Below are 85003 nucleotides of genomic sequence, written 5' to 3'. Positions count from 1 at the left end.
CTCGGGTTGCCGGGAATGGGGCATCATCTAAAGCTGCGGCTAATTCTACAGTCCAAATCATAGTACATTAATTATTTTAAAAGTGAATGAGTGTAATAAACACAAGTGTCATTAAAACACAAGTGAATAAATAAAATTTTTGTTCCAAATTCGTGCCGAAAATATTGTTATCTTCGCACAAATACATCAACTAAATCCTAAGAGTATTATTTTATGTTTAGTGGACTAGGTGCCCCGGAAGTTTTATTAATTGGACTTGCAATTTTATTGCTGTTTGGAGCTAAAAGAATTCCAGAATTAGCCCGTGGTTTAGGCCAGGGAATGAAGGAATTTCGCCAGGCTTCCAAAGATATTAAAAAGGAAATTGAGGACAGCTCCAGAGATATCAAGGATGCTGCAAATCACGAAGAAACCTCCTCTAAAAGCAATTAAAAGCAGAAATTAAATTTTATGACTATTTCAGAGACTCGAGATAAAGTCTTATCAGGAGAGTTAAGTCTTCGTGAAATTGTAGAACATTATATCACCCAAATCGAATCAAAAAATGTGGACATCAATGCGTATGTAAATACGGATTTTGATGCTGCTTTGAGTCGCGCCGAAGAGGTGCAAAAAAAGATCGATAATGGCACGGCCGGGAAATTAGCCGGTGTGGCTATGGGTATAAAAGATGTAATTTCTGAGCGAGGAAAGAAACTTACCTGTGCGTCAAAAATACTTGAAAACTTTGAAAGTGTATATGATGCTACTGTAATTGAACGTCTCCGAGCCGAAGATGCTATTCTGATTGGGCGTTTAAATATGGATGAATTTGCAATGGGTTCAGCCAATGAGTTCAGTAATTTTGGCCCGGTTAAAAATCCCCATGACCATGACAAAGTACCCGGAGGATCATCGGGGGGAAGTGCTGCTGCTGTAGCAGCAGATATGGCCATGACTACATTGGGATCTGATACCGGAGGCTCTATTCGTCAGCCGGCTTCCTATTGTGGAGTGGTGGGGTTGAAACCAACTTACGGTCGTGTATCTCGATACGGGCTGGTCGCGTTTGCTTCTTCTTTTGATTGTATAGGACCTCTGGCGCATTCTGTGGAAGATGCCGCACGCGTACTGGATGTAATAGCCGGTTTTGATGAGCGAGATAATACCTCATCCCAAAAAGAAAAAGATGATTATATAGAGGCAGCCCAATCCCCAAATAAAAAAATTAAAATTGGAGTTCCGGAAGCCTTTTTTGGGGAGGGACTCGATGAAGAGATTAAAAAGGGTATCGAATCTATATTGAATGAGCTTGAGGCGGATGGTGCGGAATTAGTACCGGTGGAATTGCCTCATGTGAAGTATGGAATAGCTACTTATTATATTCTTGCTACGGCAGAGGCATCCAGTAATCTCGCCCGGTATGATGGTATTCGATATGGCCATCGGGCTGATAAAGATGAAATGCTTGATGAGCTCAAGAAAGAAGAAATAGCACTTAAAGAGCAGTTTGAGCTTGCTGAGGGTGAAGATAAAATTGCCGTACAGGAAGAATTAACAAAATTAGATTCAGCCTTGGTTCGCTTGTATAAAAAATCGCGTACTGAGGGTTTTGGTCCGGAAGTAAAGCGCCGAATTATGCTGGGTACCTATGTACTGAGTGCCGGTTATTATGACGCATACTATGGAAAAGCTCAAAAAGTACGCCGACTGATCCAAAACGATTATAAAGAAGCGTTTAAGAAGGTAGATGTTATCGTAAGTCCTACTGCACCGACAACTGCTTTTGACATCGGTTCTAAACTCGATGACCCGGTTCAGATGTATTTAAATGATGTATATACCATCAGCGCAAACTTAGCCGGAATTTGTGGGATTAGTGTCCCAGCCGGAACGCACAGCAATGGATTGCCTTACGGTATCCAATTTGTAGCAGATAGCTTTGAAGAAACAAAAGTACTGAATGCCGGTCGACTTGTGGAAATGAAAGTTTCATAAACACCTTTTTGTTATGAATAGAATTGAAGGTAAAACGGCAATTATTACCGGCGCTACAGCAGGTATTGGATATAAGACAGCCGAACTTATGGCTGTTGAAGGGGTAAAACTTATACTGACAGGCCGAAGGGAAAAACGGCTCCAAGAAATAAAAAATCAGTTAACTGAACAGTATAATACCACTGTAGATGTAGCTTCTTTTGATGTACAGGATGCTGAAGCTTGCCGCTCTTTTGTGGAATCTCTTTCAACCCCAGTTGATATCTTAATCAACAATGCCGGGCTTGCCAAAGGAACTGACCCTGTGTACGGTGCTTCTTTTGATGACTGGAATACGATGATTGATACAAACATGAAGGGTCTTTTATATCTCTCAAGATTAATTTCACCACAAATGAGGGAGCGCAATACCGGGCATATTATTAATATTGGCTCCACAGCCGGACATGAATCTTATGCCGGTGGTGTGGTTTATAGTGCTACCAAACATGCCGTTAAAGCAATTACAGAAGCTACTAAGAAAGATCTTCACGGAACCGATGTGCGAGTGAGCATGATTTCTCCCGGATTGGTAGAAACAGAATTCAGTGAAGTTCGATTTCGTGGAGATAAAGAAAAAGCAGCCAAAGTGTACGAAGGAATGAAGCCACTCACCCCCGAAGATATTGCTGAAATCATTGTTTTTGTAGCCAACCGGCCAGCTCATGTTAACATAATGGATACTATTATTTACCCGGTATCCCAATCTTCAGCTACTATGGTACACCGAGATGAATAAACTTTTAGTTCTGTTATCAATATTCCTGCTCATCAATTGTTCCGGGGATGAACCCGGTCTGAAATTCACTGAAAAGGGTAGAGAAGTTCCATCCTTTAATGCTGACTCAGCCTATCAATTTGTGCAAGAACAAGTTGATTTTGGTCCGCGTGTTCCCAAAACAGAAGCGCACCGTGAAGCTCTTCAATATTTTGAGAATAAATTCAAAGAATATGCAGGACAAAATTCGGTATTCATCCAGCGATTTGAAGCAGAGGGTTATGAGGAAACTTTGGAACTTGCCAATGTGATAGCAGCCTTTAACACTTCAGCTACAGATCGAATCATGCTGTCAGCACATTGGGATAGCCGCCCCCGTGCAGATATGGATTCAACACGAAAAGAAGAAGGAATAGTCGGTGCTGATGACGGTGGAAGTGGAGTAGCTGTATTGTTGGAACTGGCTCGGATATTTAGTGAAAATCCGCCACCAATTGGAGTAGATATTGTACTTTTTGATGGGGAAGATTATGGCAAATCAGGTAGTTTGGAGAAATACTTTTTGGGATCACGGTATTGGTCAAACAATCCTCCCGTTCCGGGTTACAGTCCCCGATTTGGTATTTTGTTGGATATGGTTGGGGCAGAAAATGCTCAATTTCCCAAGGAAAGATATTCGTTGAGTTATGCGCCTAATTTGGTAGAAGAAGTCTGGAATATTGCCGGTGAGAAAGGATACGATAATTATTTTCTGAATGAAGAAGGTGCAGCCGTTGCAGATGATCACATGATCGTAAATGAACAAGCCGGTATCCCTATTATCAATGTTATAAATCACTCAAGAACTGAGCAGGGTAATGCACAATTTGGTGCATACTGGCATACCCATTCCGACAACATGGACATCATAAGCAGGGCAACGCTTCAAGCCGTGGGAGATGTCATGGCAGAACTCATCTATAACCGTTTGTGATGGAATACATAGAGCTGAGGATATCAATCAAAGATGAGCTGCAAGAGTTATTGATTGCCGAAATGTTTGATCTGGATTTTGAAGGGTTTGAACAGCTTGATGATATCCTTTTAGCAAGTATTCCCTCCAATCGTTTTGATGATTCTAAGAGAGAAGAAATTGAACAAAAGCTTATGGGCTTTGGCTGGGAAGCGTCTATTCTGAAAGAACAAGTGATTTCAGAGAAAAACTGGAATGAGGAATGGGAGCGTACCATACAGCCCCAGACCATAGGACGGTTTTACGTTCATCCGACTTGGTCAACTTTTGAGGGAGATTTGGGAGATAAAATTGAGCTTATGATAGATCCCAAGATGGCCTTTGGAACCGGGTATCATGCAACCACCCGGATTATGCTTGAATGGCTACCTGAGGTTGTGGAAGAAGGAGATACCGTTTTAGATGCCGGAACTGGAACAGGTATCTTAGCCATTGCAGCACTTAAATTGGGAGCTAAATCCGCTTTTGGCTTTGATGTAGATGAGTGGAGCAAAACCAATGCAGAAGAAAATATTTTGCTAAATGCGGTGGAGGGTTTTGAGGTTAAATTAGGTTCTGTAGAGGTTATTCCTCCAAATAAAACCTACGATGTGATTGTAGCCAACATCAACCGAAATGCGCTTATTGATTTGGTGCCGGATTTAATTTCACATTTGAAGAAAAACGGAAAATTGGTTTTATCCGGTTTATTAGAGGAAGATGAATCAACCATTTTGAAGCAATCCGCTTTACAGGATCTAACCCATAAAGAAACCCGTCAGCTCAAAGAGTGGATTGGGATGTTATTTGAAGCATGAAAGCAGCGATAGACATTGGTACCAACACTGTTCTTCTGTTAATTGCTGAAATAGAGGCAGGACAAATAAGAGTTATTCGGGAAGAACATCGCTCACCTCGGCTTGGTCAAGGGGTAGATGGTGATAGAAATATCAATAAGGAAGCAACAGAAAGAGTTGTTCAGGCTTTAAAAGATTACAGGCAGATTTTAGACGACGAATATCCTGGGGTTAAAGATGCCATTGTGACCGCCACCAGTGCCGTTCGGGATGCCAATAATTGTGAAGATTTTATACAGGTGGTAAAAGTTGAGACCTGTTTCGACATCAGGTTATTGTCGGGCAGGGAAGAAGCGGAATGGACTGCCGCCGGCGCATTGTCAGTACTTCCCATTTCTGATGAAAAAAGAGTAATGATTCTGGATATTGGGGGAGGCAGCACGGAAGTGGCTCATCTACAGGATGGGAGAATTACAGATGGATATTCTTTTGATATGGGATCTGTCCGATTTACGGAAAGGTTTTTAAGCTCGAATCCTCCAACTGTTCCGGAAATTGAGGTTTGCAGGGAAGCAGTCAGTAATCTTTATGACTCTCATACTTTTGAATATTCTGAGAGTGTGAAAGCAGTGGGTGTGGCAGGAACCCTAACCACACTCGCAGGTATGGCTCTTAATCTAAGCTCCTACGAGCCTGAAAAAATTAATGGCTTCAGTATAACGGATGAAATTATTGAGCATGCTATCAAACAGTTTAAGGCTCACACCTATGAAGTAATGCTAGAGAAGCATCCGTTATATCTAAAGGGTAGGGCAGATATTTTTATGGCCGGTTTGCTGATTTTGGAAGGGTTTATGAAAAAATTTGAGGTATCGGAAATTGAGGTATCAACAGGTGGTATTCGTCACGGTGCCATATTGAAGGCATAAAAAAAGCGTCATCCGAAATTCGAATGACGCTTAAAATTTTGAATAAGGTTTAGCTTAGAAGTTAAATCGAAGCCCTGCTCCAATGTTTAATTGGTCAAAATCTCCAATAACGTATTTGGCTTCTCCAAAGAGGTCACCAAAATCTAAGGCATATTCGATGCCTGCACCAACGTTAAGTCCAACTTCAGAATCAGAGAAACTTGTGGATCCGGTAAAACCACCGCCAGACGCTTCACTATCAACATTAAAATTAAGATAGTTAAGACCAGCCAATGCATAAGCAGTCATGCCACTTTCTGTATCAGAACTAAAGATATAATTCCCATTAAGGTTGAGTTCCCAGTAAGTTGAGGTAGTAGTAGAAGTAACTCCGCCACCACTGCTTTCTGTTTCATCCGGTAGATAGAATCCAAAATCAGCAACTGCTCGGATTTCTTCATTTATTTGGTAAACACCATCTACCCGAATACCGGGTTGTTCTATTTCTGTACCGTACATTAAACCGACTCCGGCTTTCACAAATTGAGCTTGTGAATTTTGGAAAGCTAAAACCGAAAACATTAAAACAAGTGCTGTAGTAAGTAATTATGGTAGTTGTTTTTCTTCTTGTTATTATTTGTGTTAAGTGTACACCTTTAATCACTCCATATAATAAACAAAAAAAAATTCCTTCAAAAAAGGCATTTTCATTTGTCGCAGGCTTTGTATTTTAAGGGCTGAATAATTCACGATATGTCAGAAGAAAGTTCAGAAATTAAAAATAACTCACCGAGGCCCAATGCTTCAGCCAGCAGTCTGGAAGACGACAAGTTTGTAGCTGAAGCTTTGGCAGGTAAAGAAGAATCGTACAAGAAATTAGTAGATAAGTACCAAAAGCCACTCTATTTCCATATTCGAAAAATGATAAAGGAAGTGGAGCTGGTTGAAGATCTGGTACAAGAAGTTTTTATGAAAGCTTTTCATAACCTTTCTACCTACAGTAATGAGTACGCCTTCTCCACATGGTTGTATAGGATTGCCACCAATCACACCATTGACTATTTAAGAAAGAAAAAGCTGAAAACGCTCTCCATTAATGAGCCATACAAAACCAAAGATGGCGAAATGGAAATTCAGCTTCCTGATGAAAGCTTTTCAACCGATAAGCCGGTTATCAAAAAAGAACGAAAGCAGATTGTTCAACATGCAATTCAAAATCTTCCCGAAAAATATAAAGCCGTCATAGAAATGCGGCACATGGAAGAAAAATCGTATCAGGAAATTGCTGATGTTCTTGACCTGCCACTGGGTACTGTAAAAGCCCATATTTTCAGAGCAAGGGAATTGCTTTATAAGGCACTAAAGGATAAGAAAGATAAATTTTAAGTTTTTTAAATACGGTAGTTCTTTTATTTTTAAAGAACCGTAAACAAATTAAATCAAAAATGTGGGTTACATGAAAACGGCTAAACTACTATCATTATTAATTGTACTGTCACTTCTATTAAATGCTTGTGGGGGAGATGATCCTGCATCCACAGATGATGGAGATCCACCTCAATTTCCGGAATTCGAAAATATTGAAGCTGATCTGTCCTATTTTGAGAATAATAGTCAGTCTCTTAATCAAGAGAATACGGCTAATTTTTCTGAAGCCTATTTCTATGCAACCGGACTTTCTGCTGTAACCGCATCAGGATTGTTCTATACCTCCTTCTTTAGTTCTGCCAATCAAAGTGAAGCGGAGTTCAACGACGGAGAATGGAGATGGGAATATTCATATAGCTATGAAGGGGAATCCGTTTCTATTGTTCTTACTTCACGAGAGGTTGGTGACAATATACTTTGGGAAATGACTTGGTCTTTTGATGATGGACAAGGTAACTCTTTTGAAGATTATACTATGATTGAAGGCTCAACAGCCAAGGATGGCTCTTCTGGTTCATGGACTTTCAATAGTCTTAATCCTGATAGTAATCAAGAAGAACCATTTATGGAAACTAACTGGACGTGATCAGGAGACGATAATTATGAATCCACAACAGAGTTTTTTGGGGAAGGTACTGGAGTTGAAACCTACACCTATACTCAAGATGGAGATGTCTTTGATGTTACATACAGTAGCAGCAACAGTGACAATAATATCTACGTCCACTGGAATACTTCTTCAGGAACCGGATATTATCAGCAAGGAACCGACTCCGCTAACATGTATTGCTGGAATGATGACTTTATTGACGTTGATTGCTCAACGGTAGGCTACTAAGTTTTACTTTGCAATTGAGTTTACTTCAATAATAATGAAAGCCGGCTGAGAAGTCGGTTTTTTTATGGTTCAGTAATATTGGAAGAAACTACTGCAACATTTGATTTGAACTTATCATATTTGGCACGCCGAATGGCACTTCCCCGAAAAGTTTTATCGTACTGCTCTTTGGTTAGGTTCTCCCAGAAGTCAAGATCACGATCAGCCACATAATCCCTGGGATGGAGATCCTCAAATTGTGCCAAGACCGATTTGCTGTTCCACGGGCACACATCCTGACAGATATCACAACCGTAAATCCAGTTCTCAATATCGGTTTGATATTGCTTATCAATTTCTTCTTTGAGTTCGATGGTCAGATACGATATACATTTGGTGGCATCAACCCGATAAGGCTCGTAGATAGCATCAGTGGGACAAGCCTCAATACATCGGGTGCAGGAGCCGCAGTGGTCGGTTACGGGAGTGTCATAGCTTAATTCGGCATCAATAATCATTTCCCCAATAAAGAAAAATGAGCCAATGTCTTTATTGAGAAGATTAGAGTTTTTGCCGATCCAACCAAGTCCTGCACGTTGTGCCCATACTTTATCCAAAACCGGCGCTGAATCGGTGAATATGCGTCCTTCGAGACTTCCTACAAGTTCTTCCGTAAACTGGAAAAGGTGTTTAAGTTTCTTCTTAAGGACTTTATGATAATCACGCCCTTGGGCATATTTTGAGATTAAAGGCTGGTCTTTGACTCCGATTTGCTCCTTATGTTGAGGGTGATAATAACTCGCCAGTACAGAAACAACCGTTTTAGAGCCGGGAACAAGAAGGGTAGGGTCTACTCTTTTATCAAAGTGATTTTCCATCCAGCCCATAGTCCCTTGCCGGTTTTGATTTAGCCATTCTTCAAGTCTTCGGGCTTCATCAGGAAGGTATTGTGCTTTAGCAAAGCCACAAGCATCAAACCCTAATTTCAGGGCATGAGTGCGAATTTGTTCGGTTACTTTTTGTTGTTGAAGCATGTTAGCTTAGAATTTAAAATTCAAAATGAAAAATTTAAAATTGACCCAAAACAATTTTAAATTTTAAATCTTTCATTTTTAATTTCTGAAAAGCAGTTATTTACTCGGAACCAGCTTTTCACCCTTCCAAACTAAATCCTGCGTTTGGCCTTTCACCAAGCGGATGGTTCTGGCTTTATACTTTTTCACAACGGCATAATCATGAGTAACCATCAGCACAGCCATACCCCGGTTATTGATAGTTCTCAGAAGCTCCATAATTTCCTTTGTGGCTTTTGGGTCAAGGTTACCCGTGGGTTCATCAGCCAGGAGAATACGAGGCTCATTAGCAAGGGCACGGGCTATTACTACCCGCTGTTGTTCACCCCCGGATAAATCTTTAGGCATATGTTTTCGGCGGTGACTTAGTCCAACCATCGTCAATACTTCAAGAACCCGTTGTTTTATGAACTTGGGTTTCTCTCCGGTTACCTGTAGCGAAAATGCGACATTGTCGTGCACATTTCGATCCTGGAGCAATTGAAAATCCTGAAATACAATGCCAAGTCGTCTTCGGAGCATCGGTACTTCACGTTCACTGATTCGATTTACAGGGTATTCAGTAACTCGTACCGTACCATGATCAGGAAGCACATCCCGATAAAGTAATTTCAAAAAAGAGCTTTTGCCCACACCGGTAGGACCTATAAGGTAGGCAAACTCCCCATTATGCAACTTGAAGTTTACATCATCAAGCACGCGGGAGTTATCGAAAGAAAGGGTGACATTTTTAAGTTCAATTACTGTTGTATCTGACATCGAAGTACCATGGTTACACGTGAACTGTTTTCGTCTGCATCAACCAATTCAAAATCTTTGTATTTGGCCACCTGATAATAGGATGTTTGTTCCAAAATTGACAGCATTTCCTTTAAGGAATAAATTCGCTGTTTATGAATCTCACTAAAGCGGTTAATTACCGTTTTTCCATCTTCTGCCAACTCCTCTAGCTCAAATTCATTGTAGTGATGCTTTTCATTGGGCTCATAACGACTCTGTCTAAAGTATCTGAAATTACCATAATTACCCTCTTCATTATTAAGATAATCAACGGCTTCAAGGGAATTTTGAGGAGTGGAAAAATCAAAAATTAATAATCCGCCCGGCTTTAAAATACGTTTACATCCATCCAACATGGCCAAAATGTCTGCCTCACTATGTAAATAATTAACGCTGTCGAACACCGAAAATATGATATCATAAGAGGTAGAACTTTTGATATCGCTGAAGTCAATAGTATCGAATTGCACATTGGCTTCTTGCTCAGCTGCCTTTTGGCGTGCCTTCTCGATCATAGCGGCTGATTTGTCGGTGGCTGTGATGGTATATTCATCAAATTGGGATAATACCAGTGAAACAGCCCCGGTTCCACAAGCCAGTTCTAAAATATCTTCCGGGTTAGGGTGATGGGTTTGAATAATTTCATCAATGAAGTCAGCCCACATTACATAATCCACATCCTCCATGAGGGTGTCATAGATGTTAGCAAGGGCAGTATAAATCTCAGTCTCTTTAGTTTTCAAGGGTTCTTTTGTTTGCCAGTTCTACGGCTAATTCATAGGCCTCTTTAAATGAAGATGGATTTGCGATTCCTTTTCCTGCAATATCAAATGCTGTTCCATGATCGGGCGAAGTCCGGATGATGGGAAGTCCGGCCGTAAAATTCACCCCTTTACCAAATGAAAGCAATTTAAAAGGCGCTAATCCCTGATCGTGATACATAGCGAGGATAGCGTCATGTTTTTGGTGCATTTTTTGACCAAAAAAACCATCGGCCGGGAAGGGGCCATTCAGGGTTATATCTTTATGAGATTCTTGCATTGATTTTATAACCGGATCAATGGTATCAATTTCCTCCTTTCCAATAACACCGCCATCACCGGCATGGGGATTTAACCCAAAAACGGCAATCTTCGGGTGCTCAATTCCAAAATCATGTTTAAGGGTGTTTATCAAAATTTCGAGTTTAGTTTGCATTGCCTCTGAAGTAATTGCTTTCGAAACGTCACTAACCGGAATATGAGTAGTAACCAAAGCGACTCTCAAGTTGCCACTCACCAGCATCATCAAAACCTCATCGGTTTGGGTTTGGGAGGCAAGAAATTCAGTGTGTCCCGGAATTTTGTACCCGGCAAGATTCACAGATTCTTTGGAAATAGGAGCCGTGACCATGGCTTGGGTCTCACCACTTACACAAAGGTCGATACACTTCTCAATAGATTGCATGGCCACTTTACCACTCTCAATAGATTGAACTCCGGGCGATAATTCCACCTCATTATTTTCCACCGGAAGTACATTAATGATCTCATCACTTACATCAGAAATATCTTTAGCAAAATGAACGGGAATATCACCTAAAGAAGCTAAAGCATGATCAATCACTTTTTTGGGTGACATAATAACAGGTGTAGATTTCCCAAGATCTGCAGCAGAAAGTGTCTTTAAAATAATTTCCGGACCAATCCCATTGAAATCACCAATTGAGATAGCTATACGGGGTTTGCTCATGTTTTGCATTACGCGGGTAAATTACTGCTTATTGCATGTAATACATAAAACTATCGGGTTCCCACTAACACATAATCACCAAAACCGGTAGTAGCTTCAAAGACAAAAGTTCGGTTGGGATACGTCCAAATCTCCCGGGTATTTCCTTCAGGAGGAAAAACTCGTTCCTTATTATTTGGAGGACCAAACTTGATATAAATTTCCCCCTGATCACTTTCGTGTCCCATGGGGTTTTCCTGGGAACCAAACTCTTTAAAAGCATAGTCAATTCTTCGGTAATACTCTGCCATCAACTCATTATAAACAGTGTTAGGGGTAGGATCTTTTGATTCCCAGAATTCCCTGAACTTTCGCTCTCTTTCAGCCTTATTGCCCTTTTTTATACGTTCGATTTCACTTTCCGGTACTATATAACTGAGATGATCTATAGCAATTTGGAGATTATACAAGCTTGCGGGCATATCCGGCCAATAGGACCTGAAAAAGCGACTGGCTACAGTTTCTTCATTTTTTTGTATAGAAAGAGAGTAGAGGGCATTATCAAATTCAGCCGAAGGAATAGAGAGTACGGAGTAGGTATATGGGCCTTCAGTAATTTGAAGTGTCGGCTCTTCGTTTTTTAGAAGTTGTACGGAAGCATTCGTAAAAATCTGTCCGCTTGAAAGTTCAGCTCTGAAAATATCGTTCGTTGTGGAAGTATCTTCGGAAGCTACTTTAGTATTGGTAACATGGACGGAGTAATCGGACTCTTCAGTGTAATTAGGAAGTCGTACCATGGCTTTAAAGTTTTTACCAAAGGGTACATTGCTTTCCAGGCTCATAAGCGTAAAAACATTATCGGAACCTTCAATTTGGCGATCCTTCAATAAATAGATTTCACCGGTTTCTTTGGTTGAGAGGTCAGGAACTTTGATGTTTCTCTTCTGGGTGTTTCTCTCACTTATTTCCTGCATCATAGAAAGCTGTAAAATGTAATGGTATGAACCGGGCGCAAGCGGGGTAACAAGAGCACCCGAAGCAAATTTCTCAGCAGATTTGGTGTCTTCAAAAGTGGGGGTGAACAACGTATCGGTCCATATATCACGAGAAGCAGAGTTACCAGCTAAAGCATCACCCCGATTTAACTTACCTTCAAAAATTTCACTGCTCAAACGCATGGTGGTATAAAAGTTCTCACTGTCTGGAGCGCTAAAATTATTATTAACCGGTAATTTTTTGAACGGCATGAAATCATTATTAAATCGAAAAATAAAAGCCAGGGTTGTTTTTCCATTTTCACCCGGTAAAATGAGATCATCAATAAAAATAGAAGGCCTCTCAGATTGCATCACCAACTGCGGATAGGAAACACGCTGGGCAAATAAGGAAGTGGAAAAGAGTAGTAAAAGTAGAAGAACTGAAAAATACTTGCTCATGAAGAACGGATTTTTGTAAGAATTAATTGAATATCGGGGTTTACACATTAAATATAATCCCTATTTTCAACGCATCATTTCGTTAAACAGTATTAAGATAAACAAAAAAGATCTATGAGTACTACATCCGAAAGCGCTACCAAGAATTGGTTACACGATCTAATTGAAGAATTTGGTGAAATAGAAAGTGAAATTAAGCTGGGTGGTGGACAAAAACGTATTGATAAACATCACGGTAAAGGCAAATTAACAGCAAGGGAGCGGGTTGAGAAACTCATTGATGAGGACTCCAGCTTTCATGAACTGGGACTTTGGGCCGGATACGAAATGTACGAAGAGCACGGGGGATGTCCCTCGGGCGGAGTGGTAACCGGAATTGGTGAGATCAGCGGAAGAGAATGTATGATTGTAGCTAACGATGCTACCGTAAAAGCCGGCGCTTGGTTTCCCATCACTGCAAAAAAGAATTTAAGAGCACAGGAAATTGCGATCGAAAATCACATCCCACTGATTTACTTGGTAGATTCAGCCGGTGTTTATCTTCCCATGCAGGATGAAATTTTCCCTGATAAAGAACATTTTGGACGAATTTTCAGGAATAATGCAGTGATTTCAGCAAAAGGTATTCCACAGATTGCGGCTATTATGGGAAGTTGTGTTGCCGGTGGTGCTTATCTGCCTATTATGAGCGATGAGGCATTGATAGTGGACGGAACCGGAAGTGTATTTTTAGCCGGAAGTTACTTGGTGAAAGCGGCGATAGGAGAGGATGTAGATAATGAGACCTTAGGTGGTGCCACCACCCATACCGAGATTTCCGGGGTTACTGATTACAAGATGGAAGATGACGACGAATGCCTTGAAACCATCAGAGACCTTGTTGATAAATTAGGACCTTACGATACGGCCGGGTTTAACCGAAAGGATGCCAAAGAACCCAAGCGTCCGGCAAGCGATATCTTCGATATTTTGCCTGAGGCGCGAACCAGTCCGTATGATATGCACGATATTTTAGAATGCATAATCGATGAGGACAGCTTCACTGAATTCAAAAAAGGATATGGACAAACACTGATTACCGGCTTTGCCCGAATTGACGGCTGGAGCGTTGGAATTGTGGCTAATCAGCGTACGGTAAGCCGCACCAAGAAGGGGGAAATGCAGATTGGCGGAGTTATCTATTCCGACAGTGCCGATAAAGCAGCCCGATTTATCATGAACTGCAACCAAAAGAAGATCCCAATTATCTTCTTCCAGGATGTAAGCGGATTTATGATCGGCAAGCGCAGCGAACATGGAGGCATCATCAAAGACGGAGCCAAGATGGTAAATGCCATGAGCAACAGTACCGTGCCCAAGATCACGATTGTAGTTGGTAACAGCTACGGAGCCGGAAACTATGCCATGTGTGGGCGAGCCTATGATCCACGATTTATGTACGCCTGGCCAACCGCCAAGATTGCTGTTATGAGTGGAGCTTCGGCCTCTAAAACACTCATGCAAATACAAGTAGCGGCCTTGAAGAAAAAAGGAGAGGAAGTCAGTGAAGAAGAGCAAGAGAAGATCATGAAGAAAATCAGTGATCGCTACGATACCCAAACCGATGTTCGGTATGCGGCTTCCCGTTTGTGGGTAGATGGAATTATAAATCCATTAGAAACACGTGATCGAATTTCCAAAGCCATCACCTGCGCCAACCTAAACCCCGAGATCCCCGAATTTAAAACCGGTGTAATGCAAACGTAAAGCGGTTCGCCTGAACCGCTTGTTCGTAGGTTAGTAAATTATATTAAAAGCTCGGCAAGAGTTCATAATTCTTGCCGGGCTTTTTTTGTACGTCCCTCCGGGACTTGGTGTTGGTGAACTATTTTACCACGGATCAAAATCCGTGGCTACCTTCGGTCATCCCTACGGGACTTTATCCGCGTTATAAAGCTCTCCCAGAAACACCAGCTTTTCATAGTGGGAGGCAGTATTCTGCGTAGCACAGGAAGCTGGAGCTTCACGGACTGCATTGCTAAGCCGGAGCTTAGCAACGAGGATAATGGATATCCTCGGTTACAGTCCTGTAAGGACGACCGAACGTAGCCCCTGACTTCAGTCAGGGGTAGAGAGACCAAGAAGGGATAAAATACTGCAGGGATGACCCAATTCCAGCTATTATATTTCCCATTATAAAAATTTTCCTCAGCGACCATTCGCCCAATCCGCCTCATCTGCGTTCAATTCCATTGTTACTATTGGGGAAAAATCCACCAATAAGTAAAAAATGGATAAGAGACTTTGAAATCTCATCAATAAGAAATATGCTTACAGAAGTTCGTAACTATTACAAGAATACCTAATTCGAAAATCATGGCTGACTCTCCCAAAAGAAACGATCCCTGCCACTGCGGAAGCGGAAGGAAATACAAAAATTGCTGCATAGAAAAAGACGAATCCAAGCTATCATCAAACCTGGGAGTAGCCGGACTTATCGTCGTGGTGTTATTGGGAATATGGTTCCTGGCATCCAATTTCTCTGCAGGTGATGGAAACCCCGATTGTCCTACAGGAACAACGTGGTCGCAGTCGCATCAGCATTGTCATTGATGTATGCATTCCACTTCAAAAGCTTTTTTAAAAAAGGCGTTTGAGTTGCCAAGTTCATACATAACTTGAGTGCGGACCTTCATCCCTGAAAAACAACATTGCAATGCAATACTGCTGTTTGTACTATCTCATCAGATTAGTACAGATCCTATTCAAACCAAGACTTTGCACTACGAAATAAACAAAAACTACAACGTCATTTTTTTAGGAGTAGAAGCCAGTTTTACGCTGATTGACTTTCTGCTCTTTTTTGCGAGTTTTTTATTAGGGTTCGTATTTGCACTATTCTTCCTGATTTTTGCCATCGCCGTAATTCAGAAGATTTTTTCCCGGTATGAATTTGAATTTGATACCGATGAATACACTCTAACCAGGTACTACCGGTTTTTTAAGTACTTTCGGTTTCGAACGCAAACTATTGGTTTTGGCGAGGTGGATGAATTCTTGTTATCTAACTTTGAAAGCGGACAAGCACTTTTCAGTAAAGGGATGAAGCCCAAAGAATGGTTTACACTGGATATCATGACAGACAATGGCTACCTGAGACTTGTCAAATCTGATGAAGAAGAGCTGGATGAGTTGTACGAGTTGTATAATGAGCTTAAAGAAGAATTGGATCTATATTTTAAATTCAGGATTGAATTTTTAGATATTGAAGAATGATTAGATACGGTTTCATTTTAATAATTTGTGAGCTACGTTATCAGATATGATCGTTCACACCAAAGCCATAATACTTAGGGTCGTTGATTACCAGGAATCAAGCAAGATTTTGACGGCCTTTACAGCCGAACATGGTAAAATCGCCCTCATTGCCAAAGGGGCTAAAAAGCCAAAAAGTAAGCTCTCGGGTATACTCGAAATTGGCGTTATTCTGGACGTGGTTTATTATTACAAAGCATCCAGAGGAGTGCAGACTCTTACGGAAGCTTCGATTGATTATTCCACCCCAAAATTCAGAGAAGATTTCGAACGCGCCTCTGTCTTATATGCTTCCCTGGAACTCATTGGTCAGCTGGTGCATGAGCATGAAGTGAATACGCCGGTTTTTGATTTTGCTATCAAATTTATACAATGGTTGGGAGAAGCAGAGGAAACTTATCCGCAGGTATTTGCGTACGTTCAGGTGCGTTTAGCTGAAATTACCGGTATTGGGCTGGTAAGTGCATTACAAAAAATGCCGGCTTATGCTTTTTTGAATATCAGCAGCGGTAATATTTCTGAAAACTCAGAGGATGATTTGTCGTATAAATTGACGAAAAATCAAACCGAATTTTTAGTTTTTGCTATGTCCGGAAGAAGTAAAAATATATTTCAGGTTCCATTTGAGAATGCTGAGCTAAAACAACTTGTTCATCACTTGGATGTGTATTTTACATATCACATAGATGGTTACAAAGAACGCAGGTCCGATTCCATTTTTGAACAGATGCTAAGGTGAAACAATGAAAAGAAAAGATTTATTATTAACAGGTGCGTTACTGCTTACGATCGGCATCACGGTTGGTACGTTGATTGCCTTGTATTCCATAAACGAAGAGTTAGCTCCGCTCTCAGAAGTTCGTACGACCGAAATCTCCCGAAGCAGTGAACCTTTTATAACGGATGAAGCTCTTGAAGGTTCCGATGCTCGTTTTCTGTTCAAGAAAATTGCCGAAGAAGTTACCCCAACCGTTGTGTATATCGAAGCCATAGTTCCACTTGAAGGAAGGATACCGGACGATGAAAATCACGAATTGGATGAAGAAGACAGTGAAAGTTTTTGGGATCGTTTTTCCCCACGACAGGCTCGCACGGTTGGCTCCGGGGTACTTATTGCATCAGATGGCTACATACTAACCAATAAACATGTAATTGATGGTGCTGTTGATAATGGATTGACGGTTGTTTTAAGCGATAAAAGAGAATACCGGGCAGAAGTAATCGGAGTTGATTCAAGTACTGATCTCGCTGTCATAAAAATTAATAGCAATGACTTACCAAAAATAACTGTCGGTGATTCGCAGACGGTTGAAGTTGGAGAGTGGGTTTTAGCTATTGGCAATCCATTTCGTCTCCGTTCTACGGTAACGGCTGGAATTGTAAGTGCGCTAAGCCGGGACGTTCAGATTATTGACGACCAAATGCGGATTGAAAGCTTCATTCAAACCGATGCAGCTATTAATAGAGGCAACAGTGGAGGAGCCCTTGTAAATACCAGTGGACAATTGGTAGGTATCAATACTGCTATTGCATCACAAACAGGGACTTATCAAGGGTATGGATTTGCAGTTCCAAGTAACCTCGCCATTAAAGTAGCTAAGGATTTAATTGAATATGGGGATGTCCGGCGCCCATTATTGGGAGTTACCATAGCAGGTGTTGATTATAACAGGGCTGTTGAAAAAGGTATGGAGACGGTTCGTGGCGTTGAAATTATGTCAGTGACACGAGAGGGAGCTGCATCAGAGGCAGGAATCAGGTCCGGTGATGTGGTACTGAAAGTGAATGGTGTGGAGGTAAATGAAGCAAATCAATTACAGCAGCAGGTAGCAATTTTAAGTCCCGGAGAGGAGGTTGAGTTGCAAATACTTCGTGAAGGAGAGATCATGGAAAAAAATGTATCTCTGCATATGTATGAGCCGGAGCCACTGCCTGAAGTCAGTTCAAATGAGTCGCCCATATCTCCTAATGAAATTCCTGAAGGAGAGACTGAAGGTGTGATGTATAAGGAATTTGACCTTGGGTTTAGGGTTATGGCTTTAGCTCAGCCTGAAGATTCTGAGAATTATAAATTTTATATAGATCAGGTTTATAAATATTCCGAGGCATGGAACCGTGGTTTGAGATCAACCCATCAAATTTTAAAAATAGGAGAAGAAAAAGTTGAAGATCTCGAAGGATTAGAAGAACTTATTGGTCGAAATTTAGAACAAAATGGGTCGGTAATCTTAGAGGTTGTAAATGAAGATAATGCCCGAGGATTCATCGAACTGAAAAAGAATTAAATGCCTTACTTTACAAAAGCTATTTCTCTAATCGCAATTTCAACATTAATTACTATTTCTGCCTGCGCACCCACTGAAACTGTAACGTTAGATGAGTCTGTTGCCGAAGCCCCGACTTCTCAAAAATATCCGGGCTGGTACAATAGCAGCGGGTTTTTATCTGACTCTCTTTCCTACCACGCATTTGGAACCGCGATTTCATCTGATTCCGTGATAGCCATTGCTAATGCCAAATTACAGGCTAACGCAGTGCTCGAAGATCATATTGCCGAGCTCCTGGAAGATGCTCGTGAAGATATGGAAGAAGTTGAGTCGGAAGCTTCTGAAACTGCATTTATTATTCAACTAAGAATTGCGCACGGCAAGGTTGAAGAAAATACAACGACTTCAGAGACCTTCGCAAAATTTGAGAATGGAGAATATTACAGAGGATATAGTCAGGTTACTCTGTCAAAAGAACAGCTGTTCAATTTGTTAGAGTCTGGGTTCGAAGGGGAGAGCCGTTATTGGGAATTGATAGCGAATTCAGAATTATTTATTAAAGCTCTCAAATAGTCGCAAAAATTCAGTAGAACATCATTTTTAAATTAAAACAAAAGCCGAAAAGAATTCTTTAGGCTTTTTAGTTTTTTGCTATCCTCAGTTACTTACTTATTTGATCAGTAATGCTTTTTTGGATTGAGAAAAGTTATCTGCCTCAATCGTGTAAAAGTAGATACCGGAGCTGATGTTTCTGGCATCCCAACGTACTGTATGTGTACCCTGATTTCTATATCCATCAATTAAAGTCTGCACTAATTTGCCTGTAGAATTATATATTTTCATAGTCACTTCTGATGCGTGGGGAAGATAGTATTCAATATTTGTGGATGGATTAAAGGGGTTAGGATAATTTTGTTTTAAGGTAAAAGTATTTGGAAACTCCGTTTCCTGAATATCCGTTTTTACGTCAGGTTGAATACGTAGATTTTTGAGTGCCCATCCCCAGCCAGTCGCCCCTGCATCAGAGTATAACCGGAACCGAACACGAATGATCTCCCCTTCTTCAAATGTGTCTAACAAATTAATGGAATGGGAAACAAACATATCTTCTGAAGGAACTCCGCCATTCCTGTACATTTGGTTCCAACTTGAATTATACGATGCATCATACCCGTCAGCGAGAGGAACCCAATTGCTTCCATCTTTTGTGGCTTCCACAATTACATAATCCCAAAACTGAGTATCACCAAATTCTGTCCCCGGATTCCCGGTTTCAATAATTGCTATATCCTCATAGGATAAAATCGCATTATCTGAAGCTACACGAATTGGGTTTTTAAGTATCGTGATGTAATCATTTGAGGTTTTGTAAGGATGCGGTGAGTGAACCATTTCACCGGATAGCCCACCGGTAGTGGTAATTTGAAGTCCTTTTCCGTCAAAATCTTCGCCATTAATGGTCCCATTCTCATTACTCACATAGCGATCTAATGCCTCAGCTACATAAACTTCTACTGATCTCTTGGGTGAGCTAAAACTTTGTCCATCTTTGTAAGATGTGATAGAGTAACTGACAGTTGCACTTTCGGTAACCACTAAAGACTCACTGATTGAAGTAGCAGATTCGTTGCCATCAATACTTTTGATACGCATGTCATCTCTAAAAATTACGGTAGAGTCGTATGGGGAACGTAAATCTGCCTCTATTCTAACAAATCCACTTGGAGTTAAAATAGGCTCCTGAATTCTGGGGCTTAGTGTGGCAAGTGGAGGATTATATCCTTCAAGTTCAGGAATATTTGCCGTCCAAATTCCGCGGCCATGGGTAGCAAGTATAGCTTGTCCATCAATTAAGTTGATCTCAAATATGCTGACATTTGGAAGTTCATCTGAGCTTAAGGCCCAGGAATTTCCTCCATCTTCAGAAATAAAAAGACCCACTTCGGTACCTGCCCAAATGATATCTTCATTGTGTGGCATCACTAATAAGCTAAAAACAGCCACATTAGGAAATCCATTGGAGCTAACTGATCCTTCGTTTTCGAATCCTGAAATATCAGTCCAACTTTGGCCGAGGTCTTCAGTTTTTAGAATCTTAGGTTGATTAGGGGTTGCAAATAATAGATATGCAGTGTTAGGATCCGTTGGATGAGAGCCAATACCTGAGGCCTCTACCAAATCAGCTGGTATATTTTCTGAAATGTTTGTAAAGCTGAGGCCCCCGTCTTTAGAAACATGAATGCCCCCTTCGATCTTATTTAAAGGTTCTTCCTGTAAACGAGAACTTATCCAAACTACTTGGGGACTGGCTTTCGAGATCTCAACATTATCAAAAGCTCTATACCCATGCCAATTTGAAGTAATAGGGGTTAAGGTCCATGATTCACCAAAGTCATCAGTACGTTTTACTCCTGCATCACCTACTGTAAAAACCAAGTCAGGATCCTGAACGGAAGTTGCCAGTTTGCTTATAAAAGGACCATAGGTGCCGGCTTTGGCTTGTGAGGCTATATTTGTCCAGTTATATCCACCATTCGTAGATCGATAAATATTACCATACTGAGTACCGGCCAGCATTAAATTAGCATCTATTTTATTCCATGCAACTTCTACTCCGTCGCCTCCTAAGATTGGGGTCCAATCTGACCCCTCTGTGGGATTCGCAGGGGAGACAGCAGTCCCGTTATCCTGCATACCGCCTATATATATATCAGCATCAGGTGCTTTATCAACACCATAAAATTGAGTGGTAATGGTTCCCTCTACATGGGTCCAAGTATCCCCTTTGTCATCAGAAATAGCGATTCCACCGTCATTAGCATTTAAAACTCTATAGGTTTGTTCCGATTCATTCAGGTTTGTAATTGCAAAGAAATGATGATCCGGATGAACACGTGAAAGACCTAAATAAGGTTCATATTGGGAAGCAATGATATCAGTGTACATTGTTCGGGTCTGAGGATTAATTTCAGTTTTGTAAAGCTCAACACCTCCCAGATAAACTTTATTTTCGTCGAATGGATCGACAATAATCGTATTATCAAACCAACCGGCTGTATAGCCTTGATCTCCTGATCTTCCATAGGCCCCAAACCAGTTCCTGTTGTCAGGATGTGTTTCCACAAGTTGAATCCAGCTGCTGCCTCCATTTGTTGACATGAAAAGCTGTCCTTTACCAAATGGGCGTTCTGCCGCCGCGTATAACCGGTTCGGATCAGATGGAGCGATGGCCATTTCAATACGGGTACTTATGCCGGCGTAGGTATTATCATTTTTGCCAATACTGTTGGGATCAGCCATTGAAGTGGAGGATGTACTCCATGTTTTACCTCCGTCATTAGATTCAATGACCCCAACTTCATTTACTGTAGCAAACAAATTATCCCAGTTTTCAGGATTTGCAACAATCTGTTGAACTCTATTGTCGGTTTCAGTGCCGAAATATTCATCAGGAAAGAAAGTTTGAGTCCAGCTTTCACCTCCGTCTTCTGATAAAAAAATACCCGATTTCCTTTCTCCCCCTTTCGGACTATTCCAGCTGTAGGAATCATTACTGCAAAGAACTACTCTGTCAGGATTATTGGGGTCAACAACGATCCTGTTAATAGCCTGTAAAAGTTCCCCATTTGCGGTTGATAATAACTGACTCCAAGTTTCACCTCTATCCGTCGATTTCCAGACACCGGCTCCGGTAAGATCAAGTATACGACCATACCCCATTCCTGTACCGGCATATATTACATCTTTTGACATTGCAAGTGTTGTAACTGACAGGCTTTCGAGTTCGTCTCCTTTTGGCTCCCAGTTCGAGCCGGCGTCTGTTGTTTTCCAGATGCCCCCGCCTACAGCCCCGATTAACCATGTATCTCCACTTTCATCATTATTATCAACCAAAATAGCACGGGTTCTTCCACTTATGTTATAAGGTCCTCTTGATTTCCAATTGAGTGGGGACTGAGATGTTTTGAATCTTGTTTTTTCAGCAAGTTCAACTGCATTAATTTTATAATTTAAAGGGTAGGTACGTCCATCTTTGGAAGTTTTCAAAGCGGCCAACGCTTCCCAAAAAGCACCTGGATTTTCAGCTAACAGTGGGTCTTTTTCATCTTCCGAACTTTCCTCAATAAAATGTAAAAAAGCTTCATATTCTTCTGAACCGGGAACAAATTGTGCAAGTTCTTGCTTTTGTTGGCGAGTGTTTAACTCTTCCTCAGAAACATGGTATGCATCGTTGGATAAATGATAGGGTAAGAATAATATTAAGAAGAGGGCAGTAAGTACCGGAAATATAATAGCTGATTTTTTCATGCTGACATATAGTTGAAATTATTAAGGCTCGTCAAAGAACTGAAATTAAACTTTGAAATACAATTAATCCCTTTTTTTATAGAAAATGATTTTGGGTTTCGACTAAAGTAATTCTGGTATTTTAAATTGCCTTGTAGTATCCCCCAATGCATATATGTATTCTATAAATTTATTGAGGTAATTTCAGTTACAACATTTACATAATTTAGATTAGCCCAACTTTATAAATAGAAAATTAATGCGGTTATTACGATGATTATAAACTATAACCAGATCATCTGATATGAGAAAACAATTACTATTGACAGCGTTGTTGTTTTTGGGATTAGGGTTGCAAGGTATCTTTGCTCAAACCACTCCCGCTAACGCGCTCAAGAATGTGACTATACACCATGCTGATGGCTCAACTGCCGAATCTGCTACTATTTTATGGAGAGACGGTGTTATCGAAGCCATTGGAACTAACATTAATATTCCATTCGATGCTTTTGAAATAGATGGGGGCGACAGCCTGCATGTATATCCAGGGTTTATCGATGGATTTTCAACCTGGGGCAGCCCGGACTTACCTCGTCCACAGGACTTACCAAGTTTGGATAATCCCGGAGATCCTCCTTACCACCGTGCAGGAGTACAGCCGGAACGTAAACCATCTGAACTCTTAACGGAAGACGATAATTTTGAAACCGCAATAAAAGCAGGTTTTACTGCTGCTGCTTTATATCCAAATGGCAATATGTTACCGGGGCAAGTGGAAACTTTCTATTTATCTGATAACCACGAAGATGTTGGGTTGATAAGAGAATCAATGGGTTTAGCCGGTTCTTTTGAAACAGCACCCGGAGGATGGAGCAGCGGAGCTTATCCTTCAACCATGATGGGAGTGATGGCAAAATTCCGCCAGGTGATGTTTGATGCCACTGCACTTCAGCAACACATCAAATACTATAATCAAAATCCGGAGATGCCTGCACCAAACCGAAGCATTGTACTTGAAGCCATGTTTCCACTGGTGAACCAGGAAACCCCGTTCTTTTTTGAAGTTGATTCCAAAGAACACATGGAACGACTCTTTAAACTTCAGGATGAATTTGGTTTTGATGCGGTTATTGTATCAGGACGGGAAGCTTACGGTCAGGCTGAAGAACTTAAAAGAAGAAACATTCCGGTTTTGGCCAGTATTGATTTTACAGAAGCCCCGGAATGGTATACCGAAATGAAGAAAGAGGATGAAGATTCTGAAGACTCAGAGGAGGAAATTTCAGAAGAAGAACAGGCTTATCGTGATAAACAAATTGAGGCCTGGAAAGCTGAAGTCAGCAACATCAAAACCCTGATGGATGCCGGTGTTCAAGTTGGATATTCCTCAGCAGGATTAGATCTTGGTGACCTGTCCGACAAACTGGAAATCCTATTGGATGAAGGCGGACTTTCTGAAAGTGATGTTGTGGCTTTAATGACTACCAATACCGCCAATATTCTTGGATTATCACAAACGCATGGAAGTTTAGAGACCGGAAAAAATGCCAGCTTCTCTGTGTTCGATAAAGCAATGTCTGAAGATAAAGCCAAGGTGCTTCACAGCATTTCGAATGGTACAATTCACGAATTTAATGGAAACTGATATTATGAAGAAACTTATCACACTATGTATGATTGTAGCCTTCGCAGTTACTGTACAAGCACAGGAAAAGGGCTCAGTCTTAATTCAAAACGCAACGGTAATCACCGTAACAAATGGTGATTTGGAAGACACGGATGTACTTATTCAAAATGGGGTCATCCGCGAAATAGGACAAGACTTAAATGCTCCACGAGGAGTTGAAGTCGTAGATGCCACTGGAAAATACGTTATGCCTGGAATCATTGATGCTCACTCACACCTTAATGGTGTTGACATCAACGAGGGGAGAAATCCCGTAACAGCTGAGGTTACCATGGAAGAATCGGTTGACCCGAATGAAGTGGGAATCTACCACGCACTTGCAGGTGGGGCTACCAGTATTCACCTGATGCACGGTTCTGCCAACGTTATTGGTGGGCAAGGTGAAACTTTGAAACTACGCTATGGTGTATCTCAGGAAGAGATGAAGTTTGAAGGAGCCAAGCGAACCATCAAGTTTGCTTTGGGTGAAAACCCGACTCGTGTCCACGGACAAGGGAATGGCATTCAACCCAGAACCCGAATGGGTGTTGAGCAAGTAATCAGAAATCACTTTAACGAAGCCTTAGACTATAAGCGCAAACGCGAAGCTTATTTAGAGGCTAAAGCTGAGTATGATCGCAGAGGCCGCGGAACTCCCCCGGTTCCTGTTGCTGAAAATCTTCGGTATGAAGTGCTGAACGATATCATTGAAGGTGAAATCTATGTTCACTGTCACTCTTACCGTGCTGATGAGATTTTGATGCTGATGAGAGTTTTCAATGATTACGGAGTTGAGAACTACACCTTTCAGCATGCCAATGAGGCCTTCAAAGTAGCCAACGAATTGAGAGAAAATGGAGCCATGACCTCTGTATTCTCTGACTGGTGGGCGTATAAATTTGAAGTGTACTATTCAACCGCCTACAATGCATCTATATTGAATGCCAATGGTGTTGTAAATAGTATCAACAGTGATAATGATCAGTTGCTAAGAACGCTGAATCACGAGGCAGCCAAAGTAGTGCGATATGGGAATACGTCTGTGAACGACGCCATCAAAATGATCACCTTATATCCGGCTATTCAGTTGGGTATTGATGATCGCGTTGGCAGCATTGAAGAAGGTAAAGACGGTGATGTGGTAGTATGGAGCGGACACCCGCTTAGTATCTACAGCAAAGCTGAAATGACTTTTGTAGATGGAACCAAATACTTTGACCTCGAAAACGATCCGGACGATATGCGGATTCAAATTAATCCCGGAACCGATTATGAAGACGGAGCCAATTTCCGTGAAATCGTTACTCGCAGAGATGAAAATGCTTGCCTTCAGGATGCTTTCATACTACTGGAAGAACAATCACACGCACACAACTAAACAGGAGACTGAATAATGAAAAAACTAAAAAATTATATAGTAGTTTTTGCTCTGCTGTTTGGAATGTTTGCCACAGCGGAAGCACAGATAACAGAGAAACCCGGCTTCGGTAAGTTTGCAATTACCAATGCAACCATACACACCGTAACTAACGGCACCATCGAAGGCGGCGTAATTTTGATCAATGGAAACGATATTGAATTTGTTGGTCAAAATGCCAGAATAACCAGCGATTACACCACCATTGATGCAACAGGAAAACATGTTTATCCTGGTTTCATTGACGGATGGACAGGATTAGGATTAACGGAAATATCAGCAGTACCCGTAACGGTTGATAATGCTGAAATTGGTCAGTTCAACCCACACATGTACGCTTTTACCGCGTTCAATCCACACAGTGCAGCAGTACCTGTGACTCGGGTAAGTGGAGTTACAACGGTATTATCAAGACCAAGCTCCGGTAACATTTCCGGTAAAGCAGCAGTTATGGATTTATGGGGATATTCACCCGATTCCATGGCGGTTCGAAAAAGCGGTGCCCTAATCATGAACCTTCCTTCAAAAGGAGGCGGATGGTGGGATAACCGAAGCGATGCCCAAATAGAACGAGCCTACAAAGAAGACATCAAAGAGATTAATGATTTTCTCGATAAAGCTCGCTTTTATGATGAAATGATGAATGCTTATGAAGCCAACCCTTCCGGCAAAACCAAGCCGGATCATGACCCAAGAATGGCTGCTATGCGTGAAGTATTATCAGGTGAAGTACCGGTGGTTATCTCCGTAAATGATGAAGATGCCATTTTGGATGCCATTGAATGGACTAAAGAACACGAAGATATGCGTTTTATATTTTCAGGTGTTCGTGAAGGATGGCGTGTTGCAGAAGAAATAGCTGAAGCCGGAATACCGGTGTTAACGACTACACTGTACACTCCTTCCAGAGACTATGACAATTATCAGCGTCCGTATCAAAATCCTGGAATAATGATGGAAGCCGGTGTTAAGGTAGCTATTGTTTCAAATGACACAGAAAATTCCCGAAACACTCCATTTGAAGCCGGCTATGCCGCTGCTTATGGAATGGGAACTGATGAGGCTATTAAAGCAATCACCATTAACCCGGCTGAAATGTTTGGAGTGGATGATAAACTTGGCTCATTGGAAGAAGGGAAACAGGCGAACCTGTTTTTTTCTGATGGTGACCCACTGGAACCAATGACAAAGATTGAACAAGTATTCATCAAAGGGTATAAGATCCCGATGGTGAGCAGACATGTTCAGTTATTTGATGAGTTTTTAGACAGAGATGCGGTAGAGTAACCCACTCTTGTAACTAATCTTTAGACAAACCCTGCTTTTCACCAAAAGCAGGGTTTTTTTATTTCAAAGCAGTGAAAATATCACGATATTCAGCCCGAATTTCATTTGTGTTAAATAACCAGTTTTTATGAAAGATTTTATTCGTATTGCTTCCGGTCAGGGCTTTTGGGGAGATCTGCCAAATGCTCCGGTTAATCAGGCTAAAAAAGGTCAGATTGATTACCTCGTCATGGATTATTTAGCTGAGGTAACTATGTCGATTATGCAAAAGCAACGAATGCGAAACCCGGACTGGGGCTATGCCCGCGATTTTGTGAATGTAGTAGAGCAAGTACTTCCTGAAATTAAAAATGATGGTATCAAAGTAATCAGTAATGCCGGTGGGGTAAATCCGATGGCATGTAAAGATGAAATTTTGAAAGTAGCCAAAGAAAATGGATACACCGGATTAAAAGTTGCGGTCGTTGATGGTGATGATATACTCGATCAAATTGATGAGTTAATAGCTGATGGCCATGAATTGAAAAACATGGATGACGGCCAGCCCATATCAACTGTTAAAGACAAACTGCTTAGCGCAAATGTATATTTCGGATGTCGGCCAATTGTAGAAGCTCTCGAAAAAGAAGCTGATGTTATCATTACCGGAAGGGTTACCGATACAGGTTTAACATTAGCCCCAATGATCTACGAATTTGGCTGGGATTACGATGATTATGATAAAATGGCCGTTGGAACAATTGCAGGTCATATTCTTGAATGTGGAGCTCAGTCATCTGGCGGTAATTTTACTGACTGGGAAAAAGTAGAGGATTTTGTGGACATCGGTTTCCCCATTGTTCAGGCCTATCCAAACGGAGACTTTTTTGTAACTAAACACGAGGGAACCGGGGGATTGGTAAGTGAAATGACGGTTAAAGAACAACTTCTTTATGAAATTGGTGATCCTTCAGAGTATATCACTCCGGATGTTATCGCAGATTTTACGTCTATTAAGGTTGAAGAGACTTCAAAGAACAAAGTGAAAGTCACCGGCATTAAAGGTCATCCCGAGACACCCACTTACAAAGTATCAGCCAGTTATAACGATGGGTATAAATTATTTGCTACATTGGTCTATTGCTGGCCTGATGCACTCAAGAAGGCTGTAAGAGGAGCCGATATCTTAGAAAAACGAGCTGAAGCATTAGGATTGGAGTTTGATGAATTTCATAAAGAGTATATTGGTTTTAATGGAAACACGGAGCAACCGATTACCGAAGAGGCTCTCCAAAGAGAATATGATGAGATTCAGATGAGGGTTGCCGTATCCGGCAGTAATAAAAAACATCTAAATCGCTTTGGGATGGAAATTGCACCTCTTATTTTGACGGGCCCGAGCGGGGTTACCGGTTTTGCCGGCGGGCGGCCAAAAGCCAGTGATGTAGTCGCTTATTGGCCTGCATTATTGGATAAGAAAGCCGTTGAGACGAGAGTCACCTTATTTGAAATTGAATAATATTAACCGCCGGATATAAAATATTCCGGCAAAATGTATACAGAAAGATGAAAATTGCGGTTATTGGAGCAGGAATTTCAGGATTGGCAGCAGCAAGGGAATTAGTTCATGCCGGTCATGAAGTATTGGTTTTTGAAAAAAGTGGTGGTTACGGCGGAAGATTAGCTACCCGGTATGCAGGCGATGATAAAAATCAAAAAATAGATCATGGCGTACCTTTCTTTACGGCTCAAACAAAAGAATTTAAATCCTTACTTGAAGATCTATATTCAAAAGATACTCTCACTACATGGGAGGGCAACTTTGCACATCGGGATGCTGAGGGTGAGATTACTTTTAAGGAGAATGAAACCCCGTACTATATAGCCAAAGATGGAATGAACTCTGTTGGCAAATACCTTGGAAGAAATTTAGATATTCGATTCAATTACAAAGTAGGTGGGCTCACACATATCGGCGAAAATCGGCGTAAAAAAAGAAGCTGGATGCTTAATTTCCCGACAGCACTCACCGAAAGTGCAGATGCTGTTGTTATTGCAGCGCCGGCGCGGCAAGCATATGCAATATTAAATACCACCATCGACGAAATTGAAACGCTAAAAATGGTCAGGGAAATTGATGAGGTTAACTATGAATCCCAGTTTTCCTATTTAGCCGGATATAGCGATGTAGAGATGCCGGAATGGAGTGCATTGGAATGTGAAGATGACATCATTGCCTGGATTTCAAATGAATCAACAAAAAGAGAAGGTCTGGCTAAAATTTTTGTGGTACATACCACCAATGAGTTTGCTAAAAAGTACATGCATGCAGACCGGGATGAAGTTCATAGCTTAATTTCAGATCGATTGACGGAATTATTAGGTGGATGGGCTGCAATGCCGGAATGGGATCAACTTCATTTTTGGAAATACAGCCGGGCCATCAATCCGCTGCCTCACGACTACATGGAAATCCGAGGAAACGACACTCCATTAGCATTGGTTGGTTCATATATGAAAGGCAACAGGGTAGAAGATGCCTACCTTTCAGGATTGAAACTTGGTCAACATTGGGCTGAACAATTTTCTGGCAAATAATTAATACTCGAAGCCAATTAACCGGATAAGGTTTGGGCGCAATAAAAGAACTCAATAAATATTTAAAGAAATACAAGTGCACCATGATATTAGGTGCCTTGTTTTTGACGGCTTCTAATTTTTTCTTGATCTGGATTCCTGTTTTCATCCGACGAACAATGGATAAGGTTGAGTCACTTGGAGAGCAAGGGTTTGAAGTTCCTTCCAGCATTATAGATACCCTCTTTACTACTGAAGCTTCAAAAATACTGGCTACCAACTCTTTAATGTTGATTGGTACTGTGGCTTTATATGGGGTGTTATTATTTGCTACCCGACAGACATTAATCGTGACCTCACGTAAAGTTGAATTTGATATCAGAAATGATATCGTAAATAAACTAATGAGGCTACCCCAGCGCTATTTTGCTGAGAATTCCTCCGGAGAAACGTATGTGAGAGCCACAGAAGATGTGGGTAAAGTGCGAGACTACTACGGCCCGGTTATTATGTACAGCATTAATACAGTCACAAGAGCCGGTTTTGTGCTAACTATGATGTTTTTGGTAAACCCTGAATTAACCCTTTGGGCGCTTATCCCTCTTCCATTTATATCAGTATTTGCATATTGGATTACCGGTTTTATCCATGAACATTCCACTATCATCCAGGAACAATATTCCACGATGGCAGGAAGAGCAAAAGAAACCTTCTCGGCTATCAGGTTAATTAAAGCCTATAATAGAATCGATCACGAGCAAGAACTTTTTGAAAATGAAAGTGAAGACTACCGAAAAAAGAAACTTAGACTGGATATGATCGAATCCTTGTTTCACCCCGCTCTAAATTTTTTGATTGGTTTATCGCTGTTGATTGTGATTTGGAAAGGTGGGGAGATGGTAATTGAAGGGACTATAACGGTAGGTAATATTGCAGAGTTTTTGATTTATGTAGCCTACCTGACATGGCCCGTAGCTGCTTTGGGATATACCACGAATAGGTTTCAACGCTCTCTGGCCTCATGGAACAGAATTGAAGAACTCATGAATGAACCTATAGAAATTGAAGATACCGAAGATAAAATTGAAAGCGAGGTTAAGGGACATTTAGAATTTAAAAACGTTGGCTTTAAATATCCCGGTTCTGATGAATGGGTGCTCAAGGATGTTTCATTTGAGATAAAGCCCGGAGAAAATATCGCTATTGTTGGTCGAACTGGAGCCGGCAAAACCAGTTTGGTACAATTGATACCCCGGTTGTTCGACCCGGTTGAAGGAAAAATTTTGTTGGATGGTAATAACCTTAAAAATTGGTCGTTAGCAATAGTAAGAGAAGCTATAGGTTTCGTTCCTCAAGAAACCTTCTTATTTTCAGAGACGATAGGGAACAACATCGCTTTTGGAATAGATGACCCTTCTGATGAGCTTATCGAAGAAGCAGCAGAGAAAGCTCAGGTAAAAGACAATATTTTGGATTTTGAAAATAAATTTCAGACCATGCTTGGAGAGCGGGGTATTACGTTATCCGGTGGTCAAAAACAAAGGACGGCTATTGCAAGAGCGTTAATAAAAGACCCGAAGATTTTAATATTCGATGATTCACTTAGTGCAGTTGACACGAAAACGGAAGAGGCTATTTTAAAACATTTAAGGCAAGAGCTAAGCGGTAGAACTACCATCATGATTAGTCATCGAATTTCGACTATTAAGGACGCAGACAAAATTTACTATTTAGAAGAAGGACAAATTAAAGAAACAGGCACCCACGAAGACCTGTTGTCAAAAGATGGCAGATATAAAGCCATGTATAACAAACAAATGCTAGAACAAGAATTAGCAGAACTTTAAAATAAACAACCTGAGGCCAATTGTATGAAAGCAACGCCTCTACCAAACATACATAACGGGAGATAGAACAATGATCGTAGTACCATTAGGAGTAGCATCGGCAACACCAACAGCAGTACGTCACTTACCATCAGTAGCTTTATGGAGAGAAGGAAGTGTTTTCCTTTTTGACTGTGGTGAAAATGCACAAATGCGTATGCTGCAAGCCGGCATCAAGAGATCAAAAATAGAGGCTATATTTATATCTCATTTTGATGTAGACCATTTTTCAGGTTTACTTGGGCTTGTAGCTACTCTGCAACTTCAAAGACGAGAAAAACCATTAGCCATTATTGGTCCGGAAGGACTAAAAGAATTTGTAGAATACAATCTTAAATTTGCTGATATCCAGCCAACATACGAGATCAATTTTCATGAAATTGCTGATGATATTGAATCAGAGGTAGTTCATGATGCTGATGAATATTATGTAGAGGCAAGACCTCTGAAACACAATAAGTTTTGTGTAGGTTTTCGGTTTCAGGAAAAGGATAAGCCCGGCAAAGTTGATGCCGACAAAGCTCAAAAGATGGGAATATCCGAAGATGCTCAATACAAAGAATTGAAAGCCGGAAATGATGTTACTCTGGAAGACGGAACAGTTGTAAGGTCTACTGATATTGTAGGACACCCACGACCCGGAGATAGTTTTGCTTACGTAACTGATACCGAATACACCCCTAATGCCGTTAAGTTGGCAATGAACACCAATATCCTGTATCACGAGGCAACCTTCGGTAAAGATTTGGAAGACAAAGCCAGAGAAACCGGTCACTCATCTACAGCGGATGCCGCCCGTGTAGCTACAGAAGCACAAACCAAATTGTTGGTGATTGGACACTTCTCAGCGCGCTACACCAATGAGCATGACTTGTTGAAAGAAGCACGCGAAGGATTTTATCCCGCTTGGATAGCTAACGAATTGCGTCCTATTTTTACGGACCCAATGCACGAACGTGGAATTATTACTCCAAAAGTTGAAATTAAGGAGCTGAATAAAAAGTCCGGAAACAAAAACTATAAAGGACGAAAAAACCACAAAAGCGGAGGAAGTAAAAAGAAATTCCGAAGCCGAAAAGGCAGTTCGAACAGAGGAAAGAGTAATTCCTCGGGTGGGTCAAGCAAACGTAGCAGTAAAGACAAGTACAAACGTAAAACCTACGGAAGCAGTACCTATAGCGCTAATATTAAAGATTCAAAAGAAGATTCTGACTCAAGTTCACCTCGTAAGATTACTCCACGATCATCTTACGATGACTTTGACAGATTCTAAGCTTAGAACGTGAGTAAAAAAACAAAATCAGAAGCCGTCGATACTACTTTAATTCGAAGGCTTTATTTTTTCCTTAAGCCATATCGCTGGTTTGTACTATTAGCCATTGGTTTAACCTTGGCTGCCTCTTACTTGGGAACCATTCGTCCCAAGCTTACCCAAATTGCAGTTGATGAATATATAGCGGTTCAAGATTTTGAAGGCCTTTGGTGGATAGTGACACTACTTGCAGGTGCTTTGTTGGGTGAATTTATTTTGTTGGTTTTCAATACCTATATCACCCGATGGTTTGGGCAAAATGCTCTCTATTCTCTTCGAAACACAGTATTCAAAAAGATTCAAACGCTGAATGTTCAGTTTTTTGACAAAAATCCCATTGGCAGATTAATAACCAGAACCACCAGTGATATTGAGGCACTGAGTGAACTTCTTTCAGACGGTGTTGTAGCCATTGTTGGGGATATGTTTCGCATTATCTTCATACTATACTTCATGTTTAGCATGAATTGGGAGTTGAGTATTGTCACGCTAATGGTTCTGCCCATACTCTTTTATGCTACTTTCTGGTTCAAGGCAAAAGTGAGGGTAACGTTTTTGGAAGTCAGGGATAAAATTGCCCAGCTAAATTCATTTGTGCAGGAACACATCAACGGTATGGATGTGGTACAACTTTTTAACAGGGAAGAAAAGCAGCAAGAGAAATTTGAAGAAATAAATGCAGGTCACCGGGATGCATACATTAAAACCATCTTCTATTTTGCCATTTTTTGGCCAACGGTAGAAATGACGGCAAGTTTGGCAATGGCTCTCATTGTGTGGTATGGTGGCGCCAGGGCATTAATGGACGGGGTTACATTCGGTGTACTATTGGCCTTTATTCAGTATGCCCGGCAGTTCTTTAGGCCTATTCAGGGACTATCGGAAAAGTTTAATACCTTGCAGTCTGCGCTGGCTTCCTCAGAAAGAATATTCGGTGTATTAGATACAGATACACAAGTGGAGGACACCGACGATCCACAAACTATTTCCAATCCACAAGGAAAAATTGAGTTCGAAAATGTATGGTTTAAATACAACGAAGAAGAGGATTATGTTTTAAAGGATGTCAGTTTTACTGCAGAACCCGGTGAAGATATAGCCATAGTTGGAGCTACCGGGGCAGGTAAAACGACCATCATTAATATTTTGATGCGCTTCTATGATATAGAAAAAGGCACAATTAAAATTGATGGTGTTGACATACGAGACCTCAGTCTTCATGGTCTTCGGTCTCACTTTGGGTTGGTATTGCAAGATAATGCCCTTTTTTCAGGATCAATACTCGATAACATTACATTAGGAAATCCCGATATTAGCAGACAAGAAGTGATTGATGCCGCTCATAAAGTAGAAGCCCACCGATTTATTGAAAAACTACCGGAGACCTATGATTATGTATTACAAGAGAGAGGGGCCTCACTCTCCATGGGGCAAAGGCAGCTTATTTGTTTTGTGAGGGCTTTGGTTTATAATCCCGAGATTTTAATCCTTGATGAAGCAACTTCCAGTGTAGATTCGGAAACGGAAGCTTTGGTAACAGAATCGAGTAAATTAATGATGGAAGGACGGACTTCAATAGTTATTGCACATCGGCTTTCAACCATACAGCATGCAAACAAAATACTGGTGATGCATAAAGGGGTAATCAGGGAATCCGGGACGCATCAAGAGCTCATCTTACAAGAGAATGGAATTTATAAAAAGCTGTATGAGTTACAGTACAAAGACCAGTTAATAGCATAGGAACCGGGATTTAGAGTAAGTAATCTGAATAGGTTCATTTAATATATCTCTCTTTTTAAGTATAGATAACAGTAAATTTTTAGCACACGAATTTGTATTTTTAACTAAACCAAATAACGAGGTATAGTTATGGCATCTTCCAAGAAAAATTCGAAAGCAAAACAAGATATAGAAGAAACAATCTATGATACCACAGAGGCTCTTCAAGAAAAGGCAGAAGCAACCTATGATGCCTTATTAGATCGCCTGAAATATGAGCGTGACGGTCTTGAACGTGAATTAAAGCATGAGTACAGAAATGCTCGTCGCTATGTACGTGCCCACCCTGAGCAAGGATTGGGTATAGCATTTGTGGCAGGATTGGTTGTAGGTGCAATTCTTACCAGGAAATAATTATTACAAAAATATCAGATGGCAGTAAACACAGATCACTTAAATGAACTTTTTGAGCGTGTTGATGCGCTCAGGAGGTTCCTTTGACTACGAAAAACGAAAAGTCCGAATAATAGAACTTACCGAACAAACCCAGGACCCAAATTTTTGGAATGATCCTTCCAAGGCTCAATCAATTATGAAGGAATTGGATCATGAGAAAAGCCTGGTAGAAGGATGGGATCATCTCAATGAACTCAGAGACAGTATTAATGTATACCTTGAGTTCCAGGAAATGGGCGAGAATGTAGATGCTGAACTCGAAGCAGAAGTTAAAAAACTGGAGAAATCGCTCGAGACAATGGAGCTCAAAAATATGTTATCCGGTGAAGATGATCACCGCGATGCGATTGTCAATTTCAACCCGGGAGCCGGTGGCACAGAAAGTCAGGATTGGGCGGAAATGCTGTATCGAATGTACACAAGATGGGCAGAGAAGTCCGGTTTTAAAGTTTCGGTAGTGGATTATCAAGATGGTGATGTAGCTGGCCTGAAAAGTGCAACTATTGAAGTGAAAGGAGATAATGCATACGGCTTTCTTAAAGCTGAAAGTGGGGTACATCGTTTGGTACGTGTTTCTCCATTCGATAGTAATGCCCGCAGACATACTTCCTTTTGTTCAGTCTTTGTATCTCCGTTAATTGATGACACAATCGAGGTTGATATCAATGAGAGTGAAGTTGAATTACAGCGATTCCATTCTAGTGGTGCCGGTGGCCAAAATGTGAATAAGGTTGAAACCGGTGTTCGTTTGATATGGGAAGGAGAGCTCTCTGATGGAAGCACAGAACGAGTAGTTGCTGAATGTCAGCAGGAGCGTTCACAGCTTCAGAATCGTGAAAAGGCTATGGTGCTTTTAAAATCCCGGATTTATGAATTAGAGAAAGAAATCCGTGAGGCTGAAAAAGCCAAACTTGAGGGTTCAAAAAGTAAAAACGAGTGGGGATCACAAATTCGCAGTTATGTTTTTGATGATCAGCGTGTGAAAGATCACCGTACAAATTATGAAACAAGTGATGTAAGCGGTGTAATGGATGGCGATCTCGATGAGTTTATCAAATCCTATTTGCTGCAAGATGTCGAAGCTTAACTACGATTTTTTAGTCATTGGAAGTGGAATAGCAGGGCTGACCTTTGCGCTCAAAGCCGCGGAGCATGGAACGGTTGCTATAGTGACTAAAAAAGAAATGATGGAATCCAATACCTCATACGCTCAAGGCGGAATTGCAGGGGTAACGGCAAAACATGATTCTTTCGAGAAACACATTGAGGACACCCTCGAGGCCGGAGCCGGGCTATGCAATCGGGATGCCGTAGAATTGGTAGTAACAAAAGGCCCCGAAATGATTCGGGAATTAGTCGATCTTGGAGTTCAATTCACTAAAAAGAATGGGGAACTTGATTTAGGCCGGGAAGGAGGGCATTCCGAAAACAGAATCTTGCACGCTGCAGATGCTACTGGGTTTGAGATTGGGTCTGTTCTTGTAAGTAATGCTAAGAATCATCCGAATATTGATATTTTTGAGCACCATTTTGCGATGGAACTCCTCACTGAACACCACCTTGGTGGAAATGTAGATGAGACGAGTCAAATACATTGTTTTGGAGCTTATGTACTTGATGAAAACGAGGATGAAGTGCTTCGGATGTTAGCGAAGGTAACTTTATTGGCTTCAGGTGGAGCCGGAGAGGTGTATCAGCATACAACGAATCCCTCGGTCGCAACAGGAGATGGTATTGCAATGGCCTATCGAGCTAAAGCAAGGATTGAGAACATGGAGTTTGTCCAATTTCACCCCACGAGTTTGGCCGTCCCGGATGCAGAGTCTTTTTTAATTTCAGAAGCCGTCCGTGGTTTTGGGGGAATACTCCGAAATCACACCGGAGAAGCGTTTATGATTCATTATGATGAGCGTAAAAAATTAGCTCCGAGAGATATTGTAGCCAGGGCTATTGACGATCAGTTGAAGAAAAGTGGAGAAGATCATGTTTATTTGGATATAACACATCTCGACTCAAAAGAAATTAAAGCGGAGTTCCCAACCATATATGAGACCTGTCTCAATTATGGAATTGATATCACAAAAGACTTAATACCCGTAGTTCCGGCCACCCATTATACATGTGGTGGTGTTGCAACTGACTTGAATGGGCAAACCAGCATAGAAAGGTTGTTTGCTTGTGGGGAAGTTGCATGTACCGGCCTTCATGGTGCCAATCGATTGGCTTCTAATAGTTTACTTGAATCTATTGTATTTTCTGATCAGGCTTTTAATAAGGCTAAAGATGATTTTACTGAATATGAGTTTAGAGATGATATTCCGGAATGGAATGAATCGGGTACCGTAAATACCGAGGAATGGATTTTGGTTTCACATAACCGACAGGAATTAAAGAAAGTGATGTGGAATTATGTCGGTATTGTCAGAAGTGATTTTAGGCTTGAAAGAGCATTACGAAGAATAGAATTACTCTACAGAGAAACAGAAGAATTCTATCAACGCACTAAAGTGAATGTTTCTCTGTGTGAACTTCGTAATTTGGTTTGTTTAGGATATTTGATTGTTCGTTCTGCGATGCAAAAAAGGAGAGCAGGGGATTGCATTACAATACAAATTACCCGGAAAGAAACACTGAAAAACTAAAAACGGTGATTAAATCATGATTAAGGTTGGCATAACAGGAGGAATCGGTTCCGGAAAAACCACCTTTTGCAAAGAATGGGAAAAACTGGGAGCCACCGTACTCTATGCCGATGATTTTGCAAAACAACTGATGCTTGAAAATCAGAAGCTAAAGAATCAAATTAAACAGACTTTTGGGGAACAAGCTTATAACGAACAAGGGGAGTTAAACCGAGCATTTTTAGCCAAGGAAGCTTTCGAAAAGGGACGGGTGGAAGAGCTTAATGATCTTGTTCATCCGGTGTTGTGGGAAGAGGTTGAAGGTATAGCTGAGCAAGAGGAACAAAAAGGAACGAAGGTATTTGCAAAAGAGGCTGCTATTCTGCTGAACAATGGTCGCCCGGAAGGATTAGACTATGTAATAATAATACTTGCCGACAAGCAAAAAAGAATAGAAAGAACGTTGGAAAGAGACGAAGCAACCAAAAACTCTGTGGAAGAACGAATGGCAAAACAGCCTGATTTTGAGAATTTAACGCACCTTGCAGATTATGTTGTTGTTAATGACGGGAGCATTAGTGAATTGAAGGAAAAAGCCAGACGGATTCTCGAAGAGATTGAAACACAAGTTTGAATTTTGCGCAAGCAATGAGAATTTGTCGCCAAAAGATTTTTATATTGCAGAAAAGCGCTTCCATAAATAGTAAAAGCAAAAATGGTAGATAAAGATAATTCAAGATTAGAAACCTTAGAAGAATACATCATTCAATCTCAAAATAAGTTTCCGGGGGCCACAGGGGAGCTCTCACAGCTGTTGAGGGACATCGGGCTGGCAGCAAAGATTATTTCGCGTGAAGTAAATAAAGCCGGGATTACCAATATTTTGGGATTTGACGGATCCAAAAACATACATGGAGAAGCAGTAAAAAAATTGGATCTTTTTGCAGATCAACAGCTTATTTCTGCACTGAACCGCTCCATGATAACATGTATGGTTATTTCTGAAGAAAATGACGGCATTGTTAAGTTGAGCAGCAAAGGGGGGAAATACATTGTGTTCCTGGATCCACTTGACGGATCTTCTAACATTGATGTAAATGTATCTATTGGGAGTATTTTTTCGGTTTATATGAGAGAGCCCCGTTTTGATTCTACCCTGCGCGAATCTGACGCACTGCAGCCGGGAGTAAGACAAGTGGCCGCGGGATATGTTCTCTATGGGTCAAGTACCATTTTGGCCTATACCACTGGATTAGGTGTTTCCGTATTTACCTTAGATCCAAGTATTGGTGAATTCATATTAAGCGAAAAGAAAATTAAGATGCCTGAACACGGGGGGATTTACAGCATCAATGAAGGAAGTTATAACTCCTGGGATCCGGGGTTAAAAAAATATATTAAATATTGTCAAGATGAGGATGCTGAAACAGGCCGACCATATTCAGCGAGGTATATCGGTTCAATGGTAGCAGATATACATCGTACGTTAATTAAAGGGGGAATTTTTATTTATCCTCATAGTAAAAAATATCCAAGTGGTAAACTACGCCTCATGTACGAGTGCAATCCTTTGAGTTTTATTATTGAACAAGCCGGTGGAATGGCAACAGATGGTAAAAAGCGCATTATGGAATTAGAGCCAAACGCCATTCATCAGCAAACGCCCATCTATATTGGCTCCAAAAAGAATGTGCAAAAAGTGATGGAGTTTTTAGAGAAACATGAAGCCGTAGAGCAAGAATAGAGTAAATAGTTCTAAAACCTGATCTTCATTCCTTCTTGAATATCATTAGATACAGCATACCCGGCGTTCGTTTCTACCACAAATTTTGCAGGACCGTCAGAAGGTAATTGTTCACTGTTAAATGGGGTGGTATTATGGTGAATTCGAATAATGACACTGTCTTGGTTCACAAACATAATGTCAAGAGGAAGGGGGGTATTTGCCATGTAAAAACTGCGTTCGGCTTCATCAGGAAAGATAAAAATCATGCCTGCATCATTTGGCAAGTCATTGACATCCATTAACCCTTGATTTCTCTCCGGGCCCTCGTCTGCAACGGCCGCTCTTATTGTCGAAATTTCATCACCTTCCGTATTTAAAAAAGTAACTTCATTGGTAAAGTCTAATTGTCTCCCGGTTGGAGTAGTATTTTCTGTTTTCTGCTCTTTACTTCCACAGGAAATAATAAAATTGAACAAAATGATGTAAGTGAACAGGGGCTTTAAATGTGATTTCATTAGAAAATATTAGATTGTGAATATTGCCGGACATTAAATTATAGAATCATTTACAAATTAACTCAAAACATTGTTATCAAAAAATGAATCTATACTCAATCCGTTTGATTCATTGAAATTTAGCCGAAATAGAGCTACCTTAGGAAGGCAGTGAGCGCCGAAAGGCACTCGCTTTTTTTTGTTTCAAAATTTGGTGTAAATGCAATTAGGTATCATAAAAAATATTAAAGACTTAGCAACTCCTCTTGCAGAAGAGCACAACCTCTTTGTTGTAGATGTTGAGATCAAAACCGGAAGCGGAATTGCCGAAGTCTGGATATTGCTTGACAGTGAAGCCGGTGGTGTGAACATTGATCATTGTGCTGAAATTAGCAGAGAACTCGGTTTTTTAGTTGAAGCGCACGAGTTATTTGACAGTAAGTACAGGTTGAATGTTTCGTCGCCGGGATTGAGCAGACCACTAAGTGATAAACGTCAATACAAGAAAAATGAAGGACGTGTAGCAGCGGTCAAATTCAAAAATAGTTCTGGAGAATACCAGAAAATTGATGGTGTAATTACCGGTGTTCACGAAAACATTATTGCTATAACCGATGAAGACGAAGTAGAAATTGAGATACCATTTGATTCCATTGTTGAAACCAAAATTATCCCCGTAATTTAATTAAGCTAAACTGATGCAGAACGAATTATCAAAACAAATTATCTCCTCATTTGCTGAAATTGCTCATGAGAAAGGCATTGATCGCGATATGCTTCTTTCCATTTTGGAAGATGTATTTCGAACCATGATTCGTAAAAAATATGAGTCCGATGAGTCTTTTGAGGTTATTTTAAACGCTGACCGGGGAGAAATTCAGATTTTACATGTTCAGGAAGTTGTTCCTGAAGACGAACTTACAGATGAAGTAGCAGAAATATCGTTGGAAGATGCTCAGAAAATAGACCCTGACATCGAGTTATATGATGAATTAGCCCAGGAAATCCAAATCACAGACTTTGGCCGTCGGGCAGTTACCATGGCTCGCCAGCAGTTGGCACAGCGTATCCGAGAAATTGAAAAAGACAATATTTACGAAGATTATTCGGATCGGGTAGGAGAAATTATTCTTGGCGATGTGTATCAGGTGCGCCAGAATAAAGATATTCTTGTCAACCACAATGGTGTTGAGCTCCTTTTGCCCAAAAGTGAGCAGATTTACAAAGATCGGTATCGTAAAGGTGATACCATTCGTGCTGTAGTAACTGAGGTGCGCATGCGGAATGGTAATCCGACGGTAATCATTTCAAGAACATCAGAGTTATTTTTAGAACGACTTTTTGAAAATGAGATTCCTGAAGTTTTTGATGGCATCATCGAATTGGTACGTATAGCCCGGTCTCCGGGAGATCGTTCCAAAGTAGCCGTTTTATCGCACGATGAACGGGTAGATCCTGTTGGTGCCTGTGTGGGCATGAAAGGAATCAGGATTCATGCTATTGTACGAGAACTTCAAAATGAAAATATCGACGTAATTAACTTCACTCCTGATAAACACGAATTTATAAAGCGTGCCTTGCAGCCTGCTGAAGTGTTAAAAGTGGAATTGAACGAAGAAAATAAACAGGCCAATGTATTGGTACCGGCTGATGAAGTTTCTAAAGCAATTGGTAAGGGTGGAGTTAATATTCGCCTTGCTTCAAAGCTTGCCGGTGTTGAAATTGACGTATATCGCGAAGTTGAAGAAGAAGATGATATTGATATTGATGAATTTGCCGTAGATTTCGGTGAAGATGTAATTCAAATGCTTCACGATATAGGTTGTGACACCGCCCGTGCAGTACTTGAATTAAATGCTGAAGAATTAGTTAGCAGAACGAACGAAGAAATAGATCCCGAGCTCGCTGAGAAGATTATGGATGTAATTGCCTACGAATTTGAGGACGAGTCATAAGTCGGCAATTCCACTCAAAAATTCTTAGTTTAATAAGCTCACATTTAAAACTCATTTATGACGTCTAAAAGACCCAAACCATTATTCAAAGTTGCATCCGAATTTAATGTAACTACACAGACTATTGTAGATACATTAAATGATAAAGGTTTTGATGCATCCAACCGTCCAAACTACAAAGTTACACCAGAGATGTATACCATCCTGGATCAAGAGTACGGTGAGGACAAAGCTAAGAGCGCAGATCACGAAAAAGCTCGTGAGGAGTACGAAAGCCGTCGAAACCAAATGATGAACCAGCGAAATGAGAGTGTGACTATCGATAATGTGCTGGAGCCCATTGAAGATAGTATCGGTTTGGAGCCTGAAGAGGATACGCCTGATTTAGAACCAGAAGAAGAGACACTGGATTTAGAGCCCGAACCGGAGGATGAAGAAGAAGAGGATGATCTTGAAGCAGAACCACAGGAAGAGGTAGAAAAAGAAAAAGATCAGCCGGAAGATGAACCTGAGAAAAAGGAAGAAAAAGCTGAAGACGAAGTTAAAGAAGAAGGTGTAGCAGAAGAGAAACCTGAGGAAGAAGAGCAGACTAAAGCAAAAGACGAGGAAAAAAAGGAAGAAGCTGCAGAAGAGAGAAAACCTGAAAAGACTGAAAAAACTGACGACGAAGAAAAAGAAGAACAGAAAGTAGAGGCTAAGAAAGAGTCTTCAGATCAGAAAGAAGAAGAGAAGAAAGAAGCCAAATCTGATAAAGAAACAGAAGACAAAGCAGAGAAGGAAGAGGATAAGAGTGACGCCGAAGAAGAAGAGGATGAAGATGTAATCCGTGGGGCGGCAGGTAAGCTTAAGGGAACTAAGGTATTAGGTAAAGCATCTTTCACCAGCGATGTTGCCGACAAGAAACGGCGCAAGAAGAGAAAACGTCGTAAAGATCGAAAAGACGATGATGATTCAGGCACTAAGAAGAAAAAATCTACCAGTAAGAAAAAGAAGAAGAGAAAGCGTAAGAGTGAAATTGATGAAACGGATGTAGATAAAATGATGCGCGAAACCATGCAGAAGATGAAAGCATCTAAAACTGTAGGGAGTAAGCGACAAAAACGCCGGCGAGAAAGAAAAGAGGAGCGCGAGGAGGAACTGCAAAAGCAAGCAGAACGTGAAGAACAGGAGTCTGATGTTATAGAAACAACAGAATTCATCACTGCAAACGAACTTGCTGACCTCCTGGATGTAGGGGTTAATGATATTATTTCCATCTGTATGTCAATTGGTTTGATGATCACCATCAACCAAAGGCTTGATGCAGGAACCATAGAATTGGTTGCCGAGGAATACGGTAAAGAAGTTAAGTTTATTGAAGCCGAGGAAATGGATGAGGAACTTACCATTCCCGAGGATGATGAAGAAGACCTTAATCCCCGTGCACCTATCATTACTGTCATGGGGCACGTTGATCACGGTAAAACTTCGTTGCTTGACTATATCAGGGAAGAGAAAGTTGCAGCAGGCGAGGCCGGTGGTATTACGCAGCACGTTGGTGCTTACCAAGTCGTACATAATGAGAATGAAATTACTTTCTTAGATACACCGGGTCACGAGGCCTTTACCGCAATGCGTTCTCGTGGTGCGCAAGCTACCGATATTGTTATTCTGGTAGTTGCAGCTGATGACTCTGTGATGCCCCAAACTATTGAGGCTATCAATCACGCCAAAGCAGCGGGAGTACCTATAGTTGTAGCAATCAATAAGATGGATCTGGAGGGTGTAAATCCGGATAGAATTAAATCCGAATTGGCCGAGCATGATGTTATTGTTGAGGAATACGGAGGTCAGGTTCAGTATGCAGAGGTTTCAGCCCACACAGGACAGGGAATTGAAGACCTGCTTGAAAAACTATTGATTGAATCCGAATTACTTGAACTTAAAGCCAATGCAGACCGAAGAGCAGATGGTGTTGTTCTTGAAGCACGACTTGATAAAGGAAAGGGTATTGTAGCAAATATCCTGGTGCAGGGTGGTACGCTTAAAGTTGGCGATCCGTTTGTGGCAGGACCTTGTTTTGGTCGCGTACGTGCTATGGAAAACGAGCATGGACAAAGAGTAGAAAAAGCAGGACCGTCAACACCGGTTCAGTTAATGGGTTTTGATGATATGCCCCAGGCCGGTGACAAACTGGTTGTAGCGGAAGATGAGAAAACTGCTAAAGAAGTAGCCAACGAGCGTATGCAAATTCGTCGGGAACAGTCGATACGCAAAACCAAGCATATGACCCTCGACGATATTTCAAGACGACTTGCTCTGGGTGAAGTATCTGAACTGAATGTAATTGTAAAAGCCGACGTGGATGGTTCTATTGAGGCGCTTTCCGGTTCACTTCAGAAATTAAGTACTGATGAAGTTGCTGTAAATATAATACACACCGGGGCAGGAGCAATTTCTGAATCCGATGTATTGCTCGCATCTGCTTCTGATGCCATTATTATTGGTTTCCAGGTTAGACCAACTTCACAAGCCCGTAAGCTTGCCGAAGAAGAAGAGATTGATGTCCGTCTATTCAGTGTTATTTATGATGCTGTTGATGAAGTACGTGATGCTCTTGAAGGTCTTCTGTCACCTGAAATCAAAGAACAGATGATGGGTGTCGTAGAAGTCCGTGAGACTTTCAAAGTATCCAAGGTTGGAACCATTGCCGGTTGTTATGTAACAGAAGGTAAAGTTGAACGAAATAACCCGATCAGACTTGTTCGTGATGGAGTTGTAATCTATGACGGTGAAATCGATGCCCTAAAACGTTTCAAAGATGACGTCAAAGAAGTATCCTCCGGATATGAGTGCGGTATCAGTATACAGGGTTATAATGATATCAAAGTCGGTGACCAAATAGAGAGTTATAAAGTAGTAGAAGAGAAACGTACGCTCGAAGACTCAGCCGGTTAAGGTTTATTGAAAGCCCCGGTTTCCTGAAAGCATTTATCTGCATTTGAAAACCGGGTTTAGAATTTTGAACATCTCAAATTATTGAATCATGGGTTTCAGACCAGAGCGATTAGCAGCAGTTATAAAAAAGGATATCGGTCACATTATTCAACAATCTTACCAGCCCGACGGTACTTTCGTGACGGTTACCAATGTGAGAATGACAGATGACTTGTCTATTGCAAGAATATATCTAAGTGTTTTTGCACCCGGTCGGGATGAATTGCCGGTCTATCAATTCATTAACGAACATATTGACGAAATCAGATACGAGCTGGCTTCAAAAATAAAAAATCAGGTTCGTAAAATTCCTGAGCTTCACTTTTACCAGGATGACACCGCCGAATACGTCAACAAGATCGAACAGCTTTTCAAGAAAGTGAATATTCCGGAAAAGGATTCCGATACGCAAGACAACAACTGATGGCGCAAGCAATACCATTAGATCAGCTCCCTGTATTTGGTAAAAACCAGCTTCCCACCAAAGAAACAGATTTTAAAGCAGGGGCCATATTTCTGATTGATAAACCGTTGGAATGGTCCAGTTTTGATGTGGTAAAGTTTTTGAGAAAACGCATACGGGTGAAGAAAACGGGTCATGCAGGAACCCTTGATCCTCTGGCAACCGGTCTTTTGATCTTATGTTGTGGCAAGGCCACTAAATCTATCTCCATGATTCAGGAACTTCCTAAAACCTATTTGGCAGAAATTACTTTCGGCAAGGCCACCTCAACCTACGATGCTGAAGGAGAGGTGGTTGAAGAAAGGGAATGGGCACATATCACCGGAAAAAATATTGTTGAAGTTTTAAAACAAGAATTTACCGGCACTATCAATCAGGTACCACCCATGTATTCTGCTTTAAAGTACGGTGGAAAGAAATTGTATGAATTAGCCCGGGAAGGAAAAGAAGTTGACCGTCCGCCGAGACAAATCACGTTACATCGCCATGAAATTTTAAATTTTGATACTCCTAAATTGAAACTGAAAACAGATTGCAGTAAAGGAACATATATTCGTTCTTTGGCAAGAGATCTTGGGGAAGCGCTTGAATCAAAAGCCTTTCTAAGTGGATTAGAACGAACTGCAATCGGACATTATTCAGTGGATGAGGCATTACACCCTCACGACCTGGCAGACCAATTAAAAGAGTTATGGGAAAGTTAATTGAGTTAAAAAATATTGAGCGAAATCCTAATACGGTGGTCACCGTTGGAACATTCGACGGGGTTCACATCGGGCATCGTAAACTCATGGAAACGGTAGTGGAAAAAGCTAATGAACGTAACGCCAGAAGTTTAGTCGTTACATTCGATCCGCACCCACGTGAAATTATCAATCCCGGGGAAGACGGCATAAAAATGCTGACTACCTTAAAAGAACGCTGTGAAATTTTAGAGGATTTGGGGATTGATGTGCTATTGGTGATTCCCTTTGATCGTGACTTTTCCCTGCTTAGCTCGGAAGAATTTGTCCGAGATATTATTCATAAAAAAATAGGAGTAAGTGAATTTGTAATTGGCTATGACCATCATTTTGGCAAAGATCGCGAAGGCACTATAGATACCATCAAAAAACTGGGACAAAAGTTAGGTTTTGATTCCTATGTGGTTTCCAAGCAGGAAATGGGAGATGTAACCATAAGTAGTACCGTGACCCGAAAAACGCTGGCTGTGGAGGGTAACGTGAAGAAAGCCGCAGAATACCTTGGCCGTGAATACCTGCTGAATGGGATAGTGATGCATGGAGATGAGCGAGGGCGTAAGATTGGCTATCCAACTGCAAACCTTAAACCTGAGCATAAAAATAAAGTCATTCCAAAAAACGGGGTATATGCGGTGAAAGTGCGCGTAGCAGGTGAATGGTCTGGGGGAATGATGAATATCGGTCTTCGCCCGACATTTGGGGAAGATGAACGAACAATAGAAGTCAATATCTTCGATTTTGATGAAGAGATTTATGGGGATACCATTCAAGTTCGTTTTATAGATCGTATTCGGGATGAACAAAAATTTGAGGGTATTGAAGCGCTGAAGCAACAACTAAAAAAAGATAAGCAAAGCAGTAGAAAGATTTTAGGCTAAGGTGGAAATCATTGATCAAGTTATTGTCCATTACACTAAAAACCCCTATCTTTGAAAACTATAAATCGATTTATATAAGTTATAACTAAACATTGCAATGACCATAACCGCAGAAGAAAAAAAAGAAATCTTTAAGAAGTTTGGAAAAAGTGAAACCGATACGGGTTCCACTGAAGGACAAATTGCCCTTCTCACCAAAAGAATTAATGACCTAACCGAACACCTGAAAGACAATAAATTAGATCACGCATCTCGACGTGGATTATTGAAAATGGTTGGAAAAAGAAGAAGGTTGTTAAACTACCTTATGAAGAACGATATCGAGAAGTACAGAGAACTCATCAAAGAGCTCGGTATCCGTAAGTAATTATATATCGTATAAAGGCTCCATTGTGGAGCCTTTTTTAATTTATCCTGCCGCTATTATTTCTTATCTGTTGTTGGCAGGGTTCGCAAATCAATAAAGACAAAAAAGACAATGAAAGAAGAAATAAGAAGTGTAGAATTTGCACCGGGAAAGGTGCTTTCAGTAGAAACAGGCAGGATTGCTAAGCAAGCCGATGGCGCTGTAGTGGTTCGAATGGGAGATACCCAGGTATTATGTACCGCCGTAAGTGCTAAAGAACCAAAACCGGGACAGAACTTTTTCCCATTAGTAGTTGATCACAGAGAAAGTTTTTCAGCCGGCGGACGTTTCCCCGGTGGATTTATGAAGCGTGAAGGACGTCCTTCCGAAAAAGAAATTTTAGCGAGTCGTTTAATTGACCGCAGTTTACGTCCTTTATTTCCCAAAGGATATTTATGTGAAACCCAAATCATCTCAAGCGTTCTTTCTTCAGATGGAGAAAATGATGGGGATGTATTAGGTGGATTTGGAGCCTCAGCTGCTTTGCATATCTCAGACGTACCATTTGAAGGCCCTATGGCCGAAGTTCGTGTAGGTCGTGTTGACGGCGAATTTGTTATCAACCCAACACTTTCAGAATTGGAAAAAAGCGATATCGACATGATTGTGGGTGGTACTGCTGATTCTGTTTTGATGATGGAAGGAGAGATGGATGAAATTTCAGAAGATGAAATGCTGGGTGCGATTAAAGCAGCTCACGCCTCAATTATTACTTTATGTGAATTCCAGGAAGAACTTCGAGAAGAGTACGGTAACGATAAAAGAGAATTTGTTCCAGAATCTAATCCCGAAGAAATTGAAAATAAAGTTCGCGAATTAGCTACCGACAAAATCAAAGATGTAGTTAACATCGGACTTGGAAAAGAAGAATATTCCGAAAAGCTTCAGGAAGCCAAAGACAGCGTTATTGCTGAGCTTGAAGAAGAGTTTGAAGAAGAAATGGATATTGTCAAGGATATCCTGAGTTCTGTAGAGAAGGAAGAACTCCGAAACATGATTCTGGAGAAAAAACGCAGAATTGACGGCCGTGCTCCTGAAGATGTTCGTGATATCTGGACACAAGTCGGATACCTCGCTCGAACACACGGATCAGCAGTATTTACCCGTGGTGAAACACAGGCACTGGTTTCCGTTACATTAGGTACGAAAAAAGATGCCCAGGCTGTTGACACCTTGTTTGATGAGGAAGAGAAGAAATTCTATCTGCATTATAACTTTCCTCCATATTCAGTTGGAGAAGCCGGATTTTTAAGAGGTCCCGGCCGACGAGAAATTGGCCACGGACACCTTGCCGAACGAGCGCTTAGAATGATGATGCCATCTTTTGATGATTTCGGTTATGTAATCCGTGTAATTTCTGACATTACTGAATCCAACGGTTCATCTTCCATGGCTTCCGTTTGTGGTGGCTCTATGGCATTGATGGATGCCGGTGTTCCCCTCAAAAAACCGGTTGCAGGTATTGCAATGGGTATGATTGTGGGTGAAAATAACTCGGTTGTTCTTTCAGATATTCGTGGTGAAGAAGATTTCATGGGCGACATGGACTTCAAAACAGCCGGTACTGCGGATGGTATTACTGCCTGCCAGATGGATATGAAAGTACAAGGTATTTCATTTGATGTTATGGAAGAAGCCCTCAAACAAGCACATACTGGAAGAATGCACATTCTAGGCAAAATGGCAGAGACCCTTTCAACCCCGAGAGAGCAACTATCTGAATACGCACCACAGTTTATCAATATGGAAATTGATGGCGATATGATTGGTGCTGTTATTGGGCCAGGTGGAAAAGTAATTCAAACTCTTCAGAAAGAAACCGATACCGAAATCTGGATCGAAGAAGATGACGATACCGGAAAAGGTAAGATCACTATTTCTGCAGACAGCCTCGATAAAGCGAAAGATGCGCAAGAACGCATTAAAGCAATTACCGGGCAGTTAGAAGAAGGAGCTGTTTATAAAGGTGAAGTGAAGTCTATTAAAGATTTCGGTGCCTTTGTAGAGATTGCTCCCGGTAGAGACGGATTACTTCATATTTCGGAAGTAGCACACGAACATGTTAAGAACGTAAATGATTACATGAGTGTTGGTGACGAAATTGAAGTTAAATTGCTCAAAATTGAACCGGGCAATAAACTTCGTCTGTCCAGAAAAGTTCTGTTAGATAAAGACGAGGAAGAGTAAGTCTTTACTCGAAAAGCTTAGTATATTTGGCGCTCTTTCTTTTAGGAAGAGCGCCATTTTTTTGAATGGTAAACCGATCTATTTTCTAATATGGATGGATCGAATATCAAATAAGATTTAAAGGAATATGTCAGAAGCACAAGAAATCGATTTTATTAATAAGAGTACTTTGGACAACGGACTCCGCATTGTAACAGAGCATATTGACAGCGTTAAAAGCGTATCCGTTGGAATTTGGGTTAAAACAGGTGGGCGTAACGAAACCGAAGAACAGGCAGGAATAACGCATTTCCTGGAACATATGCTTTTCAAAGGCACCGATTCCAGATCTTCTTACGACATTGCGCTGAGTATGGAATCAGTCGGTGGTTATTTGAATGCATTTACCTCATCTGAATATACCTGCTATTATGCTCGATGCGTGAACACCCAGCTTGATCGAGCCTTGGATGTTCTTTCTGATATGGTGTTACATCCATCCTTCCCGGAAGAGGAAGTTGAAAAGGAAAAAAAGGTGGTGATCGAGGAGATGAAGATGTATCGTGATTCTCCGGATGATTATCTTTTTGAGGAATTTAATGCCAAGATTTTTGAAGGACATGAACTTGGTCGCCCTGTGCTTGGGTTTGAGAAAACGGTTTCCGATTTTTCACGACAGGATTTGTATGACTACATGAGCGACCGATATTACCCCGGCAACTTATTAATTTCGGTAGCCGGGAATGTTGATCATGATCGTGTTGTGGAGGCCGTTAAGGAGTATTTTGAGCAATTGGAGGCTAAAAATGTTGAAGAAAAAGAACAGCCTCTTCCTGAATTTAAAAATGAGGACATAACCCTCACAAAACCGATTGAGCAAACGCATTACATCTACGGTCGAAGAGCGCTGAATTTTGATCACGATGATAAGTATTTATTACTCATGGCTAATATCGTACTCGGTGGCGGAATGAGTTCACGGCTACATCAGAACGTTCGTGAGAAGTATGGATACTGCTACTCTATTCAGACGTTCAACCAATCTTATACTGATACCGGTTTATGGGGAATTTATGTGGGAACCGATAAAGATTATGTTGACCACGTTCGTGAACTCATCAAAAAAGAACTAAAGAAAATGCAGGATGACCCGGTTCCTGAAAAAGAACTCGAAGAAGCCAAAGCCCAATTAAAAGGAAAACTTCTGCTCTCACAGGAAAGTACCAGTAATCGCATGACCCGACTCGCCAAAAGTGAATTATATTTCGGACGTTTCGTAACTTTAGATGAGCTGGTTGATAATATTGATGCGGTTACGGCCGAACAAATTCAATCTTTTGTACAGGAATTCTTCAACGAAGAAAACTTCATGGAAGCCATACTGTTACCGGAAAATTAGGCACAAGTTTGTAGGCGCAAGGCTCAAGGTACAAGGAATAAGAAAACAACTTGCACCTTGAACCTAAAACCTTGAACCTATTCAAATCATCAATCCAAAATCATCAATCCAAAAATCCAAATGACCTACATCAAAAATCTTTCTGATCACGTCGATAAAGAAGTAACCCTTAAAGGCTGGGTATATAATTACCGTAGTAGCGGTAGCCTTGTCTTTATTGAGATGAGAGACGGAACGGGACTTACCCAGTGTGTAGTTGCTAAAGATGATGTCTCAGAAGATGCATGGGAAGGGGCAAATTCTCTAAAGCAGGAGAGTTCGCTTGAAATAACCGGTACCGTTAAAGCAGATGAGCGTAGTATTGGTGGACATGAGGTTCATGTTTCAGATGTTAAAGTAATTCAAGTGGCCGAGAACTATCCGATTACTCCAAAAGAGCACGGTGTTGAGTTTTTGATGAATAACCGACACTTATGGCTTCGAAGTCAGCGACAGTGGGCAGCCATGCGGGTACGGAATGAGATTATTTTTGCCATTCACACCTTTTTCCAGGGACGCGGATTCGTGCAAATGGATTCCCCAATCTTCACCGGAAATGCAGCCGAGGGAAGTACGACCTTATTTGAAACTGACTATTTCGAGGATAAAGCGTATCTGGCACAAACCGGTCAGTTATACGGTGAGGCTATGGCTATGGCACACGGACAGATTTATACTTTTGGTCCAACTTTTCGTGCTGAAAAATCCAAAACACGTCGTCACCTAACAGAATTCTGGATGATCGAGCCGGAAATGGCTTACTATGATCTGGACATGAATATGGACTTGGCTGAGGATATGATAAAAGCCATAGTCTCCCAGGTATTAGAAAAGTGCCAGAATGAATTAGAGATTCTGGAACGTGATATTTCAGCCTTAGAAAAAATAGCAGAAAAGCCATTCGAACGAATGACTTATACCGAAGCCGTCGATATCCTGACCAGCGATGATACCGCGAATATGTTGGACGAAATGGCTGAATCTCGCCGACAGGAAAAGCTTGATTTGGAGAAAGAGGAAGAAGAGATCAAAAAAGAAAAAGGGCAGGCCAAGAAATGGCGAAAAGCCCAAATTGATCAACGTATCAAAGAGATTTCTGCACGGGTAGACCAAATTGAAGAAGACCTGCGAAACATACCAAGCTGGAAAGAATCGGCTCGAAACTTTGAGTGGGGCAATGATTTTGGCGGAAGTGATGAAACTGTATTAATGATGCAGTTCGACGTACCGTTGATTGTAACCCACTGGCCGGCTGAAATCAAAGCCTTCTATATGAAGCGTGATGAAACAGATAAACTCGCTTTAGGGATGGATATTTTAGCTCCTGAGGGCTATGGCGAAATTGTTGGGGGCTCACAGCGCGAAGACAGTCTGGAAGTGCTTGAAGAAAGAATTGCCGAAGAAGGTCTCGATAAAGAGGTATTTGAATGGTACTTAGATCTGCGTCGCTTTGGAACGGTACCACACTCCGGTTACGGACTTGGTCTGGAACGCACCGTTTCTTGGATCTGTGGCCTTTCGCACGTCCGCGAAACCATTCCATTCCCAAGAATGATGGGACGCCTTACACCGTAATTTTGGAATTATCAAATTTCAATTATCAAGTCCATCATTTCGCTTACTATGTACAAGGTGATATTGCTTAATTCAATGATGTATACGCTTCATTCAAAGCCATAATCGACTTACCTAAATCCTCTCCTTCAGCAAGGAGAGGACTTCACTAGTTAGTTTGAAACTGAAAAATTTACTCAAGGGTACGGAATCTAAAAAGAGTCCTCCTCCTTGTTGAAGGAGGAGACAGAGGAGGTCGGAGTTAGTGGAATTGGTTTCTTTGTAGAGACGCTGCAAATCCTTCCAGGATTCAAGCAATGTAGGTTGAACCAAACTAAACACTCCAAACTCTGGAAGGGTTGGGTTTCAAGCAATTCAAATTCCTTATTTCATTCAACCTGACTTTCCTTATCTTTGCCAGCCATGGCACGAAAGCAAAACAGCAATCAGATTTATCAGCAGGTAGTTGGGGAATTAAACTCCGGCAACCTAAAGCCTATTTACTATCTGTTTGGGGAAGAAGAATTCTACCTCGACCGATTGCTTGATTTGTTTTCGAAAGTCATTCCCCCCGATCAGAAAGACTTCAATTTTGATTTGCTGTATGGTCAGGACGTTACTCCGGCTCAAGCCCTATCTATTGCGCGGAGTTTCCCCATGATGGCCGAAATGCGGGTTCTTATTATCCGAAATTTTCTTCAGCTTAAAAAAGGGGGAGGAGATGATGGTACGCCCGGAGGACATATAAATGATTTTATCCAATATATTGAAAGTCCCAATCCCACTACACTTCTGGTTTGTATTGATGAAAAAAAGCCACCCGGCAACACGAATGTTGGGAAAGCCTTCAAAAAAAATAAGAATGTAGGCTTTCATCAATTTGAACGCATGCCCGATTACCTGATCCCGGATTGGGTGATTGATTGGGTAAGAAGCCATCACTCCAAAAATATAGAGCCGGCAGCAGCTCAGTTGCTGGCACAATTTGTGGGTAATAATCTGCAGTTACTGTCCACAGAAATAGATAAAGTGTGCACTTTTGTGGACACTTCAGATACTGTCTCAGAAGCTGACGTAAAAAAAATAATCGGTTCATATCGCGAATATGGGGCTATAGAGCTCAAAGACGCCATCATAGCGCGAAATTTAGAACAAGCTCTTTACATCTCGGAACAGATGTTGCAACACACTAAATCAGACACGGGAGAATTGATTCGAACCGTGGGGTTCTTTAACAGTGTGTTTGTAAATGTCTGGCAGATTTTGAGGCTCTCCGAAAAGGGAGTAAGTAAAAGTCAGGTCCAGAGCGAGTTGGGTATCAAGAATAATTGGTACTTCAATAAACTTTGGGATGATGCCTCAAATTTCCGCTATGCGGAAATGCCTCGGATTTTTGAAGCCCTTTTGGACGCCGATCGCGCCATCAAAGGCTTTAGCACATTAGACTCCACTTCGATTTTATTCTTCCTGGTCAAGCGAATCATCGGGTAAGACGATTCGCGCCCAATAGAATCGAAATCAAACAATTGGAGTTTAGTTATGAATGCTTTTCAAGCTGCATCTGTCAAGAACTATAGCGATGAAGACCTAATGGAATATTTCCAAAATGGAAAAGAGATGGCCTTTAATGAGTTGGTTTATCGCTATCAGAATCGCCTGCACAACTTTCTGTATCGCTACACCCACAACCATCAGGATTGCGAAGATCTGGTGCAAGAAACCTTTCTCAGAGTTCATAAAAGCAAGCACACTTACGAGCGTATCGCCAAATTTTCTACCTGGATGTACACCATTGCTTTGAATCTTGCCAAGAGTTTATACAAAAAGAAGCAACGGATGTATAAAGTGCCGATTCATAAAGATGAATCTGACCCCGATGATCGAGAGCTTCTCCTGGAGGATTCAACTATCCTTCAGGATGATGCTCTTCATGAGAAACTAAGTATGGAGAAACTCGAACAGGCCCTGATGGAATTGCCGGAAGATTTTCGGGAAGTGGTCATTCTCAGAGACCTTCAACAACTGACCTACGAAGAAATTTCTGAGATCACCGATACCCCAATGGGTACTGTAAAATCCAGAATTAATCGCGGGAGAGCTCAAATTCAAGCCCTTATAAAAGATTACGTTCAGTTGGGAACAAATGCCTGAAGAATGAACTAAAAGGAGAGTGAAGGATTAATTTAACAAACTCCCCAAATGCCCAATTATTTAGATAAAGAATACCACCCGGTAATTGAAGATTTCATCTTTGATTACGTAGAAGGAAATATGGACTTGGTTGATAGAGCCACTTTCGAGGAAGTGCTGGTTCACGATGATGATCTCCGTGAGTTGGCATTTTCTGCGAAAGCTGGAAAAAAGCTGCTCGAACAGTATCAGGAAATAAAAGCTAAAGAAGGATTTTTAAATCAGTTGCTGACATCAATTTCATCTGATAAGTGATTAGATGTATCTGAGCCTAATTTTCTCTTAAACACCATTAAAATTGGAATTAACAGAGAAACGAAGTTTCAATAAAATTGAAACAAATGGCTTTGTATCAAAATTAGTGAAACTCAATAGTCTAATAATTTTTGTAACTGTTTCTGAAGTTTAGCATCAGCCATAAATCCATTCTCGAGGTTTTTATCATGCGGAATGGGGGTATCCATAGAAGCACAACGCATAACCGGGGCATCTAACCACTCAAAGCATTCTTCGGATATAATGGCTGAAATTTCGCTAAGAGGACCTAATGTAAGTGAAGGTTCCTGTAGCAGCAACACTTTCCCTGTTTTTTGCACCGTTTTTCGGATGGCATCTTTATCTAAGGGGAGTAGGGTTCGGAGATCCAAAATTTCCAGTGAAATGTCTTTTTTCTCATATTCTGAAGCTATTTCAAGTGCCCACTGCACACCCATTCCATAGGTAATAATAGTTGCATCAGTTCCATCTTTCCTGACTTTAGCTTTACCTAAAGGTTCGTAGTTTGATTTATCAGGAATAGTAGCTTTCAGGCTCCGGTAGAGCTTTTTGTGCTCAAAGAAAAGAACCGGATTAGGATCATGTAAGGAGCTGTACAGCAGATTCATAGCATCTTCCACGGTACCAGGAATAACCACTTTTAACCCGGGAATTTGCATAAACCAGCCTTCCACAGATTGGGAATGAAACGGTCCGGCTCCCACACCGCCTCCATGGGGTGCGCGAATGGTAACATTCAGCGGAGGTGCCCAGCGGTAGTGAGATTTAGCCAGATTATTCACAATCTGGTTAAATCCGCAGGAAATGAAATCAGCAAACTGCATTTCGACCACCGGCTTAAATCCTTCCAAAGCCAAACCCATAGCAGCTCCCAAAGCCCCGGATTCAATAATTGGTGTATTGCGAACACGCTCCTTACCAAATTGATCAAGAAACCCTTCCGTGATCTTGAACACTCCTCCGTATTCAGCCACATCCTGTCCCATAATCAGAAATTGATCATCCTCTTCGAATGCTTGTTTTAAGGAGGCTTGAATAGCATCTACAAACCTCATTTCAGTTTCATTTCCTTCTTTTTGTGGAGGGAATTCACTGGGCTCGGGAGCATACACTTTTGATAATTCCCGTTCTTCATGAAAAGTTGGGTCGGAAGCATTCAATGCCTTATCCAACTTTTTTTTGAAGGATTCATCAATTTCTTTAGTAAATTTTTTGAAATCATCTTTGGTATAGAAGCCCTCAGATTCCATGAAATTTTCAACTCTTAAAATCGGATCTTTTTCAGCCCAATTTTCAAACAGTACGTCAGGTACATAATGGGTACCTGAAGCTTCCTCATGTCCGCGCATGCGAAAAGTTTTGGCTTCTATCAGAACCGGTTCACCTTTTAGAGCAAGTTTACGGGCTTTCTCCACGGTTTCCATTACTTCAAAGATATTGTTCCCGTCAATGTTAAAACCGTGCATTCCATATCCCTTAGCACGATCGGCGAGATGCTCACAAGCGAACTGTTCGGAAGTAGGGGTTGAGAGTCCGTACCCGTTATTCTCGATGATAAAGACCACCGGTAATTCCCAAACAGCTGCCAGATTCAGAGCTTCATGAAAATCACCTTCACTGGTAGCGCCATCTCCGCAAAAAGAAAAAGCGACGGCGTCTTCTCCTTTTAATTTCTTTGCAAGAGCAAGTCCGTCGGCAACCGGCATCATGGCCGCAAGGTGAGAGATCATCCCAATGATTTTGTATTCTGGAATTCCAAAGTGAAAAGAGCGATCCCGACCTTCAGTGAAGCCATGTGCCTTCCCAAAAAGCTGACAAAAGAGGGGATAGAGTGGGACCTCCCGGGAGGTAAATACCCCGAGGTTGCGATGCATGGGTAAAATGTAATCTTCGGGTTCAGCCGAGAGCGTAACCCCAACCCCAACCGCTTCCTGACCAATTCCTGAAAACCATTTACTGATTTTATTTTGTCTCAAGAGCTTGAGCATTCGTTCTTCAATTCGCCGAGGCAGTAACAGGCTTTTATAAATGTGAAGTGCTCGCTCTTTTGAAATGTTTTTATCGGTAATAGCCACGCTGCTTTCGTTTGGTTAAATGTTACCAGTCCAACAGATAAGCAAAAATTAGCGGAGCTACAATAGTAGCATCAGATTCTATAATGAATTTTGGAGTTTCTATCCCCAATTTACCCCAGGTAATTTTTTCATTTGGGACGGCTCCTGAGTACGAGCCATAACTGGTGGTTGAATCGCTAATTTGGCAAAAGTAAGACCACAAAGGAGTGTCTTTCAGACCAAGGTCTTGCTCCATCATGGGTACTACGCATATTGGGAAGTCGCCGGCAATTCCACCGCCAATTTGGAAAAAACCGACTCCGTTTTCTGCATTATTTTTATACCAATCCGTAAGAAACATCATGTATTCAATGCCGGATTTTACGGCTGAAGGTTTTGTACGTCCTTCAATGCAGTGAGAGGCAAAGAAATTACCGCAGGTGGAATCTTCCCACCCGGGCACAATAATCGGAAGGTTTTTCTCTGCTGCTGCCAATAACCATGAATCTTTTGGGTCTATTTGATAGTCATCTTCCATGTCACCACTTAAGAGCATATCATAAAAATACTCATGCGGGAGATGTCGTTCATTATCCTTGCTTGCTTTCACCCATCGTTTCACCAAATGGCCTTCAATACGACGCATAGCTTCTTCTTCAGGAATACAGGTGTCCGTTACGCGATTGAAATGTTGATCAAGTAATTCCTGCTCATCCTGCGGACTCAGATCCCGGTAATTGGGAATGCGTTTGTAGTGATTATGAGCTACCAGGTTGAAAATATCCTCTTCCAAATTGGCTCCGGTACAGGTGATAATATGTACCTTATCCTGACGAATCATTTCAGCCAGCGACAGCCCCAGTTCCCCGGAACTCATGGCCCCGGCCAGGGTGATCATCATATTTGCCCCGGAATTCAGCTGATCTTCGTAAGCCTTTGCAGCATCAACCAATGAAGCAGCATTGAAATGTCGAAAATGGTGGGTTAAGAAATCTGAAACAGGTCCTTTGTTACTCATGAGTTAGCAAATTTATAGCTTAGCATTTTATAGTAGAGTTTGGCGGCCAAAAATTGAGGTGCTGTCAATCCATCGATGGGGGCGAGTTCAACGATATCAAATCCCAATACATTTTTTTGTTGAAATACATTTTTGAGGTATTGGATGGTGGAATTCCAAAGTAGGCCACCGGGTTCAGTTGTTCCGGTAGCGGGCATTATTGAGGGATCAAAAGCATCCAGATCAAAGGTGATGTAAACATTATCCGTCATTTTACTGATAGATTCTTTCATCCAGTTTGTGTGACCATACATGTCTTCAGCAAAAAAACACTTATCACGATCTAAATAATCAAGTTCACCGGAATCCATACTTCGGATACCTACCTGAATGAGATTTGCATTTTGGGATGCATCATATACGGCACAAGCATGGTTATAGGGAGAACCGTGGTACTCGGGACGAAGATCGGTATGGGCATCAATTTGTAGGATAGTGATATCGGGATGAGCCTCATAAAACGCTTTAATGATACCTATGCTTATGGAGTGTTCACCACCAAAAAAGGTGAGAAATTTATTGGTTTTAAGTAGTTCCTTAGTGTTTTTATAAACTGCCTCAAACATCGCTTCCGGGGATTCATCTTCCAAAATGGGTTCAATGATATGAACACCTTTTTTATAGACTTCGCTGTCCGTTTCAATGTCATAAATCTCCATATTCTGTGTAGCATCCAGAAAAGCGCCAAAACCTTCGTCGGCACCTTTGCCCCAGGTACTGGTACCGTCATATGGGATTGATTGCAACAGAATGGCTGCATTATCATATAGATTATGCTCACCTTCAATTCCGGCATAAATGGGGTTATTATCAGTCATTGTATCCTAAAATATTTAGCATGTTGTCCACAGTCTGTTCATCACGATAAACGTAATCAAAAAGATTGCCGTTTTCGTCTTCATCTACCACAATATGTTTTGGAGAGGGAATCAGGCAGTGTTTAATTCCGCCATATCCGCTAATAGAATCCTGGTATGCACCTGTGTGGAAAAAGCCAATGTACAACGGTTCATCTTCATCATTCGAATAAGCCGGTAACATAACCTGCTGATTTAGTTCTTCTGAATTGTAATAATCGGAATGATCGCAGCTTATTCCTCCAATATTGACTCGCTTATACTGGTTTTGCCATTTGTTGAGTGGCAATAGAATAAATTTCTCATTGATGGACCAGGCATCGGGGATAGTATTCATCAGGCTATTGTCGATGAGGTACCAAAGTTCAGCATCGTTTTGCTGTTTTTGTTCCAACACCTGGAAGATCACAGCACCACTTTCACCTACCGTATATTTCCCAAATTCGGTATAGATATCCGGTTCTTCTACACCGTCTTCTTTACAAGCTTCCTGAATATTCCGGACAATTTCACCGGTGATATACTCATAATCAAAATCAAAATTGAGACTATTCTGAATGGGAAATCCACCTCCAATATTAATGGCTCGAACCGATGGAACTGCTTTTTTGATTTTCGTGAACTGAGAAAGAGCTTTTTTAAATTCATTCCAGTAATACATGGTATCGCTGACTCCCGAGTCCACAAAGAAATGCACCATTACAAGTTCAACGCGGTCATTGTCTGAAATTTTTTCCTTCACAAAATCTACAACCTCACGTTTATTTATGCCAAGTCTCGAGGTGTAGTAGGCCGCCTGTGGATCTTCTTCAATGGAAAGTCTTAATCCAATTTTAATAGGTTCCTTGGTATCAAGCTCCATTAGCTTATCAAGTTCACCAACATTATCCAATACGGTTATGGAATTTGAAAATCCTTTATTTATTAATCGCCCAATTTTTTTAATGTAATCTTCAGTTTTATAACCGTTATGAACGATGGTCTTATCTATATTAAAAACTTCCTTTTGATGTAGCTTTTCAATCAGGTCAATATCAAATGAAGAGGATGTTTCGAGTGAGACGTTTTCTTTGAGAGCCGTACGTACTACATGATTGAAGTGACAGCATTTGGTACAATAACAGAACTCGTATTGGCCCGAGTAGTTATTTTCTTTTATAGCTTTGTTAAAATATTGACGTGACAGGCGAATTTTCTCCCAGATTTTTGGCAAGTAGGAGATTTTAAATGGAGTGCCATACTTCTGAATTAGCCCATGCAGATCAACATCATTGAAATGAAGCGTGCCATCAACCAACTTAAACCCATTTTGAGGAAAATGGTACGTCTGGTCGATGAGATCAAAATAATTATTTTTCATTAGGCAGTGTAAAGATCAAAAAAAATTAAATGAATAGTGAGTTAAAAAGAATAGAAATATACGAGTTAATTGCAATTGATTGATATAGGTGTGAATATTTTTTCTGAGGGCAAATATTTTTAAATATTCAATATTCAACACGGAATAATGAATGTCCAAATTTACTCAAATCATAATGAGTAAGGAGATTCATTCCACCTGCACGAGAACAAAAAAGAGTGTAGATTTAAGGCATGTACAATAGAATTTGTGGCTTCCTTATGGTTTTGATGTCTCTGGCAACGGGATTACTTCGGGCACAAGAGACCGATTTTCGTGTTTATGGAAGCGATGCTGAAATTATACTGCCGGATTCAGTAAAAGTAAAATTAATCAACCAAGTTGAACCGCCTAAGAATATTTTGCTGCAGTGGCTTACGGCTGATGGCTACCTGAGTGCTACAGTTGACTCGGTCTATTCTGATAGGGCATATATTACCCGATATTGCCCATTTGAAGTTGAGAATTTCCAGATAACTTATTCTGGTGATATAGATTCAACCTATAATGTTTCTCCAGATGAACACTATTCGCAACAATGGCTCACTCGTACAATTGAGCTTCATTTATCTGAACTGCTTAGACAAGGATATCCATTTGCAGAGGCAGAGATTACCCGGTTCACCCCGAAGTATGAAGATTGTTCGATGGACATTGTAATAACTACTGAAACTGCAGAAAAGGCTAAAGCTTCAGATATCTATTTTTCGGGAACGGAAACGAGTAACCGAGAGTATTTGCGGAAGGTTTCACGGTTTCGGCCGGGAGAGTTGATTACGCCAAATTATCTGAGGTTCTTACAGTCCAATTTGAATGCCAGTGAGCTGTTCAATTTTGTGGGAGAGGGACAAATCTTGATTCGTGAAGGCGAGCCGGTGATAGTATTTGAAGTGCAGGAGCGATCACTGAATCAGTTTGATGGAGTGCTTGGCTACGTGCCGAATGCTGCCGGAAATGGACAGATTGTGGGTGATGTGGAGCTGTCACTCTGGAATGTACTGATACAGGGCAATGGACTAAATTTGCACTACCAGCGCCTTCGACCGGAAACCAGTGAATTGGAAGTGAGCGTTTCCCAGGATTGGATCGGGGAGGTACCTATAGGGTTGTCGGCAGGATTTCAGTTTTACCAGAATGATACCACTTATCAGTCGCGGCAGTTTAATTTGGGGGGAAGTTATCGGGTTTCTGGTGGCTTTAAACTTACCGGAGGTATCGAGTTTCAGTCTTCGGTATCGGGAGGAAATGTGCCAATGGTTGTGGAGCCGGATGGCAGCAAGCGTACCGCTCGGCTTGGTTTCGAATACACCAATCTCGATCGTTTTGATGTACCAACTTCAGGTAACCAACTGTCTTTGAGTTACGGGATCGCCAATAAGAATTTACAAGAAGACTCGACCGGGTCATTCGTACAGAATGTGCTGGAACTGGAAGCCCGGCAGTATATACCGCTGTTTGAACGGAGCGTGATTGCTCTGTCGGTGAAGGGGTTTTTACTGGAAGCCGACCGGGTGACCCTCAACGACTTGGTACGCTTTGGGGGCGCTAATTCCTTTCGAGGCTACGCCGAAGAACAATTCCGTGCCGGACAGTTACTCTGGGGAGACCTGGAATACCGTTTCCTACTCGATCGTCAGTCTTACTTGTTTTTGTTTGGAGCCGTGGGCCGCTACCACCGACCCAAGCTACTCACCGAAACCAATAACCAATTCCAAATAACCAATACTCTGTACTCGACAGGATTTGGATTGAGCTACCAAACCCGCCTCGGCCGACTGAAATTTACCTATGCGATCTCTCCGGAGGAAAGTATTGCGAATGGGAAGGTGCATTTTGGGATAAGGGCAGAGTTGTGATTGATAGATAAGCCTCCCTTTTATAAGGCCGAAGGAAGTGAATATCCAATAACCAACAAGGAATAATGAATATCCAAGTTAAGGAGATGGATATTGGCTATTGAATATTCATGATTGGATATTGTTAACCTCGCTGGAATGCCTTATGGAGCCTCAGCCTCAAACTAAACTCATCACTATCATCCATTTTTATTATTTTAAAACATTAATTAACTCAACTGTAATGAATAACAAAGTCAAAGAAGTTGTCAATAAGTTGGAGGAGCTTCCCAAAGAAGAGCGGGAATCCTTTGCCGCTTTCGTATTGGAAGAACTTGAAAGTGAAGAGAGGTGGTCTGAGTTATTCAAAAAATCAGGTTCAGTACTTACTAATTTAGCGAATGAGGCTCTAACTGAATACAAATCGGGCAAGACCAAAAAGCTTGACCAAGATAAATTATGATCTCCAGAACAACCGATAAGTTTTGGAAATATTACGAACGCCTTCCTGAAAACGTTAAAGAAAAGGCCAAAAAAGCCTATCAATATTTTGAAGAAAATCCGGCTCATCCCAGTCTACGGTTCAAGAAAGTAAATGATGATCCTAAAGTATATTCTGTCAGGATTTCAATAGAATATCGTGCACTTGGTGTTTTAGAAGGCAATGAAATTATTTGGTTTTGGGTCGGCTCGCATGATGATTATGAAGAGCTTATCAATCAGTTTTAATTTTTGATTTTTTTAACCTCGTTCCGGTGCTCTACCCAGGAATGCCATATGGAGGCTCAGCCTCAAACTTCAGAAGGGTAGTCTAGGCCCCCAAGCGTTAAACCTTTCCATGTTCTTTTGTACCGACAAAAGAACCAAAAACTCTCGGCTGCGAAAAAAGAGCTAAAGTTGACTCCATTACGCTAAAATAAACTGAAGCTCCTTGACTGTCAGATTTCGCTTCTTTTCTATTCAGCGGAACAGTTTATTTCTTAACGCTTCATTCCGTCATCTTCTTAACGCTCTTTTTTCTAAGGCCGAATTACTCTTCTTCTTCTGTGATGATCCGCTCAATCCGCCAAATCCGTGCCTGTCCCGTATAAACTTGTCGGGGTTCTATTCCTAAAGTATAATTAAGCACCATAACAAGTTGCTCAGTGGCATAAAGTACTTTATATTTAACCTAAATAATTTATTGAATGCTTATAAAGAAAGACCGAGGGATGGGCCCGATGACGTCTTGGCAACCACTTCTGAAAAGGAGGCAGGTGCCAAATCCCACATCGCATCATGCGGTGAAAGATAAGCGAGCTGATCCCTCACCGACTCTTTCTGTATAAGCCAATCTTTGATAAGAAGAGTTAGTTAAATCAACCTAATTAGTAGAACCTGTGAGCGTTCGCAGATCCTCGCAGCGTTCGGATTTAAGGTAATGTTGCCGAATACCCACAACGCTCGCAGGACCTACGGTCGCTGCGAGGTTGCTACTTCTTATTTTAAATACTTCATTTTAAACAGATATAGAAAGTGAACATCAAAGACGTTTTACAAGACCGCATTTTGATCCTTGATGGCGCCATGGGCACTATGATTCAGCGTTATACACTGGAAGAATCTGACTTTCGTGGTAAACAATTCAAAGACCACCCCGATGACCTAAAAGGAAACAATGACCTGCTTAGCTTAACCAGACCGGATATTATTCAGGCTATTCACGAAGAATACTTGCAGGCCGGAGCCGATATTGTGGAAACCAATACCTTTAGCGGAAACAGCATCGCTCAGGCCGATTATGGTTTGGAGCATATTGTGTATGAATTGAACAAGCAGTCGGCTGAGATCGCCAAAAAAGCCACGGACAAATTCACCCAAAAAAATCCGGATAAACCCCGATTTGTAGCCGGCTCTATGGGTCCTACGAATAAAACGGCCTCCATCTCGCCGGAAGTTACCGATCCCGGCTACCGCGCCGTTACGTTTGATGAACTTGCTGAGGCCTACAAAGAACAGGCTAGCGGACTGATGGACGGCGGTGTCGATGTATTGCTGGTAGAAACGATTTTTGATACGCTGAACGCCAAAGCTGCCCTTTTTGCGATCCAGGAGTTATTTGATGAGCGGGGAGAGGAACTTCCCATTATGGTTTCTGGAACGATCACTGATGCTTCTGGTCGCACGCTATCCGGTCAGACGGTAGAAGCTTTTCTGATTTCTGTTTCTCATGCACCGATCCTGAGTGTGGGATTTAATTGTGCGCTGGGAGCCAAGCAGCTCAAGCCGTATTTGCAAAATTTGTCTGATCGCTCACCTTTCTACATCAGTGCGTATCCCAATGCGGGATTGCCGAATGAATTTGGGGAATATGATGAAGGTCCGGATGAAATGGGGAGTCAGGTCAAAGAATACCTGGAAGATGGCTTGGTGAATATTCTTGGTGGTTGTTGTGGGACTACTCCTGCACACATCACCAAAATGGCCGAACTGGCTCGGAATTACAAACCACGGAAACTTGACGGCCAAGACGCAAAGGGAGTGTTGATATGAAAGTGAATGAAAACTATCTCAAACTCCATCTGACGGCTGAAGATAGGATTAGTAATATGAATCAAGAGCGAGAATCGTCTGATGGATTTACAGGACAAAGCTCGTGGCTGCAAATCGTCAGACGGGCATTGAGCCGTCAGACGAAGAGTTGGAATTCAAAATATTGTAGTAATTAAATGAAGACTTTACCTCTTACGCTTAGTGGACTTGAACCGCTCATTATCACCGAAGACTCCAACTTTGTGAATGTGGGAGAGCGGACCAATGTGACCGGCTCCAAAAGATTCCTGAACACCATCAAAGAAAAAAATTATGATCAGGCCCTGAAAATAGCGCTCGATCAGGTGCAGGGTGGGGCGCAGATCCTGGACGTGAATATGGACGAAGGCATGCTGGATAGTGCTGAGGAAATGACGCACTTCCTCAACCTCATCGCTTCCGACCCCGATATCGCCAAGATCCCGATTATGGTGGATTCTTCTAAGTGGGAAGTGATTTTGGCCGGACTTAAATGTATGCAGGGCAAAGGTGTGGTTAATTCCATCAGCCTGAAAGATGGGGAAGAGGAGTTCCTGCGACGAGCCAAGATGATTCGCCGATTTGGGGCCGCTGTGGTGTGCATGGCCTTTGATGAAGACGGTCAGGCCGATACCCTTCAGCGACGAAAAGAAATTTGTGGCCGGGCGTATAAAATCCTCACCGAAGAAGCCGGATTTCATCCATCCGATATCATTCTTGACCCTAACATCTTTCCGGTAGCCACGGGTATGGAAGAACATCGCCGAAATGCACTCGATTTCTTTTTAGCGGCGAAATGGATTCGTGAAAACCTTCCGGGAGCACATGTGATCGGTGGAGTGAGTAATGTCTCTTTTTCTTTCCGGGGAAATAATAGGGTTCGAGAAGCCATTCACTCCGCATTTTTGTATCACGCCATTTCGCATGGAATGGATATGGGCATCGTGAATCCAACGCAGTTGGAAGTATATGATGACATTCCCGAAGACCTTTTGGAAAGAGTAGAAGACGTGCTGTTTGACCGCCGGAATGATGCCACTGAACGACTGCTCGAGATCGCCGAAGAATACAAAGGCGAAGGTTCTTCTATCAAAAAGAAACAGGATGATGAATGGCGCAAAAAACCGGTGGAGGAACGCCTGAAACATTCGCTGGTAAAAGGCATCAACGAGTTCGTGGAAGACGACACAGAGGAAGCTCGGCAGAAGATCGGAAGTCCGCTGGAAGTGATCGAAGGTCCGTTGATGGACGGGATGAATGTGGTGGGTGATCTTTTTGGAGCCGGAAAGATGTTTTTGCCGCAGGTGGTGAAAAGTGCCCGAGTGATGAAGCAGGCTGTGGCGTACCTCACTCCATTTCTGGAAGAAGAAAAGAAGCAGAATAAAGATACAAGTGAACAACCCAAAGTACTTTTAGCAACCGTAAAAGGGGACGTTCATGACATCGGAAAAAACATCGTCAGCGTGGTGCTGGCCTGTAATAATTACGATGTGGTTGATCTTGGAGTGATGGTTCCTGCCGATAAGATCCTTGATGAAGCCGAAAAGCATAACGTCGATGCCATTGGTCTTAGCGGATTGATTACACCTTCGCTGGATGAAATGATCCACGTGGCCCGCGAGATGAAAAAACGAAATATGGATCTGCCTCTTTTGATCGGTGGGGCGACGACTTCAAGACTTCATACTGCGGTTAAAATTGACCCGGAATATGATGGCTCCATCATTCATGTACTCGATGCTTCGCGGGCGGTTTCCATTGCGGGAGATGTGATTAGCAAGCAGCGCAAGAATGGCGTCCGTTTGGAAGTGAAGAAAGAATATGAAGAGCTTCGCAAGCAACATGAAAGTCGGCAGAGTAAGAAAAAATTACTACCGTTTGAAGAAGCGGTTGTCAATAAAACGAATATTGAGTGGGAGGGGTATAAACCTCCAAAGCCTTCGTTTTTAGGGAATAAAGTATTTGATGATTATAAGATCTCCGAACTTCGAAATTATATCGACTGGTCACCCTTTTTCCGCACGTGGATGCTGACCGGAAAGTATCCGGATATTCTGGAGGATGAGGAAGTGGGAGAACAGGCACAATCCCTTTTTGATGATGCACAGCAGCTGCTGGATGAAATTGTTGAAAACGATTTATTGGAAGCAAAGGCAGTGATTGGATTCTATCCGGCGGTGGCGGATGAAGAAGATATTCAGCTTTTTGAGGATGAAGATCTTTCCAAAGAAAAAACTAAATTTCACTTTCTAAGGCAGCAAACAAAAAAGCGTTCTGGTCAGCCGAATTCGAGTTTGTCGGATTACATCGCACCAAGGGAAACCGGCATTACCGATTACATCGGATTCTTTGCCGTGACAGCTGGAATTGGGATAGAAAAGATCATCGAAAAATATGAAACCGAGAATGATGACTACAATGTGATATTAGTGAAGGCCGTGGCCGACCGATTGGCCGAAGCTTTTGCCGAACGCATGCACGAACGAGTCAGAAAAGAATTTTGGGGCTATTCTGATGAGGAGAATTTCAGCAATGAAGAACTGATAGCTGAAAAATATTCAGGTATTCGTCCGGCTCCGGGTTATCCCGCCTGTCCCGATCATACCGAAAAACGCATTTTATTTGATCTGTTGGATGTGGAGAATAATGCGAATATTAAGCTGACTGAATCCTTTGCGATGTATCCTGCTTCTTCAGTGAGTGGAATCTATTTTTCCCATCCTGAGTCGAAGTATTTCCGTGTAGGAAACCTCGGTGAAGATCAGATTATCGACTACGCACAAAGAAAATCATCTACAAAAGAGGAAGTGGAAAAATGGCTTTCTCCTAATTTAGACTACGACCCAAAATCATCATGAAAGTAACCGAACACATTGAAAAAGCTAACGGCGGAACCTTGTTTTCATTTGAAGTTTTACCTCCGCTTAAAGGACAAAATATTCGCTCTCTTTTTGACCACATGGATCCGCTCATGGAGTTCAACCCACCTTTTGTAGATGTGACCTACCACAGGGAGGAATTTGTATATAAAAAGCGAGAAAACGGACTATTGGAGCGCAAGACGGTTCGTAAACGTCCCGGTACTGTGGGTATTTGTGCGGCCATTCAAAACCACTATAAAGTGGATGCCTTGCCGCATATTATCTGTGGAGGATTTTCACGGGAAGACACCGAAAATGCCCTCATTGATCTTAATTTTTTAGGAATCGATAACGTGTTGCTTATTCAAGGTGATACGAGGAAGCCGGAGCGAGAATTTGTCCCCGAACCCGATGGACATGCACATGCTTCTGATCTGATTGAGCAAGTTGTGGACCTTAATAATGGTATTTATCTGGATGATGAGTTGGAAAATGCGACCCCGTCTGATTTTTGTATTGGGGTGGCCGGATATCCTGAAAAGCACTTCGCTGCTCCCAATATGCAAACGGATCTCAAATATTTAAAGCTGAAACAAGACCTGGGTGCAGATTACATTGTTACTCAAATGTTCTTCGATAACCAGCATTATTTTGATTTTGTGAAGAAGTGTCGGGAATTCGACATCACTTTGCCTATTGTACCGGGATTGAAACCCATCACATCCAGTAAACAGTTAACCATATTGCCTCAGCTTTTTTATGTGGATCTTCCAATGGAGCTTACCAAAGAGGTAGAGAAGTGCAAGAACAGGGATCAGGTTCGCCAGGTTGGGATTGAATGGACCATTCAGCAATCTAAGGAATTGATGGAATTTGGAGTTCCGAGCCTGCATTACTATTCGATGGGGAAATCAGCTTCGGTTTATGAGGTGGCTAAGGAGTTGTTTTGATCACAGATTGGTGTTATTAAGGGATTTCTGCTTTACGATCAAAATAATTCAGGCGTAAGCTTTGATCGCCGGAGGTTTGGGGTGTGCTTTTTAAACCGGATCAATTTCTTTGCCGAGACATTTTTCGAGAGTTCGGTGCAAATTAGTCATTTGTTTGTGGCCAAGTTTCTGTCCAAAGTAGGCAACCAGATAGAGGCTAAGGAAGACTATAACTAAAACAGGTACAAGCCATAAAATTGTAATGGGTTTATTCAGTGTCCAAAAGGATAATCCAATCATGGTAACTATAAGAGCTGCAAATGCGATAGTGGCGTAGAAAAATACAAACAAGGTCCACACGGAGGGTTTTGGTCCATACAGGCCACGTATATATGTTTTTTCGTCTTCGGTATCTAAAGTAATGGTAAGCTGAGGGGACCAAAAATGCTGTTCATTTTCAGGTGGACAAAAAGTAGCATAGCCTTCTGTGGACTTCCCGGAACAGCTACATTCAGCTTCTTTCAAATGCTTTTTAATACGCTCATTAATTTCTTTTTTACTGAGCTCTGTTTCGACATAAATGCGAGGTCGTATTCGCTTGAAGTGTATATGATCATCCATGAATAGGTATTACTTTCTTTTCTTGACTGAAATCAAAAAATAAGCAGCTGTGGTCCAAAAATTTCTCAAGAATGGTATTTTCTGAAATGCTGGATAAAGTCCTTTTGGCTTAACCCCAAATTTCCATTGATAAATGGGATTGAACAACCAATATTTCTTTTTGTTGATCACCCAATCATTTTCTACTGCAATTTTTTGAAATTGCTCAATAGTAATTCCTGTACTTTTTATCTCCAATAAGCCTTCAATTTTTTGATCCGTTTCTTTTCCCGCTTTCAGGATAAGCCGATAAAATCCATCCGGTAGAATATGATAATAGGGTAGTTTATTAAGCACTTTGTTATTGGCCAATTGTTGATGTCCACCAAAAGGCATATACCACGGTGGGAAAGCAAAAAAGACATATCCATCAGGTTTGATGAGTTTCTTAAGCTCACCCATAAATCGTTCCTGATTATGGATGTGTTCGATCACATCTTTCAGGATAACCAAGTCAAAAAGCTCATCAAATTCTTTGGCTGGATCGATGTCATAAATATCTTCAATAATGAACCTAATCTGCCCATCTTGAATCTCTTTTTGCATAAAATTTCGAGCTAACTCAACACGGCTTCCTGATAGCTCTATTCCCACACACTGATGTCCTAATTCAGTGAATGCTTTTAACACACCAGCTTCAGCACATCCAATTTCAAGGATTCGTAAAGGTTTTTTATTGGGCATAAACTCCTTAACAAACGGTACAATATACTCTTTTGAGGTCTTGTACTGCATGTTGAAGTAGCGGTCTTTATCTTTGTGGAATTCGTACATGGTGGCATTAATTCCCTTTTAAATCCATTCCTGATCTTCAGTTTTTACACTTCTGCCAGTTTGGGTTGAACCCGTATGGAATGTTGATTTAGGCTCAATTAGCATTACCCAACATTCTTCTTTAGCAACTGGCAAATGATCAACACCTGCCGGTACTATATACATTTCACCTTCAGTTAAGTTTACATCGTTTCTATCCCTGAATTTTAGCATAAGTGACCCTTTCACAATATAAAAGAGTTCATCTTCGTGCTCATGAGCATGCCAAATAAATTTTCCTTTGAGCTTGGCGAGCTTTACATATTGGTTATTAAATTCAGCTATAATTTTATGTGTCCAATATTCATCGAAGAGTTCGAATTTAGTTATAATTCTTTTAGGATCAGGGTTCATCACTGTTTTGCTCATTCTCCTCAAGAAGGTTTTCTTTTCTAAGTACTTTACTTGTGAGGTCTTTGTATTTATTTATTTTTTTAATTCTTGTATCAATGACAACTGTACCGGCTATTTTATCATGAATGCCTTGCCGATTTGCATCCCAATATACTTGGAAAAAACCAAGCAGACCGGTTGCTAATCCGGCGGCATATCCTCCAAATCTCTCGAAGGAATACCAAATACCAATAGGTTCATTGTTGAGCCTTACTACTTTTAACCCAAGCAGTTTTTTCCCGGCGGTATGTCCGTTAAAAAGTGCGAGGGAAAGAATAAAGTATAATCCCATCCATCCAAAGGTGAGGCCGAAATCTTCTCCGGCTGCTCTGGCAGATTTTATAAATCCGGGGTTTTCAATTTCATCTCTTAGATCTTCATTTTCATCTTCAAGATCATCAATACGGTCAGTAAAAATTTTATTTCGGGCTTGAAGCTCAGATATTTCAGGGGCCGCAATATTTCCTGCAATAAGAACTCTAAGGCTGTCTGTTAAGGCAGAATCTCCCATATCTATTGCCTGGACAAATGAAAGTAATTGAGCTCGAGAAAGTGAGTCGTATTTTTTTGTCCGAACGGAATCAATAGTTGAAAGGTCATCTCCCAGTTGTTCTGCATAGGCTTCTAATGCAGCAATATCATTTTGATTCGTAAAATCTGTACTAGCCATTTTTTCTGAAAAGTCATCCCATTCAACTCCTTCAGGCACAACAATGTTGTCACTGAGTGTCGGTTTTTCATTATCGGTTCCTTCCAATAAGCCTATTGAAGCTAAGAATACAAAGATACTGGCAAAGGCTGCTCCGGTATATCTTAATATATTTTGCCAGCGTACATCATTTTTGGTACGTATTGCAATCCATACAAACACACCGGCAGAAGCCAATGCGAGAGTTACATTCCCAAGAGAAGAAAGTATGGCCGCTATGAAAAGATCAATTAAAAGAGCTAGAAGACGCCTTTTAGGAGTAGCAAGAGGAAGGCCAAGTAATTCTGGATCGATTTCAAAAGCATATGGGGTTATGATCTGTTTTGGATCATTTTTCATAGTTAATTAGAATGCTTATTTAAAATGTCAGTTAGCTCTTGGTCAAAATCTTTTACTGAAACAGGTTTAAATTCTTGGCCTGTAAGCATCTCAAACAATTCAGCATATCGCTCAAAAACTTCCATACGAAATTCATCGGGAAGATCGGGGAGAGTTTGTCCTTCTAACCCCTGAAAATTGTGTTCCATCAGCCATTCCCTTAAAAACTCTTTCGAAAGCTGTTTTTGCGGTTCCTCTTTCTCCTGTCGCTCTTGATAACCATCCAAGTAAAAATAGCGGGATGAATCGGTGGTGTGAACTTCATCTATAAGAGTTAGTTCTCCGTTATAAAGGCCAAATTCATATTTGGTATCCACTAAAATAAGCCCTTGTTCAGCGGCAACTTTAGTACCTCGTTCAAATATTTTAAATGCTACTTCTTTAATCTTATTCCATAAAGCCGGTTTAACAATCTTATTGGAAATGATTTCTTCTTCAGAGATATCTTGATCGTGACCTTCTTCGGCTTTGGTAGCAGGAGTGAGGATGGGGGTTGGGAATTTATCATGCTCTTTAAGTCCTTCAGGCAGGGCAACTCCGCAAAGTTCCCGTTTACCGGACTTATAAACTCTCCAGGCATGTCCTGTAAGGTATCCTCGCATTACCACCTCTATGGGAATAGTCTCACACTTTTTGGCGATGGTGACGTTCGGGTGGGGCACATCAATTACATGTGTTGGCACAATATCATTAACTTTGTCAAAAGAAAAAGCTGCAAGTTGATTCAGGATTTGTCCTTTGAAAGGTATAGCCTGCTTCATGATAAAATCGAAAGCCGAGATACGATCTGTTACAACGATCCCAAGTTTATTGTCACCCAAATCATAGACTTCCCGGACCTTACCTTTATACGGAGGGGAGAAATTAGGCAGATTGGTTTCAGTTATACAATTTTCAAGTGCTTCTTGAGTGGTAAAATTGGTATTCACGTTACTGTTTATTTTCGGTTGAGCCGCGTTTTACTAATACAGGATTAATGGTAGTTTGATAAAGTTCATCTTCCGGTTTTTGAATGATTTCGGCTAATCTTTTAGTGGCTTGTACACCAATAGTGTACATCTTTTGGTCAATAGTAGTCAGATCCAGATACTTACTCAACTTAATATTGTCGTAACCCATAATTGCGATATCTTCGGGAACTTTTAAGCCAAGTTTAGATAAGGCGTAAATAGCACCTACAGCCTGGGTATCGTTTGAGCAAAAGATAGCTTCCGGGAATTTGCATTGTTTATCATATTTATAAATGGCTTCAAAGCCTGCTTCTTCCGTGAACCCCCCATGTTTAGTGGTGTCTCCACTTTGGAAAAAATCCTTATCAATATTCATTTTGAAATTTTTAAGAGCATCTTTAAATCCTCTTTTACGTTCAGTTGAGGCATGAGATTCAACAATACTGGTGATCATACCGATGCTTTCAAAGCCCTGCTTAACCAAATGTTCGCCGGCTAAATATCCTCCTTTATAATCATTGAGCATAAAGTAATTATAAGAGGAATGAGCCGAGTTTACTAAGACAGCCGGAGTTTGAGTGGCTTGTATAAGCTCATGAACTTGGTCACTTACATCAATAGATAAAAGAATCACAGCATCAGCGGTACCACGGTCAAAGAAATTTTGCACGCCTTCTTCAGGATTCTTTGAACCGGTATTGTACAGCATGATATCAAGATCCATTTTTTTAATTTCATCTTTGACGCCTTTTAATACTTCATTAAAAAATGGCGTGGTGAAAGAGGGAACAGCAATGGCCAGCATTTGAGGTTGCTTACTGGCAAGCTTTCGGGCATTTACCTGGGGACGGAAGTTTAATTCCTTAATCGCATCATCAACCTTAATTTTCGTTGCTTTTGATACATTTTCTGACCCATTAAGAACTCTTGATACAGTTGAGATGGCCACTTCTGCTTTTTTTGCAACCTCATAAATTGTGACTTTTTTACTCATTTTGCCTGATTTATTTAAATATTTCAGTTATTATAACTAATAACCTAATTAAAATGTATTAAGTAAATATAACCATTTAGAATCTTCAAGTATAAATATCTTGGTCAACAATATTCAGTGAAAGATCAATTTAAATTTAATTAAAGTTCTCGGGAACTTTTTCTAAGAAAAATAAGCTTTAGCAAGAGAGTAAAAAATTTCAGATGACAAACATTTTTCACATACCATATCATTTAATACGCCCATTATACGAGAAAACTTCGTTTCACAAATCTGTGATAGAAGATCTCAATGATGATGGATTAAAGAATGCATATTCGCATTGTCGGTTTATTACGAGAAAACATGCGAAGACGTTTTACATGGCTACCCGTTTTTTACCCAATGAAAAACAACGTGGGATCTTTGCCATCTATGGCTTGTGCAGATATCTCGATGATTTGGTTGATGAAGCTGAAGATTTGATCACCGACAAAAAAATTACCGTAGATCAGGTAGATGAAAAGCTTAAACTTTTCAAGCAAAGGTTGGTGGATGTTTATGACGGAAAAATAGCTGAAGATCCTATCCTAACTGCCTTTGCTGATACGCTGAAGAAATACCAGATTTCAATTGAACTTCCATTTCTACTCTTAGAAGGAGTTCGAACAGATCTCATAAAAGACCGGTTTGAAACCTTTGATGAGGTATATGATTATTCCTACAAGGTGGCCTCAGTTGTTGGCCTAATGACCAGTGAAGTGTTTGGTTATGTTAATAATGAGGCCATTGAACATGCGATTGATTTAGGAATAGCCATGCAGTTAACGAACATATTAAGGGATGTTGGGGAAGATCTCAGAAGAGGAAGAATTTATATTCCCCAAGAAGACTTAATTGCATTTAATATTAGCGAAGATGAGTTATTCACTGAAACTGTTAGTGATAAATTCAAAGCTCTGATGGAATTTCAGATTCAGAGAGCCAGAGAGTATTACTTCAAAGCTGACTTGGGTATCCCAATGCTCTCAAGTGATAGTCGTTTACCGGTTTATTTAGCCCGGCATAACTATAGTCGTATTCTCAATAAGATTGAAGAAAACAATTATAACGTTTTTGATAATCGCGCTTACCTTAATTACACCGAAAAATTGTTCATGCTGCCCAAGGTTTTTATTGATTTAAAAACCGGGAGTTAAAATCTTTAATTAGCTTGGAGAATCTTGGCGTAAAGTCCTATCATTAGACAAAAACAAAACAGGATTTTATGGCTGAGATTAAAAAAATATTGGTAGCAAATCGCGGTGAAATTGCTCTTAGAGTAATACATACCTGCAAAGAACTCGGAATTAAAACAGTAGCAGTGTATTCCAGGCCGGATGCACACTCGCCGCACGTACTCCATGCGGATGAATCTGTGTTTATTGGGGAGGCCGCTTCTTCAGAAAGTTATTTGGTGATGGATAAGATTGTTGACGCGGTTAAAAAAACCGGTGCCGATGCTGTTCACCCCGGATATGGATTTTTGAGTGAGAACGCAGCTTTTGCGGAGCGATGTAAGGAAGAGGGTATCATATTTATTGGTCCTGAGCCCAAAGCAATTAGGCTGATGGGAGATAAGACAGAAGCTCGGGAGTTGATGAGTCAGCACAATGTTCCAACGCCTCCGGGACTTAAAAGTGAGCTGAAAGATATTGAAGAAGCCCGCAGTGTAGCTGATGAAATAGGGTATCCTATTTTAGTGAAAGCTGCTGCCGGCGGTGGTGGTAAGGGAATGAGAATCGTCCACAAAAAAGAAGAATTTGAGACGAGTATTAAATCTGCTAAATCTGAAGCCAAAAATGCATTTGGTGACGACCGAATTTATATAGAAAAATATCTCGAAGAACCCCGCCATGTTGAATTTCAGATTATAGCGGATACCCATGGTAATACCTTCCATGTTTTTGACAGGGAATGTTCTGTGCAGCGGCGCCATCAAAAAGTGATTGAAGAAGCACCTTGTGCATTATTAACGCCAGAATTACGGGAGGAAATGGCCAAGGCTGCTATAAAAGCAGCTGAAGCTTGTGATTACATTGGGGCCGGAACCATTGAGTTTTTGGTTGATAAACATCTCAATTTCTATTTCCTGGAGATGAATACCCGTTTGCAGGTAGAACATCCTGTAACAGAAATGATTTCCGGGGTTGATTTAGTGGCGATGCAAATATTAGTGGCAGAAGGTAAAGAGCTTCCTTTTAAACAAGAGGATCTGAAAATTAATGGTCATGCGATTGAGTGCCGTATTTATGCGGAAGATCCTGCTGATAACTTTTTACCAAGTACCGGATTATTGAAGAAGCATCGCGTGCCTACAGGCTCAGGAATTCGGGTTGATTCCGGAGTAGAGGAAGGGCAGAAGATTACCATCAATTACGACCCAATGATTTCAAAATTAAGTGTGCATGGCCCTAATCGAGAAATAGCACGAAAAAGAATGCTTCGAGCGCTTGATGAATACGAAATTGCAGGTTGCAAAACTACCATACCGTTTTGTGAATTTACGCTAAATCATCCGGCCTTTATAGAGGCAAAATATGATACTCACTTTGTGCCTGATCATTTCACCCCGGAAAAGATGCAGCCTGAACAAGATCAAGATGATGTAGCTCTGGCGGCGGTACTTCTGAAAGGGATCGATGAAAATTCCGGAGGTCCGGCACTGCAATTGGATGGTTCATCTGAAAGTATGTGGTGGAAAAACCGGAGGGAGTAAATCATTTTGAAATCACAAGCTTATAAAAAAAAGTTATTCAGCAAGCTGGAATCTCTTACTACGGAGGGACGGAATCAAAATACGCTGGAAATAGATTTAGCTTCACCTCTTGAAATTGCACAACTCATCAATGAAGAAGATAAAAAAGTAGCTACTGAGGTAGAAAGAAAGCTTCCGGTAATAGCTGATATTATCGAATTGGTAAGTGACGCATTTCAGCTGGGAGGGAGATTGTTGTATTTTGGAGCAGGAACAAGTGGCAGGCTTGGTGTACTTGATGCGGCCGAATGTCCTCCAACTTTTGGTGTTCCTCCTGAAAAGGTACAGGGATTTATTGCCGGTGGTAAAGAGGCGATGTTCGTAGCACAGGAAGGGGCAGAGGATTCTGAGGAGGTTGGGGCTGAAGCTGTTGATGACGCTCAAACAGCTCCACCGGATGTGGTTTGTGGGCTTGCTGCCAGCGGCCGAACTCCCTATGTACATGGAGCTTTAAAAGAAGCCACAAAGAGAGGATGCAAAACTGTATTAGTTACTACCGTTCCTTCAGCTCAGATTGATGTAGAGGTCGACTACCTGGTTGATGTTCAGGTAGGACCTGAAGTCATTATGGGAAGCACCCGAATGAAAAGCGGAACGGCTCAAAAAATGGTTTTAAATATGATTACAACCGGTGCCATGATTCGACAGGGAAAAATCTATGAAAATGTAATGGTTGACCTGATGCTTTCAAATGAGAAGTTGAAAGAGCGTGCGAAACGAATTCTAATGATATTTACAGGTATTAATTATGAACAGGCAGAGGAATATCTTTCTACATCTGAAGGACATGTAAAAACGGCTTTGATGATGGCTTTGGGCAATTTAGACGTTGAACAAGCACGAAACCTGTTAAAAGAAAACAACGGGTTTGTGCGAAAGGCACTTTTAAGTTTACATGAATTGTGATGAGAACACTGTTTGGTATTTTCGTATTTATATATTTTAGTTTTTTGTTTCTGCTTTTCTTCTTCCTAATCTCAGCAGTTTTCCTGGTGACTTTTCCTTTTGATAAGTATCGCAAGGCACCAAATTACACGTTGTCACTAATGGCGAAATGTATGATGATGGCAAGTCCATGGTGGAAAATTGAAATTGAAGGCACCGAAAAATTTGATTCGTCTGAGCCAACAATTTTTGTATGTAATCATCAAAGTTTTTTAGATATGCCCGTCATTTATCAGCTGCCCTGGAAAATGAAATGGGTATCAAAGAAGAGTTTAACATACATTCCGGTGATGGGTTGGTTGGTGTGGCTGACGGGACATATAACCATTAATAGAAAGAGTAGAACCGCGCTCAAGAAATTGGATAATTTAGTGCAGCCACTTAAGGATCTTGTTCCGGTGATGATATTTCCGGAAGGGACAAGGACAATGGACGGGGAGATTAAACCGTTTAAAAACGGAGCATTCCTTTTAGCTATGGAACATGGTTTTAATATTCAACCCATGGTTATTGACGGCGGACATTCTGCGATGCCCCCCGGTTCAGGTAAATTAAATCCGAATGTTACCTTCAAGCTAAAAGTTTTAGATGCTATACAACCCGATAGTTTTGAAAGCTTGACTGAAATAAAACAGCATGTCAGGTCTTTAATGATAGCTCAGTTAAAAGAATTGAGACATACTTGATCAAAAAAATAAGAGATATCTACTACGATGAATTTAAGCATGAGCACCGCTTTATGCTTTCGGTAGTTTTTATTGAGTTGCTATTATTATCCTTTATTTACTTTTGGCCTTCTCAAAGTATTGATCAAAACAATGAACTCAGTTTTGAGAGAGATGAGGTTACTTTCATAGAAAATGCAATTGTGACCCGTCAAAGTACAGCTCCGGCTGCACCACCAAAGCCCCAGGTTCCTGTACCGGTGCCTAATGATGAAATAATTGAAGAGGAGATTGACTTTCCTGAGTTTGAGGATGTGTTTGCAAAAATTGATGCCACCGGGGAGTTAGGAAAATCAAGTGTAGAGGGAGAAGGTGAGGTGGTGGGAAGCCCCGAAAATCCCCCGGGATTAGTACGAATTGTAGAACCAACAGTGCCTGATGCTGCAAAAAGAGCAAATATTAAAGCTTGGATAATTGTAAAATTTTTAGTGGGTACAGATGGAAATGTGGAAGACGCTTTTATCTCAGAGATTCGATTATATGAGGGTGATTCCTACGAAGTTGTAGATCAAATTGGATACGGTTTAATGGAAGCCACACTGGAGGCTGCCTTTAAATGGAAATTCAGGTCAGCCACAGATGACGGAAGGCGAGTAAAAACCTATGTAGAAGATAATTTTAATGTTGGCTTTTAATATCTTTGATATAAGTTTGAAATACCTCTATCTTAGGCGCCCTTCGACGGGCTATTCATCTACAAAAACGGAGAGGTGCCAGAGCGGTCGAACGGGCTCGCCTGGAAAGCGAGTGTGCCCCTTACGGGGTACCGAGGGTTCGAATCCCTCCCTCTCCGCATTTTTGCTCCTCTAAATCGATAATTCCATTCCCCAAAAAAATGGTTAATTTCTCAACATGGAACTAATCGATACTTCACATATTCCAAATTGGCCCGAACATGTTCTTTTGGCTTATAACGAAATGAATGATGTTGAAGGGATTGAAGTACTATCCGAAAAGGAGCGCAAAAAATTTCATAGTTTTAAAAGTGAAGGGAGAAAAGCAGAGTATCTGAATTCTCGAAAGCTTTTCAGATTTCTATTGGCTGAATTAGGTGCTGATCCTGACTCAGCTCAACTCTTAAAATATAATGGCGGTAAACCATACGGCATTTGTGGTGAAAATCATATGTATGTAAGCTTCACGCATACACCGGAAAAGGTATTTTGTGCTATTTCAAAAGAGATAGAACTTGGATTAGACTCTGAGGTGGTTAGCAGAAAAGTAAAGCCAAGAGTATTAAACCGTATTTTGAATAAAAGTGAAAGAGAAAGTCTCCATAATATTGATCCTATTGTTGTATGGACCATAAAAGAAGCAGCGGTAAAATTTCTAGGAACAGGTTTGGGCACTCACATGGATGATCATACAATTGTAAAAACTAAAAAAAACCGATATTCCGTAAGATTTAACGATGATAAGTTGATTGAAATTTGTAGTTTTAGGCAATCAGATCATCAAATAGCATTAGCTTATCAAAGCAAACATATTTGATACCAACATCGAAAGCTCGAAGAAGCCATTTCTTTAGATACAGGAAAGGTGTCTTCGAGCTTTTTTTATACATAAGCCATATATCATCAATCAGCACAATGAACGTAGAAGAACTTTCCAGCCAAGAGATTAAAGAGCATATCAAAAATGCAAAACATCTAAACACCAACTCAGAACATGTTAGGATGCTTTTTGTGCCAAATAATATCGATGAGGATAATTTTAGTGAGCTATGTGCCACGTATAAAACCGTTGTTAATCAAAAATTTGATACGGTTGTAGTTATTGAATCGTATACGGGGCATCTTCAAAAAAAACTGGCTATGCCGTCTAATAAAATGTTTGAAACCCGATTTGGAGAAGTGGCTGTTAATGACTACCTACGAAATGAATTTTGTGATGAGGAAGATGATTTCTTCATAGCTGATGAAGGATATAGCAAGGATATGAGCTTATATACACAGCTTCCAATTTTACAGGCATCTTTTGATGACTTTGATGTGGTAAGCCTGCAAATAGGGGACTACGACCCGGCTATAATTCGGGAACTTGCTTTCACTCTTGATGAATTATTACTCTATAAAAATGCACTCATTGTTTTTTGTTGTGATGTGCCGGCAAGTAATCCCGAAGAGCTCAAAAAATTACGCTCTCTTGTCGTAGATAATAATGAATCAGGACTCATGCATTATCTCAATAGTAATGAAAAAACCGTGAACGGAGCCCGGGCTTTTATGAGTGGAATTTTAGTAGCCCGTTCATGGGGATACGAAATTGAGTTATTAGATTACATAGAAACTGCTTCAAATATTTGCGGGTACGCCAAACGAACTCAACCTCAAATGGCATAACATGAAGAAAGATATCCCAATCACAATTATTGGTTTGGGACAAGTAGGTAAAGCATTTTTAAGAGTTTTATCGAAACAGGGATACCGTGTTGTTTCTGCTTTTAATAAATCTTCGATAGACTCATCTTTTCAGAAAGAATTCCCAAAAACGGAATTCAAAAAAGGAATTCCAGATGATTCTCATACTGAAGGAAGTTTTCTGATAGTAACGGTATCCGATGATGCAATAGCCGAAGTATCTCATACTATTGCAAGCAATTTGACTGAGACTGAAAATTCATTTGCCATACATTGTTCTGGAACCCATACTTCTGATTCACTTTCCCCCCTAAAATCAAGGGGATTTAAAACAGCTTCTTTCCATCCAATAAAAGCTATTACGCCCAACACGGATTCGTTCAAAGATTGTTGGTTTGATATGGAAGGAGATGAAGAACTTCTGAAAATGCTTGAGGATTTAGCAGAAACATTAGGTGCAAACTCTTTTCGGGTTGAGCCGGAAGCAAAACCTCTGCTTCATGCATCGGCAGTTGTAGCTTCCAATTACCTGGTCGTTTTGGCTGACTTGTTTACGAAAATTTCCTCTATGGGAAATATCCCGGAAGAAACAGCGATCAAAGCGCTTGCTCCATTGATGGAAAATACCCTGGAAAATATTCAGGAATTTGGAGTTGAAGGTTCACTCACCGGTCCTATTTCAAGAGGTGATGTATCAACAATAAAAGAACATATTGAGAAATTGGGTAGAGAGGGGGAAGTACTCAGTCTTTATAAAATTTTTGGAAGAGAGGCAGTTAAAATTGCTGAACAAAGAAACGGAGAATCAGGGGCTTTAGATCAAATAAAAGAGCTTTTAAAATGAGTGCTGTGGATTCGAGCGATTTTTATGAGAAGGTTTATGAAGTAGTAGCACAAATTCCACATGGAAAAGTAACTTCATATGGGGCTATTGCCCGGTTTTTGGGAGTTGAGTCCGGAGCCCGAACGGTTGGCTACGCTTTGAATAACTACAAAAGCTATGATCTGGATTTTGATATACCTGCCCATCGGGTTTTAAATAGGTTGGGGCAACTTACAGGGCGCGCTTATTTTGAAGGAGACACGATGCGAGAACGACTTCAACAGGAAGGCCTTACATTCAAAGAAAAATACACCGTGGATATGGATAAGCACTTTTGGGATCCATTCGCACTGGTTAATAAGTAAATAAATTTTACTGTTTCTTTTTTGAAGTGAAGTAAAATATGAAATGCCATAAGTATTATTAGTTTTAGATATATTGTGATGATTGTTTTAAATCAAATAAATGAAATGCGCGTTTATTTTTATTCATTCGTTTTCTTTATGACTCTTCTGTTGCCCGCTTGGGTGACCGCTCAACCCGGACCGGCACTAAATATTGGAGATCAGGCCCCATCGGTTGATTTGGAATTTTTGGATACATCGGGTCGTACATTATCACTTAATGAAATAGCTGATGATGGTGGGTTAATGGTTATTTTTTCGTCCAATACTTGTCCCTGGGTTGCCAAATCGGAAGATCGATATAATGCAATCTCCGGTATAGCCAGCCAAAATAATATTGGGGTTATTGCCCTAAATTCCAATCAACGAATTCGGGAGCGGGGAGAGTCGATGGAGGATATGAGAAGAAGAGCTCAAAAAATGAACTATTCTTTTCCATATGGGTTGGACGAGAATCATAACTTAGCAGATGCATTTGGGGCTACACAAACCCCGGAAGTTTTTCTGTTCAATGAAAATCTCACGTTGGTATATCATGGAGCTATTGATGATGATGCCAATAGTTTAAGCGGGGTCGATTCCAACTACTTGGACAATGCTATCAATCAGCTGGTAAATGGTGAGGAAATTTCTACAAAGAGTACAAATGTAGTTGGATGCAGTATCAAGCGAAATGAGTAATTTTCATTAAAAACCCGTAGTTTTAAGCCACGCCAAGATCGTGGCTTTTTTATTGAATGGTGATTTTGATTTTTAAATGCCCAAACAACTTTATCGAAGAATGCCAACCTGGACTTTACATACTCAATTTAAATTTGATGCTGCTCATTTCATTGATGGATATGATGGAAAATGCGGGCGCATGCATGGCCACTCTTACAAAGTAAAAATGACGGCCAAGTCTCATAAACTAAATCCCTCTCAATATCTTGATACCCCGGATATGGTTTGTGATTTCAAGGAATTGAAGTGGGCTGCTAAAGACTCAGAAAAAGGTGGGCTGGATCATGGGTTTTTAAATGAGCTGATTACCGAAAATACCACGGCTGAGCGGATTGCAGAATATATCCATAAAGAAACCAAAAGCAGAATCCCTGAGGGAATTGAACTTACCGTAAAGGTTTGGGAAACGGAAAACAGTTGGGTGGAATACACGGATTAAAAATGTTTAAAACCGAGCAAAAAGCAGATCTAATTTTAGAAAAAGATATTTGGGATGTTGAATATCCTATAATGGAACACTTTTATACCATTCAGGGAGAAGGAGCACACACCGGAAGAGCTTCCTATTTTATACGAACAGCCGGGTGTGATGTCAATTGTTGGTGGTGTGATGTTAAAGAAAGTTGGGAAGAAGAAGGTCATCCAAAGTTAACAGTTCGAGAATTAGTAAAACATGCCAAGGATAGTAATGCACCATTCGTCGTAATTACAGGTGGAGAACCTTTACTGCATGATCTTCTGCCTTTGACACTTGGTCTGAAATCAGCCGGACTCAAGGTGCATATTGAAACAAGTGGCTCATCTCCGCTTTCAGGCCAGTTGGATTGGATAACACTTTCCCCAAAAAGATTTAAAAAACCTACCGAAGAAGTTTTTTCATATGTTGATGAACTTAAAGTTGTAGTGCTTACAAACAAAGATTTAAAATGGGCTGAAGAAAATGCAGCTAAATGTCCGGAGGGCACTAAATTATTGCTGCAACCAGAATGGGAAACGCCCACGTCTGTTGATTTAATTGTCGGTTATGTGAAAGAAAATCCGGAATGGGGCATTAGCTTGCAGACGCATAAATTTTTGAAGGTGCCGTAAATACATGTAGTGTGTAGATAATTTAGGATATTGAATTTAATGAACAAAGAAAAAATCGTTAGAGGGATTGCTTGTATAGCATTCTCTTCCTGAAGGTATGCTACATGAATAACTCCGGTTGTAGTTTGCGCACCTAACAAAGCAACACAGCAACACTACGAAATGAAACCCAGAGCAGAAAAAGCTCCCAAATTTATGAAACTCTGGAGGGGGTTGAACTACATGTTTCAAAGGCTCATATTGTAAAATAATAATTGGGGATAAATATGAGTACCTATACACAACTTTTATATCAATTAGATTTCAGCACCAAAGAGCGCAAACCGGCTCTTACAAAACCGAATCGAAAAGAGCTTTATAAATATCTTTGGGGTATCCTTAAAAATAAAAACTGTCATTTATATCGGATAAATGGAGTAGAAAATCATTTACATATTATCACTCACATCCATCCAACGATTGGTATTTCCTCATTGATAAAAGATTTAAAAACATCAAGTAGCCGATATATCAAAGAGAAGCAATTATTCTCGGATTTTACAAACTGGCAGGATGGTTATGGTGCTTTTAGTTATAGTATTAAAGCCAAAGATCGACTTATTGAGTATGTAAAGAATCAGGAAGAACATCATAAAGAGGTATCATTTAGGGAAGAATACATTGCTTTACTAAAAGAGCATGAGATTGAGTTCAATGAACGGTATTTGTTTTGATCTTCTTGTTGAACCCCTACAGGGTTCGGCCTGTACCACGTTAGAACCCACGGGTTCCGTAGACTACGTCCACTGCACCCGTGGTTATTCATATGAAACCCCGTTCGGGGTTTTGCTTCGCGCATCCTGAAGGGATGGTACTTGAATAACTCCGGGTGTAGCTTGCGAAACCCGGAGCCTGGATCGCATCTAAATCTGCAACCCCAACGGGGTTGAACTAAAGCTTGTAATTGAGCTCGTTTGTTATCAGTTTAGTATAATTCATTATCCACATTTAAAATGAGTTTTAATAAAGCGGTTTTGTTATATGAACTTTAGATTGATAGTATTCCACTTTTGAATTCTTAAAAACAGATTATTTTTATGGCATTTCAATATTCATCAGTTATGATAACAGGGGGTAGTAAAGGAATAGGTTTGACAATAGCTAAAGTTTTCTCGCGGGAGACTGAACGCCCTATAATTTTATTGGCGAGAAATGAAAATGAACTCGCGAAGGCCAAAAAATTTTGTTTGAATGAGGGAGCGGTGGAGGTACATACTATTTCTGCTGACATAACAGACTCTTCTGCACTTTCTGAAATCGATTTTTCTTCTTTGAAAATTGGGATTTTGATTAACAACGCCGGTTCTTTTTTGTTTAAAAATCTTAAAGAAACTACCACAGAGGAATTTAGAGTACAGTTTAAAATAAATACGGAAGGAGCTTTTAATCTCACAAAACAATTATTACCTGAATTAAGAAAGAGTAACCGGGCATTAATTGTTAATATTTGCTCCGTAGGCGCGCTCAAAGGCTTAAAAGACAGCGGTGCTTACTCAATGTCAAAGCATGCTTTGTTGGGGTACACGAGGTCATTGAGAAAAGAATTGATGGGTACGAACATTGCGGTTACCGCCATAAATCTTGGGCAAACCTACTCAACTTCCTGGAAAGAAGTAGATATTGATCCTAATGAACTTATAGACCCTGAAGATGTAGGAAGGCTGATTGTATCTCTTACTAAATTAAGTCCAAGAAGTGTTGCAGATGAAATAATATTGACTCCAATTAACGGCGAAGTTGATCCGATGTAAATATTTATTTGGAAAATGGTTGTGGATTTCAAATTTTACCTCTCAATGCAATCCGCGTATAAATGAGTTACGTACTTGTATAAAACAAAAAGTCCTTACTAAAAAAGAAGATTTAATTAAAATTAAATTGACAATATTAAAAAAGGGTCTTATGAAGCAAACGAGTCAAAGCGGATCGTCTCTGAGTCGTTTAAGCAATATGTGATATAAGTTATGATT

Annotated in this window: 77 protein-coding genes, 1 tRNA gene, 1 pseudogene and 1 riboswitch; of the genes and pseudogenes, 61 read left to right on the top strand and 18 right to left on the bottom strand. The window is 40.9% G+C overall.

The window, feature by feature from the left end; all coding sequences use genetic code 11:
• Positions 1–213: 213 nt before the first annotated feature.
• From RI561_RS05825 to RI561_RS05800, 6 genes are read left to right on the top strand one after another with little or no spacing between them, the layout of a single operon-like run.
• A complete protein-coding gene (locus tag RI561_RS05825) occupies positions 214–432 on the top strand; it encodes a twin-arginine translocase TatA/TatE family subunit (RefSeq protein WP_395079287.1) in 219 nt (72 codons plus the stop codon).
• A gap of 18 nt (positions 433–450) precedes the next feature.
• Positions 451–1977, top strand: a complete 1527-nt coding sequence (locus RI561_RS05820; protein ID WP_395079286.1) for an amidase family protein — start codon at positions 451–453, stop codon at positions 1975–1977.
• A 13-nt stretch (positions 1978–1990) separates the two neighbouring features.
• Positions 1991–2755: an SDR family NAD(P)-dependent oxidoreductase gene (locus RI561_RS05815; RefSeq protein WP_395079285.1), complete on the top strand. Its 765-nt coding sequence runs from the start codon at positions 1991–1993 to the stop codon at positions 2753–2755.
• A complete protein-coding gene (locus tag RI561_RS05810; protein WP_395079284.1) occupies positions 2748–3707 on the top strand; it encodes a M28 family peptidase in 960 nt (319 codons plus the stop codon). The genes RI561_RS05815 and RI561_RS05810 overlap by 8 nt, the downstream gene beginning before the upstream one ends.
• Positions 3707–4543: a 50S ribosomal protein L11 methyltransferase gene (prmA, locus tag RI561_RS05805; protein WP_395079283.1), complete on the top strand. Its 837-nt coding sequence runs from the start codon at positions 3707–3709 to the stop codon at positions 4541–4543. Before RI561_RS05810 ends, prmA begins: the two co-directional genes overlap by 1 nt.
• On the top strand, positions 4540–5451 hold the full coding sequence (locus RI561_RS05800) for a Ppx/GppA family phosphatase (protein ID WP_395079282.1): 912 nt from the start codon (positions 4540–4542) through the stop codon (positions 5449–5451). Before prmA ends, RI561_RS05800 begins: the two co-directional genes overlap by 4 nt.
• Before the next feature lie 54 nt (positions 5452–5505).
• Here RI561_RS05800 and RI561_RS05795 read toward each other — a convergent pair whose 3' ends face one another.
• Positions 5506–6012: an outer membrane protein gene (locus RI561_RS05795; RefSeq protein WP_395079281.1), complete on the bottom strand. Its 507-nt coding sequence runs from the start codon at positions 6010–6012 to the stop codon at positions 5506–5508.
• A 171-nt stretch (positions 6013–6183) separates the two neighbouring features.
• Here RI561_RS05795 and RI561_RS05790 point away from each other — a divergent pair, with 171 nt between their 5' ends.
• Positions 6184–6816, top strand: a complete 633-nt coding sequence (locus RI561_RS05790) for an RNA polymerase sigma factor (RefSeq protein ID WP_395079280.1) — start codon at positions 6184–6186, stop codon at positions 6814–6816.
• A gap of 70 nt (positions 6817–6886) precedes the next feature.
• Positions 6887–7444 (top strand): hypothetical protein, encoded by a 558-nt coding sequence (locus tag RI561_RS05785; RefSeq protein WP_395079279.1) that lies wholly within the window; start codon positions 6887–6889, stop codon positions 7442–7444.
• Between the two features lie 314 nt (positions 7445–7758).
• Here the strand turns inward: RI561_RS05785 and queG are convergent, their stop codons facing one another.
• From queG to RI561_RS05760, 5 genes are all read right to left on the bottom strand, one after another.
• Complete coding sequence (queG, locus tag RI561_RS05780; RefSeq protein ID WP_395079278.1) at positions 7759–8709, bottom strand: tRNA epoxyqueuosine(34) reductase QueG; 951 nt, start codon at positions 8707–8709, stop codon at positions 7759–7761.
• Positions 8710–8805: 96 nt separating this feature from the next.
• Positions 8806–9507 carry a cell division ATP-binding protein FtsE gene (gene ftsE, locus RI561_RS05775; RefSeq protein ID WP_395079277.1) on the bottom strand — a complete coding sequence of 234 codons (702 nt, stop codon included), beginning with the start codon at positions 9505–9507 and terminating at the stop codon, positions 8806–8808.
• Entirely contained in the window at positions 9489–10271 is a 783-nt protein-coding gene (locus RI561_RS05770) for a class I SAM-dependent DNA methyltransferase (RefSeq protein WP_395079276.1), read from the bottom strand. The genes ftsE and RI561_RS05770 overlap by 19 nt, the downstream gene beginning before the upstream one ends.
• Complete coding sequence (gene pdxA, locus RI561_RS05765) at positions 10261–11259, bottom strand: 4-hydroxythreonine-4-phosphate dehydrogenase PdxA (protein WP_395079275.1); 999 nt, start codon at positions 11257–11259, stop codon at positions 10261–10263. The genes RI561_RS05770 and pdxA overlap by 11 nt, the downstream gene beginning before the upstream one ends.
• Before the next feature lie 50 nt (positions 11260–11309).
• A complete protein-coding gene (locus RI561_RS05760) occupies positions 11310–12674 on the bottom strand; it encodes a GWxTD domain-containing protein (protein ID WP_395079274.1) in 1365 nt (454 codons plus the stop codon).
• Between the two features lie 114 nt (positions 12675–12788).
• On the opposite strand from RI561_RS05760, the gene RI561_RS05755 reads away from it, so the two are divergent.
• The 6 genes from RI561_RS05755 (at position 12789) to RI561_RS05730 (ending at position 18808) form a co-directional block, all read left to right on the top strand.
• Entirely contained in the window at positions 12789–14420 is a 1632-nt protein-coding gene (locus RI561_RS05755) for an acyl-CoA carboxylase subunit beta (RefSeq protein ID WP_395079273.1), read from the top strand.
• Positions 14421–15029: 609 nt separating this feature from the next.
• Positions 15030–15266, top strand: coding sequence for an SEC-C metal-binding domain-containing protein (locus tag RI561_RS05750; RefSeq protein WP_395079272.1), 237 nt, complete (start codon positions 15030–15032; stop codon positions 15264–15266).
• 165 nt (positions 15267–15431) lie between these two features.
• On the top strand, positions 15432–15929 hold the full coding sequence (locus RI561_RS05745; RefSeq protein ID WP_395079271.1) for a hypothetical protein: 498 nt from the start codon (positions 15432–15434) through the stop codon (positions 15927–15929).
• Positions 15930–15975: 46 nt separating this feature from the next.
• A complete protein-coding gene (gene recO / locus RI561_RS05740; RefSeq protein ID WP_395079270.1) occupies positions 15976–16707 on the top strand; it encodes a DNA repair protein RecO in 732 nt (243 codons plus the stop codon).
• 4 nt (positions 16708–16711) lie between these two features.
• A complete protein-coding gene (locus RI561_RS05735) occupies positions 16712–18253 on the top strand; it encodes a S1C family serine protease (RefSeq protein WP_395079269.1) in 1542 nt (513 codons plus the stop codon).
• The gene (locus RI561_RS05730; RefSeq protein WP_395079268.1) at positions 18254–18808 is read left to right on the top strand and encodes a hypothetical protein; all 555 of its coding nucleotides are present in this window, start codon (positions 18254–18256) and stop codon (positions 18806–18808) included. It begins immediately after the preceding gene.
• Between the two features lie 96 nt (positions 18809–18904).
• On the opposite strand, the gene RI561_RS05725 is transcribed toward RI561_RS05730, so the two are convergent.
• Positions 18905–22543 carry a T9SS type A sorting domain-containing protein gene (locus RI561_RS05725; RefSeq protein ID WP_395079267.1) on the bottom strand — a complete coding sequence of 1213 codons (3639 nt, stop codon included), beginning with the start codon at positions 22541–22543 and terminating at the stop codon, positions 18905–18907.
• A 283-nt stretch (positions 22544–22826) separates the two neighbouring features.
• Here RI561_RS05725 and RI561_RS05720 point away from each other — a divergent pair, with 283 nt between their 5' ends.
• The 13 genes and pseudogenes from RI561_RS05720 to fbp all read left to right on the top strand — a co-directional run bounded on the left by RI561_RS05720 (position 22827) and on the right by fbp (position 39189).
• A complete protein-coding gene (locus RI561_RS05720; protein WP_395079266.1) occupies positions 22827–24167 on the top strand; it encodes an amidohydrolase family protein in 1341 nt (446 codons plus the stop codon).
• Positions 24168–24171: 4 nt separating this feature from the next.
• On the top strand, positions 24172–25566 hold the full coding sequence (locus RI561_RS05715; RefSeq protein WP_395079265.1) for an amidohydrolase family protein: 1395 nt from the start codon (positions 24172–24174) through the stop codon (positions 25564–25566).
• A gap of 15 nt (positions 25567–25581) precedes the next feature.
• Positions 25582–26892 (top strand): amidohydrolase family protein, encoded by a 1311-nt coding sequence (locus RI561_RS05710; protein ID WP_395079264.1) that lies wholly within the window; start codon positions 25582–25584, stop codon positions 26890–26892.
• Between the two features lie 127 nt (positions 26893–27019).
• Positions 27020–28390 carry an acyclic terpene utilization AtuA family protein gene (locus tag RI561_RS05705; protein ID WP_395079263.1) on the top strand — a complete coding sequence of 457 codons (1371 nt, stop codon included), beginning with the start codon at positions 27020–27022 and terminating at the stop codon, positions 28388–28390.
• 47 nt (positions 28391–28437) lie between these two features.
• Positions 28438–29469, top strand: a complete 1032-nt coding sequence (locus tag RI561_RS05700; RefSeq protein ID WP_395079262.1) for an NAD(P)/FAD-dependent oxidoreductase — start codon at positions 28438–28440, stop codon at positions 29467–29469.
• Between the two features lie 83 nt (positions 29470–29552).
• Entirely contained in the window at positions 29553–31295 is a 1743-nt protein-coding gene (locus RI561_RS05695; protein WP_395079290.1) for an ABC transporter ATP-binding protein, read from the top strand.
• A 70-nt stretch (positions 31296–31365) separates the two neighbouring features.
• Complete coding sequence (gene rnz, locus RI561_RS05690; protein ID WP_395079261.1) at positions 31366–32607, top strand: ribonuclease Z; 1242 nt, start codon at positions 31366–31368, stop codon at positions 32605–32607.
• Between the two features lie 9 nt (positions 32608–32616).
• The gene (locus RI561_RS05685) at positions 32617–34389 is read left to right on the top strand and encodes an ABC transporter ATP-binding protein (protein ID WP_395079260.1); all 1773 of its coding nucleotides are present in this window, start codon (positions 32617–32619) and stop codon (positions 34387–34389) included.
• A 129-nt stretch (positions 34390–34518) separates the two neighbouring features.
• Entirely contained in the window at positions 34519–34782 is a 264-nt protein-coding gene (locus tag RI561_RS05680) for a hypothetical protein (protein WP_395079259.1), read from the top strand.
• Between the two features lie 18 nt (positions 34783–34800).
• Positions 34801–35911 (top strand): peptide chain release factor 2 gene (gene prfB, locus RI561_RS05675; protein ID WP_395079258.1). Its coding sequence is split into 2 segments (ribosomal slippage): positions 34801–34866 and positions 34868–35911, totalling 1110 coding nucleotides; the frame shifts between segments, so codons are not numbered across the junction.
• Positions 35898–37486: pseudogene (nadB, locus tag RI561_RS05670) on the top strand (L-aspartate oxidase). Before prfB ends, nadB begins: the two are co-directional and overlap by 14 nt.
• On the top strand, positions 37483–38079 hold the full coding sequence (gene coaE / locus RI561_RS05665) for a dephospho-CoA kinase (RefSeq protein ID WP_395079257.1): 597 nt from the start codon (positions 37483–37485) through the stop codon (positions 38077–38079). Before nadB ends, coaE begins: the two are co-directional and overlap by 4 nt.
• A gap of 81 nt (positions 38080–38160) precedes the next feature.
• Positions 38161–39189, top strand: coding sequence for a class 1 fructose-bisphosphatase (fbp, locus tag RI561_RS05660; protein ID WP_395079256.1), 1029 nt, complete (start codon positions 38161–38163; stop codon positions 39187–39189).
• Positions 39190–39200: 11 nt separating this feature from the next.
• Here the strand turns inward: fbp and RI561_RS05655 are convergent, their stop codons facing one another.
• Complete coding sequence (locus RI561_RS05655) at positions 39201–39686, bottom strand: DUF192 domain-containing protein (RefSeq protein ID WP_395079255.1); 486 nt, start codon at positions 39684–39686, stop codon at positions 39201–39203.
• Between the two features lie 199 nt (positions 39687–39885).
• On the opposite strand from RI561_RS05655, the gene rimP reads away from it, so the two are divergent.
• The 13 genes from rimP to RI561_RS05590 all read left to right on the top strand — a co-directional run bounded on the left by rimP (position 39886) and on the right by RI561_RS05590 (position 54689).
• The gene (gene rimP / locus RI561_RS05650) at positions 39886–40350 is read left to right on the top strand and encodes a ribosome maturation factor RimP (protein ID WP_395079254.1); all 465 of its coding nucleotides are present in this window, start codon (positions 39886–39888) and stop codon (positions 40348–40350) included.
• Positions 40351–40363: 13 nt separating this feature from the next.
• Positions 40364–41620 (top strand): transcription termination factor NusA, encoded by a 1257-nt coding sequence (gene nusA / locus RI561_RS05645; RefSeq protein ID WP_395079253.1) that lies wholly within the window; start codon positions 40364–40366, stop codon positions 41618–41620.
• Positions 41621–41677: 57 nt separating this feature from the next.
• On the top strand, positions 41678–44557 hold the full coding sequence (infB, locus tag RI561_RS05640) for a translation initiation factor IF-2 (protein ID WP_395079252.1): 2880 nt from the start codon (positions 41678–41680) through the stop codon (positions 44555–44557).
• 88 nt (positions 44558–44645) lie between these two features.
• A complete protein-coding gene (gene rbfA, locus RI561_RS05635) occupies positions 44646–45020 on the top strand; it encodes a 30S ribosome-binding factor RbfA (protein WP_395079251.1) in 375 nt (124 codons plus the stop codon).
• Positions 45020–45763, top strand: coding sequence for a tRNA pseudouridine(55) synthase TruB (gene truB / locus RI561_RS05630; protein WP_395079250.1), 744 nt, complete (start codon positions 45020–45022; stop codon positions 45761–45763). Before rbfA ends, truB begins: the two co-directional genes overlap by 1 nt.
• Positions 45751–46680, top strand: coding sequence for a bifunctional riboflavin kinase/FAD synthetase (locus tag RI561_RS05625; RefSeq protein WP_395079249.1), 930 nt, complete (start codon positions 45751–45753; stop codon positions 46678–46680). The genes truB and RI561_RS05625 overlap by 13 nt, the downstream gene beginning before the upstream one ends.
• 97 nt (positions 46681–46777) lie before the next feature.
• Positions 46778–47047: a 30S ribosomal protein S15 gene (gene rpsO, locus RI561_RS05620; RefSeq protein ID WP_395079248.1), complete on the top strand. Its 270-nt coding sequence runs from the start codon at positions 46778–46780 to the stop codon at positions 47045–47047.
• A 111-nt stretch (positions 47048–47158) separates the two neighbouring features.
• A complete protein-coding gene (gene pnp / locus RI561_RS05615; RefSeq protein WP_395079247.1) occupies positions 47159–49273 on the top strand; it encodes a polyribonucleotide nucleotidyltransferase in 2115 nt (704 codons plus the stop codon).
• Between the two features lie 127 nt (positions 49274–49400).
• A complete protein-coding gene (locus RI561_RS05610; protein ID WP_395079246.1) occupies positions 49401–50651 on the top strand; it encodes a M16 family metallopeptidase in 1251 nt (416 codons plus the stop codon).
• A gap of 120 nt (positions 50652–50771) precedes the next feature.
• Positions 50772–52265: an asparagine--tRNA ligase gene (locus tag RI561_RS05605; protein ID WP_395079245.1), complete on the top strand. Its 1494-nt coding sequence runs from the start codon at positions 50772–50774 to the stop codon at positions 52263–52265.
• 402 nt (positions 52266–52667) lie between these two features.
• Positions 52668–53735, top strand: coding sequence for a DNA polymerase III subunit delta (gene holA / locus RI561_RS05600; protein ID WP_395079244.1), 1068 nt, complete (start codon positions 52668–52670; stop codon positions 53733–53735).
• A gap of 48 nt (positions 53736–53783) precedes the next feature.
• Entirely contained in the window at positions 53784–54395 is a 612-nt protein-coding gene (locus RI561_RS05595) for a sigma-70 family RNA polymerase sigma factor (protein WP_395079243.1), read from the top strand.
• A 48-nt stretch (positions 54396–54443) separates the two neighbouring features.
• Positions 54444–54689 (top strand): hypothetical protein, encoded by a 246-nt coding sequence (locus RI561_RS05590; RefSeq protein WP_395079242.1) that lies wholly within the window; start codon positions 54444–54446, stop codon positions 54687–54689.
• A gap of 113 nt (positions 54690–54802) precedes the next feature.
• Here the strand turns inward: RI561_RS05590 and RI561_RS05585 are convergent, their stop codons facing one another.
• The 4 genes from RI561_RS05585 to RI561_RS05570 are packed head-to-tail and all read right to left on the bottom strand — an operon-like array spanning position 54803 to position 60038.
• Positions 54803–56785 carry a thiamine pyrophosphate-dependent enzyme gene (locus RI561_RS05585; RefSeq protein ID WP_395079241.1) on the bottom strand — a complete coding sequence of 661 codons (1983 nt, stop codon included), beginning with the start codon at positions 56783–56785 and terminating at the stop codon, positions 54803–54805.
• Between the two features lie 22 nt (positions 56786–56807).
• Positions 56808–57782: a deoxyhypusine synthase family protein gene (locus RI561_RS05580; protein WP_395079240.1), complete on the bottom strand. Its 975-nt coding sequence runs from the start codon at positions 57780–57782 to the stop codon at positions 56808–56810.
• A complete protein-coding gene (speB, locus tag RI561_RS05575) occupies positions 57779–58639 on the bottom strand; it encodes an agmatinase (protein WP_395079239.1) in 861 nt (286 codons plus the stop codon). Before speB ends, RI561_RS05580 begins: the two co-directional genes overlap by 4 nt.
• A complete protein-coding gene (locus tag RI561_RS05570; protein WP_395079238.1) occupies positions 58632–60038 on the bottom strand; it encodes an arginine decarboxylase in 1407 nt (468 codons plus the stop codon). The genes speB and RI561_RS05570 overlap by 8 nt, the downstream gene beginning before the upstream one ends.
• Before the next feature lie 233 nt (positions 60039–60271).
• Here RI561_RS05570 and RI561_RS05565 point away from each other — a divergent pair, with 233 nt between their 5' ends.
• The 6 genes from RI561_RS05565 to RI561_RS05540 all read left to right on the top strand — a co-directional run bounded on the left by RI561_RS05565 (position 60272) and on the right by RI561_RS05540 (position 68273).
• Entirely contained in the window at positions 60272–61933 is a 1662-nt protein-coding gene (locus RI561_RS05565) for a BamA/TamA family outer membrane protein (protein ID WP_395079237.1), read from the top strand.
• A 223-nt stretch (positions 61934–62156) separates the two neighbouring features.
• Entirely contained in the window at positions 62157–62375 is a 219-nt protein-coding gene (locus tag RI561_RS05560; RefSeq protein WP_395079236.1) for a hypothetical protein, read from the top strand.
• Positions 62372–62641, top strand: a complete 270-nt coding sequence (locus RI561_RS05555; protein ID WP_395079235.1) for a type II toxin-antitoxin system RelE/ParE family toxin — start codon at positions 62372–62374, stop codon at positions 62639–62641. Before RI561_RS05560 ends, RI561_RS05555 begins: the two co-directional genes overlap by 4 nt.
• Before the next feature lie 459 nt (positions 62642–63100).
• Positions 63101–63209: riboswitch (SAM riboswitch) on the top strand.
• Positions 63210–63478: 269 nt separating this feature from the next.
• The gene (locus RI561_RS05550; RefSeq protein WP_395079289.1) at positions 63479–64444 is read left to right on the top strand and encodes a homocysteine S-methyltransferase family protein; all 966 of its coding nucleotides are present in this window, start codon (positions 63479–63481) and stop codon (positions 64442–64444) included.
• Positions 64445–64620: 176 nt separating this feature from the next.
• A complete protein-coding gene (gene metH / locus RI561_RS05545; protein WP_395079234.1) occupies positions 64621–67320 on the top strand; it encodes a methionine synthase in 2700 nt (899 codons plus the stop codon).
• Positions 67317–68273 (top strand): methylenetetrahydrofolate reductase, encoded by a 957-nt coding sequence (locus RI561_RS05540; protein ID WP_395079233.1) that lies wholly within the window; start codon positions 67317–67319, stop codon positions 68271–68273. Before metH ends, RI561_RS05540 begins: the two co-directional genes overlap by 4 nt.
• 90 nt (positions 68274–68363) lie before the next feature.
• On the opposite strand, the gene RI561_RS05535 is transcribed toward RI561_RS05540, so the two are convergent.
• From RI561_RS05535 to RI561_RS05510, 6 genes are read right to left on the bottom strand one after another with little or no spacing between them, the layout of a single operon-like run.
• Positions 68364–68873 (bottom strand): hypothetical protein, encoded by a 510-nt coding sequence (locus tag RI561_RS05535; protein ID WP_395079232.1) that lies wholly within the window; start codon positions 68871–68873, stop codon positions 68364–68366.
• A 9-nt stretch (positions 68874–68882) separates the two neighbouring features.
• Positions 68883–69686 carry a class I SAM-dependent methyltransferase gene (locus RI561_RS05530; protein WP_395079231.1) on the bottom strand — a complete coding sequence of 268 codons (804 nt, stop codon included), beginning with the start codon at positions 69684–69686 and terminating at the stop codon, positions 68883–68885.
• 18 nt (positions 69687–69704) lie between these two features.
• The gene (locus RI561_RS05525) at positions 69705–70094 is read right to left on the bottom strand and encodes a cupin domain-containing protein (RefSeq protein ID WP_395079230.1); all 390 of its coding nucleotides are present in this window, start codon (positions 70092–70094) and stop codon (positions 69705–69707) included.
• On the bottom strand, positions 70069–71166 hold the full coding sequence (locus RI561_RS05520) for an RDD family protein (RefSeq protein ID WP_395079229.1): 1098 nt from the start codon (positions 71164–71166) through the stop codon (positions 70069–70071). Before RI561_RS05520 ends, RI561_RS05525 begins: the two co-directional genes overlap by 26 nt.
• Before the next feature lie 2 nt (positions 71167–71168).
• Positions 71169–72134 carry a phosphoribosylaminoimidazolesuccinocarboxamide synthase gene (locus tag RI561_RS05515; RefSeq protein ID WP_395079228.1) on the bottom strand — a complete coding sequence of 322 codons (966 nt, stop codon included), beginning with the start codon at positions 72132–72134 and terminating at the stop codon, positions 71169–71171.
• Position 72135: 1 nt separating this feature from the next.
• A complete protein-coding gene (locus tag RI561_RS05510) occupies positions 72136–73149 on the bottom strand; it encodes a LacI family DNA-binding transcriptional regulator (protein ID WP_395079227.1) in 1014 nt (337 codons plus the stop codon).
• Between the two features lie 203 nt (positions 73150–73352).
• Between RI561_RS05510 and RI561_RS05505 the strand changes: the two genes are divergently transcribed.
• From RI561_RS05505 to RI561_RS05435, 15 genes are all read left to right on the top strand, one after another.
• Positions 73353–74327: a phytoene/squalene synthase family protein gene (locus tag RI561_RS05505; protein ID WP_395079226.1), complete on the top strand. Its 975-nt coding sequence runs from the start codon at positions 73353–73355 to the stop codon at positions 74325–74327.
• Positions 74328–74395: 68 nt separating this feature from the next.
• A complete protein-coding gene (gene accC, locus RI561_RS05500) occupies positions 74396–75886 on the top strand; it encodes an acetyl-CoA carboxylase biotin carboxylase subunit (RefSeq protein WP_395079225.1) in 1491 nt (496 codons plus the stop codon).
• 6 nt (positions 75887–75892) lie between these two features.
• Complete coding sequence (gene murQ, locus RI561_RS05495; protein ID WP_395079224.1) at positions 75893–76831, top strand: N-acetylmuramic acid 6-phosphate etherase; 939 nt, start codon at positions 75893–75895, stop codon at positions 76829–76831.
• A 140-nt stretch (positions 76832–76971) separates the two neighbouring features.
• On the top strand, positions 76972–77556 hold the full coding sequence (locus RI561_RS05490) for a lysophospholipid acyltransferase family protein (RefSeq protein ID WP_395079223.1): 585 nt from the start codon (positions 76972–76974) through the stop codon (positions 77554–77556).
• Positions 77553–78230 carry a hypothetical protein gene (locus RI561_RS05485; protein ID WP_395079222.1) on the top strand — a complete coding sequence of 226 codons (678 nt, stop codon included), beginning with the start codon at positions 77553–77555 and terminating at the stop codon, positions 78228–78230. The genes RI561_RS05490 and RI561_RS05485 overlap by 4 nt, the downstream gene beginning before the upstream one ends.
• Positions 78231–78299: 69 nt before the next feature.
• A tRNA-Ser gene (locus RI561_RS05480) sits at positions 78300–78388 on the top strand.
• A 59-nt stretch (positions 78389–78447) separates the two neighbouring features.
• Positions 78448–79086, top strand: a complete 639-nt coding sequence (locus RI561_RS05475) for a 4'-phosphopantetheinyl transferase family protein (RefSeq protein WP_395079221.1) — start codon at positions 78448–78450, stop codon at positions 79084–79086.
• A gap of 98 nt (positions 79087–79184) precedes the next feature.
• Positions 79185–79937: an AmmeMemoRadiSam system protein B gene (amrB, locus tag RI561_RS05470; RefSeq protein ID WP_395079220.1), complete on the top strand. Its 753-nt coding sequence runs from the start codon at positions 79185–79187 to the stop codon at positions 79935–79937.
• 1 nt (position 79938) lies between these two features.
• A complete protein-coding gene (locus tag RI561_RS05465; RefSeq protein ID WP_395079219.1) occupies positions 79939–80799 on the top strand; it encodes a Rossmann-like and DUF2520 domain-containing protein in 861 nt (286 codons plus the stop codon).
• Complete coding sequence (locus RI561_RS05460) at positions 80796–81143, top strand: MGMT family protein (protein ID WP_395079218.1); 348 nt, start codon at positions 80796–80798, stop codon at positions 81141–81143. Before RI561_RS05465 ends, RI561_RS05460 begins: the two co-directional genes overlap by 4 nt.
• Positions 81144–81248: 105 nt before the next feature.
• On the top strand, positions 81249–81863 hold the full coding sequence (locus RI561_RS05455; RefSeq protein WP_395079217.1) for a redoxin domain-containing protein: 615 nt from the start codon (positions 81249–81251) through the stop codon (positions 81861–81863).
• A gap of 100 nt (positions 81864–81963) precedes the next feature.
• The gene (locus RI561_RS05450; RefSeq protein WP_395079288.1) at positions 81964–82344 is read left to right on the top strand and encodes a 6-pyruvoyl trahydropterin synthase family protein; all 381 of its coding nucleotides are present in this window, start codon (positions 81964–81966) and stop codon (positions 82342–82344) included.
• Positions 82345–82346: 2 nt separating this feature from the next.
• Complete coding sequence (locus RI561_RS05445) at positions 82347–82994, top strand: 7-carboxy-7-deazaguanine synthase QueE (protein WP_395079216.1); 648 nt, start codon at positions 82347–82349, stop codon at positions 82992–82994.
• Positions 82995–83260: 266 nt separating this feature from the next.
• Entirely contained in the window at positions 83261–83707 is a 447-nt protein-coding gene (gene tnpA, locus RI561_RS05440; RefSeq protein ID WP_395079215.1) for an IS200/IS605 family transposase, read from the top strand.
• A 363-nt stretch (positions 83708–84070) separates the two neighbouring features.
• A complete protein-coding gene (locus RI561_RS05435; RefSeq protein ID WP_395079214.1) occupies positions 84071–84784 on the top strand; it encodes an SDR family NAD(P)-dependent oxidoreductase in 714 nt (237 codons plus the stop codon).
• Positions 84785–85003 lie beyond the last annotated feature (219 nt).

It is taken from the genome of Gracilimonas sp., assembly GCF_031581265.1.
GTDB lineage: Bacteria > Bacteroidota > Rhodothermia > Balneolales > Balneolaceae > Gracilimonas.
This window is presented reverse-complemented; position numbering and strand designations above follow the sequence as displayed.

Excerpts from the sequence above, each read along its gene's own strand:
- RI561_RS05825 (WP_395079287.1), top strand. The coding sequence starts at position 214 with ATGTTTAGTGGACTAGGTGCCCCGGAAGTTTTATTAATTGGACTTGCA.
- RI561_RS05820 (WP_395079286.1), top strand. The coding sequence starts at position 451 with ATGACTATTTCAGAGACTCGAGATAAAGTCTTATCAGGAGAGTTAAGT.
- RI561_RS05815 (WP_395079285.1), top strand. The coding sequence starts at position 1,991 with ATGAATAGAATTGAAGGTAAAACGGCAATTATTACCGGCGCTACAGCA.
- RI561_RS05810 (WP_395079284.1), top strand. The coding sequence starts at position 2,748 with ATGAATAAACTTTTAGTTCTGTTATCAATATTCCTGCTCATCAATTGT.
- prmA (WP_395079283.1), top strand. The coding sequence starts at position 3,707 with ATGGAATACATAGAGCTGAGGATATCAATCAAAGATGAGCTGCAAGAG.
- RI561_RS05800 (WP_395079282.1), top strand. The coding sequence starts at position 4,540 with ATGAAAGCAGCGATAGACATTGGTACCAACACTGTTCTTCTGTTAATT.
- RI561_RS05795 (WP_395079281.1), bottom strand. The coding sequence starts at position 6,012 with ATGTTTTCGGTTTTAGCTTTCCAAAATTCACAAGCTCAATTTGTGAAA.
- RI561_RS05790 (WP_395079280.1), top strand. The coding sequence starts at position 6,184 with ATGTCAGAAGAAAGTTCAGAAATTAAAAATAACTCACCGAGGCCCAAT.
- RI561_RS05785 (WP_395079279.1), top strand. The coding sequence starts at position 6,887 with ATGAAAACGGCTAAACTACTATCATTATTAATTGTACTGTCACTTCTA.
- queG (WP_395079278.1), bottom strand. The coding sequence starts at position 8,709 with ATGCTTCAACAACAAAAAGTAACCGAACAAATTCGCACTCATGCCCTG.
- ftsE (WP_395079277.1), bottom strand. The coding sequence starts at position 9,507 with ATGTCAGATACAACAGTAATTGAACTTAAAAATGTCACCCTTTCTTTC.
- pdxA (WP_395079275.1), bottom strand. The coding sequence starts at position 11,259 with ATGAGCAAACCCCGTATAGCTATCTCAATTGGTGATTTCAATGGGATT.
- RI561_RS05760 (WP_395079274.1), bottom strand. The coding sequence starts at position 12,674 with ATGAGCAAGTATTTTTCAGTTCTTCTACTTTTACTACTCTTTTCCACT.
- RI561_RS05755 (WP_395079273.1), top strand. The coding sequence starts at position 12,789 with ATGAGTACTACATCCGAAAGCGCTACCAAGAATTGGTTACACGATCTA.
- RI561_RS05750 (WP_395079272.1), top strand. The coding sequence starts at position 15,030 with ATGGCTGACTCTCCCAAAAGAAACGATCCCTGCCACTGCGGAAGCGGA.
- recO (WP_395079270.1), top strand. The coding sequence starts at position 15,976 with ATGATCGTTCACACCAAAGCCATAATACTTAGGGTCGTTGATTACCAG.
- RI561_RS05735 (WP_395079269.1), top strand. The coding sequence starts at position 16,712 with ATGAAAAGAAAAGATTTATTATTAACAGGTGCGTTACTGCTTACGATC.
- RI561_RS05730 (WP_395079268.1), top strand. The coding sequence starts at position 18,254 with ATGCCTTACTTTACAAAAGCTATTTCTCTAATCGCAATTTCAACATTA.
- RI561_RS05725 (WP_395079267.1), bottom strand. The coding sequence starts at position 22,543 with ATGAAAAAATCAGCTATTATATTTCCGGTACTTACTGCCCTCTTCTTA.
- RI561_RS05720 (WP_395079266.1), top strand. The coding sequence starts at position 22,827 with ATGAGAAAACAATTACTATTGACAGCGTTGTTGTTTTTGGGATTAGGG.
- RI561_RS05715 (WP_395079265.1), top strand. The coding sequence starts at position 24,172 with ATGAAGAAACTTATCACACTATGTATGATTGTAGCCTTCGCAGTTACT.
- RI561_RS05710 (WP_395079264.1), top strand. The coding sequence starts at position 25,582 with ATGAAAAAACTAAAAAATTATATAGTAGTTTTTGCTCTGCTGTTTGGA.
- RI561_RS05705 (WP_395079263.1), top strand. The coding sequence starts at position 27,020 with ATGAAAGATTTTATTCGTATTGCTTCCGGTCAGGGCTTTTGGGGAGAT.
- RI561_RS05700 (WP_395079262.1), top strand. The coding sequence starts at position 28,438 with ATGAAAATTGCGGTTATTGGAGCAGGAATTTCAGGATTGGCAGCAGCA.
- RI561_RS05695 (WP_395079290.1), top strand. The coding sequence starts at position 29,553 with ATGATATTAGGTGCCTTGTTTTTGACGGCTTCTAATTTTTTCTTGATC.
- rnz (WP_395079261.1), top strand. The coding sequence starts at position 31,366 with ATGATCGTAGTACCATTAGGAGTAGCATCGGCAACACCAACAGCAGTA.
- RI561_RS05680 (WP_395079259.1), top strand. The coding sequence starts at position 34,519 with ATGGCATCTTCCAAGAAAAATTCGAAAGCAAAACAAGATATAGAAGAA.
- coaE (WP_395079257.1), top strand. The coding sequence starts at position 37,483 with ATGATTAAGGTTGGCATAACAGGAGGAATCGGTTCCGGAAAAACCACC.
- fbp (WP_395079256.1), top strand. The coding sequence starts at position 38,161 with ATGGTAGATAAAGATAATTCAAGATTAGAAACCTTAGAAGAATACATC.
- RI561_RS05655 (WP_395079255.1), bottom strand. The coding sequence starts at position 39,686 with ATGAAATCACATTTAAAGCCCCTGTTCACTTACATCATTTTGTTCAAT.
- rimP (WP_395079254.1), top strand. The coding sequence starts at position 39,886 with ATGCAATTAGGTATCATAAAAAATATTAAAGACTTAGCAACTCCTCTT.
- nusA (WP_395079253.1), top strand. The coding sequence starts at position 40,364 with ATGCAGAACGAATTATCAAAACAAATTATCTCCTCATTTGCTGAAATT.
- infB (WP_395079252.1), top strand. The coding sequence starts at position 41,678 with ATGACGTCTAAAAGACCCAAACCATTATTCAAAGTTGCATCCGAATTT.
- rbfA (WP_395079251.1), top strand. The coding sequence starts at position 44,646 with ATGGGTTTCAGACCAGAGCGATTAGCAGCAGTTATAAAAAAGGATATC.
- truB (WP_395079250.1), top strand. The coding sequence starts at position 45,020 with ATGGCGCAAGCAATACCATTAGATCAGCTCCCTGTATTTGGTAAAAAC.
- RI561_RS05625 (WP_395079249.1), top strand. The coding sequence starts at position 45,751 with ATGGGAAAGTTAATTGAGTTAAAAAATATTGAGCGAAATCCTAATACG.
- rpsO (WP_395079248.1), top strand. The coding sequence starts at position 46,778 with ATGACCATAACCGCAGAAGAAAAAAAAGAAATCTTTAAGAAGTTTGGA.
- pnp (WP_395079247.1), top strand. The coding sequence starts at position 47,159 with ATGAAAGAAGAAATAAGAAGTGTAGAATTTGCACCGGGAAAGGTGCTT.
- RI561_RS05610 (WP_395079246.1), top strand. The coding sequence starts at position 49,401 with ATGTCAGAAGCACAAGAAATCGATTTTATTAATAAGAGTACTTTGGAC.
- RI561_RS05605 (WP_395079245.1), top strand. The coding sequence starts at position 50,772 with ATGACCTACATCAAAAATCTTTCTGATCACGTCGATAAAGAAGTAACC.
- holA (WP_395079244.1), top strand. The coding sequence starts at position 52,668 with ATGGCACGAAAGCAAAACAGCAATCAGATTTATCAGCAGGTAGTTGGG.
- RI561_RS05595 (WP_395079243.1), top strand. The coding sequence starts at position 53,784 with ATGAATGCTTTTCAAGCTGCATCTGTCAAGAACTATAGCGATGAAGAC.
- RI561_RS05590 (WP_395079242.1), top strand. The coding sequence starts at position 54,444 with ATGCCCAATTATTTAGATAAAGAATACCACCCGGTAATTGAAGATTTC.
- RI561_RS05580 (WP_395079240.1), bottom strand. The coding sequence starts at position 57,782 with ATGAGTAACAAAGGACCTGTTTCAGATTTCTTAACCCACCATTTTCGA.
- speB (WP_395079239.1), bottom strand. The coding sequence starts at position 58,639 with ATGACTGATAATAACCCCATTTATGCCGGAATTGAAGGTGAGCATAAT.
- RI561_RS05570 (WP_395079238.1), bottom strand. The coding sequence starts at position 60,038 with ATGAAAAATAATTATTTTGATCTCATCGACCAGACGTACCATTTTCCT.
- RI561_RS05565 (WP_395079237.1), top strand. The coding sequence starts at position 60,272 with ATGTACAATAGAATTTGTGGCTTCCTTATGGTTTTGATGTCTCTGGCA.
- RI561_RS05560 (WP_395079236.1), top strand. The coding sequence starts at position 62,157 with ATGAATAACAAAGTCAAAGAAGTTGTCAATAAGTTGGAGGAGCTTCCC.
- RI561_RS05555 (WP_395079235.1), top strand. The coding sequence starts at position 62,372 with ATGATCTCCAGAACAACCGATAAGTTTTGGAAATATTACGAACGCCTT.
- RI561_RS05550 (WP_395079289.1), top strand. The coding sequence starts at position 63,479 with ATGGGCACTATGATTCAGCGTTATACACTGGAAGAATCTGACTTTCGT.
- metH (WP_395079234.1), top strand. The coding sequence starts at position 64,621 with ATGAAGACTTTACCTCTTACGCTTAGTGGACTTGAACCGCTCATTATC.
- RI561_RS05540 (WP_395079233.1), top strand. The coding sequence starts at position 67,317 with ATGAAAGTAACCGAACACATTGAAAAAGCTAACGGCGGAACCTTGTTT.
- RI561_RS05535 (WP_395079232.1), bottom strand. The coding sequence starts at position 68,873 with ATGGATGATCATATACACTTCAAGCGAATACGACCTCGCATTTATGTC.
- RI561_RS05530 (WP_395079231.1), bottom strand. The coding sequence starts at position 69,686 with ATGTACGAATTCCACAAAGATAAAGACCGCTACTTCAACATGCAGTAC.
- RI561_RS05525 (WP_395079230.1), bottom strand. The coding sequence starts at position 70,094 with ATGAGCAAAACAGTGATGAACCCTGATCCTAAAAGAATTATAACTAAA.
- RI561_RS05520 (WP_395079229.1), bottom strand. The coding sequence starts at position 71,166 with ATGAAAAATGATCCAAAACAGATCATAACCCCATATGCTTTTGAAATC.
- RI561_RS05510 (WP_395079227.1), bottom strand. The coding sequence starts at position 73,149 with ATGAGTAAAAAAGTCACAATTTATGAGGTTGCAAAAAAAGCAGAAGTG.
- RI561_RS05505 (WP_395079226.1), top strand. The coding sequence starts at position 73,353 with ATGACAAACATTTTTCACATACCATATCATTTAATACGCCCATTATAC.
- accC (WP_395079225.1), top strand. The coding sequence starts at position 74,396 with ATGGCTGAGATTAAAAAAATATTGGTAGCAAATCGCGGTGAAATTGCT.
- RI561_RS05490 (WP_395079223.1), top strand. The coding sequence starts at position 76,972 with ATGGCGAAATGTATGATGATGGCAAGTCCATGGTGGAAAATTGAAATT.
- RI561_RS05475 (WP_395079221.1), top strand. The coding sequence starts at position 78,448 with ATGGAACTAATCGATACTTCACATATTCCAAATTGGCCCGAACATGTT.
- amrB (WP_395079220.1), top strand. The coding sequence starts at position 79,185 with ATGAACGTAGAAGAACTTTCCAGCCAAGAGATTAAAGAGCATATCAAA.
- RI561_RS05465 (WP_395079219.1), top strand. The coding sequence starts at position 79,939 with ATGAAGAAAGATATCCCAATCACAATTATTGGTTTGGGACAAGTAGGT.
- RI561_RS05460 (WP_395079218.1), top strand. The coding sequence starts at position 80,796 with ATGAGTGCTGTGGATTCGAGCGATTTTTATGAGAAGGTTTATGAAGTA.
- RI561_RS05455 (WP_395079217.1), top strand. The coding sequence starts at position 81,249 with ATGCGCGTTTATTTTTATTCATTCGTTTTCTTTATGACTCTTCTGTTG.
- RI561_RS05450 (WP_395079288.1), top strand. The coding sequence starts at position 81,964 with ATGCCAACCTGGACTTTACATACTCAATTTAAATTTGATGCTGCTCAT.
- RI561_RS05445 (WP_395079216.1), top strand. The coding sequence starts at position 82,347 with ATGTTTAAAACCGAGCAAAAAGCAGATCTAATTTTAGAAAAAGATATT.
- tnpA (WP_395079215.1), top strand. The coding sequence starts at position 83,261 with ATGAGTACCTATACACAACTTTTATATCAATTAGATTTCAGCACCAAA.
- RI561_RS05435 (WP_395079214.1), top strand. The coding sequence starts at position 84,071 with ATGGCATTTCAATATTCATCAGTTATGATAACAGGGGGTAGTAAAGGA.